General features: G+C 64.2%; 112 protein-coding genes (2 of these 112 running past the window's edge). 55 read left to right on the top strand and 57 right to left on the bottom strand.

The features are described 5' to 3' along the window. A protein-coding gene (locus H2509_RS16270; protein WP_182167185.1) for a hypothetical protein crosses the window boundary here: on the top strand, positions 1-389 show its 3' portion. The gene continues 244 nt to the left of window position 1, outside the view; only the last 389 of its 633 coding nucleotides appear in the window; the start codon falls outside the window, past its left edge; the stop codon is at positions 387-389. Here H2509_RS16270 and H2509_RS16265 read toward each other — a convergent pair whose 3' ends face one another. Then, positions 390-2,072 (bottom strand): acyl-CoA dehydrogenase family protein, encoded by a 1,683-nt coding sequence (locus H2509_RS16265; RefSeq protein ID WP_182167183.1) that lies wholly within the window; start codon positions 2,070-2,072, stop codon positions 390-392. Between the two features lie 182 nt (positions 2,073-2,254). Here H2509_RS16265 and H2509_RS16260 point away from each other — a divergent pair, with 182 nt between their 5' ends. After that, the gene (locus H2509_RS16260; RefSeq protein ID WP_182167181.1) at positions 2,255-3,100 is read left to right on the top strand and encodes a YihY/virulence factor BrkB family protein; all 846 of its coding nucleotides are present in this window, start codon (positions 2,255-2,257) and stop codon (positions 3,098-3,100) included. Positions 3,101-3,109: 9 nt separating this feature from the next. Here the strand turns inward: H2509_RS16260 and H2509_RS16255 are convergent, their stop codons facing one another. Next, a complete protein-coding gene (locus H2509_RS16255) occupies positions 3,110-4,003 on the bottom strand; it encodes a DMT family transporter (protein WP_182167179.1) in 894 nt (297 codons plus the stop codon). 148 nt (positions 4,004-4,151) lie between these two features. Between H2509_RS16255 and H2509_RS16250 the strand changes: the two genes are divergently transcribed. Next, positions 4,152-6,164: a methyl-accepting chemotaxis protein gene (locus tag H2509_RS16250; RefSeq protein ID WP_209002002.1), complete on the top strand. Its 2,013-nt coding sequence runs from the start codon at positions 4,152-4,154 to the stop codon at positions 6,162-6,164. A gap of 40 nt (positions 6,165-6,204) precedes the next feature. Here the strand turns inward: H2509_RS16250 and H2509_RS16245 are convergent, their stop codons facing one another. Next, positions 6,205-6,966, bottom strand: coding sequence for a glutamine amidotransferase (locus H2509_RS16245; RefSeq protein ID WP_182167177.1), 762 nt, complete (start codon positions 6,964-6,966; stop codon positions 6,205-6,207). A 70-nt stretch (positions 6,967-7,036) separates the two neighbouring features. Further along, positions 7,037-7,528, bottom strand: a complete 492-nt coding sequence (locus H2509_RS16240) for a tellurite resistance TerB family protein (RefSeq protein ID WP_182167175.1) — start codon at positions 7,526-7,528, stop codon at positions 7,037-7,039. Between the two features lie 206 nt (positions 7,529-7,734). Between H2509_RS16240 and folP the strand changes: the two genes are divergently transcribed. Beyond that, the gene (folP, locus tag H2509_RS16235) at positions 7,735-8,568 is read left to right on the top strand and encodes a dihydropteroate synthase (RefSeq protein WP_209002001.1); all 834 of its coding nucleotides are present in this window, start codon (positions 7,735-7,737) and stop codon (positions 8,566-8,568) included. A 1-nt stretch (position 8,569) separates the two neighbouring features. Then, entirely contained in the window at positions 8,570-9,058 is a 489-nt protein-coding gene (gene folK / locus H2509_RS16230) for a 2-amino-4-hydroxy-6-hydroxymethyldihydropteridine diphosphokinase (protein WP_182167173.1), read from the top strand. A 15-nt stretch (positions 9,059-9,073) separates the two neighbouring features. Here the strand turns inward: folK and H2509_RS16225 are convergent, their stop codons facing one another. Genes H2509_RS16225 through H2509_RS16215 form a run of 3 tightly spaced genes read right to left on the bottom strand, consistent with a single transcriptional unit; the run spans position 9,074 to position 12,044 of the window. After that, positions 9,074-10,003 (bottom strand): prephenate/arogenate dehydrogenase family protein, encoded by a 930-nt coding sequence (locus tag H2509_RS16225; RefSeq protein ID WP_182167171.1) that lies wholly within the window; start codon positions 10,001-10,003, stop codon positions 9,074-9,076. Positions 10,004-10,049: 46 nt separating this feature from the next. Next, positions 10,050-11,159, bottom strand: a complete 1,110-nt coding sequence (gene hisC / locus H2509_RS16220) for a histidinol-phosphate transaminase (protein ID WP_182167169.1) — start codon at positions 11,157-11,159, stop codon at positions 10,050-10,052. A 39-nt stretch (positions 11,160-11,198) separates the two neighbouring features. Continuing rightward, a complete protein-coding gene (locus H2509_RS16215; RefSeq protein WP_182167167.1) occupies positions 11,199-12,044 on the bottom strand; it encodes a chorismate mutase in 846 nt (281 codons plus the stop codon). A 160-nt stretch (positions 12,045-12,204) separates the two neighbouring features. On the opposite strand from H2509_RS16215, the gene metX reads away from it, so the two are divergent. Further along, positions 12,205-13,467: a homoserine O-acetyltransferase MetX gene (gene metX, locus H2509_RS16210; RefSeq protein ID WP_408022686.1), complete on the top strand. Its 1,263-nt coding sequence runs from the start codon at positions 12,205-12,207 to the stop codon at positions 13,465-13,467. Then, entirely contained in the window at positions 13,464-14,114 is a 651-nt protein-coding gene (metW, locus tag H2509_RS16205) for a methionine biosynthesis protein MetW (RefSeq protein ID WP_182167165.1), read from the top strand. Before metX ends, metW begins: the two co-directional genes overlap by 4 nt. Positions 14,115-14,117: 3 nt before the next feature. Here the strand turns inward: metW and H2509_RS16200 are convergent, their stop codons facing one another. Beyond that, entirely contained in the window at positions 14,118-14,870 is a 753-nt protein-coding gene (locus H2509_RS16200) for a class I SAM-dependent methyltransferase (RefSeq protein ID WP_182167163.1), read from the bottom strand. 152 nt (positions 14,871-15,022) lie between these two features. On the opposite strand from H2509_RS16200, the gene gloB reads away from it, so the two are divergent. Beyond that, complete coding sequence (gene gloB, locus H2509_RS16195; protein WP_182167160.1) at positions 15,023-15,814, top strand: hydroxyacylglutathione hydrolase; 792 nt, start codon at positions 15,023-15,025, stop codon at positions 15,812-15,814. Positions 15,815-15,886: 72 nt separating this feature from the next. Beyond that, a complete protein-coding gene (locus H2509_RS16190) occupies positions 15,887-16,321 on the top strand; it encodes a cupin domain-containing protein (RefSeq protein ID WP_182167158.1) in 435 nt (144 codons plus the stop codon). Between the two features lie 3 nt (positions 16,322-16,324). Here the strand turns inward: H2509_RS16190 and H2509_RS16185 are convergent, their stop codons facing one another. Further along, the gene (locus tag H2509_RS16185; RefSeq protein ID WP_182167156.1) at positions 16,325-17,890 is read right to left on the bottom strand and encodes a glucan biosynthesis protein; all 1,566 of its coding nucleotides are present in this window, start codon (positions 17,888-17,890) and stop codon (positions 16,325-16,327) included. 312 nt (positions 17,891-18,202) lie between these two features. Between H2509_RS16185 and H2509_RS16180 the strand changes: the two genes are divergently transcribed. Together H2509_RS16180 and H2509_RS16175 are read left to right on the top strand one after the other, a co-directional pair. After that, complete coding sequence (locus H2509_RS16180) at positions 18,203-19,423, top strand: argininosuccinate synthase (RefSeq protein WP_182167153.1); 1,221 nt, start codon at positions 18,203-18,205, stop codon at positions 19,421-19,423. Positions 19,424-19,432: 9 nt separating this feature from the next. Continuing rightward, positions 19,433-20,116 carry a hypothetical protein gene (locus H2509_RS16175; RefSeq protein WP_182167151.1) on the top strand — a complete coding sequence of 228 codons (684 nt, stop codon included), beginning with the start codon at positions 19,433-19,435 and terminating at the stop codon, positions 20,114-20,116. 17 nt (positions 20,117-20,133) lie between these two features. Here H2509_RS16175 and H2509_RS16170 read toward each other — a convergent pair whose 3' ends face one another. Beyond that, on the bottom strand, positions 20,134-20,652 hold the full coding sequence (locus tag H2509_RS16170; RefSeq protein ID WP_182167149.1) for a hypothetical protein: 519 nt from the start codon (positions 20,650-20,652) through the stop codon (positions 20,134-20,136). A gap of 71 nt (positions 20,653-20,723) precedes the next feature. Continuing rightward, entirely contained in the window at positions 20,724-21,584 is an 861-nt protein-coding gene (locus H2509_RS16165) for a polyprenyl synthetase family protein (protein ID WP_182167298.1), read from the bottom strand. A 255-nt stretch (positions 21,585-21,839) separates the two neighbouring features. Here H2509_RS16165 and H2509_RS16160 point away from each other — a divergent pair, with 255 nt between their 5' ends. From H2509_RS16160 to H2509_RS16140, 5 genes are all read left to right on the top strand, one after another. Beyond that, entirely contained in the window at positions 21,840-23,117 is a 1,278-nt protein-coding gene (locus H2509_RS16160; RefSeq protein WP_182167147.1) for an SAM-dependent methyltransferase, read from the top strand. 178 nt (positions 23,118-23,295) lie between these two features. Continuing rightward, a complete protein-coding gene (mtgA, locus tag H2509_RS16155; RefSeq protein WP_182167296.1) occupies positions 23,296-24,000 on the top strand; it encodes a monofunctional biosynthetic peptidoglycan transglycosylase in 705 nt (234 codons plus the stop codon). Between the two features lie 166 nt (positions 24,001-24,166). Then, positions 24,167-24,352 (top strand): 50S ribosomal protein L32, encoded by a 186-nt coding sequence (gene rpmF / locus H2509_RS16150; RefSeq protein ID WP_182167145.1) that lies wholly within the window; start codon positions 24,167-24,169, stop codon positions 24,350-24,352. Between the two features lie 197 nt (positions 24,353-24,549). After that, positions 24,550-24,978 carry a hypothetical protein gene (locus tag H2509_RS16145; RefSeq protein WP_182167143.1) on the top strand — a complete coding sequence of 143 codons (429 nt, stop codon included), beginning with the start codon at positions 24,550-24,552 and terminating at the stop codon, positions 24,976-24,978. A gap of 200 nt (positions 24,979-25,178) precedes the next feature. Further along, positions 25,179-25,550, top strand: a complete 372-nt coding sequence (locus H2509_RS16140) for a hypothetical protein (protein WP_182167141.1) — start codon at positions 25,179-25,181, stop codon at positions 25,548-25,550. Positions 25,551-25,578: 28 nt separating this feature from the next. On the opposite strand, the gene ggt is transcribed toward H2509_RS16140, so the two are convergent. After that, positions 25,579-27,171 carry a gamma-glutamyltransferase gene (gene ggt / locus H2509_RS16135; protein WP_182167139.1) on the bottom strand — a complete coding sequence of 531 codons (1,593 nt, stop codon included), beginning with the start codon at positions 27,169-27,171 and terminating at the stop codon, positions 25,579-25,581. A 132-nt stretch (positions 27,172-27,303) separates the two neighbouring features. Here ggt and H2509_RS16130 point away from each other — a divergent pair, with 132 nt between their 5' ends. After that, positions 27,304-27,738, top strand: coding sequence for a GlcG/HbpS family heme-binding protein (locus tag H2509_RS16130; protein ID WP_182167137.1), 435 nt, complete (start codon positions 27,304-27,306; stop codon positions 27,736-27,738). 88 nt (positions 27,739-27,826) lie between these two features. On the opposite strand, the gene phaR is transcribed toward H2509_RS16130, so the two are convergent. Next, the gene (gene phaR / locus H2509_RS16125; protein WP_182167136.1) at positions 27,827-28,408 is read right to left on the bottom strand and encodes a polyhydroxyalkanoate synthesis repressor PhaR; all 582 of its coding nucleotides are present in this window, start codon (positions 28,406-28,408) and stop codon (positions 27,827-27,829) included. Between the two features lie 368 nt (positions 28,409-28,776). Between phaR and H2509_RS16120 the strand changes: the two genes are divergently transcribed. Together H2509_RS16120 and phbB are read left to right on the top strand one after the other, a co-directional pair. Continuing rightward, entirely contained in the window at positions 28,777-29,958 is a 1,182-nt protein-coding gene (locus tag H2509_RS16120; RefSeq protein ID WP_182167135.1) for an acetyl-CoA C-acetyltransferase, read from the top strand. A 276-nt stretch (positions 29,959-30,234) separates the two neighbouring features. Continuing rightward, a complete protein-coding gene (gene phbB, locus H2509_RS16115) occupies positions 30,235-30,963 on the top strand; it encodes an acetoacetyl-CoA reductase (RefSeq protein WP_182167134.1) in 729 nt (242 codons plus the stop codon). A 64-nt stretch (positions 30,964-31,027) separates the two neighbouring features. Here the strand turns inward: phbB and H2509_RS16110 are convergent, their stop codons facing one another. Continuing rightward, on the bottom strand, positions 31,028-31,687 hold the full coding sequence (locus tag H2509_RS16110; RefSeq protein ID WP_182167133.1) for an alpha/beta hydrolase: 660 nt from the start codon (positions 31,685-31,687) through the stop codon (positions 31,028-31,030). 156 nt (positions 31,688-31,843) lie between these two features. Between H2509_RS16110 and H2509_RS16105 the strand changes: the two genes are divergently transcribed. Next, positions 31,844-32,425 (top strand): VOC family protein, encoded by a 582-nt coding sequence (locus H2509_RS16105; RefSeq protein ID WP_182167132.1) that lies wholly within the window; start codon positions 31,844-31,846, stop codon positions 32,423-32,425. Between the two features lie 3 nt (positions 32,426-32,428). On the opposite strand, the gene H2509_RS16100 is transcribed toward H2509_RS16105, so the two are convergent. Together H2509_RS16100 and H2509_RS16095 are read right to left on the bottom strand one after the other, a co-directional pair. Then, on the bottom strand, positions 32,429-33,709 hold the full coding sequence (locus H2509_RS16100) for a DUF2254 domain-containing protein (protein WP_182167129.1): 1,281 nt from the start codon (positions 33,707-33,709) through the stop codon (positions 32,429-32,431). Positions 33,710-33,756: 47 nt separating this feature from the next. Continuing rightward, a complete protein-coding gene (locus tag H2509_RS16095; RefSeq protein WP_182167127.1) occupies positions 33,757-34,398 on the bottom strand; it encodes a DNA-3-methyladenine glycosylase family protein in 642 nt (213 codons plus the stop codon). Positions 34,399-34,470: 72 nt separating this feature from the next. Between H2509_RS16095 and gluQRS the strand changes: the two genes are divergently transcribed. Beyond that, entirely contained in the window at positions 34,471-35,358 is an 888-nt protein-coding gene (gluQRS, locus tag H2509_RS16090; RefSeq protein WP_182167294.1) for a tRNA glutamyl-Q(34) synthetase GluQRS, read from the top strand. A 9-nt stretch (positions 35,359-35,367) separates the two neighbouring features. Here gluQRS and H2509_RS16085 read toward each other — a convergent pair whose 3' ends face one another. Then, entirely contained in the window at positions 35,368-36,321 is a 954-nt protein-coding gene (locus H2509_RS16085; RefSeq protein ID WP_182167125.1) for an AEC family transporter, read from the bottom strand. Between the two features lie 126 nt (positions 36,322-36,447). Here H2509_RS16085 and H2509_RS16080 point away from each other — a divergent pair, with 126 nt between their 5' ends. After that, on the top strand, positions 36,448-37,581 hold the full coding sequence (locus H2509_RS16080) for a response regulator (protein WP_182167123.1): 1,134 nt from the start codon (positions 36,448-36,450) through the stop codon (positions 37,579-37,581). 10 nt (positions 37,582-37,591) lie between these two features. On the opposite strand, the gene H2509_RS16075 is transcribed toward H2509_RS16080, so the two are convergent. The 3 genes from H2509_RS16075 to H2509_RS16065 form a co-directional block, all read right to left on the bottom strand. Then, positions 37,592-39,499 (bottom strand): L,D-transpeptidase family protein, encoded by a 1,908-nt coding sequence (locus H2509_RS16075; RefSeq protein WP_182167121.1) that lies wholly within the window; start codon positions 39,497-39,499, stop codon positions 37,592-37,594. 190 nt (positions 39,500-39,689) lie between these two features. Then, the gene (locus tag H2509_RS16070; RefSeq protein ID WP_182167119.1) at positions 39,690-40,331 is read right to left on the bottom strand and encodes a LysE family translocator; all 642 of its coding nucleotides are present in this window, start codon (positions 40,329-40,331) and stop codon (positions 39,690-39,692) included. A gap of 90 nt (positions 40,332-40,421) precedes the next feature. Further along, a complete protein-coding gene (locus H2509_RS16065; RefSeq protein ID WP_328805095.1) occupies positions 40,422-41,033 on the bottom strand; it encodes a 2-hydroxychromene-2-carboxylate isomerase in 612 nt (203 codons plus the stop codon). A 103-nt stretch (positions 41,034-41,136) separates the two neighbouring features. Here H2509_RS16065 and H2509_RS16060 point away from each other — a divergent pair, with 103 nt between their 5' ends. Further along, positions 41,137-41,946, top strand: coding sequence for a phosphatase PAP2 family protein (locus tag H2509_RS16060; RefSeq protein WP_182167115.1), 810 nt, complete (start codon positions 41,137-41,139; stop codon positions 41,944-41,946). On the opposite strand, the gene H2509_RS16055 is transcribed toward H2509_RS16060, so the two are convergent. Next, positions 41,947-42,399 carry a baeRF12 domain-containing protein gene (locus H2509_RS16055; protein ID WP_182167113.1) on the bottom strand — a complete coding sequence of 151 codons (453 nt, stop codon included), beginning with the start codon at positions 42,397-42,399 and terminating at the stop codon, positions 41,947-41,949. Positions 42,400-42,514: 115 nt separating this feature from the next. Between H2509_RS16055 and H2509_RS16050 the strand changes: the two genes are divergently transcribed. Further along, entirely contained in the window at positions 42,515-42,805 is a 291-nt protein-coding gene (locus tag H2509_RS16050) for a 4a-hydroxytetrahydrobiopterin dehydratase (protein WP_182167111.1), read from the top strand. 5 nt (positions 42,806-42,810) lie between these two features. On the opposite strand, the gene H2509_RS16045 is transcribed toward H2509_RS16050, so the two are convergent. Next, positions 42,811-43,044, bottom strand: a complete 234-nt coding sequence (locus H2509_RS16045; protein ID WP_182167292.1) for a sulfurtransferase TusA family protein — start codon at positions 43,042-43,044, stop codon at positions 42,811-42,813. 87 nt (positions 43,045-43,131) lie between these two features. Here H2509_RS16045 and H2509_RS16040 point away from each other — a divergent pair, with 87 nt between their 5' ends. From H2509_RS16040 to H2509_RS16025, 4 genes are all read left to right on the top strand, one after another. Further along, a complete protein-coding gene (locus H2509_RS16040) occupies positions 43,132-43,683 on the top strand; it encodes a DUF924 family protein (protein ID WP_182167109.1) in 552 nt (183 codons plus the stop codon). A gap of 472 nt (positions 43,684-44,155) precedes the next feature. Next, positions 44,156-44,494, top strand: coding sequence for a P-II family nitrogen regulator (locus tag H2509_RS16035; protein ID WP_182167107.1), 339 nt, complete (start codon positions 44,156-44,158; stop codon positions 44,492-44,494). 24 nt (positions 44,495-44,518) lie between these two features. Beyond that, the gene (locus H2509_RS16030; protein WP_182167105.1) at positions 44,519-45,859 is read left to right on the top strand and encodes an ammonium transporter family protein; all 1,341 of its coding nucleotides are present in this window, start codon (positions 44,519-44,521) and stop codon (positions 45,857-45,859) included. Positions 45,860-46,201: 342 nt separating this feature from the next. After that, complete coding sequence (locus H2509_RS16025) at positions 46,202-47,422, top strand: ammonium transporter (RefSeq protein WP_182167103.1); 1,221 nt, start codon at positions 46,202-46,204, stop codon at positions 47,420-47,422. Positions 47,423-47,502: 80 nt separating this feature from the next. Here H2509_RS16025 and H2509_RS16020 read toward each other — a convergent pair whose 3' ends face one another. The 7 genes from H2509_RS16020 to ccmA all read right to left on the bottom strand — a co-directional run bounded on the left by H2509_RS16020 (position 47,503) and on the right by ccmA (position 52,497). Then, positions 47,503-48,390 (bottom strand): cation diffusion facilitator family transporter, encoded by an 888-nt coding sequence (locus H2509_RS16020; RefSeq protein WP_182167101.1) that lies wholly within the window; start codon positions 48,388-48,390, stop codon positions 47,503-47,505. Between the two features lie 202 nt (positions 48,391-48,592). Next, positions 48,593-49,276, bottom strand: coding sequence for a DUF1223 domain-containing protein (locus tag H2509_RS16015; protein WP_182167099.1), 684 nt, complete (start codon positions 49,274-49,276; stop codon positions 48,593-48,595). Between the two features lie 179 nt (positions 49,277-49,455). Then, complete coding sequence (locus H2509_RS16010; protein ID WP_235975021.1) at positions 49,456-50,079, bottom strand: DsbE family thiol:disulfide interchange protein; 624 nt, start codon at positions 50,077-50,079, stop codon at positions 49,456-49,458. 10 nt (positions 50,080-50,089) lie between these two features. Further along, the gene (ccmD, locus tag H2509_RS16005) at positions 50,090-50,287 is read right to left on the bottom strand and encodes a heme exporter protein CcmD (RefSeq protein WP_182167097.1); all 198 of its coding nucleotides are present in this window, start codon (positions 50,285-50,287) and stop codon (positions 50,090-50,092) included. A gap of 4 nt (positions 50,288-50,291) precedes the next feature. After that, a complete protein-coding gene (locus tag H2509_RS16000; RefSeq protein WP_182167095.1) occupies positions 50,292-51,050 on the bottom strand; it encodes a heme ABC transporter permease in 759 nt (252 codons plus the stop codon). A 149-nt stretch (positions 51,051-51,199) separates the two neighbouring features. Then, entirely contained in the window at positions 51,200-51,871 is a 672-nt protein-coding gene (gene ccmB / locus H2509_RS15995) for a heme exporter protein CcmB (protein ID WP_182167093.1), read from the bottom strand. After that, positions 51,868-52,497 (bottom strand): heme ABC exporter ATP-binding protein CcmA, encoded by a 630-nt coding sequence (gene ccmA, locus H2509_RS15990; RefSeq protein WP_182167091.1) that lies wholly within the window; start codon positions 52,495-52,497, stop codon positions 51,868-51,870. The genes ccmB and ccmA overlap by 4 nt, the downstream gene beginning before the upstream one ends. Positions 52,498-52,837: 340 nt before the next feature. Between ccmA and acnA the strand changes: the two genes are divergently transcribed. Continuing rightward, the gene (gene acnA, locus H2509_RS15985; RefSeq protein ID WP_328805094.1) at positions 52,838-55,585 is read left to right on the top strand and encodes an aconitate hydratase AcnA; all 2,748 of its coding nucleotides are present in this window, start codon (positions 52,838-52,840) and stop codon (positions 55,583-55,585) included. A gap of 70 nt (positions 55,586-55,655) precedes the next feature. On the opposite strand, the gene H2509_RS15980 is transcribed toward acnA, so the two are convergent. From H2509_RS15980 to H2509_RS15960, 5 genes are all read right to left on the bottom strand, one after another. Beyond that, positions 55,656-56,681: an ATP-dependent carboxylate-amine ligase gene (locus H2509_RS15980; protein ID WP_182167085.1), complete on the bottom strand. Its 1,026-nt coding sequence runs from the start codon at positions 56,679-56,681 to the stop codon at positions 55,656-55,658. Between the two features lie 31 nt (positions 56,682-56,712). Next, positions 56,713-57,363 carry an outer-membrane lipoprotein carrier protein LolA gene (locus tag H2509_RS15975; RefSeq protein WP_182167083.1) on the bottom strand — a complete coding sequence of 217 codons (651 nt, stop codon included), beginning with the start codon at positions 57,361-57,363 and terminating at the stop codon, positions 56,713-56,715. A gap of 120 nt (positions 57,364-57,483) precedes the next feature. Next, a complete protein-coding gene (locus tag H2509_RS15970; protein WP_182167081.1) occupies positions 57,484-60,249 on the bottom strand; it encodes an FtsK/SpoIIIE family DNA translocase in 2,766 nt (921 codons plus the stop codon). Beyond that, positions 60,246-61,484 (bottom strand): aminotransferase class I/II-fold pyridoxal phosphate-dependent enzyme, encoded by a 1,239-nt coding sequence (locus H2509_RS15965; RefSeq protein ID WP_182167079.1) that lies wholly within the window; start codon positions 61,482-61,484, stop codon positions 60,246-60,248. Before H2509_RS15965 ends, H2509_RS15970 begins: the two co-directional genes overlap by 4 nt. 153 nt (positions 61,485-61,637) lie before the next feature. Continuing rightward, a complete protein-coding gene (locus tag H2509_RS15960) occupies positions 61,638-61,889 on the bottom strand; it encodes a DUF1674 domain-containing protein (RefSeq protein WP_182167077.1) in 252 nt (83 codons plus the stop codon). Positions 61,890-62,049: 160 nt separating this feature from the next. On the opposite strand from H2509_RS15960, the gene htpX reads away from it, so the two are divergent. From htpX to purH, 4 genes are all read left to right on the top strand, one after another. Continuing rightward, complete coding sequence (gene htpX, locus H2509_RS15955; protein ID WP_182167075.1) at positions 62,050-63,024, top strand: zinc metalloprotease HtpX; 975 nt, start codon at positions 62,050-62,052, stop codon at positions 63,022-63,024. A gap of 121 nt (positions 63,025-63,145) precedes the next feature. Beyond that, entirely contained in the window at positions 63,146-64,522 is a 1,377-nt protein-coding gene (locus H2509_RS21195; RefSeq protein ID WP_182167073.1) for an RsmB/NOP family class I SAM-dependent RNA methyltransferase, read from the top strand. Positions 64,523-64,772: 250 nt separating this feature from the next. Continuing rightward, positions 64,773-66,512 (top strand): heparinase II/III family protein, encoded by a 1,740-nt coding sequence (locus H2509_RS15945; protein ID WP_209001999.1) that lies wholly within the window; start codon positions 64,773-64,775, stop codon positions 66,510-66,512. Between the two features lie 171 nt (positions 66,513-66,683). Continuing rightward, positions 66,684-68,300 carry a bifunctional phosphoribosylaminoimidazolecarboxamide formyltransferase/IMP cyclohydrolase gene (gene purH, locus H2509_RS15940; protein ID WP_182167071.1) on the top strand — a complete coding sequence of 539 codons (1,617 nt, stop codon included), beginning with the start codon at positions 66,684-66,686 and terminating at the stop codon, positions 68,298-68,300. 19 nt (positions 68,301-68,319) lie between these two features. Here the strand turns inward: purH and H2509_RS15935 are convergent, their stop codons facing one another. After that, positions 68,320-69,687, bottom strand: a complete 1,368-nt coding sequence (locus H2509_RS15935; protein ID WP_182167069.1) for an MFS transporter — start codon at positions 69,685-69,687, stop codon at positions 68,320-68,322. Positions 69,688-69,699: 12 nt separating this feature from the next. Next, complete coding sequence (locus tag H2509_RS15930) at positions 69,700-74,499, bottom strand: NAD-glutamate dehydrogenase (RefSeq protein WP_182167067.1); 4,800 nt, start codon at positions 74,497-74,499, stop codon at positions 69,700-69,702. A 160-nt stretch (positions 74,500-74,659) separates the two neighbouring features. On the opposite strand from H2509_RS15930, the gene H2509_RS15925 reads away from it, so the two are divergent. The 4 genes from H2509_RS15925 (at position 74,660) to H2509_RS15910 (ending at position 77,982) form a co-directional block, all read left to right on the top strand. Beyond that, positions 74,660-75,232 carry a peroxidase-related enzyme gene (locus tag H2509_RS15925; protein ID WP_182167065.1) on the top strand — a complete coding sequence of 191 codons (573 nt, stop codon included), beginning with the start codon at positions 74,660-74,662 and terminating at the stop codon, positions 75,230-75,232. A 119-nt stretch (positions 75,233-75,351) separates the two neighbouring features. Beyond that, entirely contained in the window at positions 75,352-76,302 is a 951-nt protein-coding gene (argC, locus tag H2509_RS15920; RefSeq protein ID WP_182167063.1) for an N-acetyl-gamma-glutamyl-phosphate reductase, read from the top strand. Positions 76,303-76,332: 30 nt separating this feature from the next. Further along, entirely contained in the window at positions 76,333-76,938 is a 606-nt protein-coding gene (gene leuD, locus H2509_RS15915) for a 3-isopropylmalate dehydratase small subunit (protein WP_182167061.1), read from the top strand. 150 nt (positions 76,939-77,088) lie between these two features. Continuing rightward, entirely contained in the window at positions 77,089-77,982 is an 894-nt protein-coding gene (locus H2509_RS15910; protein ID WP_182167059.1) for a protein-methionine-sulfoxide reductase heme-binding subunit MsrQ, read from the top strand. On the opposite strand, the gene H2509_RS15905 is transcribed toward H2509_RS15910, so the two are convergent. Next, positions 77,942-78,418 (bottom strand): MarR family winged helix-turn-helix transcriptional regulator, encoded by a 477-nt coding sequence (locus tag H2509_RS15905; protein WP_182167057.1) that lies wholly within the window; start codon positions 78,416-78,418, stop codon positions 77,942-77,944. The two genes, H2509_RS15910 and H2509_RS15905, sit on opposite strands and share 41 nt — an antisense overlap. Before the next feature lie 540 nt (positions 78,419-78,958). On the opposite strand from H2509_RS15905, the gene H2509_RS15900 reads away from it, so the two are divergent. After that, a complete protein-coding gene (locus H2509_RS15900) occupies positions 78,959-79,381 on the top strand; it encodes an organic hydroperoxide resistance protein (protein ID WP_182167054.1) in 423 nt (140 codons plus the stop codon). 67 nt (positions 79,382-79,448) lie between these two features. Here H2509_RS15900 and H2509_RS15895 read toward each other — a convergent pair whose 3' ends face one another. Together H2509_RS15895 and H2509_RS15890 are read right to left on the bottom strand one after the other, a co-directional pair. Further along, positions 79,449-79,949: a cyclic nucleotide-binding domain-containing protein gene (locus H2509_RS15895; RefSeq protein WP_182167052.1), complete on the bottom strand. Its 501-nt coding sequence runs from the start codon at positions 79,947-79,949 to the stop codon at positions 79,449-79,451. 112 nt (positions 79,950-80,061) lie between these two features. Then, entirely contained in the window at positions 80,062-80,745 is a 684-nt protein-coding gene (locus H2509_RS15890; protein WP_182167049.1) for a response regulator transcription factor, read from the bottom strand. A 262-nt stretch (positions 80,746-81,007) separates the two neighbouring features. Between H2509_RS15890 and H2509_RS15885 the strand changes: the two genes are divergently transcribed. The 5 genes from H2509_RS15885 (at position 81,008) to H2509_RS15865 (ending at position 85,700) form a co-directional block, all read left to right on the top strand. After that, positions 81,008-81,532, top strand: coding sequence for a L,D-transpeptidase family protein (locus H2509_RS15885; protein ID WP_408022685.1), 525 nt, complete (start codon positions 81,008-81,010; stop codon positions 81,530-81,532). A 165-nt stretch (positions 81,533-81,697) separates the two neighbouring features. Continuing rightward, entirely contained in the window at positions 81,698-82,606 is a 909-nt protein-coding gene (gene dapF / locus H2509_RS20810; protein ID WP_182167047.1) for a diaminopimelate epimerase, read from the top strand. Beyond that, a complete protein-coding gene (gene mtaB / locus H2509_RS20805) occupies positions 82,603-83,871 on the top strand; it encodes a tRNA (N(6)-L-threonylcarbamoyladenosine(37)-C(2))-methylthiotransferase MtaB (RefSeq protein WP_182167039.1) in 1,269 nt (422 codons plus the stop codon). The genes dapF and mtaB overlap by 4 nt, the downstream gene beginning before the upstream one ends. 4 nt (positions 83,872-83,875) lie before the next feature. After that, on the top strand, positions 83,876-84,997 hold the full coding sequence (gene ftsY / locus H2509_RS15870; RefSeq protein ID WP_182167037.1) for a signal recognition particle-docking protein FtsY: 1,122 nt from the start codon (positions 83,876-83,878) through the stop codon (positions 84,995-84,997). A gap of 61 nt (positions 84,998-85,058) precedes the next feature. Then, positions 85,059-85,700 carry a septation protein A gene (locus H2509_RS15865; RefSeq protein WP_182167035.1) on the top strand — a complete coding sequence of 214 codons (642 nt, stop codon included), beginning with the start codon at positions 85,059-85,061 and terminating at the stop codon, positions 85,698-85,700. 106 nt (positions 85,701-85,806) lie between these two features. Here H2509_RS15865 and H2509_RS15860 read toward each other — a convergent pair whose 3' ends face one another. After that, entirely contained in the window at positions 85,807-86,718 is a 912-nt protein-coding gene (locus tag H2509_RS15860; RefSeq protein ID WP_182167033.1) for an HpcH/HpaI aldolase/citrate lyase family protein, read from the bottom strand. Between the two features lie 47 nt (positions 86,719-86,765). After that, positions 86,766-87,698 carry an aromatic amino acid exporter YddG gene (yddG, locus tag H2509_RS15855; protein ID WP_328805102.1) on the bottom strand — a complete coding sequence of 311 codons (933 nt, stop codon included), beginning with the start codon at positions 87,696-87,698 and terminating at the stop codon, positions 86,766-86,768. Positions 87,699-87,897: 199 nt separating this feature from the next. Here yddG and H2509_RS15850 point away from each other — a divergent pair, with 199 nt between their 5' ends. Further along, positions 87,898-88,359: a GNAT family N-acetyltransferase gene (locus H2509_RS15850; RefSeq protein ID WP_182167029.1), complete on the top strand. Its 462-nt coding sequence runs from the start codon at positions 87,898-87,900 to the stop codon at positions 88,357-88,359. 14 nt (positions 88,360-88,373) lie between these two features. Here H2509_RS15850 and H2509_RS15845 read toward each other — a convergent pair whose 3' ends face one another. Continuing rightward, positions 88,374-89,396: a DUF2125 domain-containing protein gene (locus tag H2509_RS15845; RefSeq protein ID WP_182167027.1), complete on the bottom strand. Its 1,023-nt coding sequence runs from the start codon at positions 89,394-89,396 to the stop codon at positions 88,374-88,376. Positions 89,397-89,634: 238 nt separating this feature from the next. Between H2509_RS15845 and H2509_RS15840 the strand changes: the two genes are divergently transcribed. Next, positions 89,635-90,165, top strand: a complete 531-nt coding sequence (locus tag H2509_RS15840) for a gamma-glutamylcyclotransferase (RefSeq protein WP_182167025.1) — start codon at positions 89,635-89,637, stop codon at positions 90,163-90,165. Here the strand turns inward: H2509_RS15840 and H2509_RS15835 are convergent. From H2509_RS15835 to ftsE, 5 genes are all read right to left on the bottom strand, one after another. Then, positions 90,156-90,530, bottom strand: coding sequence for a hypothetical protein (locus H2509_RS15835; protein ID WP_182167023.1), 375 nt, complete (start codon positions 90,528-90,530; stop codon positions 90,156-90,158). The genes H2509_RS15840 and H2509_RS15835 overlap by 10 nt on opposite strands. Before the next feature lie 160 nt (positions 90,531-90,690). Next, positions 90,691-91,512: a lysophospholipid acyltransferase family protein gene (locus H2509_RS15830; RefSeq protein WP_235975020.1), complete on the bottom strand. Its 822-nt coding sequence runs from the start codon at positions 91,510-91,512 to the stop codon at positions 90,691-90,693. Between the two features lie 12 nt (positions 91,513-91,524). Further along, complete coding sequence (locus tag H2509_RS15825) at positions 91,525-92,256, bottom strand: YdcF family protein (RefSeq protein WP_182167021.1); 732 nt, start codon at positions 92,254-92,256, stop codon at positions 91,525-91,527. A 159-nt stretch (positions 92,257-92,415) separates the two neighbouring features. Next, the gene (locus H2509_RS15820) at positions 92,416-93,471 is read right to left on the bottom strand and encodes a cell division protein FtsX (protein ID WP_235975019.1); all 1,056 of its coding nucleotides are present in this window, start codon (positions 93,469-93,471) and stop codon (positions 92,416-92,418) included. Beyond that, a complete protein-coding gene (gene ftsE, locus H2509_RS15815) occupies positions 93,461-94,123 on the bottom strand; it encodes a cell division ATP-binding protein FtsE (RefSeq protein WP_182167019.1) in 663 nt (220 codons plus the stop codon). Before ftsE ends, H2509_RS15820 begins: the two co-directional genes overlap by 11 nt. Before the next feature lie 237 nt (positions 94,124-94,360). On the opposite strand from ftsE, the gene H2509_RS15810 reads away from it, so the two are divergent. From H2509_RS15810 to H2509_RS15800, 3 genes are read left to right on the top strand one after another with little or no spacing between them, the layout of a single operon-like run. Next, entirely contained in the window at positions 94,361-95,308 is a 948-nt protein-coding gene (locus H2509_RS15810) for a zinc-ribbon domain-containing protein (RefSeq protein WP_182167017.1), read from the top strand. Continuing rightward, the gene (hpt, locus tag H2509_RS15805; RefSeq protein WP_182167015.1) at positions 95,308-95,898 is read left to right on the top strand and encodes a hypoxanthine phosphoribosyltransferase; all 591 of its coding nucleotides are present in this window, start codon (positions 95,308-95,310) and stop codon (positions 95,896-95,898) included. Before H2509_RS15810 ends, hpt begins: the two co-directional genes overlap by 1 nt. Before the next feature lie 51 nt (positions 95,899-95,949). Beyond that, positions 95,950-96,345, top strand: coding sequence for a response regulator (locus tag H2509_RS15800; protein WP_182167013.1), 396 nt, complete (start codon positions 95,950-95,952; stop codon positions 96,343-96,345). Between the two features lie 66 nt (positions 96,346-96,411). Here H2509_RS15800 and H2509_RS15795 read toward each other — a convergent pair whose 3' ends face one another. From H2509_RS15795 to H2509_RS15775, 5 genes are all read right to left on the bottom strand, one after another. Further along, a complete protein-coding gene (locus H2509_RS15795; RefSeq protein ID WP_182167011.1) occupies positions 96,412-98,982 on the bottom strand; it encodes a TIGR02302 family protein in 2,571 nt (856 codons plus the stop codon). A 232-nt stretch (positions 98,983-99,214) separates the two neighbouring features. Then, positions 99,215-100,489, bottom strand: a complete 1,275-nt coding sequence (gene lysA / locus H2509_RS15790) for a diaminopimelate decarboxylase (protein ID WP_182167009.1) — start codon at positions 100,487-100,489, stop codon at positions 99,215-99,217. A 39-nt stretch (positions 100,490-100,528) separates the two neighbouring features. Next, a complete protein-coding gene (locus tag H2509_RS15785) occupies positions 100,529-100,714 on the bottom strand; it encodes a hypothetical protein (protein ID WP_182167007.1) in 186 nt (61 codons plus the stop codon). A 116-nt stretch (positions 100,715-100,830) separates the two neighbouring features. Further along, positions 100,831-102,042, bottom strand: coding sequence for a multidrug effflux MFS transporter (locus H2509_RS15780; protein WP_182167005.1), 1,212 nt, complete (start codon positions 102,040-102,042; stop codon positions 100,831-100,833). Beyond that, on the bottom strand, positions 102,039-102,524 hold the full coding sequence (locus H2509_RS15775) for a MarR family winged helix-turn-helix transcriptional regulator (RefSeq protein WP_182167003.1): 486 nt from the start codon (positions 102,522-102,524) through the stop codon (positions 102,039-102,041). The genes H2509_RS15780 and H2509_RS15775 overlap by 4 nt, the downstream gene beginning before the upstream one ends. 322 nt (positions 102,525-102,846) lie before the next feature. On the opposite strand from H2509_RS15775, the gene typA reads away from it, so the two are divergent. Further along, entirely contained in the window at positions 102,847-104,664 is a 1,818-nt protein-coding gene (typA, locus tag H2509_RS15770) for a translational GTPase TypA (protein WP_182167001.1), read from the top strand. 58 nt (positions 104,665-104,722) lie between these two features. Here the strand turns inward: typA and H2509_RS15765 are convergent, their stop codons facing one another. Further along, a complete protein-coding gene (locus H2509_RS15765) occupies positions 104,723-105,157 on the bottom strand; it encodes a DUF4399 domain-containing protein (RefSeq protein ID WP_182166999.1) in 435 nt (144 codons plus the stop codon). A 121-nt stretch (positions 105,158-105,278) separates the two neighbouring features. On the opposite strand from H2509_RS15765, the gene H2509_RS15760 reads away from it, so the two are divergent. After that, positions 105,279-105,686: a YkvA family protein gene (locus tag H2509_RS15760; RefSeq protein ID WP_235975018.1), complete on the top strand. Its 408-nt coding sequence runs from the start codon at positions 105,279-105,281 to the stop codon at positions 105,684-105,686. Positions 105,687-105,692: 6 nt separating this feature from the next. On the opposite strand, the gene H2509_RS15755 is transcribed toward H2509_RS15760, so the two are convergent. Both H2509_RS15755 and H2509_RS15750 read right to left on the bottom strand, forming a co-directional pair. Continuing rightward, entirely contained in the window at positions 105,693-106,127 is a 435-nt protein-coding gene (locus tag H2509_RS15755; protein ID WP_182166997.1) for a hypothetical protein, read from the bottom strand. A gap of 18 nt (positions 106,128-106,145) precedes the next feature. Beyond that, the gene (locus H2509_RS15750; RefSeq protein WP_182166995.1) at positions 106,146-106,748 is read right to left on the bottom strand and encodes a TetR/AcrR family transcriptional regulator; all 603 of its coding nucleotides are present in this window, start codon (positions 106,746-106,748) and stop codon (positions 106,146-106,148) included. 135 nt (positions 106,749-106,883) lie between these two features. On the opposite strand from H2509_RS15750, the gene H2509_RS15745 reads away from it, so the two are divergent. From H2509_RS15745 to H2509_RS15725, 5 genes are all read left to right on the top strand, one after another. Next, complete coding sequence (locus tag H2509_RS15745) at positions 106,884-107,345, top strand: (2Fe-2S)-binding protein (RefSeq protein WP_182166993.1); 462 nt, start codon at positions 106,884-106,886, stop codon at positions 107,343-107,345. A 3-nt stretch (positions 107,346-107,348) separates the two neighbouring features. After that, complete coding sequence (locus H2509_RS15740; protein ID WP_182166990.1) at positions 107,349-109,541, top strand: xanthine dehydrogenase family protein molybdopterin-binding subunit; 2,193 nt, start codon at positions 107,349-107,351, stop codon at positions 109,539-109,541. 136 nt (positions 109,542-109,677) lie between these two features. After that, on the top strand, positions 109,678-110,469 hold the full coding sequence (locus H2509_RS15735; protein WP_182166988.1) for a DUF1194 domain-containing protein: 792 nt from the start codon (positions 109,678-109,680) through the stop codon (positions 110,467-110,469). Between the two features lie 10 nt (positions 110,470-110,479). Further along, positions 110,480-111,367 carry a YghX family hydrolase gene (gene yghX, locus H2509_RS15730; protein ID WP_328805101.1) on the top strand — a complete coding sequence of 296 codons (888 nt, stop codon included), beginning with the start codon at positions 110,480-110,482 and terminating at the stop codon, positions 111,365-111,367. 258 nt (positions 111,368-111,625) lie between these two features. Further along, positions 111,626-111,835 carry a cold-shock protein gene (locus H2509_RS15725; RefSeq protein ID WP_182166984.1) on the top strand — a complete coding sequence of 70 codons (210 nt, stop codon included), beginning with the start codon at positions 111,626-111,628 and terminating at the stop codon, positions 111,833-111,835. Positions 111,836-111,944: 109 nt separating this feature from the next. Here the strand turns inward: H2509_RS15725 and H2509_RS15720 are convergent, their stop codons facing one another. Both H2509_RS15720 and H2509_RS15715 read right to left on the bottom strand, forming a co-directional pair. After that, entirely contained in the window at positions 111,945-112,535 is a 591-nt protein-coding gene (locus H2509_RS15720) for a GNAT family N-acetyltransferase (RefSeq protein ID WP_182166982.1), read from the bottom strand. Between the two features lie 124 nt (positions 112,536-112,659). Next, on the bottom strand, positions 112,660-112,858 hold the 3' portion of the coding sequence (locus tag H2509_RS15715) for a cyclase (RefSeq protein WP_182166980.1). The gene runs 74 nt beyond the window's last position; 199 of the gene's 273 nt are visible here — the last part of the coding sequence; the start codon falls outside the window, past its right edge; it ends in the stop codon at positions 112,660-112,662.

Here is a 112,858-nt window from a genome sequence, read left to right as displayed (position 1 = left end):
GGCTTTGCGCGAAACCGGGAAGCATCGCGATCGGCGACGGCAACGAGTTCGGCGAAGGCGGCTTCATTGCGCGGGCAAACCGGGAGGATTCGAGGATCGTGATCGGCAGCGGAGGCCGCTATCAGGCCGGCGCCTCGGTGTCCGGCGCGAGCGACCTTGGGTCCGGCAGCCAGATCCTCGGGCCCATCGCCGTCGACAGCTGCATCCTGGGCGCGGGCGAGCCTCACACCCACCCGAACCCCGATCGCCGTGGCGCCGTGCTCAAGGGCCAGGGCCGCGCCCGCAACGTCAGGCTTGCGGCAGGAGAGGTGATCTTCGGCAATGGCGTTTTTTCGCAGGACGCCGTCGAGCGGCAGACCGCCTATCACCCGCCTGCGCCGTCAACCTGATCAGTTACGGGAATCCAGTAACCGCCTGGCGATCACCTGGGCCTGAATCTCGGCCGCCCCCTCGAAGATATTGAGAATGCGGGCGTCGCACAAAAGCCGCGACACGGGGTATTCGAGCGCGAAACCGTTGCCGCCGTGTATCTGCAGGGCATTGTCGGCGGCAGCCCAGGCGACCCTCGCCCCCAGAAGCTTCGCCATGCCGGCCTCAAGGTCGCAGCGCCTGCCCGAATCCTTCTCCCATGCGGAGAAATAGGTGAGCTGGCGCGCGATCATCACCTCGGCCGCCATCATCGCGAGCTTGTCGGCCACGCGCGGAAACGCGATCAGCGGCTTGCCGAACTGGATGCGCTCCTGCGCATAGCGAAGGCCGACATCGAGTGCGGCCTGCGCCACGCCAAGCGCCCGCGCGGCCGTCTGGATGCGGGCCGCCTCGAAGGTCTGCATCAGTTGCTTGAAGCCTTGCCCCTCGACGCCGCCGAGCAGGTTTTCATGCGCCACCTCGAAGCCGTCGAAGGCGATCTCGTATTCCTTCATGCCGCGATAGCCGAGCACCTCGATTTCGCCGCCCGTCATGCCCTTTGCCGGGAAAGGCTCGGCGTCGCTGCCGCGCGGCTTCTCGGCGATGAACATGGACAGCCCCTTGTAGCCGGGCTCGTCGGGGTTCGTGCGTGCGAGCAAGGTCATAATGTCCGCTCGCACCGGATGCGTGATCCAGGTCTTGTTGCCGGACACTTTCCAGGTCTCGCCGTCGCGCACCGCCCGGGTCCGGAGCGAAGCCAGATCGGATCCGGTATTGGGTTCGGTGAAGACGGCGGTCGGCAGCACCTCGCCTGAAGCGATCTTCGGCAGCCACTTCGCCTTCTGCTCCTCGGTGCCGCCGCCAAGGATCAGTTCGGCGGCAATTTCCGAACGCGTGCCGAGCGAGCCGACGCCGATATAGGCCCGGCTCAGTTCCTCCGAGACGACGCACATGCTTTCCTTGCCGAGTCCCAGCCCGCCGTATTCCTCCGGAATGGTCAGGCCGAAAACGCCGAGCGCCGCCATTTCCTCGATCACCTCGATCGGAATATAGGCATTCTGCAAGTGCCACTCATGGGCGTGCGGAGCCACCTTGTCGGCGGCGAAGCGGCGCATTTCCTCGCGGATCTGCTCGTAAGTCTCATCCAGGCCGCTGTCGCCGAAGGTGGATGCGCCTTCGCTCTCCTGCAACAGCGCCGCCAGGCGCGCGCGGATCGCGGGCGTATTGCCGGTTGCGATCAGCGTCTCGACTTCCTTCGCCCGGAAACGGGACGCCGCCTCCGCGTCGATGCCGAGATCGGCAAGGCGGACGAATTCTCCCTGGTTCATCGGGATGCCGCCGAAGATCTGCGACAGGTACTCGGCGAAACCGAGCCGCACGATCAGCTCTTCGATTTCGCCGAACCGTCCGGCTTCGCCCAGGCGGCGGCGATAGGCATCGAGCTGGGTCAGCGCTTCGCCATAGGTGGCAAGCCAGGCAAGGCCATGCGTCGCCCGCTGCTCTTCGTCCATCCGTGCCGAAGAGATCCGCCCATTTTCGCAAACAAGCCCGCGTACGGCCTCCGTCGCCGCGCGAACAAGCGCGTCGATGCTGGCAGCCGCTGCGGATGTCAGTTCGGCGAGCTTTGAAGCGGAATTGGCGGTCTGGTGACTAGCGAGCGACATTCGGATCTCCGTCCTGCCCGGGCAATTTATGATGCAGCGCACACAATACCGCTTCGCGACTGCGAAGCAATAGTGCTTGGGACGGATGGCTTGCGAAATATTATTTCCCTGCCGCTGCTTTCACCGGCCGCCGGAAGGGGGCTTCTTGACGCAGCAACAGGATACGGGAGACAAATTTCCGCATGACCCTGTCGACAAGCCTTGTTTTCCTCTATCGGGTCCTGACCGACGCCATCGGCCATTTCATCGATGATGACGGCTTCGCGGTGGCGAGCCATGTGGCGCTGTCGACCCTCCTTGCCGTCTTTCCCTTCCTGATCTTCATCGCGGCCCTCACGGGATATCTCGGACTCAACGACACCGCCGACCAGATCGCGACCATGCTGTTCGACGCATGGCCGAAGCAGGTCGCAGGCCCCGTCGCCGGCGAAATCCGCAAGGTGCTGACGGAGCCGCGGGGCGATGTGCTGACCTTCGGCGTCGTCGCCTCGCTCTGGTTCGCCTCAAACGGTGTCGAGGCACTTCGTACGGGCCTCAACCGCGCCTACCGCATCCATGACACGCGCTTCTTCCTGTTCCGCCGCCTGCAGGCCATCGTTTTCGTCCTGTTGGGTTCCTTCGTGCTGATCGTCTTCGCGTTGCTGATCGTCCTGGCGCCGCTTGTCTGGCAGGCGGTCCTGCGCGACCTGCCCGAACTGGAGCGTTTCGCGCAGAGCCTGAATATATCCCGCTACGTCATCGCCTCGATTCTGATGGGCGGAGGACTGATTGTCGCCCACGGCTTCCTGCCAGCGGGCAAACGCCACTTCATCGATCTTTTGCCGGGTGTCGTGGCGACACTGGTCATGTGGATCGTCTCCGGCGCTGCCTTCGGTGCCTATCTGGCGGGTTTCGCCAATTACGTTTCCACCTATGCGGGCCTTGCCGGCGTCATGACGGCACTGATCTTCCTCTACCTTCTCTCGATGGCTTTCATTCTCGGCGGCGAGCTCAACGCAGCGATCCTGCGCCAGAAAACAACCAGATAGGGGTGGCCCTCAGGCGGTCTTCGCCCGCGCCTCGCCGCCGGGCCGCTGGATCAGGATCATCGCGCCGATGACCAGTGCCATGCCGGCAAGCTGAATGAGCGAAAGCCGCTCGCCGAACAGAAAATAGCTTTCCACCGAGGTCGCCACCGGCACGAGATAAAAAAGTGCTGCCACGCGCGAGGCGCTTCCCTTGCCGATCAGCACCATCAAAAGCAGGATGGCTCCGACGGAGAGCACGAGCACCAGCCAGGCAAGTGCAATCACCAGATCGCCGGACCACTCGATCTGCCAGCTTTCGAAGGCCGAAAGCGGCAGCGTGATCATGAGGGCGCCCGCATATTGCAGTGCCGTGCCGGACAGCAGGTCGACGCTTGCGGCAAAGCGCTTCTGATAGACGGCGCCTGCCGACATGCCGACCACTGCGACAAGGCAGACGGCAACGGTTGCGACACTGATGCCGCTGGCAACGCCTCCCAGTTTCGGCAGCACCACGAGCGCGAGACCCGCGCCGCCGATCGCCAATCCGGCCCAGTGCCGCGGCCCGACCCGTTCACCCAGGATCGGCGCGGCGATCACCGCGGTCAGGAGCGGTTGCAGGCCGAGAACGAGCGCCGAGATGCCTGCCGGCATGCCGCGGTCGATCGCCCAGAAGATGCCGCCAAGATAGACGCCGTGCATCAGCGCGCCCGCCACAAGGCAATGAAACCAGGCTGCGACCGTACGCGGCCATGTCGAACGAAGCAGAAGGGCAAGGCCGAGCAGGATCGGCAGCACGATCAGGAAGCGGACGCTCAGGAAAACGAAGGGTTCTATATAAGGTGCGCCGAGCTTTGAACCGATGAAGCCGGTCGACCACAGAAGCACGAAGATCGCCGGTGAAAGCGTGATCAAAAGTCTGCGCAAACGAGCCCCCTCTCGCCGATACTTGCCGAATTGCCGCGACGCCGCTCAATCCGACGTCGCGGAAGTTTTTTGCAGTGCATTGAACAGTCCTTAACCTGCATGCGGCAGTGTCCCTGACAGCCAAGAAAATTACCGTGAGGGGCACATCGTGCTATACAGGCAAAAGGGCAGCCGTCGATCCTCGATCTTCAACCGGCTGACCGTGAGGGCGCGAATTTTTGCGCTGAGCGCCGTTTCATTCGTCGCGCTGGTGGTTGTAGCAGGCGGATTCTGGTGGAGCCAGAACCGCGTGGAAGACGCCTTTACTCGCGCGGAGCGATTCGGAGCGCTTGCCTCGGACGTTCAGGACCTCGCCGAGATCGGCAGCTACCTGCGCGGTGTGGAAAAGGATTACCTGCTCGCACCGAGCGACCAGCAGGTCAAGGCTTTCGACGAATTCGTCGCCAAGGCTCGCACCAAGGTCGATGCCATATCGGCGATGGAAATTTCGCCGGAAAGCCAACAGGCCCTCGCCAGCCTCTCGGACACGCTTGCGGGGGTCGAGTCGACCTTCGCGGAAACCGTCGAGCTGCAACGCACGCTCGGCTACGATTCCGAAAGCGGTTTGCGGGCGGAGCTTGCCGCATCTTCCGGCGCGGTGGAAAAACGGCTGACGAAGGAACTCCGTTTCGGCTCCAATCCGGATTTCGAGAAGCTCGTGCGCTCGGTCATCGAAGTCCAGCGGGCGGAAAAGGAATTCACTCTCGATCGCTCGGACGTGTCGCTCGGCAATTTCGAGGTTTCCTATGGCCGCTTCGAGCGCCTGCTCGGCAAGGCCTACATACCGAACGAAGCCAAGACCTTCATCGCCGATAACATGGCGACGTATCGCAAGTCCTTCGATGCTTACACCGCTGCAATGAACGACCGGCTTGCAAAGGTCGAAGTCAACGAAGACCTGCTCGATTTGATGCCGCCGATCCTCGACCAGCTCAAGGCCGATGCCAGCGCCGGCGCGGTACAGGCCGCCGCCGACCTCGCCGACATCCGCGCCAAGGCAGGGCTGATTGTGGGCGGTACCATCCTGTCCGTTCTGGTCCTTGTCGTCCTTCTCGGCTTCATTATCGGTCGCTCGATCTCGCTGCCGCTCGGCCGTCTTCGGATGGCGATGGAGCGGCTTGCGGAGGGAATGACCGATGTCGATCTGCCGGAAGCGCAAGGACGTACCGAATTGGCGGCAATGGCTCGTGCCGTCGAGGTTTTCCGCAACAATGCAATCGAGCGGCAGCGCCTCGCCGCCGCCCGCGATGAGGAAAACGCCGAACGGGATGCGCGCGTGAAACGCCTGGAAGGCCTGATTGGCGGATTCGAGGCCGCGGTCGAAAGGGCGCTCGCCAGTCTCGACGGCGCGGCGCAGGAGCTTTCCCAGGCCTCGAGTGCCGTTGAACAGGCTTCGGACAACGTCGCGATGGAAGCCGACCGGGCCGGCGGCGCGGTTCGCACTGCAGCCGAAAATGTCACCTCCGCGGCATCCGCAACGGAGGAACTCGCCGCCTCGATTGCAGAAGTCGCGGAACAGGCCGGCAAGTCGACCATGGTGGCAAGCCGCGCCGTGGAGGGAACGCGTTCGACGGCATCTTCAATGGCCGCGCTGTCGCAGACCGCCGACCGCATCGGCCAGGTGATGGGCCTTATCCGCGATATCGCCAACCAGACGAACCTGCTGGCGCTCAATGCCACCATCGAAGCGGCACGCGCGGGCGAGCACGGCAAGGGCTTCGCCGTCGTCGCCGCGGAAGTAAAGGATCTCGCCAATCAGACCGCGACTGCGACCGAGGATATCGCGCAGCAGGTGGAAGCAATCCAGCTTGCATCGGCAAGTGCGGTTTCCGCCATCGAGGAAGTCACCGAGATCATCAGCGAAATGAACGGCATCGCGGCGGCGGTTGCGGCCTCCGTGGAGCAGCAGAGCGGCGCGGTCCAGTCGATTTCGGAAAACGTGGCCAATGCATCCGGCCGTTCCAGCGAAGGCGCGAATGCCATGGATGTGGTCGCCAAGGCTTCGGATCACGCCCGTCGTACCGGCGAAGAGGTGGAGCGTCTTTCCGTGACGCTCGCCGAGCAGGCACGCGTCATCCGCGAGGAAATCGGCAACTTCCTCGACGGGGTTCGCGCAGCCTGAGAACTGACCGGCCTGAGAACTGACCGGGCAGGGGCGGCGGTCATTCCGCCGCCTCAGCCACCGGCACGGCCTCCCCGTGCATGGCATCCGCCCGCCCGATCCAAAGATCCAGGAAGCGATCGAGCCAGGCTTTCAGCGGTGGATCGAAAACGAAGCGGCCGGAGAAATGATCCCGCCGGGTGCGCGCTCCCGGAAGATCCATGCGCGGCGCGCCGCGCGTCGTCCAGCGTACCATCATCTGGTAGGTCAGTTCAGGATGGAACTGGATGCCGTAGGCATTCCTTCCGACGCGAATTGCCTGGTTGGGATAGGACTCGCTGCTGGCAAGCAGTTCCGCTTCCTTCGGCAGATCGAAGCCTTCCCGGTGCCACTGGTAGACTTTCTTCGGCCACGGCATCAGCGAGCGGCCGGCCTCGGTCGGCTCGATATCGTAGTAGCCGATCTCGACCAGTCCTTCCTCGTGGCAGCCGACGCACCCGCCCAGCTGACGCACCAGCATCTGCGCTCCGAGGCAAATACCCAGAAAGGGCTTTTCCTCCTTCAGCGGAACGTCGATCCAGTCGATTTCGCGATGGATAAAGGCGTCCGTGTCGTTCGCGCTCATCGGCCCGCCGAAGACGATGGCTCCGGCATGGTCCTGGAGAGTTCGCGGCAGGGCGTCACCGAATCGCGGCTTGCGGATGTCGAGAGCGAAGCCTCGCTTCAGCAATTCCTGTCCGACGCGGCCCGGAGTTGAATGCTCCTGATGGAGGACGATCAGGATCTTCGGTCGATTGGCAAGGTCTTTGGGATCGAGAAACATGCAGGCCAGTATAATGCATCCGCGCGGCGCGTGAAGGCCTTGAGATCAGGGAGAAATCGCTCGTTCTAGTTCAGTCCTCGTCGTCGCCTTCCGGCAACGCCTCATCATCGTGCCCCCGCGCCACCTTCCGTCGCAGCGAAAGCCGGTCGCGGGACGATACGCCGAGCAGTTCGGCCACGCGCCAGATGGTGTTGTCCTCGAACTCATGCACCGTACCGTCGGCGTAAACGAGCTCCCACATCATCTCCACGACCTTGAGCCGCTCCTCGATCGGCAGCTTGCGCTTGAGCACCGACGTGAAGCCATACAGATCCACTGCTTCATTGTCGCGCTGATGCGCTTCGCGGATAAGCTCATCCGCGGCTTCCTCGGTAAGACTGTAGGCGGAGCGCAGCACCTTTTTCAGCGCGACGCGCTCTTCGTCGTCGACGATGCCGTCCACCGCGATAACATGGACGAGAAGCGCTGCAGCCGCGAGCCTGTGGTCATCTTCGGCGAAGCCGAGCCGGCCATTTTCGCCAAGCGTTACCTGTCGGATGAAGCGTTTGATCGATGAGAGCATGCTGGTTTCCTGTTCACTCTCATCTTGGCTTGGAACGCATCGCCGGGTCAAACAGAGCTTGCTGCGAAGTTTACAACAGGCATGTCCGTCCGGGAAACGCAGCCGGCCCTTGACCTGCCGGGCGCAAGGGCGCATCACGTCGCGTCTCGGCCCGCGGCATTTCGCGGCCTGCGCACGCTCGCCTCGCGCGGCGAAGGAACTCCTCCATGATCGAGCGACACCCGGATCCCCTTACGCTCCGCCATTCGAGCCTCACGCTCGACGTGCCCGCGATCATGGGCATCTTGAACGTCACACCGGATTCCTTCTCCGATGGCGGCCGGCACGATGCCCCCGCGGCCGCGCTTGACCATGCACGCCGGATGATCGCGGAAGGCGCGGATATCCTCGATATCGGCGGGGAAAGCACCCGGCCGGGCGCGCCGGCCGTTTCGGCGGAGGAGGAATGGCGGCGGCTTGCGCCTGTCGTCGAGCATGTCATCGCGCTCGGCTGCCCGGTTTCGATCGACACCTACAAGGCGGAAACCGCGAGGCGCGCCCTCGCCCTCGGCGCAAGTATCGTCAACGACGTCTGGGGCCTGCAACGCGATCCGGCGATGGCCGATACGGTGGCCGAGGCCGGTGCCGCCGTGGTGATGATGCACAACCGCGAGGCGGCGGATGCCGGTCTCGACATCCTCGCCGATATCGACCGCTTCTTCGAGAATTCCATGAGGCTTGCCGAAAGGGCCGGCATCGCGCGCGAACGGCAGGTGCTCGACCCGGGGATCGGCTTCGGCAAGACCGTCGACCAGAATTTCCAGGTCCTCAACCGCCTGGAAGAGCTGCACAAGCACGGGCTGCCCCTCCTGGTCGGCGCCTCGCGCAAGCGCATGATCGGCGCCGTCCTTGGAGTGGAAACCGACGATCGGCTCTACGGATCGCTTGCAGTCCATACGATCGCGATGCAGAAGGGGGCCGCGATCATCCGCGCCCACGACGTGCGTCCGCACAAGGATGCGGCGCGCATGGCGGCCGCCATCTTCCGGGAACACGTCTGACATGACCAAAGCGATCCGCGCCGCCCTCGGCCTTGGTTCGAATATCGGCGACACGAAGGCCCATCTGGACCGGGCGCTGCGGTTGCTCGGCGAAGGCGGCGACATTCGCATCGCTGCCCGCTCCTCGGACTATCGCACGCCGCCCTGGGGGCCGGTGCCGCAGGACGATTACCGCAACGCCTGCGTCATCATCGAGACCGGGCTTCCGCCGCGCGACCTGCTCGACCGCTGTCTTGACGTGGAGCGGCGGATGGGACGGGTGCGGGATGTGCGCTGGGGGCCGCGCATCATCGATATCGACGTGCTGATCTACGGCGACAGCCGTGTCGAGGAGGAAGGGCTCTCCATTCCCCATCCCCGCATGGGCGAGCGGGCTTTCGTGCTGGTGCCGCTGGCTGAAATCTGGCCGGACGCACCGCTCGGCGACGGACGCACCGCCGCCGAGGCGCTGGTCGATTGCCCCGGACAGGACGAGATCACGAAGCTCTGAAGCAGCTCGCTCGCGTCACTCGCCCGCTTCGGCGATGTCGCGACCGAAATTCGGCACCGCCGTATCCTGCCCCGCCTCGATGATCGAGCGGCGGATGGAACGCGTGCGCGTGAAGAGATTGAACAGCGCATCGCCGTCGCCCCAGCGGATCGCCCGCTGCAAGGCGGAGAGATCCTCCGAGAACCGGGCCAGCATTTCCAGGATCGCGTCCTTGTTGTGCAGGCAGACGTCCCGCCACATGGTCGGATCGGAAGCCGCAAGGCGCGTGAAATCGCGGAAGCCGGACGCGGAATACTTGATGACTTCCGACTTGGTGACGGTTTCAAGGTCGTCCGCCGTCCCCACGATATTGTAGGCGATGATGTGGGGCAGATGCGAAACGATGGCCAGCACCAGGTCGTGGTGATCGGCGTCCATCGTATCGACCATCGACCCGCAGGCCTGCCAGAATTGCGTGAGCTTCGCGATGGCCGCCTCGTCGGCATCGGCGGGCGGCGTCAGGATGCACCAGCGATTGCGGAACAGCTCGGCGAAGCCGGCATCCGGACCGGAATGCTCGGTGCCGGCAATCGGGTGACCGGGGATGAACTGCACCCCGTCCGGCACGAACTCGCCCATCTGCCGGATCACCGACCCCTTGGTCGAGCCGACATCGGTCAGGATCGCGCCCTTCTTCAGGGAAGGGCCGATCCAGCGCGCGATGGCGCCGCTTGCGCCGACCGGCACGCAAACGACCACGAGATCCGCGTCTTCCACCGCTTCCGCCGCATCGAGGCAATAGCGATCGCCAAGGCCGAGTTCCTCCGCCCGCCGCAGGGTTTCTTCCGAGCGGGTGGACACGACGATCTCGCCGGCGAGACCCTTCTCACGGGCCACGCGCGCAATGGACGATCCGATAAGGCCAATGCCGATCAGGGCAAGCCGGCGGAAAAGCGGTTCTGACATGAAAAATCTGCGATCTTGCGGGCGGCCAGCCGGCGGCCCTCAGTTTTCAGGTGGCGAGAAAGTCCTTCAGCACCGCGACGACGTCGCGATTGGCTTCCTCGGTTCCGATCGACATGCGCAAGGCGTTCGGCAGGCCATAGGCGCCGACCTGGCGAAGCACGCAGCCACGGGCGGAGAGATAGGCATCCGCATCCGCCGCCGTCTTGCCCCCGCCTTCCGGGAAATGGATCAGCACGAAATTGCCGACGCTCGGGGTCACCTTCAGGCCCAGCGCCTCGATTTCCTCCGTCACGCGCGGCAGCCAGGTCTCGTTATGCCGCACGGCGTCCTCGACGAAGCCGCGATCCTCGACGGCGGCAATGCCGGCGGCCATGGCAGCCGAATTGACGTTGAAGGGCCCGCGAATGCGGTTCAACGCGTCGATCACGTGCTCGGGGCCATAGATCCAGCCAAGCCGCAAGGCCGCCAGGCCGTAGATCTTGGAGAAGGTGCGCGTCATCACGACGTTTTCCGCCGTCGCGGCAAGCTCCACGCCGGCCTCGTAGTCGTTGCGGCGCACATATTCCGCGTAGGCGGCATCCAGCACCAGCAGTACCTGCGGCGGCAGCCCGGCCTGCAGGCGCTTCACCTCGTCGAAGGGAATATAGGTGCCCGTCGGATTGTTCGGATTGGCGAGGAACACGACCTTGGTGCGATCCGTCACACGCGCAAGGATCGCATCGACATCGGTCGTGTGATCCTTTTCCGGCGCGACGACCGGCGTCCCGCCCGCCGCGAGGATGGCGATCTTATAGACCAGAAAGCCGTACTCGCTGTAGATCGCCTCGTCACCCGGGCCGATATAGGCGCGCGCGACAAGCTCCAGCAGTTCGTCCGAGCCATTGCCGCAGATGATGCGGTCGGCGTTCAGGCCGTGCACGCGGGCGATCGCCGCACGCAGGTCCGCCGACGAACCGTCCGGGTAACGCTCAAGGCTTGTCGTGGCGCGGTAGGCTTCCAGCGCGCGAGGGCTCGGACCCAGCGGCGTCTCGTTGGACGACAGCTTGTGCAGCTTCGCCCCGCCGGTCGATTTGGAGCGCCCCGGGATATAGGGGGCGATCTCCAGAATGCCGGGACGCGGAACGGGCCTGTTGGCGGCTCTGTCGGGTGCAGTCATCGCGTTTACAGCTCTCTATCGGATCACTTGCATATCTTTTCAGTCGTCGAACCCGCCGTCGCCGGTATCCTCGACATCAATCGGCGAAGCGTAGATGCCAACCGGCCGCAGCGTGTCCGGCTCGGCTCCGGCCTGCGCGCAGATCATGCGGACGTCGTCTTCGGCGAGGTCGGAGGGCGCGCCGATCAGGGCATCCACGCCTTCCGCGGTCCGGTGGAAGGCAAGCACCTCGATGCCGCCGGCCATCAGCGGCCCCGGCAGGGCGCCGCGCCACCGCGCGTCATAGGCGCGCATGTCGCCGGATACCGCCTGGCCGGGCTTGGCGATCACCAGAGCGGGCAGGTCGGCCGGCCGCTCTTCCGAGACGAGGAAGGGAAGCCTTGCCACGATTACCGGCGCCGCGCCGCCGAGACTGCGCCAGAACGGCAGATCGGAGCGCTCCTTCAGCTGGATGACACCGATATCCCCCGCGCTTTCGGAGACGTTGCGCACCACATCCGGCGCGTCGCCCGCTTCTTCAACCGAAAGTGAAAAACCGAAATGGTAGCGGATCGCATCCCGCAGCGAGGCCGTTTCCTCGCATTCCTCGCAATGGATGACGATATTCGCGTCCGATACCGCCGCCCCGGCGAGTTCGCGCCAGACATGTTCGAGCGCGAAAACCGGCAGCGATCCATCATGGCGCTCGACGAGATGACGCAGGGTTTCACTGGCTTCGCAGATCATTGCGGCAGCCTCGCCCTCCTCTTCGGCCAAACGGGCCGCCAGGCGAGCGCGCTCGCTCGCCAGTTCCTGGAGCCGGCCATCAAGTTCCAGCAGACGCGCGGCAAGGTCGTCGCGCACGCCCTCGATGCCGCGGATATTTTCCGCCTTGGAGTTCGACACTTGCATCCCCGCCGGTGAAGCGCTGAAATCAGGGCGTTAGTCATAGGTAAGGCGGCGGCCGAAAGCAAAAGAAATCATTGACGCCCTTTTCCCTGCCCCCTACCTAACGCGAGGCTTGCGGCTCCAAGCATTTACGCAGCAGCGCCGCGGATTTCCGGAGTTGGAAGTTGCGGCCACGGTGATCGTGGCGCAGCGGGGCAAGATGACGAAGAGCACGATCACCGCCGGCGACAGAAGCGACGCCGAGATCATCCGGGTCGCCGCGCGCAACGAGGCTGACAACCCGTCGAGCAAGCGCGTCGTCTTCGATGCCGGCCAGCCGCTCGAACTCGATGCGGGCGCAAGCCTCGGTCCCTGGCAGATTGCCTACGAAACCTATGGCACGCTCAATGCCGAGCGCAGCAACGCGATCCTCGTCTGCCATGCCCTGACGGGCGACCAGTATGTGGCGTCGGAAAATCCGATCACGGGCAAGCCCGGCTGGTGGTCCCTGCTGGTCGGGCCTGGCAAGCCGGTCGACACCAACCGCTTCTTCGTCATCTGCGCCAACGTGCTCGGCGGCTGCCTGGGCACCACAGGGCCCGCTTCGACCAATCCCGATACGGGCAAGCCGTGGGGTCTTGAGCTGCCGGTCGTCACCATTCGCGACATGGTCCGCTCGCAGGCACGGCTGATCGACCATCTCGGCATCGAAACGCTGTTTGCGGTGATCGGCGGCTCGATGGGCGGCATGCAGGTGCTGCAATGGGCGGTCAGCTATCCGGAAAGGGTTTTCGCCGCCCTGCCGATCGCCGCCGCGGCCCGCCATTCCTCGCAGAACATCGCCTTCCACGAGGTCGGCCGCCAGGCGGTCATGGCCGATCCCGACTGGGCGCACGGGCGCTATCACGAACAGGGCCTGCGGCCATCCAAGGGCCTCGCGGTCGCCCGCATGGCAGCCCACATCACCTATCTGTCCGACGCCGCACTTCACCGCAAGTTCGGCCGCAACCTGCAGGACCGCGAGGCGATCACCTTCGGCTTCGACGCCGATTTCCAGATCGAGAGCTACCTGCGCCACCAGGGCATGACCTTCGTCGACCGCTTCGACGCCAACAGCTACCTCTATGTGACGCGGGCCATGGACTATTTCGACATCGCAGCCGACTTCGACGGCTCGCTTGCCCGCGCCTTCCTGCATTCGCCGACCCGGTTCTGCGTCATGTCCTTCACCTCCGACTGGCTGTTCCCGACATCGGAGAGCAAGGCCGTCGTGAGGGCGCTGAACGCGTCCGCCGCCAACGTCTCCTTCGTGGAAGTCGAGAGCGACCGGGGCCACGATGCATTCCTGCTCGACGAGCCGGAGATGTTCCGCACCGTGGACGGCTTCCTGACAGGTGCGGCCTGCGCGCGCGGGCTCGCCGTTCCCGGGAGCGCCGCATGACGGCCGCGCTCGAAACCTCGCTGCCCCTCGGCAAGGCCGAGAAAGCCGCCATCCGCGGCGATCACATGATCGTCTGCGACCTCGTCCCCGAGGGTGGCCGGGTGCTCGACGTCGGCTGCGAAAACGGAACGCTGCTGAGCCTGCTGGTCAGGGAAAAGCGTGTCGACGGGCGCGGCATCGAGCTGAGCCAGGCGGGCGTCAATGTATGCGTGGCGCGCGGGCTTTCCGTCGTGCAGGGCGATGCCGACCGCGACCTTGCAGACTATCCCGACAATGCCTTCGACTTCGTCATCCTCAGCCAGACGCTGCAGGCCACGCGCGAACCGAAGGCCGTGCTGCAGCAGCTTCTGCGCATCGGCTCCAACGTCATCGTGTCGTTCCCGAATTTCGGCCACTGGAAAAACCGCCTGCAACTCCTGTTCAGGGGCCGCATGCCGGTCACCGAATATCTGCCCTATTCCTGGTACGACACGCCGAATATCCACTTCTGCACCATTCGCGACTTCGTTGCGCTGTGCGAGGAAGTGGATGCCAAGGTGGAAAAGGCGGTCGCGCTCGACCGGATGGGCCGCAAGATGGGCTTCAGCGCCCCGTGGTGGGTGTGGAACCTGCTCGGCGAACAGGCGATCTTCCTGCTGAAAAGGTAATAGTCACCTGTTCGACGAGCGATGATGCATGCCGGCCGCGCCCTGCGGGATGAAGACCGGCTTCATCGCCCGCACCTTGCGCTTGCCTCCGGCAATCACTCCCCGGAAAAGCTGCTTTTCCGCTTCGATGACGAGAAGGCCGGCAAAGGCGGGCCAGAGCCTGCGGCCGATCTTCTCCCAGGTGCGCGCCGAGCGTAGCACGAAGCGCGAGCGCGTCGGCGGCAGGAACAGCGCTTCGTTGCTGGCCGCCACCTTGAACTGGCAGTCTTTCAGCAACGCTTCCAACTGGCTGCGCGAATAGGGCCGGCCATAGCCGAAAGGGGAGGTTTCGGTTCGCGCCCACAGCCCGCGCCGATTGGCCACCACCACGATCAGCCGGCCGCCGGGCGCCAGAACCCGCCAGATTTCCTTCAGCATCTCCTCGGGATCGCGGCTATGGTCGATGCCATGCACGACGAGAACGCGATCGAACATGCTGTCGGGAAAGGGCAGTTCGGTCTCGTCGACAAGGGTTGCCGCGTTCTCCCGCTCACGCGGCCAGGCGACGACGCCCTGCGGGGCCGGCATCGCGGCGACGCAACGCTCCGCCTCGTCCATGAAAGGCCTGAGATACGGGCCGGTATAACCAACGCCCAGCAGCCGCTGGCCGCTCATGCTCGGCCATATCTCCCGCAGCCGCTGGCCGACCAGCACACGCAGCATCTTGCCGGTCGGCAGGTCGTAGAAGGTCAGCAGGTCGGCGACGTCGAGATACATTGAATGCCCTGTCAGCGTCCGGCCGCGCCGAACCGCTTGGATTGAACCGTGACGTGCGCCCAAACGCAACCGTGAAACCTTTGACCTTGCCGTGGGCGGCCTGCTTTGCCAGTCTCTGCCGCAAATCCCCACCTCAACAGGAGGAAGAAATCATGGCCACCGCCGCACCCCGCTTCGAAATCAAGCAGTTTCCCTGTCTTGAGGACAATTTCGGCGTTCTGATTCACCTGCCCGACAGCGGGCATACCGTCGCCTTCGACGTGCCCGCCTTCGAGCCCTATCGCGACGCGTTGAAGGAAACCGGCTGGAAGCTCACCGATATCCTGATCACACATCACCACTGGGACCACGTGGAAGGTGTGACGCCGCTCAAGGAGTTGACCGGCGCCCGCGTCGTCGCATCAGCGATTTCCAGGGGTCAGGTTGCCGATGTCGACCTTTATGTCGAGGACGGCGACAAGGTGATGGTCGGCGAGCTCGAATTCCAGGCGATCGGTACGCCGGGACATACGCTCGACCAGATTTCCTGGTGGGCGCCGGCGGCGAAATTCGCCCATACCGGCGACACGCTCTTTGCCATCGGCTGCGGACGGGTGATGGAAGGCGACATGCCGATGATGTGGGCGTCGCTGGACCGGCTGGCGCGCAAGCTGCCGGCGGACACCAACATCTATTGCGGCCACGAATACACGCTCGCCAACGCCCGTTTCGCGGTCACCGTCGATCCGCATAACGAAGCGCTCGCCAACCGCGTGAAGGAAGTGGAAGCCCTGCGCGCCGCCGGCAAGCCGACCCTGCCGACGACCATGGCGCTCGAACTCGCCACCAACCCGTTCCTGCGTGCCGGCGACCCGGACGTGCAGAAAGCCGTCGGCATGCCGGACGCGGAGCCGGCTGCGGTCTTCGGCGAGCTTCGCAGCCGCAAGGACAGCTTCCGCGGCTGAGACAGCAGGGAGTAAACCTCTCGATCCAGGGAGCCTGCAACTGCAAGGGCCGCCATGGAAACCGGAACGCGAATGCCCTCGCCAAACATGAGCGCCGGGGAGGTCATCGACCTCCTCGGCCTGCACCCGCATCCCGAAGGCGGTTTCTACAGAGAGACCTTCCGCGATACCGCCTGCGACGAAAACGGTCGGGCCGCCTCGACCGCGATCTATTTCCTGCTGCCGGCGGGCCAGATCTCGGCCTGGCACCGGGTCGACGCCGTGGAGGCCTGGCACTGGTATGCCGGCGCACCGCTTCTCCTCACCATTGCCGGGGAAGGCAGTATCCTGCAGGAACTCCTGCTCGGCCCGTCGCTTGCCGAAGGCCAGCGCCCGCAGGCGATCGTCCCGCGCCACGCCTGGCAGATGGCTGAAAGCAAGGGCGACTGGGCGCTTGTCGGATGCACCGTCGCGCCCGGCTTCGAGTTTTCAGGCTTTGAAATGGCCCCTGCGGGCTGGCACCCGTAAATGTCAGTTTGCAGCGTTTCCCCTGTGCAATTGGTGGCGCGAGATCTGGCCGAGCCAGGTTTCCGTGAGCACGTCCTTGTCGGTCTTCAGATAGGCCCGGCCTTCGATAATCCCCGTTTCAGGCAGCTTCGCATCGAAGACGAGCCGCCAGCGCGGCGTGCCCACCACCGGCAATACATAGGGATTGATCGGCTCGCCGGATGAAAGCTCCACCACGCCCTCGACACCATCCTCGCGGGTCAGGCCTTCCAGCGACGGCCCTTCGAATTCGATCACCATCTTGATCTGGCCCTGCGGGCGCGGCTGGCCCGGCACGCCACCCTGGCCCGCGCGCGTGGCGACGACGATGGCGCCGGCGTCGTGGAACGGCTGTCTGTCGCCCCAATGCATGCGGTAGGAGAATTCCGCGCTCTCGCCCGCTTCCGGCACCTTTGCAGGCGCGAAATAGGCGACGATATTGTCGTAGATCTCGTCGTCGGTCGGGATCTCGACGAGCTGGACCGCGCCCTCGCCGAAGGGCTTCAGAGGCTCGATCCAGACAGAGGGACGGCGATTGTAGAAGACGCCATCGTCCTGGTAATTCTCGAAGGAGCGGTCCCGCTGCGCCAGGCCGAAGCCCCTCACGTCCGGCGCGACGAAGCTCGACGTCCTGATTTCCGACGGATTCTGCAACGGCCGCCAGATGCGTTCGCCGTCCCGGCTGATGAGGGCAAGGCCGTCCGTGTCATGCACCTCGGGCCGCCAGTCCAGGGCCGTCGGACGGTTCGATTCCGAATACCAGAACATGCTGGTCATCGGCGCGATACCGAGCCGTTCCACCTTGTTGCGGAAGAAGAGGCGCTCATCGACATCGATCACCTGTCCGGCGCCTTCGGCATTGCGAAGCGCCATGCGATAGGCGCCGACGACGCTCTTGCTTTCAAGCAGGGCGTAGATCGTCATCGTGTCGCCCTCGCGCTCCGGCCCGCCCAGCCAGAAGGCGGAGAATCGCGGAAATTCCTCCGGCGTCGATAGCCCGGTGTCGATGGCAAGGCCACGCGCCGACTGACCGTATTGGCGCGACGCACCATCGGTACGGAAATAGCTGGCGCCGAGGAAGGAGATCCAGTCGGTCTTCAGGTCGGCGCGCATGACGCGGAAGCCGGCAAACCCCACATCGCCAGGCAGGCGGCGGGCCGGGCTGTCGGCGGGCTTGTCGTAATAGTCGGGCGAGTAGAGGATCTCCCGCGCCATGCCGCCCTCAAGCTGGTAAAGCGCCACCGGTTCCTTGAAGTACCGTCCGAGATGGAACATCTGCACCGGAACGCCCGGCACGACCTCGAGCGTCCTTTCCGGCCGGAAGGCGATCTTCCAGTGCGCGTCGTAGTCGATCTCCTCCAGCACTTCGGCGGCCTGCACGGGCGTTGGCTGATAGGGCTTAGCGGCAAGTCCGCGCGCCCGATCCGTCAGCGTTTCGAAGGAAAAGGGAACCGGCTTTCCCAGCTCCGCGGCCGACGCCGCGCCGGCATGGAACAGGGCGCCGAGCAGGGCGGCGGTGAAAAGGCGGGCAAGGGCGGTGAGGCTCGGCATCTGGTCGTCTCGGCAAAAGGGTGAACGCATTTTCCGCAACGCTCTCAATCGCCAGATTGTGGCGGATCGTTGTCCGTGACGGCAGGCGAGCAGGGACCTTCCGATTTGCGAGCACTTTCTTACCGTTCATGCGACATCGCCCGACCGGAAAGCGCGCATCTGGAACGCGGCTTTGTCGCTACACGGCAACTTTTCGCAGGCCCGGCAATTCCATCCGGAGGAAATCGGCACTAGAGTGCGCCCGCTTTTTGAAGGAGCGGGCATCGAGGTCAGGACCTCCACCCGCAAGGACCCGATCGGACGACGACAACAATGGCGCATGGTGACATCAAGAAAGTCGTGCTTGCCTATTCTGGCGGCCTCGACACTTCCATCATCCTGAAGTGGCTGCAGATCGAATATGGCTGCGAGGTGGTGACTTTCACCGCCGATCTCGGCCAGGGCGAGGAACTGGAGCCGGCCCGCAAGAAGGCCGAAATGCTGGGCATCAAGGAAATCTACATCGATGACCTGCGCGAGGAATTCATCCGCGACTTCGTCTTCCCGATGTTCCGCGCCAATGCGCTTTACGAAGGCGTCTACCTGCTCGGCACCTCGATCGCCCGGCCTCTGATCTCCAAGCGCCTGATCGAGATCGCCCACGAGACCGGCGCGGACGCCATCGCCCACGGCGCGACGGGCAAGGGCAACGACCAAGTGCGCTTCGAACTCTCCGCCTACGCACTCGATCCGGATATAAAGGTGATCGCCCCCTGGCGCGACTGGACCTTCAGGTCGCGTTCCGACCTGATCGAATTCGCCGAGAAGCACCAGATTCCGGTGCCGAAGGACAAGCGCGGCGAGGCCCCCTTCTCCGTCGACGCCAACATGCTGCACTCCTCCTCGGAAGGCAAAGTGCTGGAAAATCCGTGGGACGAACCGCCGGCCTATGTCTACCAGCGCACCCTCGACCCGATGGAGGCGCCTGACCGGGCAACCGAGATCGCCATCGGCTTCGAAAAGGGCGACGCCGTGTCGCTGAACGGCGAGAAGCTGTCGCCGGCCACCTTGTTCGCCCGGCTGAACGACCTTGGTCGCGACAACGGCATCGGCCGCATCGACCTGGTCGAGAACCGGTTCGTGGGCATGAAGTCGCGCGGCGTCTATGAAACGCCAGGCGGCACGATCCTGCTCTCCGCCCACCGGGCAATCGAGTCGATCACGCTCGACCGGGGCGCGGCGCATCTGAAGGACGAGCTGATGCCGCGCTATGCGGAGCTGATCTATAACGGTTTCTGGTTCTCCCCCGAACGAGAAATGCTCCAGGCGGCGATTGACAAGAGCCAGGAGAAGGTCTCCGGCGAGGTTCGCCTGAAACTCTACAAGGGGAACGTCATCGTGGTGGGTCGCCAGTCGCCCTATTCGCTCTATTCGGAGGAGCTCGTCACCTTCGAGGACGATCACGGCGCCTACGACCAGAAGGACGCCGCCGGCTTCATCCGGCTGAACGCTCTGAGACTGCGCACGCTCGCCAAGCGCGACAAGCTGCGCTGAGCGGGAAAGATGGATCTGGCGCGGGCAACACGGCTTTCCAAGGCGCTTGCCCGCGCCCGGTTCATCGCGCTCGGCGGCTTCCACCCGGAGCCGGAGGATCGCGTTCCGCCCTGCGGGAGCACCTTGCGTCCGACGCGAACGCTGCTGCTGATCGGCAGTGCGGGCTCGGCGCTCTTCGACGCATTCAGCGCCTCGCCCGAGGCATCGGACGGCAAACCCGATCCGCTGGACCGCTACACCGCTCGCCTGCTGCGGGATATCGCCGATGAGTTCGGCTTCACGCCGGTCTTTCCCTTCGACGGCCCGCCGTGGCATCCCTTTCAGGCCTGGGCGATGCGAGCCGGCAGCTTCTCGCCCTCACCGGTCGGCGTGCTCTGCCACGCGACCTTCGGACCCTGGGCAGCCTTCCGCGCCGCCTTCCTGTCGCCGGAGCGCTTCGGCACGTTCGAGGCAAACGGCGCGCCGGGTCCTTGCCCCTCCTGCGAGGGCAAACCCTGCATCGCAGCCTGTCCGGCTGACGCCCTGTCACTGGAAGCGGGCTACGACGTCCCCCGCTGCCGCGAGCATCTGAAGGCGAACAGGGATGCCACCTGCCACACCGGCTGCCTTGCCCGCCGCGCCTGCCCGATTGGCCGGGAATTCGCGCAGACGGAGCGGCATGCGGGTTTTCACATGAAGGCCTTCTGCGGTTAGACCGCCATGCCGGCCGATCAATTTGAATGCACTGGCTGCAGTCTTTCGGGATTACGGTGATAGCCGGGTCCGACTGTGAGCGGCTTGTCGGGAACGACGCTCGGCGCGACATTGGTGACCAGCATCTTTTCATGCGTCTCGATGACCGTATCCGACCACTTGTCCATCACCGTCAGCGTCACCTTGTAGGGCCGGTCCTTCTCCACGCCGGTCAATGCCGGCGTCTCGAAGCTGTAGCTTCTGGCATAGGGCACGATCTCGTGCCGCACGACGATCGGATCGCCCCCTGACGGATTTTCGAAGCTCGCGATCAGCCTCGTACCATTCGGCGTCGGAGTTTGGACGAAAGCGGTTATGCCGCTGCGGATTTCAGCGATGCGGTAGTTGTAGATGAAACCGCCGCCGGAAATCGCCACATGCGTCTTCGACGCCTGCTCATGGTGATTATAAGCCGTGACGGCAGCGAATATTGCGGCCAGGACCAGGCAGGTGATTGCGGCTGCAATGCGAAAGGCCCTGGTCTTCTCGAATTCCATGGCCGGCTCCAGAAGCACTATCCTGAGCCGAGCGTCCGCCTAAATCCGGAAGGGCGCAAGCCTTTATTGCCTCACGCGGAACGGTCGGCGACGTAGCGGGCGATGGCCGACAGGACCTCGGCCCGCGCTCCGAGTGACGCGAGGAGGCCATCCGCCTCGCGCACCAGTTCGTCCAGGGTCCGCCGAGTCCAGTCGACGCCTTTGAGGGCGACCAGCGTCGCCTTGCCCGCTGCAGCGTCCTTGCCCGCCGCCTTGCCCAGTATCGCCGCATCTCCCTGGACATCGAGCAGATCGTCGGCGAGTTGAAAGGCCAGTCCGACCAGTTCGCCGAAGCGCGTCATCCGCGCGACATCCTCGTCGCTCGCGCCGGCAAGGATGGCTCCCGAACGCGTCGCGTAGCGGATCAGCGCGCCGGTCTTCATCGCCTGAAGGGTGCGGATCTCAGCCTCGCTGCGCTGCCGATGCTCGGATTCCAGGTCGAGCATCTGCCCACCCGCCATGCCGCCAAGGCCGGCAGCGCGCGCAAGGTCGCGCGACAGCCTCAACCTCACCGCCGCTTCGGCATGGACCGTGTCGCTGGCGATCAGGTCGAAGGCAAGCGTCAGCAGGGCATCGCCGGCCAAGATCGCCGTCGCTTCGTCATAGGCCTTATGCACGGTCGGACGGCCGCGTCGCATGTCGTCGTCGTCCATTGCCGGCAGATCGTCATGGACGAGCGAATAGCAGTGGATGCATTCGAGCGCGGCGGCGGCAATCAGCACACCTCCGTCATCGCGACCATAGGCGCGCGCGGTCTCGCGCATCAATACCGGTCTGAGCCGCTTGCCGCCGCCAAGAGCCGCATGCCGCATGGCCGCGACCAGCCTCGCCGGACGCTCCGTTTCGCCGGCCACGGTATCCGCCCCCAGGATCCGGTCGAGCGCCATCTCCATGTCGGTTGCGGTTTCCTCGATGCGAAGCTTCAGGAGCGGTGCCACGGCTTGATCCGATTGTTGTGCAAGGCTGGACGGGTGTCTCGCGCTTCACTGTCGCGAATGCACCCAAAGGTCAACTGCCCAGATCAGGCATCAAGAGAAAAGGAAGAAGACTCCCGAAAAGAGACGTCGAACAACATCCTGAAATCGGCGAGTTGCTTTTTTCCCCGCTTCGCAACTATCGTAACGGGAGAGGACAAGAGGGCGAGTACCATGCGCTTGTTGGCAAACCTCCTTCGTTCCTTCGTCAGGCACGGCTGTCTCAAGGTGGTCGACGCCGATGGGAAACGTTACCAGTTCGGCCCCGGTGATAGCGGACCGACGGTGACAATGCGTTTCGCAGACCACCTCCTCCCCTACAAGATCTTCCTGAACCCCGAGCTTTATGCCCTCGAAGCCTATATGGACGGCGAAATCGAGCTTCAGGACGGTTCCACCCTTTACGACCTCCTCTATCTGCATTCGCTCAATCGCGACGGCTTCTACCGCCATCCCTGGCAGCGCGCGCTGCAGAGCGTCTGGCACGCCTTGCGAAGATATCAGCAGAAGAACGACGTAGAGCGGGCCAAGAGGCAGGCCAGACATCACTATGACCTCAAGACCGAATTCTACCGGCTGTTCCTGGATGACGGGCTCAATTATTCCTGCGCCTATTTCACATCGCCCGATGACAGGCTGGAAGACGCTCAGGCGCTGAAGCTGGCCCGCCTCGTCGACAAGCTGTCGATCGAGCCGGGCACGAGCGTGCTTGAGATCGGCGGCGGCTGGGGATCGCTTGCCATCGAGATGGCGAAAGCGGGCGCCCGGGTGACGTCGCTCAACGTCTCGCCGGAACAGGTTGCAATTGCCGAAACGCGCGTGCGCGATGCCGGCCTGGAGGATCGGGTGGATTTCGTCCTCAAGGATTACCGGGAATTCTCGGGCCAGTTCGACCGGGTCGTCTCGGTCGGCATGATGGAACATGTCGGCATCGGCCACCTTGATGCCTATTTCGCGAAAGTCCGGGAGGTGCTTCGCCCGGGCGGTCACGCGGTCATTCATTCAATCGGCCGCAGTTCGCCTCCCGGCACCACAAGCCCTTTCATCCGCAAATACATCTTCCCCGGCGGGTATGTGCCGGCTTTGTCGGAGACCTTTGCCGCGCTCGAGCGGCAGGACGTCTGGGTCAACGATGTGGAGGTGATGCGCCTCCATTACTATTACACGCTGCGCCACTGGCGGCAGCGTTTCCAGGCCAACCGCGACCACATCCGCATGCTTTACGACGAGCGATTCTGCCGTATGTGGGAAGCGTATCTGATCGGCGCCGAATTGAGCTTCCTGAACGATACGCACATGGTCTTCCAGCTCATCCTCTCGCGCGAGCGTGACGACGTGCCGATCGTTCGGCAAAGTTATGTCGGCGACCTGCCTTCCAGCGAAGCGCTTCCGGCGGCCGCGCAAAGGGCAGGCCCGAGGTCGATCACGGCCGGATCGCGCTCGGCGAGCTAGGGCCAGGCGGGTATCTTTCACGCGGTATAGTGAGTCTGCCCTATTCTGTGATAGGCGGTGGCGGACAGGCATGGCGGCTCCGCAGGTGCGCCGTCGAGCTCCCGCGCAGGAAAGCTGGAATAAGGGATTGGCAGGAAAGAAGACCACGTCGGCCGCCAAGGCAGATGCCGCGAAGCGTATGGCATGGCTTTCACGGCTTTCGCCGAGAAGGCCCTCGCGCCGGCTGGTCCTGCTCGTCGCCGCGGCAATCCTCTGTCTGCCCGTGCTGCTGACGATCCTTTATGCCGTGGTGCCCCCGGTCAGCATGCTGATGCTTGGCCGATACGTGACCGGCCTTTGGGTCGAACGGGACTGGGAACCGCTGGAAAACATCTCGCCCCACCTCATCCGCTCCGTGGTCGCTTCGGAGGACGGGCGCTTCTGCGAGCATGCCGGCGTGGACTGGGACGCGCTCAGCACCCAGATCGAAGCGCTGGGCGATGGAGACGCACCGCGTGGCGCCTCGACACTGACCATGCAGCTTGCCAAGAACCTCTTCCTGTGGAACGGCCGTAGCTATGTTCGCAAGGGACTCGAAATCCCGCTGGCGCTCGTCATCGACGCCACGCTGCCGAAGCGGCGGATCATCGAACTCTATCTCAATGTCGCGGAGTGGGGCGAAGGCATCTTCGGCGCGGAGGCGGCAGCGCAGGCCTGGTTCGGCAAATCCGCGAAGGAGCTGACCGCGTCGCAGGCCTCGCTTCTGGCCACCGCGCTGCCAAGCCCGCTGACGCGCAATCCGGCCAGGCCATCCGCCGGGCACAGGCGGCTCGCCCGGATCAACTTTTCCCGCGCGCGGGCGCTTGACGGTCACGTCGATTGCATCTTCGGCGACAAGAATTGAACCCATTCCCGTTTTAACGGTCCGGCTCAAGAATTTCGCGAAAAGGGGATGGCAAAGAGCCTTCATGTTCTGTATAACGCCCGCCATTCCTGCATACGGCGCGGACCAACACCCGGGCTGACCCGGCCCTGGGAGTGCGGGACGTTGCACGACGGAGAACAGAACAATGGCCGTTCCAAAGAGAAAAACCTCGCGCATGAAGCGCGGTTTTCGTCGCTCCGCGGACGCCCTGAAGCAGCCGACTTACGTCGAGGACAAGGATTCGGGCGAACTGCGTCGCCCGCATCATATCGACCTGAAGACCGGCATGTATCGGGGCCGTCAGATCCTTGCTCCCAAGGACGACGCGTAAGCGCGAAATCCTAGGGTCCGCACCCTAGGCCCTTTGCGGATTTCCGTTGCGCATTTCAGCAATCGGTAGTTTCCGCAAAAGCTTTCTGAAAAGGCCGGCCACAGCGCCGGCCTTTTCGATTCCGCGGTGCAGCCTTGGCAATTTGTCGCCGGAATCAGCTAGCCTGCGCAAAGTTCACCATCGGGAGACTGACGCGGATGCCGATCCTTGCCGCCCTGCCCCTTACGCTCCTGCCTTTCGCGGCCTTCAATCTCGCCGCCTTCGGCTTTCTCGGCTCTTCCGCGGGCGACCCGTGGGCAATGCCGGTCATAAGCATCAGTCTCGTATCGGGTGCCGGCTTCACGCTGCTGATCGGCGACCTGATGATCGTTGCCGGCCTGATCTTCCTGTTCATCGAGATCCTGAAAGCCACGCGCATCGGCACGGCCTCCCTCGTCGATCATATCCTCTCGACCTTGGTGCTGATTGCCTATCTCGTCGAGTTCCTGGCAATCCCCGAGGCCGCCCACTCGGTGTTCTTCATTCTGACCGTCATTGCGCTCATCGACGTGATTGCCGGCTTCAGCATCACCATCACCGGCTCCAGGCGCGACGTCGCCTTCGGCAACTCAGACCTGCACCACTGAGACAGCGGCTACCCCGCGACCAACCGATCAATACTTGTTGAAACCGAGGAAACTCCAGACCTGGCGCGTCGCTACGCGCATCGGGCGCTTGCCTGCGTCATGTCAAAAGTTAACAATCTCTTAAAACTGGCACAGCGCTTGCGGATCAAGCTTCAAGAACCAGGGAAGATGTCTCGAAACGGGACACTCGGGAGGCTTGAATGCGCATTGAAGCGATTCGCAGCACCAATACGGAGCAGGTCGTCCGCCGCGACCGTGTGCAGGCCGATCAGCAAAGCAGTGCCCGCCATTCATCCGCAAACAAGCAGGCAGTGCAGCAGAAACTGCCCGCGATCCGTGACGACGCCGAGGAGAAACGCGAGCAGACGCCTTTTCAGGAGCGGCCGCAGACGTTCACCCGCTACCGCTATAACACGGTATTCCTCGCCCACCTGATCGCCGCGCGCGACAACGCGCAGCACCTGCGAGCGCGTCGCCGCCGCGAACCCGGCCATGCCGTGGAGGCCTATGCCCGCGCCGAGGCGAGCCACCGGCTGCCCCGGCCAGGCCGGGTGCTCGCCGTCTCTTTGTAAAGCTGGGAATCCGGGGCCGAGCGGCGGGTCAGTAACCCGCCGCCATGCCGTCCTTTCTGGGGTCCGAACCGCCCAAAAGCAGCTTGCGCTCCCGGTCGATCATGATCGCCTGCGCGCCGCCGATGGCGCCGGGTACGCGTTCCACGTCATGACCTAGGGACCGAAGCCCCGCCACGGTCGCCTCCGGCACCGTTCCTTCGGCATGCAGCACATAGCTCGTCTCGTCGAAGAACATGCGCGGCGCGTCGATCGCCTCCTGCACGTCCATGCCGAAATCGACGATATTGGTGAGCACATGCGCATGGCCGCAGGGCTGATAGCCGCCACCCATCACGCCGAAGGAGAGATGCGGCAGACCATCCTTCAGCACCATGGCCGGGATGATCGTATGCAGGGGCCGCTTGCCTCCGTCGATGCAATTCGGGTGGCCCGGCTGCAGCCGGAAACAGGCGCCGCGGTTCTGCAGCAGCACACCGCTCTTCGGAGCGCAGATGCCGGAACCGAAGTCCTTGTAGACGGAGTTGATCAGCGAAACTGCCAGGCCGCTCTGGTCGATCACCGTCAGATAGACGGTGTCCGAGCCCGGCCCCAGGGTGCTCGGCGGCAGGTTGTCGATCCGCCGTGTCCGGTCGATCTTCGAGGCAAGCTTGTCGAGATGGGCGTCCGACAGGCACTCCTCCACTGAGACCGGCATATGTGCAGGATCGGCAAGGAAGAGGTCGCGCAGCGAGTAGGCGATCCGGCCGGCCTCCAGCTCCAGATGGAAACGCTCGGTGCCGTTCGGATCGAGGCTGGCGAGATCGAAGCGTTCCAGGATTCCCAGCATGACGAGTGCAATGAAGCCCTGACCGTTCGGCGGCAGTTCGGCGACCGTCAGCCCGCGATAGGGCTTCGTCACCGGCACCATGTCGTCGACCTGCATCGCCGCCATGTCGTCGAGCGTCATCAGTCCGCCCTTCGCCTGCAGGGTATCCACGATATCCCGAGCCACCGGCCCCTCGTAGAACGCCTTCGAGCCGTTCTCGGCGATCGCCTGCAGCGTATCCGCAAGGGCCGGATGACGCATCACGTCGCCGGTCGCCGGCGCCTTTCCGTTGACGAGATAGGCGGCGGCAGCGCCGGCGTCGGCGGAGAGCTTGGCGACGTTTTTCGACCAGTCATGCGCAACGCGCGGCGCGACCGCATAGCCGTCTCGGGCATAGGCGATCGCGCGTTTCATCACGTCGCCCAGACCGCGGGTACCGTGGCGCGCGAGCAGCGTTTCCCAGGCGCGAACCGCGCCGGGCACTGTGACGGCGTGCGGCGAGGTCGGCTCCACCGCCCGCTCGCCCAGATCCAGAAGCTTCTGCGCCGTCGCCGCCATCGGCGCGCGGCCGGAGCCATTCAGGCCATGCAGCTTGCCATCCGGCTCCGCAACGATGGCAAAGCAGTCGCCGCCGATACCCGTCATCTGCGGTTCGACGACACACTGCACGGCAACGGCGGCGACGGCCGCATCCATCGCATTGCCGCCGGACTGGAGCACTTCCAGCGCCGCAGCGGTAGACAGCGGATGGGATGTCGCCGCCATCGCGTTCGGCGCAAGCACTACGGAGCGGCCCGGGGCCTGGAAATCGCGCATTACCGACCTCATTCCTTGTTGTTCGTTCCGGCCGGGAACGACTGTTTTGCAAAATAACGCGGTGTTCGTGGAAGCGTTAAGCTGGTACGGGGAATCGCATCTTAGCGGCAAACCCTACGGAGACTATCGACGGTGAGCAAACTCAGTCTTTCCATGGCGGAAAAAATCATTGACGCGGCCCTGGCCAAAGGGGCGGAAATTGGCCTGAAGCCGCTTACCGTTGCCGTGCTCGACGCCGGCGGCCACCTCGTGGCGCTGAAGCGGCAGGACGGCTCGTCCATCCTGCGTCCGCAGATTGCCAGTGGCAAGGCCTATGGCGCACTCGCGGTCGGCGCCGGCTCGCGCTGGCTCAACGCCAATGCGGAAACGCGGCCGCATTTCGTCCAGGCGCTCAACGGAGCGGCCGGCGGCGGCATCATCCCGGTGCCCGGCGGCGTGCTGATCCGTGACGGCGAGGGCGGCGAGATCATCGGCGCCGTCGGCATCACCGGCGACACGTCCGACAATGACGAGGCCGCTGCCGTTGCCGGCATCGCTGCGATCGGCAAGACGGCAGATTGCGGCTGAGGCAGGCAGCAGGCCACCGAAACAAGAGCCCGCGCCTGACAATTGCAGGCGCGGGCTCCTTATTTTCCGCAAGCGTTTTCCTCGCCGGTCAGCTCTTGTCGCCGGCGAGCGCATCGAGCTTCTTCTGCATGTCGGCGAGTTGCTTCTTCAGGTCGCTGAGATCGTCGGCGCCCGCCTCGCTCTTTGCCGCCTGCGCCGGCTTGTCACCCTCCTGGGCACCTGCGCCGAAGGGCAGGAACATGCGCATGGCGCGCTCGAACATTTCCGAGTTGCGCTTCACCTGCTCTTCCATGGCGTCGAAGGCGGTCGCGCCGAAGGTCTGCGAGAGCTTCTCGCGCAGTTTGTCCTGTTCGCGCGTCAATGACGACATCGAGAACTCAAGATAGCTCGGCACAAGGTTCTGCAGGCTGTCGCCGTAAAAGCGGATCAGTTGGCGCAGGAACGCGATGGGCAGCAGGTTCTGCCCCTTGCTTTCCTGCTCGAATATGATCTGCGTGAGGACCGAACGGGTAATGTCCTCGCCGGACTTGGCGTCAAAGACGACGAAGTCCTCTTCGTTCTTCACCATCACGGCCAGGTCTTCCAGCGTGACATAGGTGCTGGTGCCGGTGTTGTAGAGACGCCGGTTGGCGTATTTCTTGATGACTGTCGGCTCTCTCGTCTTCGCCATGTGCGTCCGGATCCATCCCTTGTGTTCCGCATCGGGCACCGCGCACCCGAGCATCCCCCGGCGGCCGGACCGGCGGGGGATCAATCCTCCACGGGCACGATAAGCCATCATTGCCTTATCGCACCACAGTTTTTGCACTTATATCCTTTCCGCCGCCCTTTCGCGCAACCGGTCGCTGTTTTTCGCCTCGACCAATGACGGATGGCGCAAGGCGCCTTCCCGGTCCAGAAAGCCTTGCACCCGGTTGACTATGGCGGGTCGACGGTCTCTAGTCGCTGTTATCGCATGCGTTCGGTCGCAAACAGCATACGAACAAGAAGGGGACGGGCGCATGCCGTGCCGGGAGGGCAGTATCGCGGAGGTTTTTCATGAGCGCATCCACTGACGTGGTGATTGTCAGCGCCACACGCACACCGGTCGGGTCCTTCAACGGATCCTTCGCCAACACTCCGGCGCATCAGCTTGGTGCCGCCGTCATCAGATCCGCCCTGGAGCGGGCCAAGGTCGACGCGGCCGATGTCGACGAACTGATTTTCGGCCAGGTGCTCACCGCCGGCCAGGGCCAGAATCCTGCACGCCAGGCGGCGATCGCCGCCGGCCTCTCGGAAGGCTCCACCGCCTGGGTCCTCAACCAGGTCTGCGGCTCGGGCCTTCGCACCGTTGCCGTCGGCATGCAGCAGATCGCCAATGGCGACGCTTCGATCATCGTGGCCGGCGGTCAGGAGAACATGTCGCTTGCACCGCACTGCGCTCATCTGCGCGCCGGGCACAAGATGGGCGACTATTCCATGATCGACACCATGATCAAGGACGGGCTGTGGGACGCCTTCAACGGCTACCACATGGGACAGACCGCCGAGAACGTCGCCCAGAAATGGCAGATCTCGCGCGAGAAACAGGACGAATTCGCCGTCGCCTCGCAGCAGAAGGCGGAAGCTGCCCAGAAGGCCGGCCGCTTCAAGGACGAGATCACGCCGATCACGATCAAGGAGCGCAAGGGCGAGCGGATCGTCGAGGACGACGAGTATATCCGCCACGGCGCGACGCTCGACAACATGACTAAGCTCCGCCCCGCTTTCAGCAAGGACGGCTCGGTAACCGCCGGCAATGCGTCCGGCATCAATGACGGCGCGGCCGCTCTCGTGCTGATGACGGCCGCCGAAGCGGCCAGGCGCGGCCTGACACCGATTGCCCGCATCGCGTCCTGGGCGACGGCCGGCGTCGATCCGTCGGTCATGGGCACCGGCCCGATTCCGTCCTCCCGCAAGGCGCTGCAGAAGGCCGGCTGGAAGGTCGACGACCTCGACCTCGTGGAGGCGAACGAGGCTTTCGCCGCCCAGGCCTGCGCGGTCAACAACGACATGGGCTGGAACCCGGATATCGTGAACGTCAATGGTGGCGCGATCGCCATTGGCCATCCGATCGGCGCTTCGGGTGCACGCGTTCTCGTTACGCTGCTGCACGAGATGAACCGCCGGGACGCCAAGAAAGGCCTTGCCACACTGTGCATCGGCGGCGGCATGGGCATCGCTCTGTGTGTCGAGCGCTAGAGTGCTTTCCGATCGGGCATCCGTCTGATCGATAAGAAATCGCTCTAATATCAATGCCTTGAGCGTCACGTCGGAAAGTTGCAGACTTTTCGAACAGGATGATGCTTCAGGAATAGACGGCCATCTTTTGAGAAAGATCATGGCGGGGGGCATCCTCCCCCGCCATGAAGACGGAGGCCGGATCGGGCTTCGGAAGGAAGCAGGCGGGGTTATAGGGACGGCTGCCGCGAGAATGTGGCCGGACGGTAGAGGCTTCTGCATAAGGGGGAAACGCGAATGAGCAATGTAGCGATTGTCACCGGCGGCACGCGTGGTATCGGCGCGGCGATCTCCACCGCCCTCCAGGATGCCGGCTACACCGTGGCCGCCACCTATGCCGGCAATGTGGAAAAGGCCGAGGCTTTCAAGGCAGAAACCGGCATCCACGTCTACAAATGGGATGTCGCCGACGCCAAGGCCTGCCAGGACGGCGTCAACCAGGTGGTTTCCGACCTCGGCGCGGTCGAGGTGCTGGTCAACAATGCCGGCATCACCCGCGACGGCTGGTTCCACAAGATGGACTACGAACAGTGGTCGGCGGTCGTCCGCACCAATCTCGATAGCATGTTCACGATGACCCGGCCCGTGATCGATGGCATGCGCGAGCGCGGCCACGGCCGTATCATCAATATCTCCTCCATCAACGGCCAGAAGGGCCAGCTGGGCCAGACCAACTATTCGGCCGCCAAGGCCGGCGTCATCGGTTTCACCAAGGCGCTGGCTCAGGAAAATGCCCGCAAGGGTGTCACGGTGAACTGCATCTGCCCGGGCTATATCGACACGGACATGGTGGCCGCCGTTCCGGAGAAGGTGCTTGAGGGCATCATCGCCGGCATCCCGGTCGGACGTCTCGGCAAGGCGGAGGAAATCGCCGCAGCGGTGCGCTATCTCGCATCGAAGGACGCCGGCTTCATGACCGGTGCAGTTCTCACGATCAATGGCGGCCAGTATTACGCCAACGGCTGAGTCCGAAGGCTCGCCGACAGATATCCTAAAGGGCGCCTTCCGGCGCCCTTTCCATTCAGGCGACTCAGCTTCCGCCCGTTTCGCCGAAAACCTTCCTCAGGAAGGCCGCGCCCAATTGCACGCCCGTCGGGTCGATGCCGTGCCCAAGCCCTTCGATACCATGGCTCGAAACGGGATAGCCCGCGCCTGAAAGCGCCTGCCCGGCCAATCCGCGATGATACGGCGGCACCACGTCGTCCTCCTCGCCGTGGACGAGCAGGATCGGCGGGCGCGCCTCACCTGCCTCGCCCAGATGCTGCGGGCCCGCAAGCAGGCCTGAATAGGCCACGATACCCGAAACCGCCTCCTTCCTGCGCAATCCGGTATGAAGCGCCATCATCGCCCCTTGCGAAAAGCCAACGAGAGCCAGCCGGGCGTTGCCAAGATCATGCCGCTCCAGTTCGGCATCGAGGAAGGCATCGAGCAAGGCGCGCGCGCCGACGACGCCACGCCAATACTCGCCCGGATCACGCATTGTGAGAGGAAACCACTGCCGCCCTTCGGCCCATACCTCGCAGACATCGGGTGCGTTCGGCGCGGCAAAAGCGGCGTCCGGAACGGCCGGTGCGAGCGCGCGGCCCAACTCGATGAGGTCGGCGCCATCCGCGCCATAGCCGTGCAGGATCACCACCAGGCTTCGCGCCGGGCCGCCGGAGAACGGCGAAAGTCTCGGACCGTCAAGCATTCCCGTTTACCTCCGCTGCAGCACGATGCGTGCCCGGCTGTCCACTTCATCCATGGATTAGGTTCCTCAAGCTGTCGATAGGCCTCGACCACGCGCACGAGCGGGGGTAGGCTTCGCCACCTCATGGACTATCCCGGCAGGAGGGGAGAAAGGATCATGCAGAAGATCCAGACTCAGGGTCTCCACCATATCACCCTGAACGGTGCCGACCGGCAAACCTCGATCGATTTCTGGGAAGGCCTCCTCGGCATGCCCTTCCTGTTCGAGCAGCCCAATCTCGACGCGCCAGATATCAACCACCTCTATTTCGATCCCGGCGACGGCAGGTTGATCACCGTCTTTACCGACGAGAGCCGCAAGAAGGATCCGGCACCGACGCCGAACGACGTCGGCACCGTGCATCACATCGCCTTCAGCGTGTCGCGGGTGGTGTTCAACCAGATTGCCCAACGCCTTGAGGAACGCGGCATCCCGAATTCCGGCCACAAGGACCGCGGCTTCATGGATTCCTTCTATTTCCGCGATCCGCTCGGCCATCTGATCGAACTTGCATGCTACAAGTTCGAGCCGCCGGACGGCTTCACCCATGCGATGGTGCTGGCGGAAGCGCACAATATCCGCGTCGCGCGCGGCGATCCCTCGATCAACGATGTGCACCTGGCCGACGCAATCGAGGACCTGGTGCGCCGAAGCCAGCCGTCGCTTTCCGCCAACCGCGGGCCGAAGCAACCTTATTAAAGACTACTCGCCCGCTGGCGCCGCACGCTTCAGCCTTTCCATGTCACCCGGATGGCGCAGGGCTCGCTCCGCACGGCGCAACGCGTCCTGCGCAAAGTCGCGGGCAGCCCGTTTCATCTCCTCGTTTCCGATCGTCTCCAGCGCCGAGAAGCAGCGCTGGAGGCGCAGCCCGACCTCGACATAGGGCGCCCCGTCGCGCGACAGGCTGAGAAAGGCATCCTCGAACATGTCGGCGATCGCGATCGGCGGTATGACGACACGGTCAAGTTCCACTTCCGGCACCCCGGGCTCCTCGACGACCTTCTCCCAGTCGGCGAACAACCGGGTAAAGCTGCCGATGACGGCAATCGCAGTGCCCGGATCGTTGACGGACGGCGACAATGCGCGCGCGGCGATCTCCGACAGGACGATCAGGCCGAAACGCGGGTCGCTGTGGAAGGTCCGCTCGTCACCGATCACGAAAGCCTGCCGGACCGGCTCGACATCCGGAAACGCTCCGCCGCGATCCTCAAGCTGAATGTGGGCGATCGGCCGCTCCGGCGTGCAGAACGTACCGGGCAGGGCGGCGACCGTCAGCATGGCCCCCTGCTCCTCGCAATAGGCCTGCAGCGCCGCGAAATCGACGTTCTGGACGAAGCCGATCCGTTCGTCCATGACGCTCACTGCGGAACTGTCCAGGCCATCTGCTGCAGCGGCGCTGGATCCGATGTTGGCTTTCCAGTGGCCGAAGGCGCGCTCGGTCGCATCCTCCACCTTCGCGATCGTATGGCCCATCCGCCCCAGCCTGGCGATCCGGTCGACCCAGCGGATGAAGGTCAGCACCACCCAGGCAAACAAACACAGTGTCAGCAGGAACAGGACGAACAGGCCCGCGCGCTCGTAGAAGCCCGTCTGAACCGCGATGACGCCGACGGTGGAGAAGATGAACGCACCGACGAAACTTGAAAGTGCGGTCTTGGATGCATCGTCGGAAACGACGACGGAAAAAGCGCGCGGCGAGGCCGTGCTGCTTGCAGACGCATAGGCTGCGACCATCGACGATACGGCGAATGTGGCGACTGCGAGCATCGACGAAGACAAGATCGTCAAAAGCTTCTCGACGGTGCTCGGCGCAATCACCGGGGCGAAGCGGCCAAGGCTGAAGCGGTCGGCAAGTCCGGCGAGCAATGTGGCGGCCACGGCCGTCAGGCAATAGAGGAGTGGCCGGATCCAGAGCCGTTCGCGCAGCAGCGAGAGACGGAACCGCAGGCTTTCGAGCAGGGACTGGAACCGGTTTTCCTGCATCTGCTTCGCCCGCTCTCCTCCCGCGATCTTCGTGGCGTGTGGGAACCCTATACCGGGATCGTTTCACGCCCCTCCTTGGCCACCTTGTAATAGGCCCAGAACAGGCGTGCTGCGACGCCGCGCCAGGGTGCCCAGAGCCCGGCAATTTCGTCCAGAGCATCCGGCTTCGGCCGCTCCTCGAAGCCGAAGGCATCGCGTACCGCATTCTGCAGCGCCAGGTCGCCGCTTGGAAAGACATCCGGATGGCCGGCGCAAAACAGCAGGTAGATGTCGGCGGTCCAGCGCCCCACGCCGCGAATCCGGCACAGCGCTTCATGCGCTTCTTCGGCCGGGCGCTCCGCCAGGTGGGTCAGGTCGAGACCGCCGACCACAGCACCGGCAATCGCCCGCACGGTGCGGATCTTGGGGCGGGACAGCCCGGCCTTGCCGAGCTCCTCGTCGGTGATCCCGGCAAGTGTCGCGGCTTCGAAGGGCTGCACGAGCGCCTCGACGCGGCCGAAGATCGCGTTGGCGCTCGCCACCGACACCTGCTGGGCCACCACGATATTGACGAGGCCGGCGAAATCGGCGGAGCGGCGGCGCAACGGCACTTCGCCAGCCGTTTCCACCACGGCGACCAATCGCGGGTCGGCGCGTTTCAGATGGTCGAGCGCTTCCTCGATCACGGCAAGCGAGTCGATCGGCTTCACGGACGTTCCTTTTCGGCAAGCAAATGGTATCTGAAGGACATCATTGTCATTCTGGCCCGCTCATCAAGCTTCATGTCGCTGCTATCGCAACCCGTTTTCCGCTTCGCGCCCTCGCCCAACGGCCACCTGCACCTCGGCCACGCACTGTCGGCGCTGCTCAATTTCGATGCGGCACAAGACAGCGGCGGCCGGTTCCTGATCCGTATCGAGGACATAGACACGGTCCGCTGCACGTCCGCACTCGTCCGCGACGCGCTGGAAGATCTCGCATGGCTGGGCCTGACCTGGGAAGAGCCGGTCAGGCGGCAATCGGAGCATTTCGCCGACTATGCCGCTGCACTCCTGCGGCTTGAGGAAATGGGCCTCGTCTACCGCGCCTTCCTGACGCGCAGCGAAATCCGCGATTTTGTCGCACGGGTGGAGACCGGTGGCCGGGCCTATCCGCGCGACCCGGACGGCGCGCCGCTTTATCCCGGTGATGAAGCGGTTTTGTCAGCCGACGAAATCGCGGCTCGCGACGCCGCCGGGGAGTCGTTCGCCCTTCGCCTCGACATGAAGAAGGCGCTCGCAAGGATCGGCAAGCCGCTGTTCTGGATGGAAGAAGGCAGCGGCCCCCAGGGAGAAACGGGCAGGCTGCCAGCCGACCCTTCGGTCTGGGGGGACGTGGTGATCGCCCGCAAGGACACGCCGACCAGCTATCATCTCTCCGTCACCGTCGATGACGCTTTGCAGGGCATTACCCATGTAATGCGCGGGCGGGATCTCTTCCAGGCGACATCCGTGCATCGCCTGCTGCAGGAAGTGCTGGGACTGCCGGAACCCTGCTACCACCACCACCGCCTGCTTCTCGACCATGACGGTCGCAAGCTTTCCAAATCTGCCCGCGACACCTCGCTGCGCGACCTGCGCCGCCAGGGTTGCAGCGCACAGGATATCCGCCGGCTGGTAGGGCTCGCCTGAGGCCTTCGGTTATACGGCCAGAAACGCCATCCAGAGCCCGGTGGTCACCACCGCCGCCGCCGTGGTGAAGGTGATGGAATTGGCCGAGAGCGCGTGGCCGGTGCCATAGCGATTGGCAAACAGAAACGCATTGATCCCCGTCGGGCAGCAAGCGGTAAGCGTGGCGACCGCTACCCAGAGGGGCGGCAACCCGACGGCGAAACGCGCCGTGACATAGACCACCGCCGGCATCACGACGGCCTTCAGGAAGCTCATGATCAGCGCCGGACCGACATTGCCGCGCACACCATAGCGCACCATGCTCATGCCGAGCGAGAAGAGTGCGACCGGGATTGCCGCACTGGCGATCCGGTTCAGCACATCGGCGAAGATGCCGCTTATCGGCAAGCCGACGAAGCGCCATGCCGCGCCCGCCAATATGCCGACGACGATCGGATTGGTGGCGAGATTGACCAGCACCGTCCTGAGGATCTGCAGCGCCGGACGCCCTTGCTCCGTTCCGTCCACGACGGCGGCGCGTTCCATGAGCAGGGCACAAACTATGGTCAGCACCGGCAGGTGAACCGAGATCAGCACGAACAGTGGCACCAGCCCCTCTTCCGCGAAAATCGCGGTGATCAGCGGAATGGCCAGCATCACCGTATTGGCGAAACTCGCGCTGATACCGCCGATGACGACGGCCCGCGCCTCGCGGTGGAAGACCTTGCGCATGATCACCATGCCGATCGCCCAGGTTACCGCCACGCCCGTAAAATAAGCGAACCAGAAACCCCAGGGAGAAACCCCGCCGAGCGAACTGGTTGCCAGCGTGCGGAAGATCATGATCGGAATGGCGATGACGAAGACGAATTCGCCCAGCGCGTCGCCGATCGTGCTGTCGAGCAGGCCACTGCGCGCGGAACCGTAGCCAATGCCGATCAGCGCGAAGACCGGCAGGACAATCGTCAGGATTTGTATGACCATAGGCGCTCTTTGGCACGCGACCTTCTGCAACGCAAGGGCAGCTTGCGCGTCACAGTCTTGATTTCGCCACGCCGCCTGTCATTAGTCAGAACACTGGAAGTTGCGAGAACCGGTGCGGGAGCCTTCATGCCGGATACCGAAAACGGGGCTGCGGAAAGATCCGGCGACACGCTCGCCTCATTGCTGCATGATCTCAGGACTCCGCTGGCGGCGATGCGCACGGCCGGCGAGATCGTCTCCCGCGACCCCCTGACGATGAGGCAGAAGGACGCGCTCGACACGTTGAACGAGGCAATCGACGCGCTGTTGGCGATGACGGCGGAATTCATCGCGCCGCGTTCGGGCGACCACATTCAGGAGCCCGCTGGTGCCGCAATCCGCGCGGTCGCCCGTCTCTTTGAATTCGCCGCCGCCGCCAAGGGACTGGCCTTCTCCGCAAACATTGATCCAGGGCTCGATGCGCGGCTGGTCGCCGACAGCCTCGCATTGCGCCGTATCATCTCCGTCATCGTGGAAAATGCCCTCAAATTCACTCAATCGGGCACAATCTCATTGGAGGCCGCGCTGACCCGCGGCGGGGCAGGGGATACCCTCGTTCTGGAGTTGCACGACACCGGATGCGGCGTCGCGGAAGAAGACCGCCGCATGATCTTCCAGGCGCATCGGCGCGGCCGCTCAAGGGGAGCGACGGATCCTGAGGCTCAGGGATCGGGGCTCGGGCTGTGGAACGCATCGAGGCTCACGGTCCTGCTTGGCGGCAGCCTGGAGTTGGCCGACACCACCGAGCGTGGATCGACCTTCCGTCTAACGGTTCCGCTCCAGTTGCTGCCGGCTGTCGATCCTGTTGCCGGGGACGCGTTGCCGACGCCGGTCGTCATGGCACCGGATCAGCGCAAGCACCACATCCTCATCGTGGACGACAACGCCACCTTCCGCCGGCTGGCGGCGACGATGATCGAGGCTTTCGGATTCGAGACATCGATGGCGGAAAGCGGCGCCGAGGCGCTGAAGATGGCTTCAGATCCCGACATGCAGATCGACGCGATCCTGCTCGACCTCGCCATGCCGGACATGGATGGTGTCGCGACGCTCGCCGCGCTGCGGACGGGTTCCTTGCCGGCGCAACTCCCGGTCATCGCCATGACCGCGGCCGCCAAGCCGGCGGAGAGCCGACAAGGCATGGAAGGTTTCAGCGCCGTGCTCGCCAAACCGCTCGACCCGGGCCAGCTCTATGCGGCGCTTGCCGAAATCCTAGATTGAACACCTCGGATCAGCCGCGCCGCTCCTTGGTGGTGGCGTCGATTGCCTTCTGCAGATGGACGTCGCGGTCATAGACGTCGGCGTAATAGCCGATCTGGCCGTCCTGCTTCGGCCAGGCCGTGAAATAGGCGACATAGACCGGAAGATCGCCGGCGACGTCATCGGAGTGGTTCTTGCCGACGGCGATCTGCGAGGAAACGTAGTCGACCGACTTGCCGAGCACAGCGGCGGCCATGGCGCGCGGATTCTCCAGCCTGACGCAGCCATGGCTGAAAGCGCGGCTATCGCGCTGGAACAGGCGCTTGGCCGGCGTGTCGTGCATGTAGATCGCATGCTTGTTGGGGAAGAGGATCTTCAATTCGCCGAGCGCATTGTCGTCGCCGGGCTGCTGGCGGACGTTGATGGCCAGTTTCTTCGCCGCCACCGAATGCCAGTCCACCGAAGCCGAGGAAATCGGCCGGCCATTCGCCGTCGTCACCTCGTAGCCGAGACGGTCCAGGTAATACGGGTCCTGATTGAGCTTCGGCAGCATTTCGTTGACGATGATCGAGTAGGGCACGCCCCAATAGGGGTTGTATTCGACGATCTCCACCTTGTCGGTGAAGAAATAGGTCTGGTTGGACTTCTGGCCCACCACCGCGCGCATCGACAGCGGTTCCTTGCCGTCTTCGAGATAGGTCGCGGTAAAGGCCGGCTGGTTGATGAAGACATGGCGTTCGCCGAGCTGGCGCGGCAGCCAGCGCAACCGCTCCAGAGCCAGTTCGGCCCGCGCGATCTTCTGGGAAAGCGAGACGCCCTGCAACGCGCGGATGGTGTTGCTGCCGACCACGCCGTCTTGCGTCAGGCCCTTGTCTTTCTGGAAATCCTTGACGAGCGCGACCAGTTCCGGCGTGTAGTCGTGACCGTTCTGGTAGGCGTCGAGCGTCGCTTGATGCGCCGCCTTGACCTTGTCCGAGCCATTGAGGCGGATCGCCGCAACGACATTGACGAGTTCGGGATTGCTCTGGCCGGGCTTCAGCAGCGTGCCTTCCGCAATTTCGACCCTTGCGCCATCCTCCTGCCCCTTCAGCGCGGCGAGTTCGGCAACCAGTGCCTGGAACGGCGCGTTCTGCGGATTGCGGCGCTCCAGATAAGCGGCGACATCGTCGGATGCGGCCATGCTCTTCAGCGCCACAGCGAGGTCGACATCCTTGCGCGGCAGGTCGTGATAGCCCGACAGCCGGTTCGGATCGATCCGTCCGCGCATCGCATCGAGCACATAGGTGAGCGTGGCGGCGGAAAGCTGCATTTCGAAGCGCATCAGGCCAGCTTCGCCGCTGGCCGGATCCGGCAGGGCGACCGCGTAGTCCGCCGGGTCGAGCCCGTAGCGGTCCGCGTCGCCGAGTACCTGCAGGGCCACACGTGCCTTGTCGCTCACCTCGCCGTTCGAGACCCAGATGAACGCGGGATATTCCTCATAGTGGGCGACAACCGTCTTGCCGACCTCGGGCAAGGCGCGGATGGAGATATCGGCAAGGCTCGTCCGCGCATCGTTGAAGGCGCGTTCCTCGGACGGAACGGTCTCGACCGCCGCATTCGCATCGCTCACCGAACCGGTCACATCGGCAGCTGCGGCAGGGGTGCCGTCCTGCTCCGCCGATGGCAGCGCGGTTGCCGGAACCACAGCCAGGTCCTTGAGGGAGAAAACCTTCAGCTTGTCCGGCGCGTAGGTGTAGTAGCGCGGGCTTGCGACATAGGCCTTAACCGGCGCCGGCTTCTGCTCCACCTCGCGCTGGCGGCGCTGCTCCTCGTAGTGCCTCGGGTTGAAGATCCGGTCGAGAAAGCCCTGCGCATTGGCTTCGCCTGAGGGCGCCAGCATCGCCGCCGTCGCCACAGCGCACAGGAGGCCTGCCAGGGTGCCGCGTTTCAATTGAAGCATGTCAGACCACCATCAAATGACCGGATTTCAGCTACCTTGCGGTACTCAGAAAAAGAATTGGTAAATCACGCCGAACGAAAGCGATTCGACCTCCTGCGGAAGGTAAAGCAATACCGCGCCGCGTCAATGAACGACGCCTGTCAAATCTGCCTATGCCGGCCCGACGTCTGGCGTGCGTGGCAGCGGAGGCTCAGGTACGGCTGGCCCACAGAAGCTTCAGCGCAAAGCCTCCGATCACGCCGGCGAACAGCCAGTCGAACGTGCGCATCACCCTGGGCGAACGCCTCAGGGTCTTGGAAAAGGCATCCGCGCCCAGGACCATCGCGCCACAGATCGGGATCGACAGCAGCACGAAATAGAGGCCGAGGAAGATCAGCTTGCCGGCCGCATTCGGATCGCCGGCGGTGACGAACTGCGGCAGGAAGGTCAGGAAGAAAAGCGCGATCTTCGGATTGAGCAGATTGACGAGCAACCCGGCGAGAAACACCCGGGGCAGCCCCCGCCGCTCGCTCTTTTCCCGCGACACCGTCAGCGCGGATCCGTGCCGGATCGTCTGTATCGCCAGCCATAGCAGGTACAGCGCGCCGACGAGTTTCACCACGAAGAACGCGGTCGCCGAGGCGGCAATCAGCGCCGACAGGCCGAAAGCGACCAGCATCGTATGGACGACGCTGCCGAACAGCGCACCCGCCATCGACATCAGCCCCGCCGCGCGGCCCTGCTGCAGGGCGCGGCTGACGAAAAGCGTCATGTCCGGGCCAGGCGTGATCGCCAGCACGATGCAGGCGATGGTGAAGGCAAGAAGGACAGCACTGTCCGGCACGAAGGTCATGGCGCGCGCCCGTTGGGATGGGAGGGTCGAAGTGGCCGCACCCTACGCTCTCGCACGGCAGTCGGCCACTCATTTTCGAAAGCCTGCGATTCAGTCCCCGTGATGGCGAACCGCCCAGTCGAGCGCCTGTTCGAGGCGGTCGTTGCCCCAGAACAGTTCGCCGTCCTCGGTCACGAAGCTCGGCGCCCCGAATATGCCGAGCCCCTGGGCTTCGCCGACCGCCTCGCGCAAACGATCCTTGACGGATTGCGTTTCCACGGCGGTCATCACGTCCTTTGCCGGCGCGCCGATATCGATCAGGACCGCCGCCAGCAACTCTGGATCGGAAATATCCCGCCCCTCGCCGAATTCCGCGTGGAAGACCGCCCGCACGAAGGGTGCGCACCACTCGCCTTGTCGCAGATATTCGGCGATCCGCGCCGCCTTCAGGCCGTTTTGCGGGAATGGGTCTGGCTGCGCCAGGGGCAGGGACAGCAGTTCGGCCTGCCGTTCCAGGTCGCGCCACATGTAGCTGCCCTTGGCCGGGTAGATGTTGAAGGGGGACGTCGTCCAGCCCTGGGCAGCGAAGATCGGCCCAAGCAGGAAGGGTCGCCACTTCAGGCCTACTCCCCGGCTTTCGGCCAGCGCTTCGATGCGCATGGCTGTGAGGTAGCTGTAGGTTGACGCGAATTCGAACCAGAAACTGATGACGGGCTTTGTCACGGCCATCCCTCTCCTGCTGTCAGGCTGCCGATAATTCCAAATCCGGACGAATTGCGATAGACAGACCTTGCCGCCAACCACCGGAGCAATGCGTTGAAAGTCCATGACCGCAGCCAGTAGCTTTTCGCGGTATTTGAAATCGCTCTGGCGGTTCGCCGGCCGTTATCCGCTGACGGCCTGCCTCATCTATATCGCGGTGATTTCAGCTTTCTTTCTTGTGTTTCCGGGCGTCGACATCGCCGTCTCGCGGGCCTTCTGGTCGCCGGAGACGGGGTTTCCGGCCGCACAGTCCGACTTTCTCGTCAGGCTCCGCCATCTCGGGCCGCACCTGGTGAGGCTGATCGCCATCGCGGCCGGTGCAGTGATCCTTGTCAAGCTTGCGTGGCCCGACCGTCCGCCGCTGCTGCCTTTGCGTGTGCCGCTATTCCTGCTTTCGACACTGGCGCTTGCGCCCGGTATCGTGGTCAATGCGGTCCTGAAGGACAATTGGGGCCGCCCGCGGCCGCGCATGGTCGAGATATTCGGCGGCGACGCGCCCTATGTTCCCGTCTGGCATATCGCCGACTATTGCGAGAAGAACTGCTCCTTCGTCTCAGGCGAGGCCTCATCCGGTATCTGGCTCGTAAGCCTGGCTTTCCTTGTGCCGGCCGCCTGGCGCAAGGCGGTCGTTGTGCCGACGCTTGCGCTTGCCTTCGCGCTGTCCCTCAACCGCGTCGCTTTCGGCGGTCACTTCCTGTCGGACACGATGCTGTCCTGGGGGATCACGCTGCTGGTGATCCTCCTCATTCACCGCCTTCTGTTCGTCCACTGTCCGAGATGGCTTGGCGACGAGGCCCTCGACCGCGCGCTCACGCGCGCAGGCCATCGCCTGCGCCGGTTTGCCGCGCAGCTTGCGGATCGCGTCAAGGCGTGATCAGCCTTTCTTTGTCAGGATCTTCTCGATCTGGTCGGGCGGATGGCCGGTCAGCGTCTTGTCGAGTTCGGCGACGATGCGGCTGGTGACTTCCTTGTGAAACGCCTTGCGGAGATCGCCGAGCGTCGTCGGGGGCGCGGCGACAATGAGCTTTGAGTAACGCCCGGCATGGGCGGCCTTGTACATCGCTTCTGCAATTTCCTTGGCGAATCGATGCTTTTCGAGGCGATGCCAGTCGGTCGGTTCCACCGCACTGCGATTCGGTCCGAGTCCGTCGATATAGCGGCCGGGGGCATCCGTGCCCTGTTCGTGTGTCATCGGATTTTCATGTGCCAGCACACGCACGACCTGCAGATTGGGATAGTCGGCGTCGCCCTCGTTGCGAAAGACCAGCGCCTTTTCGCCGTCGCCAACCAGCACCCATGCATCGTGGTCGATCCGGACGCCGCCCATGCCTGCCTCCCTGGTCTTGGTATCGAAAAAGGGTCCGGCCCTAGGATAGCCGCTAACGTTCATATGACTATAGGTCAGTGGCGACCATAATCGATAGAAGAGGAAAAGGGACAGGATGACGCAGAAGCTCAACCCTGCCGAATGCGCCAAGCTTCTCGGCGAGCTTGCCGGGTGGTCGATGGCGGAAGACGGCCGGGCAATCGAGAGAGCCTTTCGTTTCGCGAATTTCGTGGAGGCCTTCGCCTTCATGACAAAGGTCGCGATGCGGGCGGAGAAGATGAACCATCATCCGGAATGGTCGAATGTCTATGGCCGGGTGACCATTCGGCTGACCACGCACGATGCCGGCGGACTGACGGAGCGCGATGCGAAGCTTGCCCGGGCGATCGACCAACTCGCGGGCTGAGCCGGTCAGCCTTTCTCGATGACGAACAGGCGGACGCCGCCGGCAAGTTCCTGCGAGACGAGCCTGTGGCCCGCCTCGTTGCAGAAATGCGGAATGTCGATGGCGGCCATCGGGTCCGTCGCAGCCACCTGAATACGGGCGCCGCTTTGAAGCTTCGCCATGGCCTTGCGCGTCTTCAGGACGGGTAACGGGCATTTGAGCCCTTTAAGGTCCAGATAAAGCTCGCCTTCGCTCAACAGTTTCCTCCGCCATCCGGTTGCTCGGCGTTTGCTGCTATATAGGGTTGAATCGCTTTTGCCGAAAAGTGCCCATGAGGAGAAAAGCTTATGACAGAGCCCGTGCCGTCGCCCTTCGACATTCTGGATTTCTGGTGGCAGGCGGGCCCTTCCAAATGGTTTGCAAGAAGCGACGCCTTCGACTGCGAAATCTGCGGGCGCTTCGGCGCGACGGTCGATGCGGCGATCGGGGGCGACTTCGAGGACTGGCGCCACACGCCGCATGGCGCGCTGGCCCTGCTCCTGCTGCTTGACCAGTTCACGCGCAATATCCATCGCGGACAGGCGCGCGCCTTCGCCGGCGACAGGCGCGCACTCGACATAGCAAGGAGCGCGGTCGAGCAGGAATTCGACCGGGCCTTTCCGAAAGAGGCCCGCACCTTCTTCTACCTTCCCTTCGAGCATGCCGAGGATATGGCGGCCCAGGAGCGCTCCGTCGACCTCTTCCGCCGCAACAGCGTGGAAAAGGAATACCTCTACGCACTGATCCATCTCGACGTGATCCGCCGCTTCGGCCGCTTCCCCCATCGCAATGCGGTACTCGGCCGCGAGACGACCGAGGCGGAAGCCGCATATCTCGCCGATGGCGGTTTCTCGGCCTGAAGCTTGATGTTGCGAAGCGCCGGCCGGCTCGCCGGCGCTCCTTTTGCTCATTTTTTCATCAGAATATTTTTATATAACTGACCAATTATTGTGCATTTCTTCGCACATGCACAATATCGGACCTCGGCAACGAGCGGCATCCAATCCCTGCAACCGCTCATGAATGCATCCCAACAACCGCACGTTTCTGCGGCTTTTGCCGTTTTATTCCGCATCGTCATCGCAATTGGCACGGTCCTTGAAACACGTGTGTCGGTTTCGGCCATCTTCCGCCGGAGCGCCTTCAACGAAAGCGGGGTCGCTTTCATCCGAGGGAACCGCTTCAGGATCAATATCCGGAGCATCTCCCGCCAAATCCGAACCGGATCTGGCAGGACATGCTCAAGGGGGGGGCAATCGACCGGACCGGGCCGTAAACGGCCGATCCCAGAACGAGGTCGGCTTTCAAGAACGAGAGGATCGGGAAGCGAGCATGAAAATCGTGATGGCCATCATCAAGCCGTTCAAGCTCGACGAGGTGCGCGACGCCCTCACGGGTATCGGCGTCCAGGGGATCACCGTCACAGAGGTGAAGGGCTACGGCCGGCAGAAGGGACATACCGAGATCTATCGCGGCACCGAATATGCCGTGAGCTTTCTGCCCAAGCTGAAGATCGAGGTCGCCGTACCGGCCGCAACCGCCGACAAGGTCGTCGAGGCAATCGCCAGCGCGGCCAAGACCGGCCAGATCGGCGACGGCAAGATCTTCGTCTATTCGATCGATCAGGCCCTTCGCATCCGCACCGGCGAATCCGACGCCGAAGCGCTTTGAATTCCCGATCAAGAGGATAACCCGATGAAGAAGCTACTCACCTGTTCCGCCCTCGCGGTCGGAAGCTTGTTCCTGATGGTGGATCCCGGCCTTGCGCAGGATACCACCGCTGCCGCGGAAGCCGCTCCGGAATTCGCCAAGGCGGCCGACACAGCCTATATCTTCAACACGCTGCTGTTCCTCATCGGCGGTTTCCTCGTCATGTTCATGGCGGCGGGCTTCGCCATGCTGGAGGCCGGCCTCGTCCGTTCCAAGAACGTGTCGATGCAGTGCCTGAAGAACATCACCCTCTACGCGATCGCGTCGCTGATGTTCTGGGCCTTCGGCTACAACCTGATGTATGACGGCGTCGACGGCGGCTTCATCGGCTCCTTCCTGCCGAAATCCATCCCGGCTCCGGATGCGGATGCCGGCGACTATGCGGCGGCATCCGACTTCTTCTTCCAGCTCGTCTTCTGCGCGACGACGGCCTCGATCGTTTCCGGCACGCTGGCCGAGCGCATCAAGCTATGGCCCTTTATCGCCTTCACCGTCGTGCTAACCGGGTTCATCTACCCGATCGCCGGCTCCTGGCAGTGGGGCGCGGGCTGGCTGTCCGTCATGGGCTTCTCCGACTTCGCCGGTTCCACCCTGGTGCATTCGGTCGGCGGCTGGGCCGCCCTTGCCGGCGCTCTCGTCCTCGGCGCGCGCCGCGGCAAATACGGTCCGGGCGGTCAGGTGACGCCGTTCCCCGGCTCCTCCATGCCGCTCGCCACCCTCGGCACCTTCATCCTGTGGCTCGGCTGGTTCGGCTTCAACGGCGCCTCGCAGCTTGCCATGGGTACCATTTCCGATGCCTCGGCAGTTTCCCGCATCTTCGTCAACACCAACACGGCGGCAGCCGCCGGCGTCGTGGTAGCGGTGGTCGCCACCCAGATCATCTACAAGAAGGTCGACATCACCATGGCGCTGAACGGCGCACTGGCCGGCCTGGTTTCCATTACCGCCGAGCCGCTGCAGCCGAGCATCTTCATGTCGATCGTCATCGGCGGCATCGGCGCGCTGATCGTCGTCTTCGCCGTGCCGCTGCTCGACAAGCTGAAGATCGACGACGTGGTCGGCGCGATCCCGGTTCACCTGCTTGCCGGCATCTGGGGCACCATTGCCGTGCCTCTCACCAACGCGGAAACCTCCTTCGTCACACAGGCCATCGGCATCGTTTCCTACGGCGTGTTCGTCTTCGTCGGCAGCCTCGTGCTGTGGTTGATCCTCAAGTCGACCGTCGGCATCCGCGTGTCGCCCGAGGAAGAAGCGCTCGGTCTCGACAAGGTCGAGATCGGCGTGGAGGCCTATCCCGAATTCGGGCAAGGCAGCCAGCGCGTCTGACATTTCCTCCCGCCAACCCGTCCCAGGCTGAGCGGCGCTGGCGCGGGACGGTACCTGGGCCCGGGCATTCCCGGGCCCTTTTTATTTGTCCATAAAGAAGGCAATCGCACAATTTTTGCGCCCAATCTTCAGGCACAAATGCCTTACCTTGGCGCCAAGCCTTAAAATTACGCAGGGTCTGACTGCGTTTTAACCGCCTCGAGCGGCTGGCATGCCTCTTGTATTCCCACTTGCCCGAATTATCGCCACCAGACGCTTTCCGGCCGGACAGCACCGGCCGACCGGGCAAGCTTCGCCGTGGGATCAACGCCTTGAACAAACAGGCTGGGAGGCATTCGTCGCATGTCCGCTTCACCCGAGGGTGCAAACGTCTTTTTCGTGCTGCTCGGCGCGATCCTCGTCTTCGCCATGCATGGCGGCTTCGCCTTCCTGGAAGTCGGCTCCGTCCGCCACAAGAACCAGGTCAACGCGCTGGTGAAGATCCTCGTCGATTTCGCGTTGTCCACGCTCGCCTATTTCGTGATCGGCTACACGATCGCCTATGGCGCGACCTTCTTCCAGAGCGCAGCGACCCTTTCGGGCGACGGCGGCACCTTCCTGCCGCAGGGCCTGACGCTGGTGAAGTTCTTCTTCCTGACGACCTTCGCCGCCGCCATACCGGCGATTATTTCCGGCGGCATTGCCGAGCGCATGAAGTTCCTGCCGCAATGCATCGCCACCCTCGTGCTGGTCGGCCTTGCCTACCCGATCTTCGAGGGGATCGCCTGGAACGGCAATTACGGCTTCCAGTCTTTCATTGAATCGACCTTCGGCGCTCCCTTCCACGATTTCGCCGGTTCGGTCGTGGTGCATGCGGTCGGCGGTTGGATCGCGCTCGGCGCCGTCCTGCATCTCGGGCCGCGCCTCGGCCGCTATACCAAGGAAGGCAAGGCGATCGGCATTCCGCCGTCCAGCCTGCCTTGGCTCGCGCTCGGGTCCTGGCTGTTGTGCGTCGGCTGGTTCGGCTTCAACGTGATGACCGCGGGCTCCCTCGACGCGGTATCGGGCCTCGTCGCACTCAATTCGCTGATGGCGATGGTCGGCGGCATCCTCGTCGCTCTCGTCGTCGGGCGCAACGATCCGGGTTTCGTGCATAACGGCGCGCTCGCCGGCCTCGTCGCCGTCTGCGCCGGCTCCGACGTGATGCATCCGCTCGGCAGTCTGGTTGTCGGTGGCGTCGCGGGGGCAATTTTCGTCAAGGGATTTGAATACTGTCAGCTGAAGCTGAAGATCGACGACGTGCTCGGCGTGTGGCCGCTGCACGGCATCTGCGGCGCCTGGGGCGGCATTGCCGCTGGCATCTTCGGCCTGGAGGCGCTCGGCGGCATCGGCGGGATCAGCTTCGGCGCCCAATTCTTCGGCACGCTGGCCGGCGTCGTCTATGCCTTCGCCATCGGTTATCTCGTGTACGGCGTCCTGAAAAAGACCCAGGGCATTCGCCTCACCGCCGACGAGGAGCGTCGCGGCGCCGACCTGTCGATCCACAAGATCAGCGCATCGCCCGAGCACGATATCGGGCGTTGAGACGAAATCTCCCCGCGGCCTTGAGCTTCAGCCGGCTCAATGCCCGCAGCCTGGCCCGGCGCTCGCGCCGGGCTTTCTTTTTACAGGACGACGATGCCGGAATGCTTGGCCTTGTGTTCCGGCTCTACATGGATCGTGGTGCGCGCCCCGGGCACGGCCTCGCCGATCGCCTCCTCGATACGATCGCAGATGTCATGCGCCTCGCGCACCGTCATGTCGCCCGGAACCACGAGGTGGAAATCGACGAACGTCACCCGGCCCGCCGGCCGGGTCCGCAGGTCGTGGGCTTCGAGAGCACCTTCACCGGCCGCCGAGATGATCTCCCGGATCTTCTCCTGCACGTCCGGTGCGGCGGCCTCATCCATCAGCCCACCAAAGGATTCCTTCATCAGCACCCAGCCGGACCACAGGATGTTGAGGGCGACAAGGCTGGCAAGGAGGCTGTCCAGCGCTCGCCAGCCGGTCAGCATTACCAGGGCCACGCCGGCAAGCACGCCGAGTGAAGACACCACGTCGGTAACGAGATGCCTGCCGTCGGCGACCAGCGAAATCGAGCGATGCCTGCGACCCTGGCTGATCAGGACATAGGCCCAGATGCCGTTGATGATGCTGGCCGCGCCATTCACCGCCAGGCCTTCAGCGTTGAAATCGACGGGCTTCGGGTCGACGAAGGCGAACCACGCCTCGCGCCCGATCGAAAGCGCGGCAAGGACGATCAGGACGCCGACGAAGACGGCGGCGAAATATTCGATCTTGTGATGGCCGTAGGGGTGGTTGCTGTCGGCGGGCTTGGCCGAATACCAGACGGCTCCGAGCGCCACCAGCGCCGAGGCAACGTTGACGACCGATTCCAGCGCGTCCGAATAGAGCGCGACCGAACCCGTCAGCCGATAGGCGAAGTATTTCAGCGCAAGGACGGCAGTGCCGACAACGACGCTGCCGATCGCGATGCGCAAACGCTGGGCCATGGGCGGCACACTCTCTTCCGGGAGGCCGGTTCCCCAAGGTTCTCGGCCCATGCCGACCGTCACGCTGCGGCCGGCAAAGGCCTTACCAGCTTTCTCACGCAAGGCAAGTCGTGGCCGGGAAAAAGTCGCCGAAGGATATGGGAAAGCCGGCGGATCGAACGGATCCACCGGCTTTCGAACTATCGCGACGAGCTACTTGCGATCAGTGAATAGCGGCGCCGATGATCGGACCCGGCCGGCCATTGACCTCCGGCTGCACGATTACCGCGTATCTGTTGGCCGAAAGCCGCGAAAGCTCGCTCGCCGGCAGGCTATAGACGGCCTCGCCGCCCTTCCACATGCCAACGGCACGCATGTCGCGTACAACATTCGTATAGGTGACGGAGCGTCCGGTATTCTCGCCGCGGCCGATCTGCACCGTCTCGTGGTCGTCCACGAAGAGGAAGAACACCATCGCCGCCTTCGTGCCCTTCGGCAGGTCGCCATCGACATGGATCTCGACCACGTCACCCTGCGGTTTCAATGAAACCTGGCAAGGCATCGGCCCCAGCTTGCTGACGGCGGCGGCCAGCGAACGCACGTCGCTGCCAACCACATGCTCGCCGCCATTGACCACGATCTGCGGTGTGTAGACCGAGCGGTCGCCTCGCCGTTCCGCATAGGCGCGCTGACGGGCGCTATAGGCCGGCGAGGCAAGCGTGTCCTTCCAGCCGAGGTAATCCCAATAATCTACCGGAAAGGAAAGTGCGACCACGCCCGGCTGACCGGCCACCGCCTGCAGCAGCTTGTCCGCCGGCGGACAGGACGAGCAACCCTGACTTGTGAAGAGCTCAAGAACGGCGGTTTCGCCTGCCTGAACGGACGTCGTCCCGAATACTGAAGACATCAAGGTTACAGCCCCAAAAGCGGCCGCGGTGAGAATTTTTTTCATGAGAAACCCGCCACCTGTCGCATACCAGCCCTTAGGGACAGGATAGGAAAGGAAGTCGTTCGAGACGAGTCACGAGCGGGTGAGGTCCGTTCAACTCTAAGCCGTGATCGCCGTCCAGGTGCCGTCTTTGCCCGTTATCGCGCTTCGCCGCCGACAAGCGCCTTCTCGATCTCCGGCGCAAACACCCTGTCGAATGTTTCTTGCGAAAGCGGACCGACGAACTTGAAGCGGATGGTGCCGTCGCGGCCGACTATGAAGGTCTCCGGGACGCCATAGACGCCCCAGTCGATCGTGGCCCGCCCGGCCTCATCCGCGCCAATACGCGCATAGGGATTGCCCAGCGAGCCGAGGAAGCGGCGGGCATTCTCCGCCTTGTCCTTGTAGTTGATGCCGACGAGCTGCACCCGCTTGTCCTTGGCAAGCCCGGTCAGGATCGGATGTTCCTGCCGGCAAGGCACGCACCAGGACGCGAAGACGTTGACCACGCTGACCTTGCCCAGGAGATCGGCTTTCGAAAGCCCGGGTACCGGACCGTTTTCGCCCAGAAGCTCGGGAACCGGCTGCAGGGTGAATTCCGGCGCCGGCTTGCCGATCAGCGCGGAAGGCACGAGAGACGTGTCCCGCCCGCTTGTCAATTGCAGCAGAAAGAGCGCGGCAAGCGCGCCGAACACGACGAGCGGCAACAGGGCGAGCACCGGCAATCCGCGCCTTTTCGCGCGCGGCGCATCGTCCATCCCGCTACCCGTTTCGGCATCCATGAAATCGCTCCTAACCCTGGTCCTGGCCGCCAACGTCCTGCGAGCGGCGCGTGATGCCTCGCGCTTCCAGCTCCGCCAGGTCCTTTCGCTGGCGCGCATAGTCGATCCTGACCCACAGGATCAGGCCGGCGATCACGGCGACAACCAGGATATAGGAGATGGTGATGAAGGAGGCGTGCGGGCCCAGGTCGAACAGCGGATCGAACATCGCTCTACTCCGCTGCCTGCGCCGTGGCCGTCGCCGGCTGCCGGGCCGCGGCGCGCATCTGCAGCGTCCGCACCCTGCGGCGCAGGATCTCGTTGCGCATCGCCATCATGTGCAGCACCAGGAAGAGAAGCGTGAAGGCCAGCGCCATGACCAGCAGCGGCCACAGGATCGTGGGATGGATCGTCGGCCCGTCGAGCCGGATCACGCTGGCCGGCTGGTGCAGCGTGTTCCACCAGTCGACGGAGAACTTGATAATCGGCAGGTTGACCGCGCCGACCAGCGTCAGGATCGCCACCGCCTTTCCGGCACGGATCGGATCCTCGATCGTCCGCCACAGCGCGATCAGGCCGAAATACATGATCAACAGCACCAGAACCGAGGTCAGCCGCGCATCCCACACCCAGTAGGTGCCCCACATCGGCTTGCCCCAGAGCGAGCCGGTCAGCAGCGAGATGAAGGTGAAGGCCGCGCCGATCGGCGCCGCTGCCTTCGCCGCGACATCGGACAGGGGGTGACGCCACACAAGCGTGCCGAGGCTCGCCATCGTCATCGTCGCGTAGCAGAACATGGCAAGCCAGGCGGCCGGCACATGCACGAACATGATCTTGACCGTCGCCCCCTGCTGGTAGTCGTCAGGCGCCACGAAGAAGGCCAGATAGAGCCCGGCCGCGAAGGCGACGACGGTCAGCGCCACGGCAAAAGGCAGCACGCGGGCGACGAAGGCCATGAACCGGCTGGGATTGGCAAGATCGATAAGAGCCATGCGGATGTTTCTAGTTCCAGGTTGCCGCGACTTCAATGCGGCGAAACGGCTTGTGATGCCTTGATCGCCGTCAATTGCGCCAATCGCGGCAATTTCCGGCGATTGTGAGGCTGGCTGCGTTCCCTCGCCCCCGGAAGCGGACGCATCGCTCAATCGCCCGAATGACGCAGTGCCGCCGCCGCAGCCAGCGGGCCGATGACCGAGGAGAGCAGGGTCAGCGCGCAAAGGATCAGGAAAGGCGTAAGGAACGGCATCGGCTGGGTGATTGCCGCCGAGGCCGCGCTGACGCCGAAGATGAGCACCGGGATCGTCAGCGGCACCACGAGCACGGCCAGCAGCAGCCCGCCGCGGCGCAGCGACACCGTGAGCGCCGCCCCGATCGCGCCAATCAGCGTCAGGGCCGGCGTGCCGGCGAGCAGCGTCAGCGTCACCGCGCCGATCGCCAGGGCGTCGAGGTTGAGGAAAATCGCCAGCACCGGCGCCGCGACCACAAGCGGCAAGCCGGTTCCGACCCAATGGGCAAGGCACTTGACCAGCACGATCAGCTCCACCGATCTGCCGGACATCAGCATCAGGTCCAGCGAGCCGTCGTCCCGGTCGGCCTGAAACAGCCGGTCCAGCCCGAGAAGGGTGGCAAGCAGCGCGCCGATCCACAGGATCGCCGGGCCGATCAGGGCGAGGAGGTTGAGATCCGGGCCGACGCCGAAGGGGATCACCGTGACGACGGCGAGGAAGAAGAGCACGCCGATCAGTGCTCCGCCGCCAACGCGCACGGCAAGCCGCAGTTCGCGCAATATGAGCGCCTGAGCCCAACCCGTCATTGCGCCGCCTGCAGGTGCAGTGTCGCGGTGTTGGCCAGACGAAGCGGCTGGTGAGTGGCCGCGAGGATCAGGCCGCCGGCTTCCAGATGCGCGCTCATCAGCTCGCAAAGGCGACCTTCGGAAGAGGCATCCAGCGCCGCTGCCGGTTCGTCGAGCAGCCAGACGGGGCGTTCAACGACGAGAAGCCTTGCGAGGGAAAGACGCCGCCTCTGGCCGGCGGAGAGATAGGCCGCGGGCAGTGTCGCGGCGTGGGCAAGGCCGATGAATTCCAGCGCCTCGTCGACGCCGCGCGCAGGCGCCCCGGCTTTCAGTCCCGGAGCGGACGCGGTGAAGGCCTGCCAGAAAGCGAGATTTTCTGCTACGCTCAGCGACGGTTTCAGCGCGTCCTGATGGCCGAAATAGTGGCAGTGCTCGAAGGGTGGGCGTTCGTCGTCGCCACCTTCCAGTCTGATGACGCCTTCCGCCACCGGCACGAGGCCGGCGAGTTGGCGAAGCAGGCTTGATTTGCCCACGCCGTTGGCTCCGGTGACCGCGAGCGCGGTGCCCGACGCGACCTTCAGCGAGACGCCCGCGAAAACGCGGCGCCCGCCACGATCGCAGGCAAGATTTTCGGCAACCAGCTGCATGAGGCGGCGAAGACATCCCGGGTTGGCGTGCCCGGCGACGTTGGCCGCTGCCAGTGGCACGATAAATTGCTTGTGCACGAGCGCGTGACGCCGATCAAGAAGCTTTGGCCTCATAAGCCGAAATGCCGAGGTGCGGTATCCCTCTCAGCGCTGGCACGCGCGTATAAAATTCGCTATAGGAGCGCCAACCCGCGCACCGGGCCGGATCCTCGGCCCCATGCTGCGAAAGTTCAGTCAGATCCGCCAGCCGGGAATTCCCAGGACCTGGACCGCGCGGATCCAGCCTAAGGCTGCGCCGGCTTTATCCGGCACGCCGCCACCAAGAAGGGGATCGCCAGCCGTGACCAAATCGCTCGACAGCTTCAAAGCCCGCAAGACACTCAAGGTCGGCGACAAGACCTACACCTATTTCAGCCTTCCGGATGCGGAGAAGAACGGGCTGGAAGGCATTTCCAAACTCCCCTTCTCGCTGAAGGTCATTCTGGAGAACCTGCTGCGCTTCGAAGATGGCCGCACGGTCACGAAGGAAGACATCAAGGCGGTCGCCGACTGGCTGAAGACCCGCACCTCCTCGCACGAGATCTCCTATCGTCCGGCCCGCGTGCTGATGCAGGACTTCACCGGCGTTCCCGCCGTCGTGGACCTGGCCGCGATGCGCGACGCCGCCGTCAAGCTCGGCGGCGACCCGAAGAAGGTCAACCCGCTGGTCCCGGTCGATCTGGTCATCGACCACTCGGTCATGGTTGACTATTTCGGCACCGCCGCCGCCTTCCGCCAGAACGTCGAGCGCGAATACGAGCGCAACCAGGAGCGTTACGAGTTCCTGCGCTGGGGCCAGTCGGCCTTCGACAACTTCCGCGCCGTGCCCCCGGGAACCGGCATCTGCCACCAGGTGAACCTCGAATATCTGGCCCAGACCGTCTGGACCAAGACCGAGGATGGCGAGACGATTGCCTATCCGGACACGCTGGTGGGCACCGACAGCCACACGACCATGGTCAACGGCCTCGCGGTCCTCGGCTGGGGCGTGGGTGGCATCGAGGCGGAAGCCGCCATGCTCGGCCAGCCGATCTCCATGCTCCTGCCGGAAGTCGTCGGCTTCAAGCTCACCGGCAAGCTCAATGACGGCATCACGGCAACCGACCTGGTTCTCACCGTCACGCAGATGCTGCGCAAGAAGGGCGTGGTCGGCAAGTTCGTCGAGTTCTACGGCGAAGGCCTCGATCACCTCAGCCTCGAAGATGCTGCGACCATAGCCAACATGGCGCCGGAATACGGCGCGACCTGCGGCTTCTTCCCGGTCGACAACGACACGCTCGCCTTCCTGAAGGCAACCGGCCGCGATGCCGACCGCGTCGCGCTGGTCGAAGCCTATTCCAAGGCGCAGGGCATGTACCGCGACGGCGGCGTCGAGCCGGTCTTCACCGACACGCTCGAACTCGACCTGTCGTCGGTCGTCCCCTCGCTCGCCGGCCCGAAGCGTCCGCAGGACCGCGTCACCCTCAGGGACGCCGCGAAGGAATTCGCCAAGGCGCTTGAGGACATCAAGGGCGGACGCAAGAACCAGGACGCCATCCCGGCCGTCAACGGCGAGTCCCGCTTCGTCGACGAAGGCGCAACCGGCGTGCTCGACAAGCCGCATCAGCGCTATGACGTCAAGGGCGCCGACCATGGCCTCGCCGATGGCGACGTGGTAATCGCGGCGATCACCTCCTGCACCAATACCTCGAACCCGAGCGTGCTGATCGGTGCGGGCCTCGTCGCCCGCAACGCCCGCAAGAAGGGTCTCAAGGTCAAGCCATGGGTGAAAACCTCGCTGGCGCCGGGCTCCCAGGTCGTCACCGACTATCTGGTAAAGGCCGGCCTGCAGGACGACCTCGACGCGCTCGGGTTCAACCTGACCGGCTACGGCTGCACCACCTGCATCGGCAACTCCGGCCCGCTGCCGGAAGAGATCTCCGCGACGATCAACGAGAATGACCTCGTTGCCTGCTCGGTGCTTTCCGGCAACCGCAACTTCGAAGGTCGCGTCAATCCGGACGTGCGGGCGAATTATCTCGCTTCGCCCCCGCTCGTCGTGGCCTATGCCATCGCCGGCTCGCTCAACGTCAACGTGGCGGAGGATCCCCTCGGCGTGGATCAGGACGGCAACCCAGTGTTCCTGAAGGACATCTGGCCGACCACGCAGGAAATCACCGACATCATCCGCTCGACGATCACCGAGGAGATGTTCCGCGGTCGTTACTCCGACGTCTTCAAGGGCGACGAACACTGGCAGGGCATCAAGGTCGAAGGCGGCCTGACCTATTCCTGGCCGACTTCCTCGACCTACATCCAGAACCCGCCCTATTTCGAGGGCATGACCATGGAGCCGAAGCCGCTTCAGGACATCGACAACGCGGCCGTCATGGGCCTGTTCCTCGATTCCATCACCACCGACCACATCTCGCCGGCCGGCTCGATCAAGGCCGACAGCCCGGCTGGCACCTATCTCTCCGAGCATCAGGTGGCGGTGCGCGACTTCAACTCCTACGGCGCGCGGCGCGGCAACCACGAAGTCATGATGCGCGGCACCTTCGCCAATATCCGCATCAAGAACCAGATGGTGCCGGGCGTCGAAGGCGGCTACACCATGAAGGATGGCAAGCAGCGCTGGATCTACGACGCTGCGATGGAATACCGGGCCGCCGGCCAGCCGCTCGTCATCTTCGCGGGCAAGGAATACGGCACCGGCTCCTCGCGCGACTGGGCGGCCAAGGGCACGACCCTGCTCGGCGTGCGCGCCGTCATCGCCCAGTCCTTCGAGCGTATCCACCGCTCCAACCTGGTCGGCATGGGCGTTCTGCCCTTCACCTTCAAGGACGGCGAGAGCTGGCAGTCGCACGGCATCACCGGCACCGAGAAGGTGACGATCAAGGGCGTGGCCGACCTGAAGCCGCGCCAGATGGTCGACATCGAGGTCGAGTTCGCCGACGGCAGCAAGAAGACCATCGAGGCGCTGTGCCGCATCGATACGCTGGATGAGCTGGAATACATCAAGGCCGGCGGCATTCTGCACTACGTCCTGCGCAACCTGGTCAACAGCTGATCATTTCGCGGAATTGACAGGAAAAGGGCCGGCAAATGCCGGCCCTTTTTTTCCGACGGACGATACGCCTTCAGTCAGCCGTGATCGCTTCGAACAACCGGGCATAGATCGCCTCGACGATGGCCGCCTCCCGTTTCCCCAGGCGATGGAAATAGGAAAGGCCCGGTGCCGCGTTGACCTCCAGCAGGTGGGCGGCTCCCCCATCCTCCAGCATCAGGTCGACGCCGGCAAAGCGCAGGCCCAGCGCCCTTGCTGCCGATACCGCAAGCAGCCGCGCCTCATCGGTGAGGGTGGCCGTGGCATCGGTCGCCGTGCCGCCGGTCGAAAGATTGGCATTCGGAAGCAGGGTGACCGTTTCATCCCTCGCCGGAATATCCTCAAACGAGCGGCCGTCGGCCATCAGATGTTTCAGGATCCTCGGGTCGTCCGCCGCGATCCGCCTACCCCGGCCTTCGGCGCCGAGTTCCGCGATCCGCATTTCGATCAGTCGGCCAAGCATTGAGCGACCATCGCCCGAGACCCTCAGGGGCACACGGTGGAACGCGGCCAGAACCTCACCGTCGAGCACCACCACCCGATAGTCATTTCCGCCGACAGCCTTCTGCACCAGGACGCGGTCGTTGAGCTGAAAAAGCTCCCCCAGCGCCGCGCCCAGCGCTTCGCGGTCGCCAGCCTTCATCACGCCCTCGCCCTCCGAGCCCTCGTTGGGCTTGACGAAGACGGGCCAGCCGACGGTCTCGGCGAAAATTTCCGCCGCCGCTTCCGTAGCAAGCCGACTGGCAACGACCGGGTTCTTCAGCGCCATCGCGTACCGGCGCCGGGGAGCATGGATCAAAACCGCCTCGGGAACGGGCAGGCCGGCTTCCGCCAGCATGCGCCCGGCATAATCCTTGTCCTTGGCAAGGCTCGCCGCCCCCGCGCCATTGATATCGAAATTCGTACCCTTGAAGAAATGCCGCCTGCCGTCTGCGGCCTCGATATAGCCGGCATATCCGTAGACCGGCTCGACATGAACCCGCGCGCCGCGCGCCTCCGCCAGCCCCGCGAGGATATCCAGCCACACCGGCCGCAACGGCCTGGAAGACGGTTCGCTCACCCGCGCATGCTCCGCCTTGGATGTTCAGGCCTCAGTTGCCCTGCTTCTGGCGGGTATTGGCCAGATAATCGATGACGAAAAGCTTGGGATTGGTCGGTCCGTTGACCGTGGTGTTGAAGATCGCCACCGAGGTGTCGAGCCCCTGCGCGTCCGTCACCGTCCATTGCTTCAGTTCCGTCGACTTGGCGTCGAAGATCAGCGTCAGTCGGCCCGAGCCGAAGGTGGAATTGTCGTCGATCCCGATGGTGACGAGATCCGGTTCCACCGTCACGCTCGACACCTGGTCGTTGCCGAGCAGGTCCACCTTCTCTTCCAGCAGGAATTTCAGCGGCGTCTCGTTCAGCGGCCAGATATCCTGCGTGGCGAGCTTGCGGTCACGCACGGAGACCGACTTGCCGTCGGCGACGATGTCGATCTTGGCCGGCGGATTGTAATAGAAGCGGATCTTGCCGGGCCGGGCGAGATAGAACTTGCCTTCGGCGCGCTCGCCGTTTGGCCCGAACTGGATGAAGTCCCCGTGCATGGTCTTGACGGAATCGAAATATTCGTTGACCGCCTTCACCGTCGACCGCTGATCTTCCGTCAGTTCGGGCAGCGCGAAAGCCGGAGCGGCCAGGCAAAGCGCGCCCAATGCTACGGCAGCGAGGCCAGCAAGGGCGCGGCGTGCGATTTTCCCGGGCATCTTCAAGGCATTCCTCATGGTTTCGCGGACAGGCTCCCACCGCCGGACGTCAGCCGCCGATAGCAACGGGCTGTGGCGAAGTTGCGGCACCGGTTCGCCCGATGCGCCAGCCTTTCCGCGTCAGTAGTCGTCCTCGACCCCGTTCTGCACCAGGATCTCGCGCTTGCCGGCGTGGTTCGCCGCACCGACGAGCCCTTCCCTCTCCATGCGCTCGATGATCGAGGCCGCCCGATTATAACCGATCGAGAGCCTTCTCTGGATATAGGATGTGGAGGCCTTCTTGTCGCGCAGCACGATCGCCACCGCCTTGTCGTACAGGTCGTTGCCATCGTCGCCGCCCCCGGCCATCGCGTCATAGACGCCGTCCACCGGCTCGTCGTCTTCCGTTACTGCCTCCAGATATTGCGGCGTGCCCTGCAGCTTCAGGTGCTTGACGATATCCTCCACCTCGTCGTCGGAGACGAAGGGGCCGTGGACGCGCTGGATACGACCGCCGCCGGCCATGTAGAGCATGTCGCCCTGGCCGAGCAGCTGTTCGGCGCCCTGCTCGCCCAGGATCGTGCGGCTGTCGATCTTCGACGTCACCTGGAACGAGATGCGGGTCGGGAAGTTGGCCTTGATCGTACCGGTGATGACGTCCACAGACGGGCGTTGCGTGGCCATGATCAGGTGGATGCCGGCGGCGCGCGCCATCTGGGCCAGACGCTGGATCGCGCCTTCGATGTCCTTGCCGGCCACCATCATCAGGTCGGCCATCTCGTCAACGATGACGACGATATAGGGCATCGGCTCGAGCGGCAGTTCCTCTTCCTCGAAGATCGGCTCGCCGGTGTTCCGGTCGAAGCCTGTCTGGATGGTGCGGGTGAAGCTTTCGCCCTTTTCCAGCGCCTGCGCCACGCGGGTGTTGTAGCCGTCGATGTTGCGCACGCCCATCTTCGACATCTTCTTGTAGCGCTCCTCCATCTCGCGGACGGTCCACTTGAGCGCCACCACCGCCTTCTTCGGATCGGTGACGACCGGCGTCAGCAGGTGGGGGATGCCATCATAGATGGAGAGTTCCAGCATCTTCGGGTCGATCATGATCAGCTTGCACTGCGCCGGATCGAGCCGATAGAGCAGCGACAGGATCATGGTGTTGATCGAGACCGACTTGCCCGAACCGGTCGTGCCGGCGACCAGCAGGTGCGGCATGCGCGCCAGGTCCGCGATCACCGGCTCGCCATTGATCGTCTTGCCGAGGGCCAGCGCAAGCTTCGCGCGGCTCTTCTCGAAGTCCTGCGCCGCCAGCAGTTCACGAAGATAGACCGTCTCGCGGCGCTGGTTCGGCAATTCGATGCCGATGGCGTTCTTGCCGGGGATGACGGCGACGCGGGCCGAAATCGCGCTCATCGAGCGGGCGATGTCGTCGGCAAGGCCGATGACGCGGGACGACTTGATGCCCGGCGCCGGCTCCAGTTCGTAAAGCGTCACCACCGGGCCGGGACGCACTTCCATGATCTCGCCGCGCACGCCGAAATCCTCCAGCACCCCTTCCAGGATGCGGGCGTTCTGTTCCAGCGCATCGGTGCTGATCGCGGCGCCGCGCGCCGCTGCCTTGGGTTCGGCGAGCAGTCGCAGCGGCGGCAGTTCGTAGCGCTCGGGCGCACCGAGGAACGACGGCTGCGCCTCGCTCGCCATGCGCTTGCCGGGCTTCAGCCGGGCGACCGGCGGCACCACGCGGCCGGCGGCTTCGCCCTGCGCGGCGCGCGGCGAAGCAGCAGCATTTGGCGAGGCAATGCCGACCGGCATCGGCCGGCCCGATCCGGCCTGCATCGCCATATCGGCATCGTCATCGTCTTCGTAGACTTCCGGATCCTGGTCGTAGCCGCCGTATTCCATGTCGTCGACCGCCGACAGGACCTGCTTGGGCAGTCGGCGTTCTTCTGGCCGGGCGGGATAGAGATGGTCGAGCCCGTCGTCCTCAGGCTGCGTCAGGCGTCCGAGGAAGGAACGCAGCCGCGATCCGCGCTGCGCTTCGAAGGCGACTTCCTCGACCGGCTCGTCGTCATGGGCGGTTTCGTCCCAGTCGTCATACGCCGCCTCGGCGCGGCGCCGGCCGAAGGCCCGGCGCAAGGTCGCCTGCGTCAGCAGGCCGATATGGGCGACCGCGCCCATCATGGCCGACAGGCGTCCGCCTTCGTCGAAATCATCGTCCTCCTCGTCGATCAGGTCCATGGCCGCAGCCTTGCCACCGCGGCGGTTCGCGCCTTTCGCGAGCGCTTCGCGCGGCAGCGCCTCCTGCGGCAGCACCCTGTCGCCACCGACCCAGCCCGCGGCGCGCAGCATCAGGATCACCGAGGGCACGCCAAGACCCAGCGCTCCGACGATAGTCGCCATTCCGTCGGTGAGCGATGCGGTGAACAGCGCCGGCACCGAATGGACGAAATCGCCCATAAATCCGCCAAGTCCCGTCGGCAGCGGCCAATCGTCGGGAACAGGCAGCGCGGCGAGGCTGCCGGCGGCCAGAAGCGTACCGAGACCCCAGGCGACGATCCGCCGCCTGGCAATCCGCAGCGACTTGCCGGAAATCAGCCGCCATCCCCAAAGGACGACCGGAACGAGGAAGATGGCCGTAGCCAGTCCGATCGACTGCATCAAAAGGTCGGCGACCACGGCGCCCGGCCAGCCCAGCGCATTGCGCACCGGCTCTTCGGTCGCGTGATTGTAGCTCGGGTCGTTGACCGACCATGTAGCAAGGGCGGCGGCAAGCGATGCGGCGAGCGCGGTCAGACCAAGTCCCACCGCTCCGGCGAAATTGCGCCGCAAGAGCCGCTTGACCGGATTTTCCAGTTCGTCGAACTGGGAAGAAAGTCCTCGTCCCGCCCGCATCGCTGCCGCCCGCCTCATCGCGTTACTCCAAGATAGTCTGCGATCCGCGTCAGACCCTTGCGCACGACGCCGGCCTCCTCGACCAGTGCCACGCGCACGAAGGCATCGCCCGGATTGCCCTCGCCACCCTCCAGCGCCAGGTAGCTGCCCGGCAGCACCTTGACGCCGGTCTTTTCCCAAAGATCGCGCGTCACCTTCAGCCCGCCGCCCCAACGCGACACGTCGAGCCAAAGGAAGAAGCCCGCCGGCGTGGAAACCGGCCCGCCCATGACGGGCGCGAGCAACTCGTCGGCGATCGCGAATTTCTCGTTGTAGAGCCTGCGGTTTTCGATCACATGCGCCTCGTCGCCGAAAGCGCGCACGGCAACCGCCTGGGCCGGGAGCGGCACCTGGGGTGCGGCAAGGCCACGGAATTTCACCCATTTGGCAAGGAATTCCGGGTCGCCGGCGGCGAAACCGCAGCGCAGGCCCGCAAGATTGGAGCGCTTGGACAGCGAGTTGAGGGTGATCACCTTCTCGTAGCCGCCGCCCATGGCATGCGCGGCCTCCAGCACGCCCGGAGGCGGCGTGTCGCGGTAGATCTCCGAATAGCATTCGTCGGCGAAGATGAAGAAGTCGTGCCTGCGCGCCAGTCCGATCAGCTTCTGCCAGGTTTCCAGCGATGCCACCGCGCCTTCCGGATTGGTCGGCGAGGCGTAGATGAAGGCTACCGTACGGTCGAGCAGATCGGGATCGAGCGAATCGAGATCGGGCAGGAAGCCGTTCTCCGGCTTGGCGTCGAGCAGGATCGCATCCGCACCCGCGATATGCGCCGCCGCCGCATAGGTCTGGTAGAACGGATTGGGAAACAGCACCGCGGGCTTGGCGCCCGTCTTGCCCAGCTGGTCGCGTGCGGCGATCGCCGAGAAGGAGAGGCCTTCGCGTGAACCGTTCAGCGGCAGCACGCCGCTCTTGCGGTCGATCGTGCCGCCGAGCCGGTAGCGACGGTCGAGCCAGTCGGCGACACCGGCCCGGAATTCGGGCGTGCCCTCGATCGGCGGATAGCGGCGGAAATCGGCGAGATTCTCCGCAAGTACCTCACCGACGAACGCAGGGATGGCGTGCCGGGGCTCGCCGATCGTCATGACGATCGAATCGCTGCCCGGATCGATACCTTCCAATAGCGCAGCCAGACGCTGGAACGGGTTGGCGGAAGGAAGGCTACTGCCGCCGGTCGGAGCTGCGGAAACGTGACCTTTTGTAAGCGCATGCATGATTGAGACGGAACTCGCGAGATTGCGGCCGTTAGCCGAGTACGTGACGGAAAGGCTATCGGGCCTTGGTAAATCCCCCATTAACCAGCGACCCGCCGGATCGAATTCGACGGGCTGCCGGCCGGGGCGGTGGCGGGTGAAGACGGTTGGAGATCAGAAATCGACAGCGATGCCCTTGATTTCCCAGTCGTCGTAGCGGGCGGGATCCAGACCACCGCGACCGTCGACCTCGCGCGGCATGGCCTTCTGTTTTTCGTCAACGGCCTCGCGTCGGGCTTGCGCTTCCAGGAGGGCCCGTTGCGCCGCCGGCGGCAGATCCTCGAAACGGCGGCGCGGCGCTTCTTCCAGCGTCACACCGTCGATTTCGGCCGCCGCTTCGGGCGCGGCTTTTCGTTCTTCGCTCATCCAACCTCCTGGCGCCATTGCGGTGGCGGGTCATTCGAACGGCAAGTCTTGCGAAAGACAAACTTCCGGTGGGACTTGTCCAATGCGGTTTCGGCAACAACATATAGAGCGGATTTGGTGCCCGGGCACCTTGATCCGCGCCACGTAACGGGATCGCGTCATGAACTACTTCCGCACCGCTCTTCTTCTTGCGGCGATGACAGCGCTGTTCATGGGAGTCGGTTATCTGATCGGCGGCCAGAGCGGCATGATGATCGCGCTCCTGATCGCCGCCGCAATGAACCTCTTCAGCTACTGGAACGCCGACAAGATGGTGCTGGCCATGCATCACGCGGTGGAGGTCGACGAGAGGCAGGCGCCGGAATTCTATCACCTCGTGCGCCAGCTTGCCGAGCGTGCGGACCTGCCGATGCCGAAGGTCTATATTATCAACAATCCACAGCCCAACGCCTTCGCCACTGGCCGCAATCCGCAAAATGCCGCCGTCGCCGCCACGACCGGGCTTCTCGACATGCTGTCCATGGAAGAAGTCGCGGGCGTCATGGCGCACGAACTGGCCCATGTGAAGAACCACGACACGCTGATCATGACGATCACCGCGACGATTGCCGGCGCGATCTCGATGCTCGCCAATTTCGCCTTCTTCTTCGGCGGCAACCGGGAGAACAACAATCCCTTCGGCTTCATCGGCGTGATCGTGGCCGCAATCGTCGCTCCGATGGCGGCCATGCTGGTGCAGATGGCGATCTCGCGCACCCGCGAATATGCCGCCGACCGCATGGGCGCGGAAATCTGCGGCCAGCCGATGTGGCTCGCTTCCGCGCTCCACAAGATCGCCAACGGCGCGGCGCGCATCCACAACATGGACGCGGAGCGCAATCCGGCGACCGCCCACATGTTCATCATCAATCCCTTGTCGGGCGAACGGATGGACAACCTGTTTTCCACCCATCCCAATACGGAAAACCGCATTGCAGCCCTGCGCGACCTGGCCTCGCGGATGGGAAATGTCGGTGGAACGAGTGGCTATGACCAGTCCGCGCGCGAACCCGCCCGCACCGCTTCCGGTCCCTGGGGAACGAGCCGCCGCACTTCATCCGGGAAAGACAAGGGCCGCCACGGTCCCTGGGGCTGACGAACGGCATTCTTTCGCCTATCACGTGGTTTCGCGTCGCCAGGCCGCACACTCCGGGTGACCTGCGCCCGCTTGCGCGGCAAGATGGCGACGACAGACCTGATCGAAAGAAGACAAAGCCGTGCCCAGTGAAACGCCCGCACCGCGCCGGGTCAAAAGCAAGTATCAGCCGACGCCCGTCATCGGGTTTGCCGCCCGCAAGGCGGCTACCGACATTCTCGGCCGTGTGATCAGGGGCGGACGGCCGCTCGATCTGGAGATCGATCCGGAAAGCGGCCATCCCTCCATGCGGGCGATGATCGTCAAGGATCGCGCCCTGGTGCGCGCCCTGCTCGGCACGGCCCTTCGCCGGCGCGGCCAGATCGCCATGGTGCTGGAAGAGCTTCTCGAACGCCCGATCCCGGAAAAGACCGGCCGGATCGACGACATCCTGCATATTGCTGTCGCCCAGATCCTCTTCATGGACGTCCCCGACCACGCAGCGGTGACGATCGCCGTCTCCATCACCGAGCAGGATCGGCGCGGGCGCCCCTACAAGGGCCTCGTCAACGGCGTGCTGCGGCGGATCGCGCGCGAGAAGGACGATCTTCTCCGGCGCTTCGACAGGCCGGAGCTTGCGGCACCATCCTGGCTTTTCGACAGCTGGACGGCGGCCTACGGACCGGAAGAGGCGCATGCCATTGCCGCGATGCATCTTCTTGAGCCCAACCTCGACCTCTCCGTCAAATCCGATCCGCAAGGCTGGGCCGATAAGCTCGGCGGCTTCGTTGTCGGCAAGCATACCGTGCGTCTCACCGCTCATTCCGGCCGGATCGAGAAGCTCGAAGGCTTCGGCAACGGCGAATGGTGGGTGCAGGATGTCGCCGCCAGCCTGCCCGCGCGGCTTCTCGGCGACATTTCAGGCAAGCGTGTTGGCGACCTCTGCGCGGCCCCGGGCGGCAAGACATGCCAGCTTGCGGCATTCGGCGCCCACGTTACGGCGATCGACATTTCCGCCAGCCGCCTGAAGCGGGTCTCGCAGAATCTCGGCCGGCTTGGCCTTGAAGCCTCGGTCGTCGCGGCGGATCTGCGCTATTTCACGCCGGACGAGCCCTATGACGCCATTCTTCTTGACGCTCCGTGTTCGGCGACCGGTACGATCCGCCGCCACCCGGACGTCGCATGGTCGAAGACCCCGGTCGATATCGAGGTGCTTGCCGCCATCCAGGCGGACATGCTGGACCGCGCCTTCACTTGGCTGAAGCCGGGCGGAACCATGGTCTTCTGCACCTGCTCGATGGAGCCGCAGGAAGGCGAAAGACAGATCGCGGACTTCCTCGCCCGTACTCCCGCTGCACTCCGCATTCCGATCGCGATCGAAGAAGTGGGCGGCATCGAGGGCATCGTCACCGCTGACGGCGACCTGCGTACCCTGCCAAACAGACTGCCGCGGGAGCCGCGGGAGGCCGGCGGCATGGACGCCTTCTTTGCCGCGCGCATCCGCCGCGTGGACGGCTGAACGGCTGCCATTTCGTCCCCGTTTTTTACCGATGTGGACGAAAGTGGACAGGAAAAGCATGCTTTGGCCACGAAATCGGTAACCTCGCGCTAACGTTAATCGATACATAATTCAGCCTGGCGCATCTCATAACCGGCCGTGCGAGCGGCTGGGGGCAAGTGCCGTGACAGACCGCATTTTGAGCAGGAGCGAGGATTCGGCGCAGCCTGGAATGCCGGAAATCGGAAAGGTATCGGGGGGTATGGCGCTCATGGCGGTGTCCGAACAGGCGCGGGTCTTGCGCCTTATGGCCGGCGCCGTGTGGCGGAAGGCCCTCCATTGGCTTCACGGCGGACCTCTGTTTCGCTGGCAACCCTTTGCCGGCGCCCCCCAGCGTTTGCTCATCGCGCCGCAGGACATTCGCACCTCGGATGCGACCAACGCTGCGGATATTTATGCCGGGCGATTCCTGTTTGCTGGTTACCTCGTTGAAGCGGAAGGAAATTCTCCCTTCGAGATCGAGGCGCCGTCCGACGATTGGGCGCGCGCCCTGCATGGTTTCGGCTGGCTGCGCCACATGCGCGCGGCCAACACGATCGTAGCGCGGCAGAACGCCCGTGCCCTTGTCGACGACTGGATCAGGACCTGCGGCCGCTGGGATCCGATCGGCTGGGAGCAGCCGGTGGTCGCCCGCCGCGTGCTCTCCTGGCTGTCGCAATCGCCCCTGCTTCTGGAAGGCTGCGACCGCGAATTCTATCGCCGTTTCCTGCGCTCGCTCTCCCGCCAGGTCCGCTATCTGCGCAGGACAATCAACGAAACCGCCGACGGAGTGCCCCGCGTGACGGTGGCCATTGCCATCGCCGCCTCGACCGTCTCGATGGCCGGGCAGGGGCGCTACGTCCGCCAAAGCCTTCGGCGGCTCGACCAGGAACTCGCGCGCCAGATTCTGCCCGATGGCGGCCATATCTCGCGCAATCCCTCCGCGCTGATCGAAATCCTGACCGACCTGCTGCCGGCGCGCCAGGCGCTCGCGATGCAGGGCCTGCCCGCGCCGCAAAACGTCATGCAGGGTATCGACCGCATGATGCCGATGGTGCGTTTCTTCCGCCACGGCGACGGCAATTTCGCGCATTTCAACGGCATGGGCGCAACGCTCGCGGATCTGGTCGCAACGATCCTTGCCTACGACGACACGCGCGGCGCACCTCCCGGCAACGCCCCCCACACCGGCTACCAGCGCCTTACGGGCGGCGACACGATCGTGATCATGGATGCCGGCAAGGCGCCGCCGATCTCCGTCAGCGATAAGGCTCATGCCGGCTGCCTGTCCTTCGAGATGTCCTCGCGACGCAACCGCATCATCGTCAATTGCGGCGTTTCCGGCATCGACCGGGGCCGCTGGCGTACGGCCTCGCGCGCAACCGCCGCCCATTCGACCGCGACGATCGAGGACACATCCTCCGCCCGCTTCCTGTCGCAGGAGCGCTACGGCCGCTGGCTCGGGTCGCCGATGATCGCGGGGCCGACCAGCGTTCCGGTCTCGCGGGAGGAGACCGCAGCCGGGACACGCGTGGTGGCGAGCCACAACGGCTATCAGGAACGTTTCCGCATCATCCATGAGCGCGATGTCACGCTTTCGAGCGACGGGACGGTGCTCGACGGCATCGACCGATTCCGGGCTACGGGCCAGATTTCCGGCAAGGACCGCTATGCCATCCGCTTCCACCTGCATCCGCAGATCAAGGCGAATGCCACCCACTCCGGCAACGCCGTCCTCCTTGTCGCCCCGGACGGCGAAGCCTGGGAATTCGTTGCGCCGGGCGCGATGATCTCGATCGAGGAATCGATCTATCTCGCCGATGTCTACAGTCACCGGCGGACCGAGCAGATCGTGCTGCACGGGCGCACCGGGCATCAGCCGGAACTGCGCTGGCAGTTACGCCGGACAGCCGCCCCGAAGGCCGCGCGACGCCGGGTCAGCGACACAATGACCGGTGAGTTGGAACTCTAGATTTCGTTACCGCCGGCCTCTCCGCGCCGTGTCCGGCCGCCGCCACCCGGGCGGCGGGGACACAGGCATGGAGGAAGGAACCATTTAGCTTCAATCCCACCTTCCGGTTCCGGTCAAAACCTGCTAGCAGGCGCCATCTCCTTTCCGCCAAGTAATCTGCGAGGCAATGCCATGGCCGTGGTGTCGAAGCACATCCCCGTTCCCGATCGCGTTTCCGTCAGGCGCGCGCTGCTGTCCGTTTCCGACAAGACCGGACTTATCGAGTTCGCGCGCGGGCTTGCACGGCATGGCGTAGCGCTGGTCTCCACGGGCGGCACGCGCAAGGCGCTGGAAGAAGCGGGCCTTGCCGTCAGCGACGTGTCCGAGGTTACCGGCTTTCCGGAGATCATGGACGGGCGGGTGAAAACGCTGCATCCGATGGTGCATGGCGGACTGCTGGCAATCCGCGACGACGAGGAGCACAAGGGGGCGATGGCCGAACACGGCATCGCCGGCATCGACCTCCTCTGCGTCAATCTCTATCCCTTCGAGGCCACGGTTGCCTCGGGCGCCGACTACGCGACCGGCGTTGAGAATATCGATATCGGCGGCCCGGCCATGACCCGGGCAGCCGCCAAGAACCACGCCTATGTCACGGTCATCACCGATCCGCAGGATTACGCGTCGGTGCTTGCGGCCCTCGACGAGGACAAGGGGCAGGTCCCTCTCGCCCTGCGCAAGAAGCTTGCGCAGAAGGCCTTTGCCCGGACGGCAGCCTATGACGCGGCTGTGTCCAACTGGTTCGCGCAGCAGATAGCGGAAGAAGCGCCCGACTACCGGGCGATCGGCGGAAAGCTTGCGGAAGTGATGCGCTACGGCGAGAACCCGCACCAGGCAGCCGGCTTCTACAAGACCGGCGAACAGCGCTTCGGCGTCGCAACGGCCAGCCAGCTCCAGGGCAAGACGCTTTCCTACAACAACATCAACGATACGGATGCCGCCTTCGAGCTCGTTGCGGAATTCAACCCGCAGCGGACCAAGGCTGTCGCCATCATCAAGCACGCCAATCCTTGCGGCGTGGCGGAAGGCGCGAGCCTGCGCCAGGCTTACGAGAAGGCGCTGCTTTGCGACCCCGTCTCGGCTTTCGGCGGCATTGTCGCGCTGAACGACACGCTGGACGCCGAGGCGGCGGAAGAGATCGTGAAGATCTTCACCGAGGTGATCATCGCTCCGCACGCAACGGACGAAGCGATTGAAATCGTCGGCAAAAAGAAGAACCTGCGACTGCTCGTCACCGGCGGGCTACCCGATCCGCGCGCGAAAGGGCTTGCCGTCAAGACCGTGGCCGGCGGGTTGCTGGTGCAAAACCGCGACAATGGCACAGTGGACGATCTTGACCTCAAAGTGGTTACAAAACGGGCGCCGAGCGAGCAGGAAATGGTCGATCTGCGGTTCGCGTTTCGCGTCGCCAAACACGTCAAGTCGAACGCCATCGTCTATGCCAGGAACGGCGCGACAGTCGGCATCGGTGCCGGCCAGATGAGCCGGGTCGACAGTTCCCGCATCGCCGCGCGCAAGGCGCAGGATGCAGCGGAAGCAGCAGGATTGAGCCAATCGCTCGCCATCGGCTCAGTGGTCGCCTCCGACGCCTTCTTCCCCTTCGCCGACGGCCTGCTCTCGGCTGCGGAAGCAGGCGCCACCGCCGTCATCCAGCCGGGAGGCTCCATGCGCGACGACGAGGTGATCAAGGCGGCAAACGATGCCGGCCTTGCCATGGTTTTCACCGGCATGCGTCATTTCAGGCACTGAGCCCGCCCCGCGTCGACGATCAACGATCCTCGACGCGGGCAAGCAACACGAGCCCGGCGGTGAAGAAGGCGAGGATCACCGAAATTCCCGCCGCCTGGCTTGCGGTCGCAGCCGTTACCAGCCCGACGCCGAGCGGCGCCAGGAAACTGGTGATCTTTCCCGACAAGGCGAAGAGACCGAAATACTGCGTCACCTCGCCGCGCGGGGCGAGATGGACGAGGAGCGTGCGCGAGGCGGCCTGAAGCGGGCCGGCCGCAGCCCCAAGCAAGCCGCCAAGCGCCAGGAAGGCGATCTCCGGCGGCGACGAGAACAGGGCCGTTCCGGTCTTCGGCGCCGTGTCGATGACGAAGAGGATCGTGTCCCTGTCCACCGAGACGAGGCCGATGCCGCAGAAGATCAGGATCAGCAGCGCGGCGGAAATAACCGCCTTCGGGCCGAAAACATCGTCGAACCTGCCGCCGAGAACCGCGCCGAGCGTGCCGGTGATCGTGAGGAAAATGCCGAAGATGCCGATCTCGATGCTGGACCAGCCAAGCACGCCGGCCGCATAGATGCCGCCAAAGGCGAACAGCGCCACAAGCCCGTCCTTGTAGACCATGTTGGCGATCAGGAACAAAAGCATCGGCCGCCGCGCACGCGCGCTCGCGAAAGTCGCCTTGAGGCTTGCGAGACCGGCACGAACCGAACCCGCCAGCGGCGCCCGGCGCGGCACGTCCGGCGTGAACAGGAAGAGCGGCAGCACGAAGACGGCATACCAGAGCGCCGAGAACGGGCCTGAGGCGCGGTCACCGGCCCGTGTCGCCGGATCGAGACCGAAAATCGGCTCAAGCCCGAGCAGGGTTCGGCCCGTATGCGGGTCGGACGCCATCAGGCCGAGAGCCACGACGAGAGACAAGAGCCCGCCCGCATAGCCGAGCGCCCAGCCGGACCCAGATAGCCGCCCCAGCCTTTCGCGCGGCACGAGGTCCGGCATCATCGCGTTGTTGAAGACGGTTGCGAATTCAACGCCGAGGGTCGCGATCACAAAGCCGATCAGTGCCACGACAACGGCATGGGAAGAGCCGGGCGCCGTCCACCAGAGCATCAAGCAGCCGACGACGAGTGGCAGCGAGAAGGCCGCGATCCACGGTTTGCGCGCGCCCGTACGATCGGCGATCGCGCCGAGCACCGGTGCCAGGATGGCAATCATCAGTCCGGCGGCGGCGGTGGCATAGCCCCAAAGGGCCTGGCCCTCGGCAGGGTTGGACGCGACCGCCGACGCAAAGTAGGGACCGAAGACGAAGGTCGTCACCAGCGTGTGCACGGGCTGGGTCGCCCAGTCGAAGAACAGCCAGCCGTAGATCGCCTTGCGATCGGCGGCAGGCCGGGCAACGTCGGTTTGCAACATCAGGGCAAGGACCTAGCGCGCCAGTTCAGCAAGCAGGCTTGCGGCAACGGAGAATTTCGAGACGGTCAGGTCGCCCTCGATGATTTCACCGGCGGCGCGCGCCGTGCGCCCGACCCGCCCTTCATTATCAGACAGCCAGCTGGAGAACCCGCCGTTCGACAAGGCTTCCGCCGTGATACGACGGTGGGCGGCGGACAAGGTCGCCCGCGCACGGTCAAGCGCCAGCCCGTCATAGTAGTCGCGGACTTCCATGGCACGCGCCGCCTGATCCATCGCACCGAGCCGGAAATGGGCGGCTGCCGCGAAATAGGTCTGCGCCACCTCCATCAGCGGCTCGCCGGTTTCTTCCGATACGAGCACGATATCCGGAATGGCCGCCTCACCTGGAAGCGTCGCAATCCGTTCCGCCAGTTCCTTCGGCACACCGCCTCCGGCGAAACGGTCGATCTCGGCCGCCAGCGTGTTGTGCATTCCCTCCGACACGATGCCGAGCAGCTTCGGCGAAAGTTCGAGTATGCCCTTCCGGAATCGGTCGACGATGGCGGCGATGCCTTCTTCGAAGGAAACGTTGCGCAGGAACCAGACCGTCTGATCCAGCACGAGATCCTGCACGGCCGTATAGAGCTCAAGCTGCAACGGGCCGGAAATGACGGCATCCAGCGCATCGATTTCGCCGTTCAGGGCCGTCAGTCCGTAAGCGTCGCGCACCGCGGCGAAGGCCTGGGCGATCTGAGGAGCTTCCGCGCCCGTCTGGTCGGAAATGCGGGTGATGTAGGTGGGACCGCCCCGGTTGATCATGGAATTGGCAAGCATCGTGGCGATGATCTCGCGCCGCAGCCTGTGGCCGGAGATCTCCTCCGCATAGTTATCCTGCATGGCCTGCGGGAAATACCGGAACAGCTCGCGCGCCAGGTACTCGTCGTCGGGCACGGAACTCGCGACCAGTTCGTCGAAAAGCGGAATCTTGCCATAGGCAAGGAGCACGCCGAGTTCCGCGCGGGTCAGTGTCTGGCCCGCCTTTTCCATCGACCGAAGCTGGGCATCGTCCGGCAGTTCCTCGACCGAGCGGTCGAGATGGCCTGCCGCCTCGAGGCGCTGCATCATCCGCCCCTGATAGCCGAAATCCTCCATTCCCCTGCGTTCGGCAATGCTGATCGCAAGCGTCTGGAGATAGTTGTTGCGCAGAACCAGCGACGCGACCTCGTCGGTCATGTCCACCAGCAGCCGGTTGCGCGCCGGCGTGTCGAGCTTGCCCGAGCGCACGGCCGCGCCCAGCGCGATCTTGATGTTGACCTCCATGTCGGAAGAATTCACGCCGGCCGAGTTATCGATCGCATCGGAGTTGCAGCGCCCGCCGTGGCGATGGAACTCGATACGCGCCTTCTGCGTCATGCCGAGATTGGCGCCTTCGCCGACGACCTTGGCGCCGAGTTCGGCCGCAGTCACACGGATCGGGTCGTTTGCCTTGTCGCCAACGTCGGCGTCCGTTTCCTCGCTGGAACGGACGTAGGTGCCGATGCCGCCGAACCACAACAGGTCGACCTGCATCTTCAGGATCGCATTCATCACCTCCTGCGGCGTCGCCTTCGGTCGCGTCACGCCGAGCATCGCCTGAACCTCCGGCGACAGCGGGATGGACTTGGAACTGCGCGAAAAGACGCCGCCGCCCTGCGAGATCACGCCCTGGTCGTAGTCGTTCCACGAGGAACGCCCGAGGTCGAAGACGCGCTTGCGTTCCGCCCAGCTCCTTTCAGGATCCGGGTCCGGATCGAGGAAGATGTCGCGATGGTCGAAAGCCGCCAGCAGCCTGATCTCCCTGGAAAGCAGCATGCCGTTACCGAAGACGTCGCCCGACATGTCGCCGACGCCGGCGACCGTGAAGGGCTCCTTCTGGATATCGCGATCCATTTCGCGGAAATGACGCTTCACCGCCTCCCAGGCGCCGCGCGCCGTAATGCCCATCTTCTTGTGGTCGTAGCCCGCCGACCCGCCGGAAGCGAAGGCATCACCGAGCCAGAAGTTGCGGCTTTCGGAGATGGCGTTGGCGGTGTCGGAGAAGGTTGCCGTGCCCTTGTCCGCGGCGACGACGAGGTAGGGGTCGTCATCATCGTGGCGCACGACCAGTTCAGGCGGCCAGACGGTATCGCCGTCCAGATTGTCGGTGATGTCGAGCATGGAAGATACGAAGATCTTGTAGGCTTCCGTGCCTTCGGCGAAAACCTCCTCGCGCGAACCGCCCGCCGGCAGCCATTTCGGCACGAAACCGCCCTTGGCGCCGACTGGAACGATGACGGCGTTCTTGACCTGCTGCGCCTTCACCAGGCCCAGGATCTCGGTTCGGAAATCCTGCGGCCGGTCCGACCAGCGCAGGCCGCCGCGCGCCACCTTGCCAAAGCGAAGATGAACGCCTTCCAGCCGCGGCGAATAGACGAATATCTCGCGGAAGGGCCGCGGGCGCGGCAACTCCTCCAGCCGGCGCGGATCGAGCTTGAAGGCGAAGGTCGGCTTCGGCTGGCCATGCGAGTCGAGCTGGAAGAAGTTGGTGCGCAGCATCGCGTCGATGACGTTCTGGAAGCGGCGCAGGATGCGGTCGTCGTCAAGGCTTTCCACCTGGTCGAAGGCCGCCGAGAGCTGCTGTTCGACGCGCGCGGCCCCAAGGGAACGATCCTCCGCCTCATGGCCCGGGTCGAAGCGCAGATGGAAGAGGTTCACCAGTTCGGCGGCGATCGCCGGATAGCGGTTGAGCGTGCCCCACATATAGTCTTCGGAGTAGCGGATGCCGGCTTGCCGCAGATAGCGCGACAATGCCCGAAGCATGGCGATGTCCCTCCAGGCGAGCCCTCCGGACAGGACGAGCGTGTTGTAGCCGTCCGATTCCGCTCGCTGGTGCCAGACAGCCGAAAAGAGCGCTTCCAGCCGCTCCTTCAGATCGTCGTTCAGGTCGAGACCCGCGCCCGAAGCCGGCGCCAGCGTCATCTCGTGCAGGTAGGCCAGGGGCCTGTCGGCCGGCGTTATGCGATAGGTGCGCTCGTTGATGACCCGGAACCCCATGTTTTCCAGGATCGGCACGCGGGCGGAGAGCGGAATCGGCGTCTCGAAATGGAAGACCTTGAGGAAAATCTGGCCGCCATCAGTGCCGGAACGCCGGACGAAGCGGATCGTGGTGTCGCGCCGCTTCGACAGCCGCTCGACCGCCTTGATGTCCTGCAACGCGATTTCCGCCGGATAGATTTCGCGATAACCGGCCTGGAAGGCCTCGCCATAGCGGCGCGCCTCCTCGACCGCGCGATTGCCGCCATAAGCCTGGCGCAGGACTTCTCTCAGATCGTCATTCCATGTCCTGACGATCTCGCCAACCGACTGCTCCAGTTCATCCTGCGACGGATTGGGCGTCTCGCCCTCGTCGCGGCCGATGATGAAGTGGACGCGGGCAAGCGGCCCCTCCGGATAGGTGACGTACCAGGCCGAAAGCCGGCCGTCATACACCTCGGCCAGATAGCCGCCGATCTTCAGGCGCACTTCCGTCGTATAGCGGTCGCGCGGCACGAAACACAGGATCGAGACATATCGGTCGAACTTGTCGCGCCTGGCGAGAATGCGGATGCGAGGCCGCTCTTCGAGCTGCAGGATGGCGATGGAGTATTCGTAGAGAAGGTCGATATCGATCTGGAACAGCTCGTCGCGCGGATAGCCCTCCAGAATTGTGAGCAATGCCCGGCCGGAATGGCTGTCCGGATCGTAGCCCGCCCGCAGCAGCACGCCATCGACCTTGCGCCTGAGATAGGGAATGTTTCGGGCGGACAGCGTATAGGCGGTGGACGTGAACAGACCGACGATGCGCAGTTCGCCCGAAAGCTCGCCGTTCTCGTCGAACAGCTTGACGCCGATATAGTCCATGTGGACGCGGCGATGGACTCGGCTCTTCACATTCGCCTTGGCGATGATCAGCGGCTCCGGTTTCATCAGGAATTCGCGGATCTCCGGCGTCATCACCACGAATTCCGAGCCGCGCCGCAAGACGCGCACGTTGGGATCGGCCAGCAAACCGAGCCCGGACCCCTTCTTGTGCGAAAGCTCGCCGCGCGTCGGCCCGCCCTCGAAATAGTATTCCCGCATGCCAAGAAGGATGAAATTGTCCGCCTCGACCCATTCGAGGAACTGTACCGCCTCGGCAAGCTCGTCGACGGCGAAGGGCGGCGGGGCATCCTTGTAGGTGCTGATGGCCTCCTGAAGCCTGCCGCGCATGGATTGCCAATCATCCACGGCACGGCGGACGTCGCGCATGACCGCGTCAAGCCGTTCCAGCAGGGTCTGACGCTCACCTTCCGCATCGATGCGGGCAACGTGTATGTGGATCAGGCTCTCGCGGCGGGCCTCCGCGTCGCCCGGCAGGTCGCCCTTGCCATGAAAGGCGACCATGTTGCCGTCGTCATCGCGCTCGACGGCAAGAATCGGATGCAGCACCAGTTGCACTTCCGAGCCGAAGTCCTGCAATTCGGCCATGACGGAATCGACGAGGAAAGGCATGTTGTCGTTGACGACCTCAACGACCGTCACATCGCCCGCCCTGTTCGCATCGACCTTGAATTTCGGGTTGAAGACCTTCACGCGATGCGTGCCGACCGGATGTTTCGCGATATCCTTCCACGCCTCCGCGGCGAAGGCGGCAAGCTCGTCGCGGCTGTAGGTAACGAGGTCTTCCGCGGCGCCCCGCGCATAGAATTCGCGCGCGAAGGAGCCGATCTCGGGATCGAGCTTCGTGACGACGGCATCGATCAGGCGCGCCTTCGCTTGTTCCTTGGCTTCCGGCATGGATTCCCCCGATTTATTATTCTGCGTCCGGCCGCCGCGACCCCGATGCTATGGGCCTATCGTCACGGCACCGCTTGATTCACAGCCTCCCCCAGCGACAGGGGCCATGCTAGCCTCTGGAATACAAACGGCAATGACGGATTTGGCGGGAGGCACGTCCATGAGCAGGAAAACACGCATCATTGCGCTCGATCTCGATCACAGCACACCCAAAAGTCCCGAGACGGCAGCTTATTTCGCCAAATGCGAAGAAAAGCTCGGCCTCGTCCCCAACGTGCTGAAAGCCTACGCCTTCGACGACAGAAAGCTCAAGGCCTTCACGGAGATGTACAACGAGCTGATGCTGGCCGAAAGCGGCCTGTCCAAGCTCGAGCGGGAGATGATCGCGGTCGCGGTTTCCTCGGTCAATCACTGCTTCTACTGCCTGACGGCGCACGGCGCGGCGGTGCGCCAGCTTTCCGGCGAGGCGGAACTCGGAGAGCTGATGGTAATGAACTACCGCGTGGCGGAGCTTTCGGACCGGCAGCGCGCCATGCTCGACTTTGCCGTCAAGCTTACCCGCGAGCCCGAAGCGATCGTCGAAGCGGATCGCGAGGCGTTGCGGAAGGCAGGATTCTCGGAGCGCGACATCTGGGATATCGCAGCAGTCGCCGCCTTCTTCAACATGTCGAACCGGGTCGCCTCGGCAACCGACATGCGACCCAATGCCGAATACCATTCGATGGCGCGATAGATTGCGGAATCGGGCGGGAAACGATGACAAGGCGCCCCTTGCTGGTGTAGAAGGAGCGCCCGACGCTTTCGGCGCCAGCGAACCCGGCCGCCGAGCGTTCTTACGCGGAGCGAACTGGCATGGTTGCGAAGATCTTCATCGACGGCGAGGCAGGCACGACGGGTCTCCAGATCCGCGAGCGTCTGGCGCGCCGCCGGGATATCACGCTGCTCGCCATCCCGCAGGACAAGCGCAAGGACCTTTCCGCCCGCGCCGCCCTTCTTAACGAAGCGGATGTGGCAATCCTCTGCCTGCCGGACGACGCCGCACGCGAAAGCGTCTCGCTGATCGAAAACGGCACCACCAAGGTGATCGACGCCTCGACCGCTCATCGCGTTGCGGAAGGCTGGGCCTATGGCTTCGCCGAAATGACGCGCGAGCAGGGCGATGTCATCGCCACCGCCAGGCGGGTCGCCAATCCCGGCTGCTGGCCGCAAGGGCCGATCGCCATGCTGCGGCCGCTGATCGCGGCGGGCCTCGTCGGCGCGGACTATGCGGTCAGCGTCAACGGGATTTCGGGTTATTCCGGCGGCGGCAGGTCGATGATCGAAGCTTATGAGGCGGAAGGCGCGGCGGCCGCCCCCTACATGCCCTACGCGCTCGGCCTCAACCACAAGCATCTGCCGGAAATGACGGCCTATGCGACGCTCGACAACACGCCGCTTTTCCAGCCGACGGTCGGCAATTTCGCGCAAGGCATGGTGACGGTGGTGCCGCTGCACTATGCACTGCTGCCGGGCAGCCCGAGCGGCGCGAAACTGCACGAGGCGATCGCCGATCATTTCGCGGGCATTGCCGGCGGCTTCGTCGAGGTGGCGCCTTTGGAGGCGGTCGAAAAGACGCCTGACCTCAATCCGCAGGTCTTCAACGGCAGCAATCGCATGCGCCTGCATGTCTTCGCCAATGACAAGCGCGGCCAGGCATTGCTGATCGCCGTCTACGACAATCTCGGCAAGGGCGCTTCGGGCGCGGCCGTCCAGAACCTCAACCTGATGCTCGGCGTCGATCAGGCGACCAGCCTCGCCGCCTGAGCCCATAGTGAAGCCAAGGAGAAACTCGCCGTGGAGAAATTCACCACGCTGACCGGGGTCGCGGCGCCGCTGCCGATCGTCAATATCGACACCGACATGATCATCCCGAAGCAGTTCCTGAAGACGATCAAGCGCACCGGCCTCGGCACGGCGCTGTTCCACGAGATGCGGACCAAGGAAGACGGCTCCGAGAACCCGGATTTCGTGCTGAACCAGTCGGCCTATCGCAACGCCCAGATCCTCGTGGCCGGCGACAATTTCGGCTGCGGCTCCAGCCGCGAGCATGCGCCGTGGGCCCTGCTCGATTTCGGCGTGCGCTGCGTCATCTCCACGTCCTTCGCCGATATTTTCTACAACAACTGCTTCAAGAACGGCATCCTGCCGATCGTCGTCTCCCAGGAAGACCTCGACAAGCTGATGGACGACGCGCGGCGCGGCGCCAATGCCACGCTCACCGTCGATCTGGAGGCGCAGGAAATTCGCGGCCCCGATGGCGGCGTGGTTACCTTCGACATTGACCCCTTCCGCAAGCATTGCCTGATCAACGGTCTCGACGATATCGGTCTGACGATGGAAAAGGCGCCGTCGATCGACGCTTTCGAAAGCAAGGTCGACGGGGACCGCCCCTGGGTCTGAGGCAAACGGGCCGGCGGTTTCGCCGGCCTTTTCATTCGTTCAGAGCGTGTGAAACACACGCGGACCTCACCAAGGCTTGAACAAGCTTGCTGGGACCAATCCCCTCCGGCGGATTATCTGTCTGGCAACAGGAGTGAGGACGGAAATCGCATGGTGACGGGTACGCAGGCTTCCAGCATCTCGGGCTACCTGCCCTGGACCGAGCGCAATGGCCGCTTTTCGAGCCTGAAATTCATCGCTTTTGCCGCAACCCTGGCACCGGGCCTCTACCTCGTCTTCGGGCTGCTGACCAATACGCTTGGCCCGAAGCCGGTGACGATAGCGCTGCATGAGACGGGCGACTGGGCGATCCGCTTCCTGTTCCTGTCGCTGCTCATCACGCCGCTTCGCCGGATCGCGGCCTGGAACAGGCTCGTCAACATCCGCCGCATGCTCGGCCTTGCCGCCGCCGCCTATGCGCTGCTTCACCTCGGGCTCTATGTCGTCGATCAGGCTTTCGACCTCAGCAAAATCGCCAGCGAGATCGTGCTGCGTTTCTACCTGACCATCGGCTTTGTGGCTCTCGTCGGGCTTATGGCGCTTGGCGTCACCTCGACGGACGGCGCGATCCGCCGCATGGGCCAGAACTGGCACCGGCTGCACAAGCTTACCTATGGCATCGCGATCCTCGCCGCCTTCCACTTCTTCCTTCAGTCGAAGTCGGACGTGACGGAAGCAACGCTGATGGCGGGCTTCTATGTTGCACTGATGCTCTATCGGGCCGCGCAGAAGCGAGGTTTCAACCTCGCCTCGCCGGTCGTCCTTGCCGTCATCGCCGCACTTGCGGGTCTTGCGACGGCGGGGATCGAATATCTCTGGTACGCACTCGCCACCGGCATTCCGGCGGAGCGAGTGCTCGCGGCCAATCTCGATTTCCGCTATTCGATCCGGCCCGCCTGGTGGGTCTTCGGCACCGGGATGGCGTTTGCCGGCCTGCCGGTCCTGCGAATGATCTCAGGCCGCTTCAGGCAGGTTCTTCCCCGCTTTTCATCAGCGCGGACCTGAGCGCCTCCAGATCCCGCTTCAAGGCCGGCAAATCGACGCCGGAAGACAGGCAAGCCTCTCCGATCCTGGCCGGCACCGACTCCGCCCGCTCGCGAAGCGCGCAACCCTTCGCGGTCAATTCGATCAGAACGCGCCGCTCATCCACGCTGTCCCGCCGGCGAATTACCAACCCTGCGGCTTCAAGCCGCTTCAGCAGCGGCGTGAGGGTGCCTGAATCCAGATAGAGCACCGCTCCCAGATCCTTCACCGACAGGCCGGAACGCTCCCAGAGCACCAGCATCACCAGATATTGCGGGTAGGTAAGGCCGAGAGGATCGAGTACGCCCTTGTAGACGCGCGACAGGGCATGCGTCGTCGAGTGCAACGCAAAGCAAAGTTGATCAGACAAGAGAAGATTGGTTCCGCTTTCGCTGCCTCGAAGCTCGCGATGCGCCATTCGCTATCCATCCACTCGATCGCCCTCGACCATTCGCGGTCGAGCGCCATTTTCGGATAGGGACCTGACCGGTCCCTCCCCGGGCGCATTCGTGAAAAGCACTCCGAGGCAGGCTCTAGGGTCAGGACCCATTAATTTGGCTGAAATGGTCGGAGCGGATTTGTGCGGATACGAGGAGCAAGCCCACAGGAAGGCTAAAGCCTTTCAAGGGTTTGCGACAAAGTAGTCCGTGCGGATCCGCCCGATCCAAAGGATGATCGAGCTGACTTCGACCTGTCGCGTCAAAGCCCTCGACCGGGGGAATAACCCCGTTCTTCGAGCTTTTCCTTCCATCTCTCGTCATCTCGAACACCATTCCAGTCAAATTAATGAGTCCTGACCCTAGTTTCCTGATGCCGAACATAGAGGCAAGTCAAAAAAACCTTACGTCAATATATTGCATAAAATTGAATTGTGTACTATCTATTTTTGCGCCACGGGATGCACATGACCATCCCGTTCTCATTGGCCAACGCTGAAGACAGGGAAAGGATTGAAATCATGCCTATCCTCTACACCGCCCATGCAACGGCGACCGGCGGTCGCGACGGCAAGGCCCGCTCCAGCGACGGGCAGCTCGAAGTTTCGCTGACCACGCCGAAGGAACTTGGCGGCCCCGGCGGCGCCGGCACCAACCCCGAACAGCTCTTCGCCGCCGGTTATTCGGCCTGCTTCCTTGGCGCGCTGAAATTCGTAGCGGGCCGGGAGAAGGTCAGGCTGCCGCAGGATGCATCGATCAGTGGCGACGTCGGCATCGGGCCGCGCGACGACGGACAGGGCTTCGGTATTGCGGTAACCCTGACGATTTCCCTGCCCGGTGTGGAAAGGGCGCAGGCGGAAGACCTCGTCGCAAAGGCGCACGTGGTCTGCCCTTACTCCCACGCGACGCGCGGAAACATTCCGGTGACGCTGAACGTGGCCTGACACCGTCCGCACGGCGGCCAGCCAAGCCTTTCCTCCCGGGCCTCGGGCCCGCGGGGAGGCAGCGCCGTCAGCCGTCCCCGCTCTTGTGCCCGCGCTGCTCCAGCACCTCGCGGTCGATCTGTTCCAGAACATTGCCGACGCGCGACAGGGAGCGCGTCATCTGGCGGAAATTGCTTGCCCGGCTTTCGAAAAGGGCGGACGCAATCTCGGGGAACTCCTGCAGCATCCGCTTGAAAAGGGCGCGGCGAATGCGGATCACTTCAGTCTGGCCGACGGCGACCGCCCGCGCGGGACGCCGCGTTTCCACCAGCAGAGCGGTCTCGCCGATCAACGTGCCGGGGCCGAAAGTCCCCATTGCCTCGCGGGTTTCGCCACCGCGCTCCATCGCCACTTCGCCGCTCGCCACGACGAAGCCGCCATCGGCGCGCTCGCCTTCGGTGAACAGCACCTCGCCGTCGCGAAAAGTCTGGTTCTCGGCGGAGAACGCCAGCAGGCGCAACTGGTCGTCCGGAAAATCGGAGAGCAGCGGCACCTGCCGTAGCAAATTCATGTCGCGCGCGAGACTCATGCAGAAACCCTGCAGACAGACGAGGTGCGATCAAGAGCGATCCCGATGCCTTCACCATGGGCAAAGGCATGAATCCGCACAAGAGTTAATGCGCTTTAACGAAAAATGATCCTCAGGGAACCAGTTTGTAGCCGCCGGCATCCGTCACCAGCAGTTCCGCGTTGGAGGGATCGCGCTCGATCTTCTGCCGCAGGCGGTAGATATGGGTTTCGAGCGTATGGGTGGTCACGCCGGAATTGTAGCCCCAGACCTCATGCAGCAGCACGTCGCGCGTCACCGGCTTTTCGCCCGCGCGGTAGAGATACTTGAGGATCGAGGTTTCCTTTTCCGTCAGGCGGATCTTGGCGCCCTTGTCGTCCACCATCAGCTTCTGCGCGGGGCGGAAGGAATAGCGGCCGATCGTGAAGACGGCATCCTCGCTCTGCTCGTGCTGGCGCAGATGCGCACGGATGCGCGCGAGCAGCACGGCGAACTTGAACGGCTTGGCGACATAGTCATTGGCGCCGGCCTCGAGACCGAGGATCGTGTCGGAGTCCGTGTCGTGACCGGTCAGCATGATCACCGGCGCCTTGAACCCGCCCTTGCGTAGCAGCTTCACCGCCTCGCGGCCGTCGATATCCGGCAAACCGACATCCATCAGGAGCAGGTCAATATGCTCGCTCTTGGCGGTGTTGATACCGGCGGAGGCCGTCTCGGCCTGCAGCGTCTCGAACTCGTCATAGAGCGACAGCTGCTCGACAAGGGCCTCGCGCAGATCGTTATCGTCGTCGACGATCAGGATATTGCGCGCGCTCATGGCTTCCACTCCCTTGAATCTGCGAACCGGCGATCACATCGGCGAGACGCCAGATCGACGCTGTCATATTCGCAGCGCCACATATTTGATGCCAGACACTTAATGATCGCAACAGGCCCTTGCGAGCCCAAATCGTGATCCGTTCGCGGCCGAGCCGTCAATTCTTCTTCACGCAGCCTTTATCATCGGGTTATCAGGAACTTGCAAATGCCCGGCCCGCGATCATCATGACGTTGGGTCAAGAAACAGGAAGCCGATAAAAGTGACGGAATTGCTGACGGTGCGGCGCAGGCCCGCCAACAAGGCGCAGGGCCTCCTCACCCATGGATCGATCACGATTCCGTGTGCAATCGGACGTGGCGGCCCGACAGCGCGCAAGCGCGAAGGCGACGGCGCCACGCCGCTGGGTCAATTCGAGCTTCTCAAGGTCTACTATCGCCCGGACAGGCTTCGCAAACCCGTCACAAGGCTTCCCGTCGAGCCGATGCACCCGATGCTCGGCTGGTGCGACGCGCCCGCAGACCCCTGCTACAACCAGCCTGTCCTTCTGCCCTTCGCAGGAAGCCATGAGAAGCTTTGGCGGGAAGATCATCTCTACGACATCGTCGTCGTGCTCGACTACAACCTCTTCCCGCCGGTCGATGGCAAGGGTTCGGCGATCTTCTTCCACCTCGCGAGACCGGACTATTCGCCGACGGAAGGCTGCGTCGCGGTGTCGCTCGCTCATATGCTGAAGATCCTCGCGTCCGTCGGCAAAGAGACCGCAATGAGCATCGAGGCAGCCTGAGAAAAGCTTTGACGGGCCGCGGCTCTGGAAAAGGCCGCTATTTTCGGCCATATAGTCGCCATGTGCGACGGCAGGCACTGAAAGTGCTTTCAGCCTGCCGACCGCAGGACGAAATCCGGTTTCGATCAATCCGGCCCTTGTGCCGGCAAGCGCGAAAAGCATCCCATGGGCGACAGACGCATCCCCTTCCTGAAGATGAACGGGCTCGGCAACGATTTCGTTGTCTGGGACGCCCGGACGGAGCCCGTGCGTCTTTCCCCCGAGCAGGTCCGCGCCATCGGCGAGCGCGAAAACGGCATCGGCTTCGACCAGATGATCACCGTGGAACCGTCCCGTTCGGGCGCCGACGCCTTCATGCGCATCCACAATTGCGACGGCAGCGAGGTTGACGCCTGCGGCAACGCCACGCGCTGCATCGGCCGCCTGCTGATCGAGGAAAGCGGCCTGGCGAGCGCGGCGATCGACACCAATGCCGGCCTTCTCATCGCCATGAAGACGAGCGAGCCGCGCCGCATCACGGTCGACATGGGCGTGCCGCGCTTTGCCTGGGACGAGATCCCGCTGGCGGAGGAATTCCACGACACCCGGGCGATCGAATTGCAGATCGGGCCGATCGACAAGCCGATCCTGCACACGCCGTCCTGCGTCAACATGGGCAATCCGCATGCGATCTTCTGGGTGAAGGATATCGAGGCCTACGACCTTTCGCGCATCGGCCCGCTGCTCGAAAACCACCCGATCTTTCCGCAGAAGGCGAATATCTCGCTCGCCCATGTCATCTCGGACACGGAGATCGAGGTGAAGGTGTGGGAGCGCGGCGTCGGCCTGACGCGCGCCTGCGGCACCGCGGCCTGTGCCGTTGCCGTGGCGGCGGCCCGCGACAGGCGCACGGGGCGCAAGGTGACGGTGCATCTTCCCGGCGGCCCGCTGGAACTCGAATGGCGCGAGGACAACGGCCACGTGATGATGACCGGCGACACGGAGATCGAATACGAAGGCCTGCTCGACCTCGACACGCTTTCCTTCGAGAAGACGGCGCCCGGCGACAAGCCGATGCTGGAGGTCGTCAAGTGAGCGTCGACGTCGTCACTTTCGGCTGCCGCCTCAACGCCTACGAATCCGAGGTGATGAAGCGCGAAGCGGAAGCCGCCGGGCTGAAGGACGCCGTGCTGGTGAACACTTGCGCGGTGACCAACGAGGCCGTTCGCCAGGCGCGGCAGGCAATCCGCAAGGCCCGCCGCGACAACCCGCATGCCCGCATCATCGTCACCGGCTGCGCCGCGCAGACGGAGAGCGCGACCTTTGCCGGAATGGCGGAAGTCGACCTCGTGCTCGGCAATACCGAGAAGCTGGAAAGAGCCTCCTACGGCCGCGTGGCGCAATTCGGCATCGAGGACAGCGAAAAGGTCCGCGTCAACGACATCATGAGCGTGCGCGAGACCGCGGGCCACCTGATCGACGGGCTGGAGGGCCGGGCGCGCGCCTTCGTGCAGATCCAGAACGGCTGCGACCACCGCTGCACCTTCTGCATCATTCCCTATGGCCGGGGCAATTCGCGATCCGTGCCGATGGGCGTCGTGGTGGACCAGATCCGCCGCCTCGTCGACAACGGCTACCGGGAGATCGTGCTGACCGGCGTCGACATCACCAGCTACGGCGCCGATCTTCCGGGCAATCCGAGCCTGGGCGACCTGACGCTGAAGATCCTGAAGCTGGTGCCCTCGCTCGACCGGCTGCGGCTTTCCTCCATCGACAGCATCGAGGCGGACGACGCGCTGATGAAGGCGATCGCCGAGGAAGAGCGGCTGATGCCGCATCTCCACCTGTCGCTGCAGGCAGGCGACGACATGATCCTGAAGAGGATGAAGCGCCGGCACCTGCGCGCCGATACGATCCGTTTCTGCGAGGACGTCAGGCGGCTGCGCCCCGACGTGGTGTTCGGCGCCGACATCATCGCCGGCTTTCCGACCGAAACCGAGGAGATGTTCGCCAACTCGCTGGGGATCGTGGACGAATGCGGGCTGACGCATCTGCATGTCTTCCCGTTCTCGCCGCGTCCGGGAACGCCCGCCGCCCGCATGCCGCAGGTCGACCGCGGGCTCGTCAAGGAGCGGGCCGCCCGGCTCAGGGCCAGGGGCGACCAGGCGCTCGGCGCCCATCTTGCCGGCGAGGTCGGGGCCACGCGCCGCGTTCTCGTCGAACAGCCGGGCCTTGGCCGGACGGAACAGTTCACGCAGGTCGAATTTCCCGGTGGCGATGCGGGCGCCCTTGAGGAGTTGCGCATAACCGGTCATACCGGGCGCCATCTTCTGGCAGAGCGTATTTCAAAGGCGGCGTGAATTCATGAGCGAAAAGAAGCGCGGATTGCTCGGCCGTCTTTTCGGCGCGAAGGAAGACGCTCCCGCGCCTGCGCCCGCCGGAGACGAAGCCGAGGCGACAGCCGCTCCGGAAGTGGAAGCGACGGCGCTGGAACAGGACGATCAGCCCGGCGAAGCCGCCGCGATGGTGCCCTCGCCCCGGCAGGACGAGGGTGCACCCCAGCCGAAGCAGAGCTGGCTGAAGCGCCTGCGCTCGGGCCTTTCCCGCTCGTCCTCCGCGCTGACCGGCGGCATTTCGGCGATCTTCACCAAGCGCAAGCTCGACGCCGACACGCTTGAGGAGCTTGAGGATATCCTGATCCAGGCGGATCTCGGGGTGGAGACGGCGATGGCGATCACCGGGCGGCTTGCCCAGGGTCGCTATGACAAGGAAATCTCCGTCGAGGACGTGCGCACGATCCTGGCCGAGGAGGTCGAGAAAGTGCTGGAGCCGACCGCCCGGCCGCTCGAGATCGACCTGGCGAAGAAGCCGCATGTCATCCTCGTCGTTGGCGTGAACGGCACCGGCAAGACCACCACGATCGGCAAGCTGTCGGCGAAATTCGCCGCCGAGGGCCGCAAGGTGATGCTGGCGGCGGGCGATACCTTCCGCGCGGCGGCGGTCGAACAGCTGAAGATCTGGGGCGCGCGCACGGGCGCCGAGGTGATTGCCCGCGACACCGGCGCGGATGCGGCCGGGCTCGTCTTCGACGCGATGAAGGAAGCCGCCGACAAGGGCGTCGACGTGCTGCTGATCGATACGGCAGGTCGCCTGCAGAACCGTGCGGAACTGATGGCGGAGCTCGAAAAGGTCGTCCGCGTCATCCGCAAATACGACGCAGAAGCCCCGCATAGCGTGCTGCTGACCCTCGATGCGACCACCGGCCAGAACGCCATGAACCAGGTGGAAATCTTCGGCAAGACGGCGGGCGTCACCGGCCTGGTGATGACCAAGCTCGACGGCACGGCGCGCGGCGGCATCCTGGTGGCCATCGCCGCGAGGCACAAGATGCCCGTGCATTTCATCGGCGTTGGCGAGGGGGTGGACGATCTCGAACCTTTCACCGCCCGCGATTTCGCCCGCGCTATTGCCGAAATTGACGCCTAAACAGGATTGCCGTCTGAACGCTCGCCCTGATTTCACACCTGTTGAGTGGAATAAAGTCTTCATGGAATTCGAACACGGACCCAATGCACCCGACCGCAAGGAGCTGTCGCCGCTCCTGAAACTGCTGCTGGAAATGGGTCCGCTCGCCCTGTTCTTCTTCGCCAATGCGCGCGGAGAAGCGATCGTCTCGGCTTTTCCCGCCTTGCAGGGGCTCGGCGGTCCGATTTTCCTTGCAACCGCCGTCTTCATGGCGGCGATCACGCTTTCGCTCGTCGTTTCCTATGTGCTGACGAGGCGGCTGCCGATCATGCCGGTCGTGTCCGGCGTCGTGGTTCTCGTCTTCGGCGCGCTGACGCTGCTGCTGCATGACGAGCTTTTCATCAAGCTGAAGCCGACGATCGTCAACCTGCTGTTCGGCGGCATCCTGCTCGGCGGACTTTTCTTCGGCAAATCGCTGCTCGGCTACGTCTTCGACAGCGTGTTCCGGCTGGACGACGACGGCTGGCGCAAGCTGACCTTTCGCTGGGGCGTGTTCTTCCTGTTCCTTGCAGGACTGAACGAGGTTATCTGGCGCAGCTTCTCGACCGACTTCTGGGTTTCCTTCAAGGTGTTCGGCATGATGCCGATCACCCTCGTCTTCACCATCGCCCAGTTGCCGCTGATCCACCGCCATTCACTGGACGAGAAGGAAGAGCAGGGCTGAGGTCCGGTCGGCCCGGATCGCGATGAGATCGGATCGATTCGATCCAATCTCATAAAACGTGATCGATCCTATATATTTAGAGCGGGATTTCAGGCGAAAACCGCTCTCACTTTTCGCCATCCCGCTCCAGGCCGCGCGCGGCAATCGCTTCCGCAAGGGCGACGACACGGCACCCCATCTCGGCATGCAGGCGCTCCACCATCCGGCCTTCCACCTGGATGGCGCCCTTGGCGGCATTTTCCGGCTTCTCGAACTCTGCGATGATGCGGCGCGCCCAGTCGACCTCGCTTGCCGCCGGCGAGAAGGCGCTGTTTGCCGGATCCACCTGCCTGGGATGGATCAGCGTCTTGCCGTCCATGCCCATCTCGGCCGCAGCCACGCACTCCGCCTCGAAACCTTCCTGATCGCCGAGCGCGTTGTAAACGCCGTCGATGATATCGAGCCCGTAGGCGCGGGCCGCCGCGACGCAGGCCATCAGCCAGGACATCATCGGCGCGCGGCCCGGCACGATCCTCGCCCGGGTTTCCTTAGCCAGATCGTTGGTGCCCATGACGAAGCAGGCAAGGCGCGTTTCCGGATTGACGGCGGCCGCGGCAATCGCACCGGCGTTCAGCATGGCGAGCGGCGTTTCCATCATCGCCCAGAGCTTGACGCTCGCCGGCGCATGCGCGCCGTTGACCCTGCTTGCCACCCGCTCCAGATCGACGGGGCTTGAAACCTTCGGAATCAGGATGGCATCCGGCCTCGCGGCGATCGCCATTTCGAGGTCGTCGCTGCCCCAGGCGGTATCGAGACCGTTGATGCGGATGATCAGCTCGCGGTGACCGTATCCGCCGCCGGAAACGGCGGCAGCCACCTGTGTGCGCGCGACATCCTTGGCATCTGGCGCCACGGCATCCTCAAGGTCGAGGATCAGCGCATCGGCGGCGAGCGTCTTCGCCTTGTCGAGCGCCCGCGCGTTCGAGCCCGGCATATAGAGCACGCTGCGGCGAGGGCGAAAGGCGACGGGGCTGGTCATCGGCTTGCTGCTCCTTTTGGGAATTGCGCGACGGGTATCCCGGGAACCTAGCCCCTGCCGGGCGCCTTCACCACTGGCCGTTCGGCGGAGCGGCGCAACAACAGGTCCCTGGCGGCGATGAACGCACCAAGGGTGATGGCAAGGCACGCAATCGCGACGACGAGCGTGAACTCGCCGTAGCCCGCGGCAATCAGCAACAGCGTGGACAGCAGCGGCGCGGCATAGGCGCCGGCGCCGAGCACCTGGATGTCGCCCCGCTTGACCCCGATATCCCATGTGAAAAAGGCGAGCCCGACGGGAAACGCGGCGAGCCCCAGAACCGCCAGCCATTCGCTCGCCCCTTGCGGCCAGACGGTCTCCTCCAGCGCAAGGTGGCAGATGAGGGACAGCGCGGACGTGGCAAGGCAAAAGCCGGCCACCACCTGCGTCGGAACGGCCGCAAGCCTCCGCGACAATACCGAATAGCTCGACCAGAACAGCGCGGAGCAAACGGCGGCGAGATAGCCGAACCCATAAACGGGATCGAAGGAGAGACCGCTACCGCCCGTCACCAGCAGGGCCGCGCCGCCGAGACCGAGCAGCGCGCCGACGACATGGTGCGGCTTCAGGCGTTCGCCGGGCAGAAGCGCCGAGAAGACCACGATCAGCAGCGGCCACGTGTAGTTGATGAGGTTGGCATCGACCGGCGGCGCATTGCGGATGGCGGTGAAATAGAAGAAGTGAAAGCCGAAAAGCCCTGCCGTGCCGAAGGCCCACACGCGCAGCGGCTGGCGCAGCAATGCAGCGCCGCCGGGACGTGACAGGACATATACCGTGGCGGCTAACCCCGAAATGCCGAAGCAGAGCGCATTGAGAAGGAACGGCGGCACCTTGCCGGAAGCGGCGCCGAAGAGACCGAGCGCGGACCACATCAGCACTGCCGTCAGGCCGATCAAGGTGGCGCGAAGCCGCGAGGCGGGGGCGGAAGAAGGTGCAACGATCTGGGACACGGACATTCTGACGCTTTGCGACGAGGGAGTTGGGCGGGCGGCGGGATATTGCGTCGGAATATGCCGCCGGGCAAGCGGCGGAAGCGCTCCCGTATTTCGGCGCTCTTGATCGGAGCTTTCAATCGCGTCAAGGTGCGCCGGATCGCCTCGCCCCGGAGGCCCTGAAGTCCCATCCGCCTGCGGAGATTGCATGACCAAAGTCGATATCAAGGCGCTTGGCCCGGAAGACGCACTGCAGCTGGCGCCGCTGATTGCCGCCTACGCCCAGGCGCAAAGGCGCGGCGCGCCCCGTCGGCCCGACCAGTTCTACGCCGAGCGTATCCTCAACGACCGCACGGCGGAGGTCGTAGGTGCGTTCAGGGACCAGGAAATCGTCGGCTTTGCCATATTCTTCGACCTGCCGGAGATCATCACCGGCCTGCGCGTGGGCCAGATCGACGAAATCTATGTCCGCCCGGAAGACCGCCAGCAGGGCATCGCGCGCCGGATCATCGAGTCGCTGGTCAATGAAGGCCAAAGCCGCGGCTGGATGGAATTGCGCTGGATCGTGCCCGGCAAGAACGCACCGGCCGTGGCGCTCTACGACAAGATCGCCGAGCCCGCCGGCTGGAAAGGCTACGTGATCCCGATCGACCGGCTCGCCTCGCGCTGAACCACACGGCTGCTTCAAAACATCGGCGGCAGGGTTCCAAGCGGGACCAGGCCGACGCGGGCGCGCCCGTTGTCGATGCTGACGGTGACGCTTCGCGCCGGTTCGCCATCGAGGGTGGTCTGTCCGCCAAGCCCGAGCACTGCGCCCTGCAAGGCGGTCGGCACCGTGCTTTCAGCGGGAAAGAACGGAGCGAGCGTGGCCGCGAGCTGCTCGCTACCGGCCACCGTCAGCATGACCTCGCCCGATGGCATTCCATCCGCATTGAACGTCAAGGCGCCATGGCCTTGCAGGCTGGAGGCGCCGCTCGACAGCCTGAGCGAGGTGATGCGCACCGGCTCGTCGCCTGAAAGATAGGCCGCGAACTCCTTCCCGCCGGCGAGCAGCGGCCCGCCCCGGGGCAGGCTCAGCACCAGTTCGGCGTCGACGCCGGCAGATAGCTGGGGAACGGCGGCCCCCTTCGCCAATAGCGCGATATCGAGCCCGTCGGAATCCGTCCGAACCCGACGTGCGTGAACCTCGATCGATTGCGCAGACAGCCCGGCCGCGCCGATCGCCGCATCCGTCAGGGTGAACCGGGGCAGGTCGAATACTGCGTCCACGCGCTCGACCGAGCCCTCGCCGATGCGCAAGCTGGACCGCGCACTTTCCCAGCCCGCAGACAGGGACATCGGACGCGGCGTCGCGCCGCTTGCTTCAAGCGGTCCATCCGCTTCGAGGATCAGATGCTTCGGGTTATAGGCCAGCGCTATCCCCCTGAGGGCCCGAAGCGTTGCGCGGTTGCCCCTGGCATCTGCGATCTGCAGCGGACGGCAGGACAATTCAAAGCGGAACGGAAAACCGCCAAGCGCCTGGTCGGAACATGCGAGTTCGCCGCCCTCGGCTGCCGCAACCTTCTTGGCATTGCGCAGAATATCGGCGGCAATGCCGCGCCCGGCGGTCCAATAGGCCGACCAGCCGCCGACAACGATCAGCACAAGCGCGATCACGACATAGTAGCCGCGTCGGGAGGGCTTGCGAGCGGGCGAAATGGGCTGCATGGCTGTTCCTGTCGCGCTGGATCGTATGGAGATTTCGCTACAGCCCATAACCCATCCGTCAGCCTGCGTCATGCCGATTGAGCCGCGATATCGTTTCGCCTCCGGTCCGGAACCCTGCCGCGCCCCACTTTTGCGCGATCCGATCCAACAATCCTGTCATGGCCATTGCATCGGCCGGCACATGCTGATAGCCGATTGCGCCGCGCATCGACCAAATCAGGGACGGTCAGGACGGTTCATGCGGGACTTCTGGATATTCGGATACGGCTCGCTGATGTGGCGGCCGGGCTTTGCCTATGAGGAAGCGACGCCGGCCTTGCTGCACGGGGCGCACCGCTCGCTTTGCGTCTATTCCTGGGTGCATCGCGGCACCGAGGAAAGACCCGGCCTGGTGCTCGGCCTCGACCGTGGCGGCGCCTGCCGCGGCATGGCCTTCCGCATCAGCGCCGAAAAGCGGGGCGAGGTTATCGAATATCTGCGCGCGCGCGAACAGGTCACGATGATCTATCGCGAAGCGGAGCGGCCGATCCGGCTCGAGGACGGTTCCGCAACCCGGGTCACCGCAACCACCTATCTGGTCGACCGCAGCCATCCGCAATATGCGGGCGTTCTGCCGCGCGACCGTCTGCTGCGCATGGTCAGCGGCGCAGTCGGCCAATCGGGCGCCAATCCGGAATATGTCCTGAACACCGCCGATCACCTGGAGCAGCTCGGTATCCACGATCCCGTGCTGTCCTGGCTCGGCCGGGAACTTCGCAGTCAGGCCTGATCTTTGTTGCTTTCCAGATCCGCGAGCACCGAATGGCGCTCCGGCGCCGCATTTGCCAGGAGATGCACGTAAGCGCGCATCCGTTTCAGCCGCACTGCGGAAATCGGCTTGCCCTGCCTCGCCCCATAGCGATCGATCTCGCCGAGCCAGCGACCGCGGCTGTCGCCGGAACTTCGCAGTCGAGGCAGCAACACGACCACGGCATTGCGATAGTCTTCGAGGTCGTCGACGGCGACCTCGCTGAACAGGTAGCGGCGACCCGACCTGCCCTGGAAATAGCGAAAGGCATCGCCAAGGCCAAGGGCACGGGAGGCCTCGGGCAGGAGGCCATCGACCGGCGTTGCGTTTTCACCTTGCGTGGTCATGTTGCATGAACCCGGAATTCGGACCGCCTTTTCGACAGGGGCGCCAAATCTAGAACAAACAGCGAACAAAGAAAAGTGCAAAACGCGCGACACCACCTCTCTTCAGGGTGCGAACCCTCTGCTGATGTGGCGATTGCCGTCAGGTATTCAAGCGTTGCGGTCAGTTGCGCCGGAGCATCCGGCCGCGTTCGCGCCAGCGCTCGGCAACCCGGTCAAGAACCGGCAGATCCGGATATGCCGCGGCCGTTTCCTCGATCAACCGGTCGGAAACCGTCTCGACCCGCTCCGTCAGCGTGCTTGCGAAAGCCTCAAGGCCCAAGCCCGGCTCGATCGGAGGAAGAATCTCGAAGACCACTTTTCCGGGATAGCGATAGAAGCCGCGGCGAGGCCAGAAGATGCCCGTATTGAGGGCAACCGGCAGCACGGGACAGCCGATCTGCCGGTAAAGATGGGCGACGCCGTACTTGTAATGCGGTTCGGCGCCGGCCGGCCTGCGGGTTCCTTCCGGAAAGATCAGTATCTGCCGGCCTTCCGCGACCGCCTCGCGCGCCTTTTCCGTCATCGCCGCCAGGGCGACGGAGCGTTTGCCGCGATCGACCGGGATCTGCTTCATACGCATCGTGTACCAGCCGAACAGCGGGATATAGCGCAGTTCCCGCTTCAGGATGTAGGTCGGATCGCGGAATTCGGGGATGAGCGCGAAGGTTTCGAGTGCCGACTGGTGCTTGGCGGCGACGATAAAGCCGCCCTCCGGGATGTTCTCCCTGCCCCTGACTTCCACCTTCATGCCGACAAGGTGCTTCAGCACCCACAGGTTCACATGCGCCCAGAAGGGAACGATCGGCCAGCCGACATGGCGAGGAAGCAGCAGGAGCGGACAGCCCACCACCATCAAGGTCAGAGTGAACAGATAGAAGAAAATGTTGAACAGAAGAGAACGCAGGGCGAGCATGATGTCGTCGACGGAGCCTTTCAGCCGCAAATGGGATGGAGCTCAGTCGGAGACCTGGGCCGTTGCCGCGGCAGCGCTCCCCTGGACTTTTGCCCCCGTCCGAAGCCAGGCAACCGTATACTTCACATATTCGCGCAGGAGAAGTTGCGTTGTGGCCGGATCGAGATACCAGTGGCCCATGTCGAGGTTTTCACGCACCACCGGATAGGGAATGAGCTTCGCGGAAGGCATCGCTGTCTGGAGCTCCAGAAGCGAGCGCGGCATGTGATAGGCGCTGGTCACGACCAGCAGGCTGCTGAAGCCTTTTTCCTGCGCCCACTTTGCCGTTTCAGCGGCGTTTTCCGTTGTATTCAGCGCTTTTCTGTCGAGATCGACACAGCAGGCGAACAGGTCCGGATCGGCCGCTGTGCTGCGCACGATCTGCTCCGGGGTCGTCGCGGGATGAACGCCGGAAATCAGCAGGCGCCTTGCCTGCCCCTCCTTCAGTAATCCCAGGGCCTGGCTGATGCGATCGCTGCCGCCGGTCAGCACCACGATCGCGTCGCTGAAGACGGAGTCGGGCAGCCGCGCCCCCACCACCGAATTGGCGAAGTGCAGGAAGTTGGCGATCAGCAGAAACGCGGCAAGCGTCGATGCCAGAACCGGCAGGATCACGCGCTTGCGTGGCCGCTTGCGCCCGGGCGACGGCCGGGCGATCACGCAATCGCCACCGGCCGCCCTCTCAGCGGGATCCGCTGCCTCCATCGGCGCTGTGGTGGCGTTCTGGTCGGCCATTCCGGCGTGACTGCCCATTATTCGATTGACTGAGTTCGACAATGCTAACCGATTCGGGCGTCATCGCGGCAAATGCAACCCATTGGCACATCGCCGCAGGCGAATTTGCGTGGAACCGGAGTGTTTTCCGGTCGTTTGCGACACTTCTGCCTCAGCTTTTCACTCCAGCCGGGCCAGATGGGACCGAACCGCGTAGCGCGAGGTGGCCGCCGTCAGGACCGTCACGATGAAGATGATCGCCAGGACACCGAGATAGCCGACAAGGCCGACGGAAAAGCCGCCGAACAGCGCGTCGACCTGATCGGCGCCGGCAATGCCGGAGCCTTCCCGGAAAGCGAATTCCAGCACGAGGAACACCAGACAGGCGAACACCCCGCCGGCGATGCCGCCCCTGAGGCCGAGCAACAGGAAGTGGCGCTGGAATTCGCGCGCGATGAACGTGTCCTCGGCGCCGACGAAATGCAGCACCTCCACCACGTCCTTGTTGCCTGCCATCGCGGCGCGGGTGGCAAAGATCACCGATAGCGCCATCGACCACAACACCAGCGCCAGGATGGCGATCCCGCCGATCACCATGGCGTTGGCCATGGAGGCGAGCCGTTCCGTCCAGGCGGAATGATCGTCCAGGCTGCCGCCGGTAATCTCGCGGCCGACGGCGACCTTGAGATCGGCGACCGGGAAAATGTCCGGGTCGTCGACAGCCACTTCGATCAGGCGGGGCACCGGCAGCGTGTCGAGATCGAGGCCGCCGCCGAGCCAGGGCTCCAGGAGGCTGCGCGTCTCGCCGTCGGAGAGCGCACGCACCGAACCGACGCCCGGCATGCCCTCGGCAAGCGCGATCGCCTTGTCGATTTCGCGCTGCATGTCGACACCCTCGGCAGGGCGGATCTGGATGGTGACCTCCCGGACGAGATCGCCCGACCAGGCATTCGCCGCCTCGTCGATGACGCTGACCGCGCCGACGGTGATGCAGGCAAGAAAGCTCATGATGGCGACGACCAGCGTCAGGGCGCGACCCGCGACTGCCTGGGGCGGCACAATGGCAGCCGATGGCCGCAATCCATCGCCGGGCGGCCGACGGCGGCCACCGCCCTTGCCGTCACGCGAGGCCTTGTTCTTGCGCGGCGACGCGCTGGCGCGCCGGCCTTCCGCCTGGCCGCCCGGTTCCTGGCCCGCCGCTCTGCGTTCGTTCGCCATGGCCTGTTCAGTCGTCATGAATTGCCAACCGTCCGCCCGAAAGGATCATTCGCCGCGCATCGACCTGCTCCATGAGGCCCAGATCGTGCGTGGCGATCACCACCGATGTGCCGAGACGGTTCAATTCAATGAACAGCCGAAGCAGCCTTTGGGCAAGCGAAGGATCGACATTGCCGGTCGGCTCGTCGGCCAGCAGGAGTTCGGGACGGGTGATCAGGGCGCGCGCGATCGCCGCCCGCTGCTTCTCGCCGCCCGAAAGGACCGGCGGCAGAACATGCATCCGCTCGCCAAGCCCGACCCATTTAAGCAGTTCAACCACATCCGAGCGATAGTCGCTTTCCTGCTGTCCGAGGACGCGAAGCGGCAAGGCGACGTTTTCATAGGTCGTCATGTGGTCGAGCAGGCGGAAATCCTGAAAAACGATGCCGATCCGCCGCCGCAAACCGGGCACCTGCGACTTTGACAAGGTGGAAGTATCGTGGCCGAAGGCCGAGATGAGACCACGCGTCGGCTTCATTGAGAGGAACAACAGGCGCAACAGGCTCGTCTTGCCGGCACCCGACGGGCCGGTCAGAAACTGGAAGGACTGCGGTTCGATGCTGAAACTTACATCACGCAGCACTTCCGGCCCCATGCCGTAGCGCAGGCCGACATTCTCAAATCGGATCACGACGTCTCCTTTTCGCCCCGTCTTCCAGACTATGGTGGCCTCGTTAACGCTTCATTAATGATATCGGCGCGTGATAGGCGGAAGGCGCCCCATGCGCGAGGCATAAGCGACACCGCCGGCGACGATGAAGGCGGCGGCGTGAACGCGGCCACGCCGGGGTTCGTAGCCTGTTAAGGGACAATAGGGCATAAAGGTCTCTTTCGAAGACCTCATCAGTATGCGGCAAGGCCACCGCCCATGAAAATAACCTGTCCCAGCTGCTCGACTTCCTACGACGTCAGAGCCGACGCCCTCGGCCCTTCCGGCCGAAGCGTGAAATGCACGCGCTGCGGCAACAGGTGGCACGCCGTCGCGGAAGAGCCTGCGGAAACATTCGCGAAGGGCAATGCATCGAAGGACGATGCACGGACGGCCAAATTCGATCCGACGGAGGAAGAGAACGGGTTGCCGGGCCCGGAGGACTGGGGCGAGGAAGTGGCGGACGGAATGGATGACGACGATGTCGCATCCGATACGAAATCCGCCCGGGACATCGTCAACGCCACGGAAATGGCGCTCCGTCCTGCTGATCCGCCGGAAGGCCCGGAAGAACCGGACGGCAGCGCGCAAGCGCAGCCGGACAAGCCGAAGGACATTGAATCCCTGGCGCGCCGCCCCCGGATCCGCATCCGCCGCCGGAAGCGGGACAAGAACCAGCCGTCGCTTCTTGCCGGCCTCAAGACGAAGGCCAAGCGCTTCAAGGTTCAACGCGTCGTCGGCGCGATGGTATTCCTGCTGGCGATTGCGCTCGGCGCTTTCGCCTATTCGCTACGCACGGAGATCGTGGCCCGCGTTCCCGACCTGGCCGGCCTCTACCAGCTGGCGGGGCTGGAGGTGAACCTTCGAGGCCTGGAATTCAAGGACTTGCGGACCTTCCGCGAAGTCGAAGCGGGTACGGTGGTGCTGGTTATAGAGGGAACCATTGAAAATCCGGGCAAGAAGGCCTCATATGTGCCTGCTGTCCGGCTCGCTCTCAGGAGCGAGGATGCCCAGGAAATCTATGCCTGGATTGTCGAGCCGAAGGTCAGGCAGCTGGAAGCGGGTGAAACCACCCGGTTTCGCACCCGCCTGACCACGCCTCCGGATCTCGCGGCGGATATCCATGTCCGCTTCACCGATAGACGCAATCAACAGGCGAAACTTTGATGTCCAAGGCGCACCAGCAAGCCGCAGTCCTTTTGGACGCCCCGAAAATCGACGTGCTCTTCGACGAGAAGGCAATTGCAGCCCGCGTGGAAGACATCGCGCACGAGATCGGCGCGGCGAAACCCGTGAACCTGCTGGTGGTCGCGGTGCTGAAAGGCAGCTTCATCTTCGCCGCCGATCTGGCGCGCGCGCTCCATCATGCGGGCCTTGCCCCGGAAATGGAGTTCATTCACCTGTCCAGCTACGGCGCCGATACCGCCTCCTCCGGCGAGGTCAGGGTCCTGCGCGACGTGGCAAGCGACGTGAAAGGGCGGGACGTCGTCCTGGTCGACGACATCCTGGAGAGCGGACGCACGCTCGCCTTTGCGCGCGAGAGGCTGATGGAGCGCGGCGCGCGATCCGTGCGTATCGCCACCTTGCTGGACAAGCCGGGCCGCCGCAAAGCTGCCATCTCCGCCGACTACGTAGGATTCGAATGCCCGGACCGATTCGTCGTCGGCTACGGCATGGATATGGGACACAAATGGCGGCAGCTGCCTTATATCGGCTACGTCGTGCAGGGTGAAAGCGAAGTCGCCGGGACGGCTTGAGGACGGATATCTGGACGGGGAACCCGGCAGGGGCCGGGACGGGAGATAGACATGGCACGCATTCTTCTCGCGGAGGACGATGAGGCGGTCAGGAGCTTCGTCAAACGCGCACTCGAACTCGACAGCCACGAAGTGGTGGCGGCCGAGGACGGAGCAGCGGCCGCGGAAGTGCTTGCCAGGGAAAAGGCGGGCTTCGACCTGATGCTCTCCGACATCAAGATGCCGGTCATGGACGGCATCGCGCTCGCCCTCGTCGCGGCGCGCGACCATCCGGCGATGCCCATCCTGCTGATGACCGGTTTCGCCGACCAGCGCGAGCGGGCCTCGGGCCTTGAGGCTTTGATCCACGACGTGATCACCAAGCCGTTCTCGCTCGCGGAAATACGCCGCGCCGTCTCCGACGCCATTCTCGGCATCAATCGGGAAAATCGCCGGCTTTACGCCTGATCGGGCTACCTTCCCCCCGCCAGCGGGAGGAAGGCGCCGGAAGATTTCCGGCCGACCCTGCGCGCCTCAATAGCGCCTGAGCAGACGCTCCAGATAATCGAGCTCCAAAGCCGGCCGCGACGGGTCGGAGAACCGCCGGCGCAGCTCTTCCAGGATACGTCGCGCCCGCTGCACGTCGATCTCGTCCGGCACCCGCACCTGATCGCCGAAATCCGGCCCTTCCGTGCGCCGCGGCCGCCCGAGCGGATCCTCGTCGAGCGGACTGCGGCCGCGCGCGAAATTCTGCCCCGGACCCTGCCCATCCTGGCCGAGCATCTGGTCGATCATGCCCTGGGCGCCCTGGCGAAGCGCCTCAAGAGCGTTGCCCTGCTCGCCCACCGCGCTGCCTGTTTCACCCCTGCCCAGTTCCTTGCCGGCATTTTCCATGGATTCCCCCGCTCGGCCGAGGTCCTGGTTTTGCGGCATACCGTTGCGGGCCATTTCCTCCATCAATCGCTGGAGTTGCTCGGCCAGCGCGCCCTGCTGCTCCTGCAACTGCCTGAGCGCTTCGGCCAGCTCTTCAGGCGTCATTTGCTGACCCTGCTCGCCCTGCTGCCCTTGCTGGCCTTGCTGGCCGGGACGCCGTTGACCATCCCGCTGACCGAAGCGGTTGGTCTGGTCCATCAGCTCCTGCTGGCGCTGGATCATCTGGCCGAGTTCGTTGAGCGCCTCCATCATCTCCTGGCTCATGCCCTGAGGCATGTTCTGCATCCGGCCCGTCTGCAGGTTCTCCAGCATGCGCTGCATCTGCGACAGAAGCTCGCGCGCGGCGTCGCGCGCACCAGATTTCGCCAGTTCCTCGATGCGGCGGAGCATCTCGTCAAGGTCCTGCGGCCTGAGCGACTGGGCGTTCGGATCGGGAAGCTGCTGAAGCGCCTGCGGATTCTGGCGCAGCTGCTCCGCGAGGGCCTGGAAATATTCGTTGAGCGCCTTGCGCAGTTCATCGGTCAGCCGCGCGATTTCCTCATCCGACGCACCGCTTTCCAGAGCCTTGCGCAGCGCCTCCTGCGCATCGCGCAGATTGCGCTCGGCAACGGACAGATCGCCATCCTCGATTGTCAGCGCCAGATCCCAAAGCAAGGGAAGAAGGGCTGCGAGTTCCTCGTCGCTCTCGGCCGCCACGAGCCGGTTATAGGCGAAGCGGGTACCGAGATAGTGCTTCGGCTCGTCGAAAAAGCGTTCCGGCGCGATCAGAAGCGCATCGATCGCATTGATTACCCTAAGCTGATTGCCGGCATCGAGCGCGAGCTCGCGCCGCTGCTCGACGATCGCCCGCGCCATCGGCTTGGCAAAATTGCGCTGAGGCAAGGTGAAGCGATGCGGTTCCGACCGGCCTTCCTGGCCCGCCTGGTCGCGGGCGAGCAGCATGAGCTCGACTTCGGAGCCCGCCCACGGATGGGAGGTCAGGTCCTGGAAGGTTTCGGCAGCACCCGACTTTTGCTCGCCGGAGGGCAGGGAAAGCGGAAAGCGCGGCGCTTCCACCAACGGACGCGGCTCTTGCCCGGTCGACCTGCCTTCCTCTCTGACAGGCTGGATTTCCGCCTCGGCGGCCGCCACACCATAGTCGTCCTGCACGAGATAGCTGAACTTCAGGCTGCCGCTGAACTGTTCCTCGGGGTCGTCGAGAAGGCGGATGGTCGGCAGCTGATCGGGTTTCACGTCGAAGACCCAGGAGGCGACGGTTTCCTCGCCATCCCGGATATCCAGCCTGCCATTGGCTTCCAGCAGAGCCTTGCGGTCAACCGGCGCAGAAGCCGGAACGCCTTGCTCGGCCGGCAAGATCTCGTCAGAGCCCTGCGCCCGCCGATAGATGACGCTGATCCTGTCGCTGCCCTGGGAACGGATCAGCAGTTCGCTGCCCGTCGGCACGCTGATGGGCGCTGAGGGATCGCGCAGGGCCGTCGCCGTGCCGGTCAGGAAGATCGGAGGCTTGCCCGTGTAGACGGGCGGGGTGACCCAGGCGTCGATACGCGCCGTGACGGCCGCCGCTTCCGCCTCGTTCGGGAAAAGCGTCACCAGACGCTGCCAGCGTTCGCCGCCGGCGTAAACGAAGCCCGTGACCAGAAGCAGGGCGGCAAGGGCACGCAGGCCATAGGGATCGACCCGAAAGGCCTGCGGCGAAGGAAACCCTGCCTTCAGGGCGCGCAGCGCTTCCGCCATACGCCGCTGATGAGCGGCCCAGAGCGCCCGCGTCTGCGGGTCGCCCTGGCCGACGGATAGGTCGTCTTCCATCGCCGCAAGGGGCCGGTGGCTATGGCCGGAAACGAGCTCGACGCGATGCAGGCCCTGGGCCCGGTCGGGCCATGACAGGGCGAAAAGAGGACGCAGCGTCCAGGCGAAGACGGCCGCAAGACCCAGAAGCAGAACGACACGCAGGATAACCGGCAGGGCGATCCAGAACCCGAGCCAGGCAAGGCCGGCATAGAAGGCCAGCACGATGAGCGGCGGCACAAGGCGCGGCCAGGCAGCCTCCCAGAAGATCCAGAGACGGCTGAGAAGCACTGTCCAGGCGAGGCGGTTCTTCGCCTCGCGGAGAGAGAAGGTTTCGGAGAAACCGGCTCGATCGGCGTCAGGTGCTGGTTCTTGCGTCGTCTTCACGCGCGTCTCCGTCCTTGCCCCCGGTCGGTCGTCGGTCCCGATCCCGCCCTCGATGCTGCGAAGTCAGGATATAGGGTGGGGCAATTCAGGCAATCCGGCAAGGATTGAGTGCGTACGCAAAGCGCTTTCCACGACAACGGAATCGCTGTCGTCACAAGAAATCGCTTCGGGATCACGATGTTGGAGCCCACCCCGCCGAAGCGGTTTCACTTTGGCGCGATGGGTCCCCGGTTCAGGTTTCGGAGAGCCAGCCCGGCAGACGGTCGAGGCCGATCAGCTCGTCGTAGCTCGGCCTTGGCCGCACAACGGCGAATTCGCCGTCCCGCACCAGGACTTCGGGGATGAGCGGACGGGAATTGTAGGTCGAGGCCTGCACCGCACCGTAGGCGCCGGCCGAGAAGACCGCGATGAGGTCGCCTGCCTCCACCCGCGGAATTTCCCGGTCGTGGGCGATGAAATCGCCGGTTTCGCAGACCGGTCCGACGACGTCGGCGCGCAGGCGCGGTTCTTCGATGCGCGAAAGCGTCACCGGGCGCACCTCGTGATAGGCGTCGTAGAGCGTCGGCCGGATCAGATCGTTCATCGCCGCGTCGACGATGACGAAGGTCTTGTCCGCGCCTTCCTTCACATAGACAACGCTGGAGACGAGGATACCGGCATTGCCGGCGATCAGCCGGCCCGGCTCGAAGATGATGCGGCAGCCAAGCTCCTCGACATGCTTGCGGACCACGGACGCATAGGCATCGGGATGCGGCGGCGGCTCGTTGTTGTCGCGGTAGGGAATGCCGAGACCGCCGCCAAGATCGATATGCTCGATCGCATGCCCGTCGGCGCGCAGGCTGGCGATCAGTTCGCCGAGGCGGGAAAAGGCGGCATCGAAGGGCTCCAGCTCGGTGATCTGCGAACCGATATGCATGTCGATGCCGGTAACCTCGATCCCGGGCAGGGCGGCCGCCTCGGCATAGACTTCCCGCGCGCGCTGCCAGGGGATGCCGAACTTGTTTTCCGCCTTGCCGGTCGAGATCTTGGCGTGGGTCCTGGCATCCACGTCCGGGTTGATGCGGATCGAGACGCGCGCGGTCATGCCCTTCTGGCTGGCAATGCGGGAAAGCTGGATCAGTTCCGGCTCGCTTTCCACGTTGAAGCAGAGGATATCGGCATCGAGGCCCAGCGCCTGCTCGGCCTCCGTCTTGCCGACGCCGGAAAACATGATCCGCTCGCCCGGTACGCCGGCGGCGAGCGCCCGGCGCAACTCGCCTTCCGAAACCACGTCCATGCCGGCGCCCAGTCTTGCCAGCGTCGCCAGCACCGCCTGGTTGGAATTCGCCTTCATCGCGTAGCACACCAGCGTCGGGATGCCGGAGAAGGCGGAGGAAAACACCCGATAGTGCCGCTCCAGCGTCGCGGTGGAATAGCAGTAGAAGGGCGTGCCGACGGCGGCGGCGATTTCGGTCACCGGCACGTCCTCGGCATGCAGAACGCCGTCCCTGTAGGCGAAGTGATGCACGCGATGGGCCCTCTAGGAAATTCGCGGACCTTGGTCCGGTCAGATAATCGGATCGAGGATGAAGGGGCGATCGGGTTTTGCCGGCTCCGCCGGGAGCTGATCCGCCGCCACCGCCGGATCGGCGGCGGCCGACGGCTGCTCGAGCTGACTGCGGCGCCCGCAGCCGGCAACGACCAGCGCCGACAGGCACACGGCGAGGATCAAGGTCCCGGTTCTGTTGCTCACTTGCGCCCCTCAAATCTCGGACGGCCACGCCGTCAATCCTTGCGTCTTACCTCGCACAGGCGTCGCCATCGCCGCAAGAGGGTTGCGGGCTCAAAACGCGGGAAGACGCCGGGGCGCTACTCCCCCGCCTCGCCCAGCGCTTCCACGCCCGCCGGATCCGGCAGCAGGTAGAGCACGAGCGCGATCAGACCCATGACCGGCACGATGGTGCCGAGCGCCACGACCGGATCGCCGACAAGGACCGCCGCGAAGCTGCCCGCAAGGCCGCCGCCCATCTGGAAGAAGCCCATCAGCGCGGAAGCCGCTCCGGCGAATTGCGGGAAGGGAAAGAGGGCGCGCGTCGACATCGACGGCAGGATGACGGCGATGCCGAAGGCAAAGACGGCGACCGGCCCCATGACGTGAAGCAGCGTCAGGTTGCCGGCGCGGGTGAAAAGGGCGAGACCGACGCAGCCAAGCACGATGAGCGCCATGCCGAAGGGCACGATCCTTTCCGCCGAAAACCGCTTCAGCAGCGAGCGCGTGACGAGGCTGCCGAGGAAGAAGGAGCCCGACTGCAGCATCATCGAGTAGCCGAATTGCGAGGGCGTCAGGCCCACCCGCTCGATGATGACGAAGGGCAGCATGGTCGCCATGGTGTAGATGCTGCCAAGGGTGGTGCCGAGAATGATGGAAGGGCGCAGGAAGCGCGCATCGGCCAGCAGGCGGGCATAGGAGGAGGCCAGACGCCTCGGAGCGATATGGCCGCGATCCCTGAAGGCATTGGTTTCCGCCATGAAGAAGATGGCGAGCACGCCGATGCCGATGCCATAGGCGACCATGACGAAGAAGATCGCCCGCCAGCCGAGCGTTTCCAGCGTCAGGCCGCCGATGGTGGGCGCCAGGGCCGGGCCGACGGCGAGCATCAGGCCGACAAGGTTCATGATGCGGGCAGAGGCCTGGCCCGTGAACTGGTCGCGCACGATCGCCCGCGATATCGCGATGCCGGCGGAGGCGCCGACGCCCTGGAGCAGGCGGGCGGCGAGAAGGGCTGCGACGCTGTCGGCAAAGACGGCGATCACGCTGCCGAGCAGGTAGATGCCGGAAAAGGCCAGCACGATGGGCCGGCGGCCGAAAGCGTCCGACAGCGGCCCGCAAAAGAGCTGGGCCAGGGTGAAGCCGGCGAAATAGATCGTCAGCGTCAGCTTGATGGAGGAGATGTCGGTGCCGAAGACCTCGACAAGGCGCGGCATGGCCGGCGTGTAGAGCGCCATGGAAACCGGGCCGAGCGCGACGAGAATGGCGCCGATGATCGCCGTCTGGCGTTCGCTCATGATGGGCGTCGTCATGCGAGCGCCTCCAGCAGATCTTCCACAGGGTCCGCTTCGGGAACCGGCGTCGCCGCCAGCCGGTCGCGCATGGCGGCGACGGTGCGGCGGAAGGCTTCCGCCTCGGCGTCGCTCATGCCCGCATTGACGACGGCGCGCACCCGCGCCCCGGCGGCGCGGATCGTCGCCATGATCGGTTCCGCCGCCGCCGTCGCGCGGATCAGCTTGCAGCGGCGATCCTTGGGATCGGCGGCCCGCTCGATCAGGCCGAGCGCTTCGAGCTGGTCGAGATAGCCAACCAGCGTCATCGGCTCGACCGCCATGCGATCGGCAAGCTCCTTTTGTCGCAAACCGTCATAGGCAACCGCATAGGCAAGCGCGCGGGCCGAGCCCGGCGTCAGTTCAAGGCCGCCGCGCACCAGCTCCGCCTCGAAACGCTTGCGGTAGAGGCGGTAGAGATCGGCCAGCAGGAAGCCGAGGGTTTCGTTATGCGCGGCGGGCATGGCGGGGAACCGGTAAAATTAATAAGGAAGCCTTATTATCAGGAGCCCCGTGCACTCCGGCAAGCCACGATGGCGCATGGCTCCGGCGACCGCGTTGCATAACGTGCAGAGCTGGACTGCAAAGCCGCGCGGCTTACGCATGCGGAATCCTTGCGACGGGCTGTTCAAATCGTCACGAAAATCGGCTATAGGGCCGCATCTCGAATTCATACCGCGCTCGAGGATGCGCTGCCGGAGGGTCGAGCGACCCCTTCCGGCGGATACCCCCGGCTTTTCAAATGGCCTGGCCACCCAAGACACCAGGCACGCTCACGGAGCCTTCATGGACCTTCGCAATATCGCGATCATCGCCCACGTCGACCATGGCAAGACCACGCTGATCGACGTTCTTCTCAAGCAATCCGGCTCCTTCCGCGAGAACCAGCGCACGGAAGAGCGGATGATGGATTCCAACGACCTGGAGCGGGAGCGCGGCATCACGATCCTGGCCAAGGTCACCTCGCTGGTCTGGAACGACAGGCGCATCAACATCGTCGACACGCCGGGCCACGCCGATTTCGGCGGCGAGGTGGAGCGCATCCTGCACATGGTCGACGGCGTCGTGCTCCTGGTCGACGCCGCCGAAGGGCCGATGCCGCAGACGAAGTTCGTGCTCGGCAAGGCGCTGAAGCTGGGCCTGCGCCCGATCGTGGCCATCAACAAGATCGACAAGCCGGAACAGCGCGCCGAGGAAGTGCTGGACGAGGTCTTCGACCTGTTCGCCGCGCTCGACGCCAACGAGGCGCAGCTCGACTTCCCCGTCGTCTACGGCTCGGCCAAGCAGGGCTGGATGGCAATGGACCCGGACGGCCCCAAGGACAGCATGGATCCGCTGTTCGAGCTGATCCACAAGCATGTCGAGGCGCCCAGGGCGGAGGAAGGCTCCTTCCGCATGCTGGCGACGACGATCGAGGCGAACCCCTTCCTCGGCCGTATCCTGACGGGCCGCATCGTCTCCGGCACGGCGGTGCCGAACATGGCGGTGAAGGCCCTGTCGCGCGACGGCAAGGTAGTGGAAAGCGGCCGCATCTCCCGCGTGCTCGCCTTCCGCGGCCTGGAACGCCAGCCGATCGAGAAGGGCGAGGCGGGCGACATCGTCGCGATCGCCGGCCTGGAGCAGGCAACGGTTTCCGACACGATCTGCGCGCCGGATGTCAGCGAGCCGCTATCGTCCCAGCCGATCGACCCGCCGACGCTGTCCATGACCTTCTTCGTCAATGACGGCCCGCTGGCCGGCACCGAGGGCGACAAGGTGCAGTCCCGCGTCATCCGCAAGCGTCTCTTCGACGAGGCGGAAGGCAACGTGGCGCTGAAGATCGAGGACACGCCGGAAGGCGACGCCTTCATCGTGTCCGGCCGCGGCGAATTGCAGCTCGCCATCCTGATCGAGAACATGCGCCGCGAGGGCTTCGAGCTCTGCGTCGGCCGGCCGCGCGTGGTGTTTCGCACCGACGCCAACGGCCAGCAGCTGGAGCCGATCGAGGAAGTCATCATCGACGTGGACGAGGAACACTCCGGCATCGTGGTGCAGAAGCTTTCCGAGCGCCGCGCCGATCTGCTCGAAATGCGCCCCTCGGGCGGCGGCCGCACCAGGCTCGTCTTCCACGCGCCGACCCGCGGCCTGATCGGCTACCAGTCGGAGCTGCTGTCGGATACGCGCGGCACGGCGATCTTCAACCGCCTGTTCCACGACTACGCGCCCTACAAGGGCGAGATCCCGAGCCGCCACACCGGCGTGCTGATCTCCAACGGCGACGGCGAGTCGGTCGCCTACGCGCTGTGGAACCTGGAAGACCGCGGTCCGATGCTGATCGACCCGGGCGTCAAGGTCTATCGCGGCATGCTCGTCGGCGAGCACACGCGCGGCAACGACCTTGAGGTCAACGTGCTGAAGGGCAAGCAGCTCACCAACGTCCGCGCCTCCGGCAAGGACGAGGCGGTGAAGCTGACCCCGCCGATCCGCCTCAGCCTGGAGGCGGCGCTCTCCTATATCGCCGACGACGAGCTGGTCGAGGTGACGCCGAAGTCGATCCGCCTGCGCAAGGCGCTGCTCGACCCGCACGAGCGCAAGAAAGCGGAACGGGCGGCCAAGAGCGCCTGACCGTCAACGGACAGATATCCCGCAGAAAGCCTCGCCGGTTCCCGGCGGGGCTTTTTTGCTATTCGACGGTCACCGTGATCCGCTCCGACATGATCGGCGGATCGTGCGGGATGTGGTTGTGGTCGCCGATGATGAGCTGCAGCGTGTGCGTGCCCGGCGAAAGCTCCACCGTCACCTCGGTCTGGCCGCCGCCGAAATGGTGGTGATGTTCGTCCGCCGGCAGGGGCTCATTCAGCGCCTCGCCCTCCAGCACGGTATCGACCAGCAGGTGATGATGCCCGGTGTGATCCTTGTCGACGCCGGCCGGCGCGACACCCATCCCTTCCAGGCCGAAGCGGATGGTCAGCGGGCTCTTCACCGTGTCGCCGTCCTTGAGGTCGATGAAATAGACACGGGCCCCTTCGGGTGCCGGAGTTTCGCCCGCAAACGACAGAGAGCTTCCGGCGACGGCAAGGGTCGCCGAAACAATGGCAGCCATGGCTATCAGTTTCATATGTCGCTCTCCTGTTCCTGAACTTTCCGACGGCGGCTTTCAGCTGGAAAGATTATGGTATTCCGTTAGGTAAAGAAAAGAGACGCTTCCCTTTTGGCGCCCCGGACCCCATGTCTTCTCAATGGACGATCGCGACGATGACGGGACGGGCAGGGAGATGGAACGCACCTTCGAGGAACTGGGCTTCGATCCGGAAATCCTCGGACCGGAGGAAAAGCAGCGGCGCAGCGTGAAGGAGAAGATCTTCCGCACCGCCAGGCGCGCGGCGCGCCAGATCCCCTTCATGGAAGACGTGATCGCCGCCTATTTCTGCGCGCTCGACCCAGCGACGCCCGCCAAGGTGCGGGGGACTATCCTCGCCGCCCTTGCCTATTTCGTGCTGCCGCTCGACGCGGTTCCCGACTTCCTGATCGGCATCGGCTTCGGCGACGATGCGACGATCCTGATGGCGGCCATCGCCCTCATCCGCGCCCATATCCGCGACGAGCATATTCAAGCTGCACGCGAGACACTGAAGGACGAAGAATGAATGCCCTCAGTGCCAGTCCCCGCAAGGGTCTTCGAGTGATTTGACCGCTCGCCAGGAGCCGGCAGTCCTGCCCGCTATCCGCCAGTAAACCCAGCCTGAAATCGCTCCAATGAAAGAAGGAAAGACAATTTCGTAAATTGCGAAATCAAACATTCTCAAAAAAATGGATGCGCAAGCGCCTAGTGAAACATATATATATACATTTCTAATTGAAGCACGCTCAAGAGCTATTATAAGAACAATAAATGGTATTAGTATTATTATGCCAAACGAAAATAATAATAATACTGATATAAATAAATCGTCTATGCTAAAGTTCTTCAAACTTTTAATTCCTTCATTATAAATACCTATGATATAATAGCTAATAAGTAAAATAATTGCAGCGGTAATTAAAGCAATTAAATAACCGTATATTATTGTAAAAATTCTTTTTGTCATAAAACCGCTCTCCGTTTTTTATATTATTTGTTTCTGCCCGTAATTCCTGATGATCATATCAACGGAGCGCTCAACAATCTCCGTCATTTCCTCGCGAGTGACGGGCGTGTCGGTGAATAGCCGCGGGTAGAAGCCCTGCGATTTCAGCAGCGCCAGAAACTGGTCGGCGGCGAGCGCGGGGTCGGGTGCGGAGAGCTTGCCGTCGCGGGTGGCGGCGGCGAGGAATTCGGTGAAGACGCCGACCTTGGTGATGCGGCTGTTCATTTCCGCAGCCAGCGCCGGATCGCGGATCGTCTCGCCCATGATCATGCGGGCAAGCCTCATGAAGGCCGGATCGGTGAACAACCCGCCTTCAGCCCAGGCGAGGCGGACAAGCTGCTCGCGGATCGGCTCGTCCGGGTCGTAGCGAAGGTCGAGGGCCTGGTTCAACCGGTCGGCCAGCCGCTGGGTGATGGCGTAAAACAGCGCTTCCTTGCTTGCGAAATGATTGTAGACGGTGCGCTTGGAAACCCCGGCCCGTTCGGAAATCCGGTCCATGCTCGCACCAGCGAAACCGCGTTCCTGAAACTCGGCAATTGCCGCGTCGACGATGAGGCCTTGTTTTTCTTCCGACAGCGCCATTTCTAGACCCGGGCCGGCGCGATTTCGCATTCCATGTAAACTATACAGTTTACATTTTGCCTCCACGCCATTAGATTACACCCATCAGTTTACATTTTCCACCAGCATATACGAGCCAGCGGAGGCTAGCAAAACATGCCGGTCAATCTCACGATCAACGGCGTTTCGCATTCCATCGACGCCGACCCCGACACGCCGCTTCTTTGGGTCCTGCGCGACGAGCTGAACATGACGGGCACCAAGTTCGGCTGCGGCATCGCGCAATGCGGCGCCTGCACCGTCCATCTGGACGGCATGCCGATCCGCTCCTGCCAGACCTTCCTGTCGGACCTGGACGGCGCGTCGATCACCACCATCGAGGGCGTCGACGGCAAGGCGGCGGAAGCCGTGCGCGCTGCCTGGCAGGAGCTGGACGTGCCGCAATGCGGCTATTGCCAGTCCGGCCAGATCATGGCCGCGACCGCCCTGTTGAGCGAAACGCCGAAGCCCAGCGACGACGACATCGATGCCGCCATGGACGGCAATGTCTGCCGCTGCGCCACCTATGCCCGCATCCGCGCGGCGATCCACCTTGCCGCCGAGAAGATGGAGGGCTGAGCCATGCTGCATCATCTCATGAAGCCGATCGCGAATGCCGCTCCGTCCCGCCGCTCCTTCCTGAAGCTTTCAGCGGGTGCTGCCGGCGGGTTGCTGATCGGGCTGCGGCTGCCGGGCGCTTCAGGCGCCGCCATGGCCGCCGAGGGCGAACTGGCCCAGCCCTTCGTCCATATCCGCGCCGACAACACCGTCACCGTGATCGTCAAGCATCTGGACAAGGGCCAGGGCGCGGCGACCGGCCTCGCCACGCTGGTGGCCGACGAACTCGACGCGACCCATGAGCAGGTCAGGGTCGAATTCGCGCCCGCCGACGCGGAGCGCTACAAGAACCTGTTCTTCGGCGTCCAGGGCACCGGCGGGTCGACGGCGATCGCCAATTCCTTCCAGCAATACCGCACCGCGGGTGCGACCGCGAAGGCCATGCTGGTCGCCGCCGCCGCGAAGGCGTGGGGCGTACCCGCAGCCGAGATCGCCGTTTCCAAGGGCGAGCTTTCGCATGCAAGCGGCAGGAAGGCCTCCTTCGGCGAAATGGCGGGACTGGCGGCGGCCGAAAGCCTGCCCGAAAGCCCGCGCCTGAAGACGCCCGAGGAATGGGTCTTCATCGGCAAGTCCTTCCCCCGCCTCGACACGAAGATGAAGACGGTCGGCGCGCCCGGCGTCTACGGCATCGACCACAAGGCGGAGAACATGCTCGTCGCCGTGGTGGCCCATCCGCCGAAATTCGGCGCGAAGCCGAAGACGGTCGACGCGGCGGCGGCAAGGGAAGTCCCCGGTGTGGTGGACGTGCTGACCCTGCCGGCCGGCGTCGCTGTGCTTGCCGACAAGACGTGGCCGGCGATCCGGGCACGCGAGCTTCTGGAAATTACCTGGGACGAGACGGAAGCCGAGACGCGCGGCAGCGAGGAGATGCTTGCCGAATTGCAGGCAATGGCAGCCAGGCCCGGCCTCAAGGCCCACGTGCATGGCGATGCCGAGGCAGGGCTTGCCGGCGCGGCGACCGTGATCGAGGCGGAATACAGCTTCCCCTTCCTCGCGCATGCGCCGATGGAGCCGCTGGACGTCACGATCCTCTTCGACGGCGGGACGGCGGAATTCTGGACCGGATCGCAGTTGCAGACGGTGGATCAGAATGTGGCCGCCGCCGTGCTCGGCATCACGCCGGACAAGGTCGCCATCAACACGCTGTGGGCCGGCGGCTCCTTCGGCCGCCGCGCCCAGCCCGACAGCCATCCGATCGACGAGGCCGCCCATATCGCCAAGGCATGGGCCGGGGCGGGCAACACGCCGCGCCCGATCAAGGTGGTGTGGACGCGCGAGGACGACATCAAGGGCGGCTACTACCGCCCGATGGTGGCGCACAAGGTGCGGGCCGGCATCGACGCCGAGGGCAATATCACCGGCTGGCAACACCGCGTCGCTTCCAAGTCGATCCTGATCGGCTCGCCCTTCGAGGCCTTCCTCGTCAAGGACGGCGTTGACGAGACGACCGCGGAGGGCATCACCGACATGACCTACGCGGCCGGCGCGATCGACGTCGAGGTGCATAACGCGCAGACGGCGGTGCCGGTACTGTGGTGGCGCTCGGTCGGCCACACGCACACGGCCTATGTGGTGGAGACGATGATCGACCGGCTGGCGAAGGCCGCCGGCAAGGACCCGGTCGCCTTCCGCGAGGGACTGCTCAAGGACGACCCGCGCAAGCTCGGCGTCCTGCGGCTTGCGGCGGAAAAGGCCGGCTGGAACGACCCGCTGCCAGAAGGCCGCCATCGCGGCGTGGCAGTGCACAAGTCCTTCAACACCTATGTGGCGGAAGTGGCGGAAATCTCCTTCCGCGACGACGGCACGGTGAAAGTGGAGAAGGTGACCTGCGCGGTCGACTGCGGCGTACCGGTGAACCCGGACAACATCCGCGCGCAGATGGAAGGCGGCATCGGCTACGGGCTCGGCGCGATCCTGCGCAACGAGATCACCATGACCGACGGCGAGGTGGACCAGTCGAATTTCGACGCCTACCTGCCGCTGCGCATCAGCGACATGCCGCAGATCGAAGTGCATGTGGTGCCCTCGACCGAGGCGCCGACGGGCGCCGGCGAACCGGGCACGCCGCCGATCGGCCCGGCGGTGGCCAATGCGATTGCCGCCGCGAAGGGCGAGTGGATCACCGCCCTGCCGCTGTCGAAGCAGGGACTGGCCTGACAGGCAGGGTTCCGCGATGAAACAGGGCCGCCCGGCATCCGGGCGGCCCTTCGTCATTCCGCTTCCGGCTTGCCGTCGGCGCTGCTGCCTCTATCTCCAGCGAAGTCGCCCAGAAGACTGCGGGAGGAAGCCGGGAATGTCCTGTCGTGGAATTGCACGCCTCGCAACGCTCCTTGGCACGCTCCTCTTCGCGTCCGCCCCGTCTTCCGCACAACCCTCAGGCCAGGTCGATCTGGAACTGGTCCTGCTTGCCGATGCGACCGGATCGATCGACGCCGGCGAAATCCGCTTCCAGCGCGAGGGCTATGCACGCGCCATCGCCGATCCGGCCGTGCTGTCCGCGATTGCCGGCGGCATCCACGGCCGCATCGCCGTCACCTATGTCGAGTGGGGGCACGCGGAGTCCCAGGACGTGGTCGCCGGCTGGACCGTCATCGACGGAAAGGCCGCCGCGGACGGCTTCGCCGAGGCACTGCTCGCCCCGCCGAGGCGGGCCTTCGGCCGCAACGCGATCGGCGCAGCCCTCCTGTTCGGCAAGGCGCTGATTGACGAAAACGCCATCCAGGGCACGCGCCGGGTGATCGACCTGTCCGCCGACAGCGCCAACAACTGGAACGGGCCGGCCATCTTCGACGCGCGCGACATCGTGGTGAAGTCCGGCATCGTCATCAACGGGCTGGCGGTGCTGTGCCGGCACTGTTCCGGACGGCCGGCGAACTACGACCTGGAGGCCGCCTTCGCCGAGCGGATCATCGGCGGCCCAGGCTCCTTCGTCATCACCGCGGACGACCGCACGACCTTCGCGGAAGCCGTGCGGCGCAAGCTCATTCTTGAGATAGCGGGATCCGCGATCGACCCCCTATATGAAAGCACCAGGCGAAGGATCGCCGACGCACAACCAAACGAGGAGGATGTAAAGAATGAATAATCAAACTCCGATCCGCCGGATGACGGCCAAGGATTTTCCGCAGGAACTGCTGGACCTTTACGACTATTACGCCCACGGCAAGATCACCAAGCGCGAGTTCCTGGACCGTGCGGCGAAATTCGCCATCGGCGGCATCACCGCCGCGGCGCTGCTGAAGCAGCTGTCGCCCAATTACGCGCTTGCCCAGCAGGTGGCGCCGGACGATGCGACGATCACCACCAGCCGCATCACCTATCCCTCGCCCAACGGCCATGGCGAGGTGAACGCCTATCTGGTGCGCCCTGCCGGCGTTGCCGGCAAGCTGCCGGCCGTGCTCGTCGTGCACGAGAACCGGGGGCTCAATCCGTATATCGAGGACGTGGCCCGCAGGCTGGGCAAGGCCGGCTTCATGGCGATGGCGCCGGACGGGCTGACTTCCGTCGGCGGCTATCCGGGCGATGACGACAAGGGGCGCGAACTGCAGCGTACCGTCGACGGCACCAAGCTGATGAACGACTTCTTCGCCGGGTTCGAGTTCCTGCTGAACCACGAGGACAGCACCGGCAAGGTGGGCGCGATCGGCTTCTGCTACGGCGGCGGCGTGGTGAACGCGATCGCGGTCGCCTATCCGGAACTGGCGGCGGGCGTGCCCTTCTACGGACGTCAGCCGGCGCCGGAGGACGTAAGCAAGATCGAAGCGCCGCTGCTCATCCAGTATGCCGAGCTCGACGAGCGCATCAATGCCGGCTGGCCGGCCTACGAAGAGGCGTTGAAGGCGAACGGCAAGACCTACACGATGCAGATGTATCCGGGCGTCAACCACGGCTTCCACAACGACACGACACCGCGCTACGACGAGGAGGCCGCGTCGCTTGCCGAACAGCGCGCCATCGCCTTCTTCAAGCAGCATTTAAGCTGAAATCCCGTGCCTGCCGGGGAGGTATTTCAGCTCCGGCAGGCAAATATTTATTTTATATACTTTGAGATTTTTCTTGTAATGCGATGCCATATGGACCATATAGGGCGCATCGATAGTTGGCCAGACTACTGGGCCTTATAGCCTCGTTACGTACGAGTTGCTCGCTTCAGACTTCTTTCCAAGATCGACAATCCGGTGATCGGGCGCGGAACCGCTGCGCCGATCGCTACGTGCAACCCTTTGTAACGAGGAATTCCCATGACCAAGGGCACAGTCAAGTTTTACAATGGCCAGAAAGGCTTCGGATTCATTCAGCCGGACGACGGCGCGAAGGACGTTTTCATTCACGCCACCGCCCTGGAGCGGGCTGGTCTTTTCGGCCTGAACGAAGGCGACAAGGTGAGCTTCACCACGCGCGAAGACCCGCGCAACGGCAAGATTGCCGTGGATACGATCGAACTCGCGTAAGCAAGCCGCGCATGGCCGCCCGTTCTGCGGGACCCGGCCGTGCCGACATGTGATGCCGCTCGACAGCGCGGCCGGAGCAATCCGGCCGCGTTTTTCGTTCCCCCGTATCCTATTTCAGCTGCTTCGTGAGCAGAACCCATTCGGTGCCGGCACCGTCCCAGTCATCCTTGACCATGGGGCGGCGGGCCGCCTCCTTGTAGCCGCAACGCTCGTAGAGCCGGCGGGCGCCCGCATTGGCGTCCGACACGATGACGCTCATGCCCTTCTTGCCTGCCCTGCGGCCCGCTTCGTCGGCAAGCTCCATCAGCGCGGTGCCAAGGCCCCGGTCGCGATATTCCGGCAGGACGGCCAGCACATTCACGTACCATGTGCCGGGGGCGAGACTTTCCAGTTCCTGCAACGGCATGACGATCGGCGGCGTATCCGGATCGATCGCTTCCGGCCTGTCGGCGATGACATAGCCGATCAGGCACCCCGCCGCCTCGCCATCCGCCTCGATCAGCGTCGCATTGCGATAGGAGAAGGCGCCATCCTCGCGCAGGGCCCGCTGCGCTCCGATCTCCCACACCGTCTCGCCGGGACCCGCCATCCTGCTCCAGAGGTAATAGGGCAGCCCCTCGCCGGCATAGTTGACGAGCTCGGCAAGAAGGTCCGCATCCTCCTTCGTCGCGGGCCGGAAGCGGGAGTGATCCAGGGACATCGCCATCTCCGCTCACAAGCGCGTCCAGATCGGCAGACCGTATCCGCCGCCTGGAGTCGCCTACTATTACGCAACGGAAGTTTGACGTGTCACCTTTCCCGATGGCAAGCGGCTTTGTGAGTTTTCACGAGGCTCGGCGCACGAACCAGAGCATTGCCGGGCCGGATACGCCGAGCTCCTGCATCTTCTGCTTTAGGAATTCCGAGCCGGCAAACGTCCTGGCTGCATCGAGCGTATCGAAATCGTGCGTGACGGTGACGTCGTTGGCGTCTTCCGCTCCCCGATAGACCGCGTCCGCAGTCACGCCCATCTCGTCGCGCATC

Source organism: Stappia albiluteola (genome assembly GCF_014050225.1).
GTDB classification, from domain to species: Bacteria; Pseudomonadota; Alphaproteobacteria; order Rhizobiales; family Stappiaceae; genus Hongsoonwoonella; species Hongsoonwoonella albiluteola.
The sequence above is the reverse complement of the archived record's forward strand: the minus strand, read 5'-3'. Positions and strand labels throughout refer to the sequence as shown.

Bases quoted from the DNA above. Each gene is read 5' to 3' on its own strand.
- H2509_RS16265 (WP_182167183.1), bottom strand. From the start codon at position 2,072: ATGTCGCTCGCTAGTCACCAGACCGCCAATTCCGCTTCAAAGCTCGCC.
- H2509_RS16260 (WP_182167181.1), top strand. From the start codon at position 2,255: ATGACCCTGTCGACAAGCCTTGTTTTCCTCTATCGGGTCCTGACCGAC.
- H2509_RS16245 (WP_182167177.1), bottom strand. From the start codon at position 6,966: ATGTTTCTCGATCCCAAAGACCTTGCCAATCGACCGAAGATCCTGATC.
- H2509_RS16240 (WP_182167175.1), bottom strand. From the start codon at position 7,528: ATGCTCTCATCGATCAAACGCTTCATCCGACAGGTAACGCTTGGCGAA.
- folP (WP_209002001.1), top strand. From the start codon at position 7,735: ATGATCGAGCGACACCCGGATCCCCTTACGCTCCGCCATTCGAGCCTC.
- folK (WP_182167173.1), top strand. From the start codon at position 8,570: ATGACCAAAGCGATCCGCGCCGCCCTCGGCCTTGGTTCGAATATCGGC.
- H2509_RS16225 (WP_182167171.1), bottom strand. From the start codon at position 10,003: ATGTCAGAACCGCTTTTCCGCCGGCTTGCCCTGATCGGCATTGGCCTT.
- hisC (WP_182167169.1), bottom strand. From the start codon at position 11,159: ATGACTGCACCCGACAGAGCCGCCAACAGGCCCGTTCCGCGTCCCGGC.
- metW (WP_182167165.1), top strand. From the start codon at position 13,464: ATGACGGCCGCGCTCGAAACCTCGCTGCCCCTCGGCAAGGCCGAGAAA.
- H2509_RS16200 (WP_182167163.1), bottom strand. From the start codon at position 14,870: ATGTATCTCGACGTCGCCGACCTGCTGACCTTCTACGACCTGCCGACC.
- gloB (WP_182167160.1), top strand. From the start codon at position 15,023: ATGGCCACCGCCGCACCCCGCTTCGAAATCAAGCAGTTTCCCTGTCTT.
- H2509_RS16190 (WP_182167158.1), top strand. From the start codon at position 15,887: ATGCCCTCGCCAAACATGAGCGCCGGGGAGGTCATCGACCTCCTCGGC.
- H2509_RS16185 (WP_182167156.1), bottom strand. From the start codon at position 17,890: ATGCCGAGCCTCACCGCCCTTGCCCGCCTTTTCACCGCCGCCCTGCTC.
- H2509_RS16180 (WP_182167153.1), top strand. From the start codon at position 18,203: ATGGCGCATGGTGACATCAAGAAAGTCGTGCTTGCCTATTCTGGCGGC.
- H2509_RS16175 (WP_182167151.1), top strand. From the start codon at position 19,433: ATGGATCTGGCGCGGGCAACACGGCTTTCCAAGGCGCTTGCCCGCGCC.
- H2509_RS16170 (WP_182167149.1), bottom strand. From the start codon at position 20,652: ATGGAATTCGAGAAGACCAGGGCCTTTCGCATTGCAGCCGCAATCACC.
- H2509_RS16165 (WP_182167298.1), bottom strand. From the start codon at position 21,584: ATGGAGATGGCGCTCGACCGGATCCTGGGGGCGGATACCGTGGCCGGC.
- H2509_RS16160 (WP_182167147.1), top strand. From the start codon at position 21,840: ATGCGCTTGTTGGCAAACCTCCTTCGTTCCTTCGTCAGGCACGGCTGT.
- mtgA (WP_182167296.1), top strand. From the start codon at position 23,296: ATGGCATGGCTTTCACGGCTTTCGCCGAGAAGGCCCTCGCGCCGGCTG.
- rpmF (WP_182167145.1), top strand. From the start codon at position 24,167: ATGGCCGTTCCAAAGAGAAAAACCTCGCGCATGAAGCGCGGTTTTCGT.
- H2509_RS16145 (WP_182167143.1), top strand. From the start codon at position 24,550: ATGCCGATCCTTGCCGCCCTGCCCCTTACGCTCCTGCCTTTCGCGGCC.
- H2509_RS16140 (WP_182167141.1), top strand. From the start codon at position 25,179: ATGCGCATTGAAGCGATTCGCAGCACCAATACGGAGCAGGTCGTCCGC.
- ggt (WP_182167139.1), bottom strand. From the start codon at position 27,171: ATGCGCGATTTCCAGGCCCCGGGCCGCTCCGTAGTGCTTGCGCCGAAC.
- phaR (WP_182167136.1), bottom strand. From the start codon at position 28,408: ATGGCGAAGACGAGAGAGCCGACAGTCATCAAGAAATACGCCAACCGG.
- H2509_RS16120 (WP_182167135.1), top strand. From the start codon at position 28,777: ATGAGCGCATCCACTGACGTGGTGATTGTCAGCGCCACACGCACACCG.
- phbB (WP_182167134.1), top strand. From the start codon at position 30,235: ATGAGCAATGTAGCGATTGTCACCGGCGGCACGCGTGGTATCGGCGCG.
- H2509_RS16110 (WP_182167133.1), bottom strand. From the start codon at position 31,687: ATGCTTGACGGTCCGAGACTTTCGCCGTTCTCCGGCGGCCCGGCGCGA.
- H2509_RS16105 (WP_182167132.1), top strand. From the start codon at position 31,844: ATGCAGAAGATCCAGACTCAGGGTCTCCACCATATCACCCTGAACGGT.
- H2509_RS16100 (WP_182167129.1), bottom strand. From the start codon at position 33,709: ATGCAGGAAAACCGGTTCCAGTCCCTGCTCGAAAGCCTGCGGTTCCGT.
- gluQRS (WP_182167294.1), top strand. From the start codon at position 34,471: ATGTCGCTGCTATCGCAACCCGTTTTCCGCTTCGCGCCCTCGCCCAAC.
- H2509_RS16085 (WP_182167125.1), bottom strand. From the start codon at position 36,321: ATGGTCATACAAATCCTGACGATTGTCCTGCCGGTCTTCGCGCTGATC.
- H2509_RS16080 (WP_182167123.1), top strand. From the start codon at position 36,448: ATGCCGGATACCGAAAACGGGGCTGCGGAAAGATCCGGCGACACGCTC.
- H2509_RS16075 (WP_182167121.1), bottom strand. From the start codon at position 39,499: ATGCTTCAATTGAAACGCGGCACCCTGGCAGGCCTCCTGTGCGCTGTG.
- H2509_RS16070 (WP_182167119.1), bottom strand. From the start codon at position 40,331: ATGACCTTCGTGCCGGACAGTGCTGTCCTTCTTGCCTTCACCATCGCC.
- H2509_RS16060 (WP_182167115.1), top strand. From the start codon at position 41,137: ATGACCGCAGCCAGTAGCTTTTCGCGGTATTTGAAATCGCTCTGGCGG.
- H2509_RS16055 (WP_182167113.1), bottom strand. From the start codon at position 42,399: ATGGGCGGCGTCCGGATCGACCACGATGCATGGGTGCTGGTTGGCGAC.
- H2509_RS16050 (WP_182167111.1), top strand. From the start codon at position 42,515: ATGACGCAGAAGCTCAACCCTGCCGAATGCGCCAAGCTTCTCGGCGAG.
- H2509_RS16040 (WP_182167109.1), top strand. From the start codon at position 43,132: ATGACAGAGCCCGTGCCGTCGCCCTTCGACATTCTGGATTTCTGGTGG.
- H2509_RS16035 (WP_182167107.1), top strand. From the start codon at position 44,156: ATGAAAATCGTGATGGCCATCATCAAGCCGTTCAAGCTCGACGAGGTG.
- H2509_RS16030 (WP_182167105.1), top strand. From the start codon at position 44,519: ATGAAGAAGCTACTCACCTGTTCCGCCCTCGCGGTCGGAAGCTTGTTC.
- H2509_RS16025 (WP_182167103.1), top strand. From the start codon at position 46,202: ATGTCCGCTTCACCCGAGGGTGCAAACGTCTTTTTCGTGCTGCTCGGC.
- H2509_RS16020 (WP_182167101.1), bottom strand. From the start codon at position 48,390: ATGGCCCAGCGTTTGCGCATCGCGATCGGCAGCGTCGTTGTCGGCACT.
- H2509_RS16015 (WP_182167099.1), bottom strand. From the start codon at position 49,276: ATGTCTTCAGTATTCGGGACGACGTCCGTTCAGGCAGGCGAAACCGCC.
- H2509_RS16010 (WP_235975021.1), bottom strand. From the start codon at position 50,079: ATGGATGCCGAAACGGGTAGCGGGATGGACGATGCGCCGCGCGCGAAA.
- ccmD (WP_182167097.1), bottom strand. From the start codon at position 50,287: ATGTTCGATCCGCTGTTCGACCTGGGCCCGCACGCCTCCTTCATCACC.
- H2509_RS16000 (WP_182167095.1), bottom strand. From the start codon at position 51,050: ATGGCTCTTATCGATCTTGCCAATCCCAGCCGGTTCATGGCCTTCGTC.
- ccmB (WP_182167093.1), bottom strand. From the start codon at position 51,871: ATGACGGGTTGGGCTCAGGCGCTCATATTGCGCGAACTGCGGCTTGCC.
- ccmA (WP_182167091.1), bottom strand. From the start codon at position 52,497: ATGCAGCTGGTTGCCGAAAATCTTGCCTGCGATCGTGGCGGGCGCCGC.
- H2509_RS15975 (WP_182167083.1), bottom strand. From the start codon at position 57,363: ATGCCCGGGAAAATCGCACGCCGCGCCCTTGCTGGCCTCGCTGCCGTA.
- H2509_RS15970 (WP_182167081.1), bottom strand. From the start codon at position 60,249: ATGAGGCGGGCGGCAGCGATGCGGGCGGGACGAGGACTTTCTTCCCAG.
- H2509_RS15965 (WP_182167079.1), bottom strand. From the start codon at position 61,484: ATGCATGCGCTTACAAAAGGTCACGTTTCCGCAGCTCCGACCGGCGGC.
- H2509_RS15960 (WP_182167077.1), bottom strand. From the start codon at position 61,889: ATGAGCGAAGAACGAAAAGCCGCGCCCGAAGCGGCGGCCGAAATCGAC.
- htpX (WP_182167075.1), top strand. From the start codon at position 62,050: ATGAACTACTTCCGCACCGCTCTTCTTCTTGCGGCGATGACAGCGCTG.
- H2509_RS15945 (WP_209001999.1), top strand. From the start codon at position 64,773: ATGGCGGTGTCCGAACAGGCGCGGGTCTTGCGCCTTATGGCCGGCGCC.
- purH (WP_182167071.1), top strand. From the start codon at position 66,684: ATGGCCGTGGTGTCGAAGCACATCCCCGTTCCCGATCGCGTTTCCGTC.
- H2509_RS15935 (WP_182167069.1), bottom strand. From the start codon at position 69,687: ATGTTGCAAACCGACGTTGCCCGGCCTGCCGCCGATCGCAAGGCGATC.
- H2509_RS15930 (WP_182167067.1), bottom strand. From the start codon at position 74,499: ATGCCGGAAGCCAAGGAACAAGCGAAGGCGCGCCTGATCGATGCCGTC.
- H2509_RS15925 (WP_182167065.1), top strand. From the start codon at position 74,660: ATGAGCAGGAAAACACGCATCATTGCGCTCGATCTCGATCACAGCACA.
- argC (WP_182167063.1), top strand. From the start codon at position 75,352: ATGGTTGCGAAGATCTTCATCGACGGCGAGGCAGGCACGACGGGTCTC.
- H2509_RS15910 (WP_182167059.1), top strand. From the start codon at position 77,089: ATGGTGACGGGTACGCAGGCTTCCAGCATCTCGGGCTACCTGCCCTGG.
- H2509_RS15905 (WP_182167057.1), bottom strand. From the start codon at position 78,418: ATGGCGCATCGCGAGCTTCGAGGCAGCGAAAGCGGAACCAATCTTCTC.
- H2509_RS15900 (WP_182167054.1), top strand. From the start codon at position 78,959: ATGCCTATCCTCTACACCGCCCATGCAACGGCGACCGGCGGTCGCGAC.
- H2509_RS15895 (WP_182167052.1), bottom strand. From the start codon at position 79,949: ATGAGTCTCGCGCGCGACATGAATTTGCTACGGCAGGTGCCGCTGCTC.
- H2509_RS15890 (WP_182167049.1), bottom strand. From the start codon at position 80,745: ATGAGCGCGCGCAATATCCTGATCGTCGACGACGATAACGATCTGCGC.
- dapF (WP_182167047.1), top strand. From the start codon at position 81,698: ATGGGCGACAGACGCATCCCCTTCCTGAAGATGAACGGGCTCGGCAAC.
- ftsY (WP_182167037.1), top strand. From the start codon at position 83,876: ATGAGCGAAAAGAAGCGCGGATTGCTCGGCCGTCTTTTCGGCGCGAAG.
- H2509_RS15865 (WP_182167035.1), top strand. From the start codon at position 85,059: ATGGAATTCGAACACGGACCCAATGCACCCGACCGCAAGGAGCTGTCG.
- H2509_RS15860 (WP_182167033.1), bottom strand. From the start codon at position 86,718: ATGACCAGCCCCGTCGCCTTTCGCCCTCGCCGCAGCGTGCTCTATATG.
- H2509_RS15850 (WP_182167029.1), top strand. From the start codon at position 87,898: ATGACCAAAGTCGATATCAAGGCGCTTGGCCCGGAAGACGCACTGCAG.
- H2509_RS15845 (WP_182167027.1), bottom strand. From the start codon at position 89,396: ATGCAGCCCATTTCGCCCGCTCGCAAGCCCTCCCGACGCGGCTACTAT.
- H2509_RS15840 (WP_182167025.1), top strand. From the start codon at position 89,635: ATGCGGGACTTCTGGATATTCGGATACGGCTCGCTGATGTGGCGGCCG.
- H2509_RS15835 (WP_182167023.1), bottom strand. From the start codon at position 90,530: ATGACCACGCAAGGTGAAAACGCAACGCCGGTCGATGGCCTCCTGCCC.
- H2509_RS15825 (WP_182167021.1), bottom strand. From the start codon at position 92,256: ATGGCCGACCAGAACGCCACCACAGCGCCGATGGAGGCAGCGGATCCC.
- H2509_RS15820 (WP_235975019.1), bottom strand. From the start codon at position 93,471: ATGACGACTGAACAGGCCATGGCGAACGAACGCAGAGCGGCGGGCCAG.
- H2509_RS15810 (WP_182167017.1), top strand. From the start codon at position 94,361: ATGAAAATAACCTGTCCCAGCTGCTCGACTTCCTACGACGTCAGAGCC.
- hpt (WP_182167015.1), top strand. From the start codon at position 95,308: ATGTCCAAGGCGCACCAGCAAGCCGCAGTCCTTTTGGACGCCCCGAAA.
- H2509_RS15800 (WP_182167013.1), top strand. From the start codon at position 95,950: ATGGCACGCATTCTTCTCGCGGAGGACGATGAGGCGGTCAGGAGCTTC.
- H2509_RS15780 (WP_182167005.1), bottom strand. From the start codon at position 102,042: ATGACGACGCCCATCATGAGCGAACGCCAGACGGCGATCATCGGCGCC.
- H2509_RS15775 (WP_182167003.1), bottom strand. From the start codon at position 102,524: ATGCCCGCCGCGCATAACGAAACCCTCGGCTTCCTGCTGGCCGATCTC.
- typA (WP_182167001.1), top strand. From the start codon at position 102,847: ATGGACCTTCGCAATATCGCGATCATCGCCCACGTCGACCATGGCAAG.
- H2509_RS15765 (WP_182166999.1), bottom strand. From the start codon at position 105,157: ATGAAACTGATAGCCATGGCTGCCATTGTTTCGGCGACCCTTGCCGTC.
- H2509_RS15760 (WP_235975018.1), top strand. From the start codon at position 105,279: ATGGACGATCGCGACGATGACGGGACGGGCAGGGAGATGGAACGCACC.
- H2509_RS15755 (WP_182166997.1), bottom strand. From the start codon at position 106,127: ATGACAAAAAGAATTTTTACAATAATATACGGTTATTTAATTGCTTTA.
- H2509_RS15750 (WP_182166995.1), bottom strand. From the start codon at position 106,748: ATGGCGCTGTCGGAAGAAAAACAAGGCCTCATCGTCGACGCGGCAATT.
- H2509_RS15745 (WP_182166993.1), top strand. From the start codon at position 106,884: ATGCCGGTCAATCTCACGATCAACGGCGTTTCGCATTCCATCGACGCC.
- H2509_RS15740 (WP_182166990.1), top strand. From the start codon at position 107,349: ATGCTGCATCATCTCATGAAGCCGATCGCGAATGCCGCTCCGTCCCGC.
- H2509_RS15735 (WP_182166988.1), top strand. From the start codon at position 109,678: ATGTCCTGTCGTGGAATTGCACGCCTCGCAACGCTCCTTGGCACGCTC.
- H2509_RS15725 (WP_182166984.1), top strand. From the start codon at position 111,626: ATGACCAAGGGCACAGTCAAGTTTTACAATGGCCAGAAAGGCTTCGGA.
- H2509_RS15720 (WP_182166982.1), bottom strand. From the start codon at position 112,535: ATGTCCCTGGATCACTCCCGCTTCCGGCCCGCGACGAAGGAGGATGCG.